General features: G+C 73.2%; 92 protein-coding genes and 3 pseudogenes (1 of these 95 only partly in view). 48 read left to right on the top strand and 47 right to left on the bottom strand.

The genetic code is table 11. The annotated features are described in order from the left end of the window. The 3 genes from BIV25_RS08010 to efeU form a co-directional block, all read right to left on the bottom strand. Nucleotides 1-215 carry the 5' portion of a HoxN/HupN/NixA family nickel/cobalt transporter gene (locus BIV25_RS08010; protein WP_079176492.1) on the bottom strand. The gene continues 937 nt to the left of window position 1, outside the view, so the window shows 215 of its 1,152 coding nt (coding positions 1-215); the start codon lies at nt 213-215; its stop codon lies beyond the left edge, outside the window. A gap of 185 nt (nt 216-400) precedes the next feature. Further along, nucleotides 401-1,672 carry an iron uptake transporter deferrochelatase/peroxidase subunit gene (efeB, locus tag BIV25_RS08005; RefSeq protein WP_071371567.1) on the bottom strand — a complete coding sequence of 424 codons (1,272 nt, stop codon included), beginning with the start codon at nt 1,670-1,672 and terminating at the stop codon, nt 401-403. Between the two features lie 59 nt (nt 1,673-1,731). Further along, complete coding sequence (gene efeU, locus BIV25_RS08000) at nt 1,732-3,759, bottom strand: iron uptake transporter permease EfeU (RefSeq protein WP_071371474.1); 2,028 nt, start codon at nt 3,757-3,759, stop codon at nt 1,732-1,734. Nucleotides 3,760-3,997: 238 nt separating this feature from the next. On the opposite strand from efeU, the gene BIV25_RS07995 reads away from it, so the two are divergent. Genes BIV25_RS07995 through BIV25_RS07975 form a run of 5 tightly spaced genes read left to right on the top strand, consistent with a single transcriptional unit; the run spans nt 3,998 to nt 8,064 of the window. After that, entirely contained in the window at nt 3,998-4,660 is a 663-nt protein-coding gene (locus tag BIV25_RS07995) for a DedA family protein (protein ID WP_071371473.1), read from the top strand. After that, complete coding sequence (locus BIV25_RS07990; RefSeq protein WP_071371472.1) at nt 4,657-5,259, top strand: phosphatase PAP2 family protein; 603 nt, start codon at nt 4,657-4,659, stop codon at nt 5,257-5,259. Before BIV25_RS07995 ends, BIV25_RS07990 begins: the two co-directional genes overlap by 4 nt. Then, nucleotides 5,256-6,011: a phosphatase PAP2 family protein gene (locus BIV25_RS07985; RefSeq protein WP_071371471.1), complete on the top strand. Its 756-nt coding sequence runs from the start codon at nt 5,256-5,258 to the stop codon at nt 6,009-6,011. The genes BIV25_RS07990 and BIV25_RS07985 overlap by 4 nt, the downstream gene beginning before the upstream one ends. Further along, a complete protein-coding gene (locus BIV25_RS07980; protein WP_071371470.1) occupies nt 5,965-6,630 on the top strand; it encodes a response regulator transcription factor in 666 nt (221 codons plus the stop codon). The genes BIV25_RS07985 and BIV25_RS07980 overlap by 47 nt, the downstream gene beginning before the upstream one ends. Before the next feature lie 60 nt (nt 6,631-6,690). After that, the gene (locus tag BIV25_RS07975) at nt 6,691-8,064 is read left to right on the top strand and encodes a HAMP domain-containing sensor histidine kinase (protein WP_071371469.1); all 1,374 of its coding nucleotides are present in this window, start codon (nt 6,691-6,693) and stop codon (nt 8,062-8,064) included. A 28-nt stretch (nt 8,065-8,092) separates the two neighbouring features. Here BIV25_RS07975 and BIV25_RS07970 read toward each other — a convergent pair whose 3' ends face one another. The 5 genes from BIV25_RS07970 to BIV25_RS07950 form a co-directional block, all read right to left on the bottom strand. Beyond that, complete coding sequence (locus tag BIV25_RS07970) at nt 8,093-8,767, bottom strand: hypothetical protein (protein ID WP_071371468.1); 675 nt, start codon at nt 8,765-8,767, stop codon at nt 8,093-8,095. Continuing rightward, nucleotides 8,757-9,200 (bottom strand): DUF6114 domain-containing protein, encoded by a 444-nt coding sequence (locus BIV25_RS07965; protein WP_071371467.1) that lies wholly within the window; start codon nt 9,198-9,200, stop codon nt 8,757-8,759. The genes BIV25_RS07970 and BIV25_RS07965 overlap by 11 nt, the downstream gene beginning before the upstream one ends. A 36-nt stretch (nt 9,201-9,236) precedes the next feature. Then, nucleotides 9,237-9,848, bottom strand: a complete 612-nt coding sequence (locus tag BIV25_RS07960) for a DUF6230 family protein (RefSeq protein ID WP_071371466.1) — start codon at nt 9,846-9,848, stop codon at nt 9,237-9,239. A gap of 257 nt (nt 9,849-10,105) precedes the next feature. Beyond that, nucleotides 10,106-10,960 (bottom strand): proteasome subunit beta, encoded by an 855-nt coding sequence (gene prcB / locus BIV25_RS07955; protein WP_071371465.1) that lies wholly within the window; start codon nt 10,958-10,960, stop codon nt 10,106-10,108. A 74-nt stretch (nt 10,961-11,034) separates the two neighbouring features. Continuing rightward, complete coding sequence (locus tag BIV25_RS07950) at nt 11,035-12,036, bottom strand: lysylphosphatidylglycerol synthase domain-containing protein (RefSeq protein WP_071371464.1); 1,002 nt, start codon at nt 12,034-12,036, stop codon at nt 11,035-11,037. 215 nt (nt 12,037-12,251) lie between these two features. Between BIV25_RS07950 and BIV25_RS07945 the strand changes: the two genes are divergently transcribed. Both BIV25_RS07945 and BIV25_RS07940 read left to right on the top strand, forming a co-directional pair. Further along, the gene (locus BIV25_RS07945) at nt 12,252-12,635 is read left to right on the top strand and encodes a BlaI/MecI/CopY family transcriptional regulator (RefSeq protein WP_071371463.1); all 384 of its coding nucleotides are present in this window, start codon (nt 12,252-12,254) and stop codon (nt 12,633-12,635) included. Continuing rightward, nucleotides 12,632-13,525, top strand: coding sequence for a M48 family metalloprotease (locus BIV25_RS07940; RefSeq protein WP_071371462.1), 894 nt, complete (start codon nt 12,632-12,634; stop codon nt 13,523-13,525). The genes BIV25_RS07945 and BIV25_RS07940 overlap by 4 nt, the downstream gene beginning before the upstream one ends. 190 nt (nt 13,526-13,715) lie before the next feature. Here the strand turns inward: BIV25_RS07940 and BIV25_RS07935 are convergent, their stop codons facing one another. Both BIV25_RS07935 and BIV25_RS07930 read right to left on the bottom strand, forming a co-directional pair. After that, a complete protein-coding gene (locus BIV25_RS07935; RefSeq protein ID WP_071371461.1) occupies nt 13,716-16,079 on the bottom strand; it encodes a glycoside hydrolase family 65 protein in 2,364 nt (787 codons plus the stop codon). Next, nucleotides 16,076-16,816: a beta-phosphoglucomutase family hydrolase gene (locus tag BIV25_RS07930; protein ID WP_071371460.1), complete on the bottom strand. Its 741-nt coding sequence runs from the start codon at nt 16,814-16,816 to the stop codon at nt 16,076-16,078. The genes BIV25_RS07935 and BIV25_RS07930 overlap by 4 nt, the downstream gene beginning before the upstream one ends. A gap of 107 nt (nt 16,817-16,923) precedes the next feature. Here BIV25_RS07930 and BIV25_RS07925 point away from each other — a divergent pair, with 107 nt between their 5' ends. Continuing rightward, a complete protein-coding gene (locus tag BIV25_RS07925; protein WP_071371459.1) occupies nt 16,924-17,586 on the top strand; it encodes a nucleoside/nucleotide kinase family protein in 663 nt (220 codons plus the stop codon). A 3-nt stretch (nt 17,587-17,589) separates the two neighbouring features. Here the strand turns inward: BIV25_RS07925 and BIV25_RS07920 are convergent, their stop codons facing one another. From BIV25_RS07920 to BIV25_RS07900, 5 genes are all read right to left on the bottom strand, one after another. Further along, a complete protein-coding gene (locus tag BIV25_RS07920; RefSeq protein WP_071371458.1) occupies nt 17,590-19,437 on the bottom strand; it encodes a hypothetical protein in 1,848 nt (615 codons plus the stop codon). Between the two features lie 6 nt (nt 19,438-19,443). Further along, entirely contained in the window at nt 19,444-20,322 is an 879-nt protein-coding gene (locus BIV25_RS07915) for a carbohydrate ABC transporter permease (protein ID WP_071371457.1), read from the bottom strand. Between the two features lie 18 nt (nt 20,323-20,340). Further along, nucleotides 20,341-21,324, bottom strand: a complete 984-nt coding sequence (locus tag BIV25_RS07910; RefSeq protein WP_071371456.1) for a carbohydrate ABC transporter permease — start codon at nt 21,322-21,324, stop codon at nt 20,341-20,343. Between the two features lie 46 nt (nt 21,325-21,370). Then, nucleotides 21,371-22,702 carry an ABC transporter substrate-binding protein gene (locus tag BIV25_RS07905; RefSeq protein ID WP_071371455.1) on the bottom strand — a complete coding sequence of 444 codons (1,332 nt, stop codon included), beginning with the start codon at nt 22,700-22,702 and terminating at the stop codon, nt 21,371-21,373. 297 nt (nt 22,703-22,999) lie between these two features. Further along, nucleotides 23,000-24,145, bottom strand: a complete 1,146-nt coding sequence (locus BIV25_RS07900; protein WP_071371454.1) for an ROK family transcriptional regulator — start codon at nt 24,143-24,145, stop codon at nt 23,000-23,002. A gap of 268 nt (nt 24,146-24,413) precedes the next feature. On the opposite strand from BIV25_RS07900, the gene BIV25_RS07895 reads away from it, so the two are divergent. The 5 genes from BIV25_RS07895 to BIV25_RS07875 all read left to right on the top strand — a co-directional run bounded on the left by BIV25_RS07895 (nt 24,414) and on the right by BIV25_RS07875 (nt 31,194). After that, nucleotides 24,414-25,313 carry an N-acetylglucosamine kinase gene (locus BIV25_RS07895; protein WP_071371453.1) on the top strand — a complete coding sequence of 300 codons (900 nt, stop codon included), beginning with the start codon at nt 24,414-24,416 and terminating at the stop codon, nt 25,311-25,313. Nucleotides 25,314-25,552: 239 nt separating this feature from the next. Continuing rightward, a complete protein-coding gene (locus BIV25_RS07890; RefSeq protein WP_071371452.1) occupies nt 25,553-27,460 on the top strand; it encodes a phosphatase PAP2 family protein in 1,908 nt (635 codons plus the stop codon). 92 nt (nt 27,461-27,552) lie between these two features. Continuing rightward, a complete protein-coding gene (locus BIV25_RS07885) occupies nt 27,553-29,388 on the top strand; it encodes a glycosyltransferase family 39 protein (RefSeq protein ID WP_071371451.1) in 1,836 nt (611 codons plus the stop codon). A gap of 78 nt (nt 29,389-29,466) precedes the next feature. Next, entirely contained in the window at nt 29,467-30,384 is a 918-nt protein-coding gene (locus BIV25_RS07880) for a MurR/RpiR family transcriptional regulator (protein WP_071371450.1), read from the top strand. Between the two features lie 429 nt (nt 30,385-30,813). After that, nucleotides 30,814-31,194, top strand: a complete 381-nt coding sequence (locus tag BIV25_RS07875) for a hypothetical protein (protein ID WP_079173186.1) — start codon at nt 30,814-30,816, stop codon at nt 31,192-31,194. Nucleotides 31,195-31,272: 78 nt separating this feature from the next. Here the strand turns inward: BIV25_RS07875 and BIV25_RS07870 are convergent, their stop codons facing one another. Further along, nucleotides 31,273-32,076: a peptidoglycan-binding protein gene (locus BIV25_RS07870; protein ID WP_071371449.1), complete on the bottom strand. Its 804-nt coding sequence runs from the start codon at nt 32,074-32,076 to the stop codon at nt 31,273-31,275. 220 nt (nt 32,077-32,296) lie between these two features. Here BIV25_RS07870 and BIV25_RS07865 point away from each other — a divergent pair, with 220 nt between their 5' ends. Next, nucleotides 32,297-34,717, top strand: coding sequence for a polysaccharide lyase 8 family protein (locus BIV25_RS07865; RefSeq protein ID WP_071371448.1), 2,421 nt, complete (start codon nt 32,297-32,299; stop codon nt 34,715-34,717). On the opposite strand, the gene BIV25_RS07860 is transcribed toward BIV25_RS07865, so the two are convergent. After that, nucleotides 34,704-35,555 carry a hypothetical protein gene (locus BIV25_RS07860; protein WP_071371447.1) on the bottom strand — a complete coding sequence of 284 codons (852 nt, stop codon included), beginning with the start codon at nt 35,553-35,555 and terminating at the stop codon, nt 34,704-34,706. The two genes, BIV25_RS07865 and BIV25_RS07860, sit on opposite strands and share 14 nt — an antisense overlap. Before the next feature lie 299 nt (nt 35,556-35,854). Further along, complete coding sequence (locus tag BIV25_RS07855; RefSeq protein WP_071371446.1) at nt 35,855-36,994, bottom strand: substrate-binding domain-containing protein; 1,140 nt, start codon at nt 36,992-36,994, stop codon at nt 35,855-35,857. A 254-nt stretch (nt 36,995-37,248) separates the two neighbouring features. Between BIV25_RS07855 and BIV25_RS07850 the strand changes: the two genes are divergently transcribed. The 3 genes from BIV25_RS07850 (at nt 37,249) to BIV25_RS07840 (ending at nt 41,667) form a co-directional block, all read left to right on the top strand. Further along, nucleotides 37,249-37,992: a TetR family transcriptional regulator gene (locus BIV25_RS07850; protein WP_071371445.1), complete on the top strand. Its 744-nt coding sequence runs from the start codon at nt 37,249-37,251 to the stop codon at nt 37,990-37,992. 161 nt (nt 37,993-38,153) lie between these two features. Next, nucleotides 38,154-38,666, top strand: coding sequence for a hypothetical protein (locus BIV25_RS07845; RefSeq protein WP_107485989.1), 513 nt, complete (start codon nt 38,154-38,156; stop codon nt 38,664-38,666). A 208-nt stretch (nt 38,667-38,874) separates the two neighbouring features. After that, complete coding sequence (locus tag BIV25_RS07840; protein ID WP_071371444.1) at nt 38,875-41,667, top strand: S9 family peptidase; 2,793 nt, start codon at nt 38,875-38,877, stop codon at nt 41,665-41,667. Nucleotides 41,668-41,698: 31 nt separating this feature from the next. Here BIV25_RS07840 and BIV25_RS07835 read toward each other — a convergent pair whose 3' ends face one another. Further along, the gene (locus tag BIV25_RS07835) at nt 41,699-42,085 is read right to left on the bottom strand and encodes a PPOX class F420-dependent oxidoreductase (protein WP_071371443.1); all 387 of its coding nucleotides are present in this window, start codon (nt 42,083-42,085) and stop codon (nt 41,699-41,701) included. A 10-nt stretch (nt 42,086-42,095) separates the two neighbouring features. Next, nucleotides 42,096-43,292: a MalY/PatB family protein gene (locus tag BIV25_RS07830; RefSeq protein WP_071371442.1), complete on the bottom strand. Its 1,197-nt coding sequence runs from the start codon at nt 43,290-43,292 to the stop codon at nt 42,096-42,098. A gap of 173 nt (nt 43,293-43,465) precedes the next feature. On the opposite strand from BIV25_RS07830, the gene BIV25_RS07825 reads away from it, so the two are divergent. Further along, complete coding sequence (locus BIV25_RS07825; RefSeq protein WP_071371564.1) at nt 43,466-44,296, top strand: SAM-dependent methyltransferase; 831 nt, start codon at nt 43,466-43,468, stop codon at nt 44,294-44,296. Between the two features lie 137 nt (nt 44,297-44,433). Further along, complete coding sequence (locus tag BIV25_RS07820) at nt 44,434-45,816, top strand: S1 family peptidase (RefSeq protein ID WP_071371441.1); 1,383 nt, start codon at nt 44,434-44,436, stop codon at nt 45,814-45,816. A 78-nt stretch (nt 45,817-45,894) separates the two neighbouring features. On the opposite strand, the gene BIV25_RS07815 is transcribed toward BIV25_RS07820, so the two are convergent. Continuing rightward, nucleotides 45,895-46,089: a hypothetical protein gene (locus tag BIV25_RS07815; RefSeq protein ID WP_071371440.1), complete on the bottom strand. Its 195-nt coding sequence runs from the start codon at nt 46,087-46,089 to the stop codon at nt 45,895-45,897. Nucleotides 46,090-46,189: 100 nt separating this feature from the next. Beyond that, a complete protein-coding gene (locus BIV25_RS07810) occupies nt 46,190-47,338 on the bottom strand; it encodes an ROK family transcriptional regulator (RefSeq protein ID WP_256255660.1) in 1,149 nt (382 codons plus the stop codon). Between the two features lie 120 nt (nt 47,339-47,458). On the opposite strand from BIV25_RS07810, the gene BIV25_RS07805 reads away from it, so the two are divergent. Further along, nucleotides 47,459-48,661: a Gfo/Idh/MocA family protein gene (locus BIV25_RS07805; protein WP_071371439.1), complete on the top strand. Its 1,203-nt coding sequence runs from the start codon at nt 47,459-47,461 to the stop codon at nt 48,659-48,661. Nucleotides 48,662-48,705: 44 nt separating this feature from the next. On the opposite strand, the gene BIV25_RS07800 is transcribed toward BIV25_RS07805, so the two are convergent. The 4 genes from BIV25_RS07800 to BIV25_RS07785 form a co-directional block, all read right to left on the bottom strand. Next, complete coding sequence (locus BIV25_RS07800; protein ID WP_071371438.1) at nt 48,706-49,404, bottom strand: L,D-transpeptidase; 699 nt, start codon at nt 49,402-49,404, stop codon at nt 48,706-48,708. A gap of 162 nt (nt 49,405-49,566) precedes the next feature. Then, nucleotides 49,567-50,358, bottom strand: a complete 792-nt coding sequence (locus BIV25_RS07795; RefSeq protein WP_071371437.1) for an SDR family NAD(P)-dependent oxidoreductase — start codon at nt 50,356-50,358, stop codon at nt 49,567-49,569. Between the two features lie 66 nt (nt 50,359-50,424). Next, complete coding sequence (locus tag BIV25_RS07790) at nt 50,425-51,054, bottom strand: MBL fold metallo-hydrolase (protein WP_071371436.1); 630 nt, start codon at nt 51,052-51,054, stop codon at nt 50,425-50,427. Next, nucleotides 51,054-52,139 (bottom strand): S-(hydroxymethyl)mycothiol dehydrogenase, encoded by a 1,086-nt coding sequence (locus BIV25_RS07785; RefSeq protein ID WP_071371435.1) that lies wholly within the window; start codon nt 52,137-52,139, stop codon nt 51,054-51,056. The genes BIV25_RS07790 and BIV25_RS07785 overlap by 1 nt, the downstream gene beginning before the upstream one ends. A gap of 233 nt (nt 52,140-52,372) precedes the next feature. On the opposite strand from BIV25_RS07785, the gene BIV25_RS07780 reads away from it, so the two are divergent. Next, a complete protein-coding gene (locus BIV25_RS07780) occupies nt 52,373-53,155 on the top strand; it encodes an acyltransferase domain-containing protein (protein ID WP_071371434.1) in 783 nt (260 codons plus the stop codon). Between the two features lie 75 nt (nt 53,156-53,230). Here the strand turns inward: BIV25_RS07780 and BIV25_RS07775 are convergent, their stop codons facing one another. Beyond that, a complete protein-coding gene (locus BIV25_RS07775; RefSeq protein WP_256255659.1) occupies nt 53,231-53,524 on the bottom strand; it encodes a hypothetical protein in 294 nt (97 codons plus the stop codon). A 173-nt stretch (nt 53,525-53,697) separates the two neighbouring features. Between BIV25_RS07775 and BIV25_RS07770 the strand changes: the two genes are divergently transcribed. Beyond that, entirely contained in the window at nt 53,698-54,063 is a 366-nt protein-coding gene (locus BIV25_RS07770; RefSeq protein ID WP_071371433.1) for a nuclear transport factor 2 family protein, read from the top strand. A 271-nt stretch (nt 54,064-54,334) separates the two neighbouring features. Here BIV25_RS07770 and BIV25_RS07765 read toward each other — a convergent pair whose 3' ends face one another. Then, nucleotides 54,335-56,305, bottom strand: coding sequence for a ricin-type beta-trefoil lectin domain protein (locus BIV25_RS07765; protein WP_079176490.1), 1,971 nt, complete (start codon nt 56,303-56,305; stop codon nt 54,335-54,337). A 247-nt stretch (nt 56,306-56,552) separates the two neighbouring features. On the opposite strand from BIV25_RS07765, the gene BIV25_RS07760 reads away from it, so the two are divergent. Next, nucleotides 56,553-57,785, top strand: a complete 1,233-nt coding sequence (locus tag BIV25_RS07760; protein ID WP_071371432.1) for a glycosyltransferase — start codon at nt 56,553-56,555, stop codon at nt 57,783-57,785. A gap of 208 nt (nt 57,786-57,993) precedes the next feature. Here the strand turns inward: BIV25_RS07760 and BIV25_RS07755 are convergent, their stop codons facing one another. Both BIV25_RS07755 and BIV25_RS07750 read right to left on the bottom strand, forming a co-directional pair. Then, nucleotides 57,994-59,019, bottom strand: a complete 1,026-nt coding sequence (locus tag BIV25_RS07755) for an alcohol dehydrogenase catalytic domain-containing protein (protein ID WP_071371431.1) — start codon at nt 59,017-59,019, stop codon at nt 57,994-57,996. Between the two features lie 157 nt (nt 59,020-59,176). Then, the gene (locus BIV25_RS07750) at nt 59,177-59,836 is read right to left on the bottom strand and encodes a TetR/AcrR family transcriptional regulator (protein ID WP_071371430.1); all 660 of its coding nucleotides are present in this window, start codon (nt 59,834-59,836) and stop codon (nt 59,177-59,179) included. Between the two features lie 173 nt (nt 59,837-60,009). Here BIV25_RS07750 and BIV25_RS07745 point away from each other — a divergent pair, with 173 nt between their 5' ends. Then, nucleotides 60,010-61,263 carry a YncE family protein gene (locus tag BIV25_RS07745; protein ID WP_071371429.1) on the top strand — a complete coding sequence of 418 codons (1,254 nt, stop codon included), beginning with the start codon at nt 60,010-60,012 and terminating at the stop codon, nt 61,261-61,263. Between the two features lie 72 nt (nt 61,264-61,335). On the opposite strand, the gene BIV25_RS07740 is transcribed toward BIV25_RS07745, so the two are convergent. Continuing rightward, nucleotides 61,336-63,204, bottom strand: a complete 1,869-nt coding sequence (locus tag BIV25_RS07740) for a cellulase family glycosylhydrolase (protein WP_071371561.1) — start codon at nt 63,202-63,204, stop codon at nt 61,336-61,338. Between the two features lie 82 nt (nt 63,205-63,286). Then, nucleotides 63,287-63,803 (bottom strand): annotated as a pseudogene (locus tag BIV25_RS52450) (hypothetical protein); the annotation flags it as partial. A 110-nt stretch (nt 63,804-63,913) separates the two neighbouring features. On the opposite strand from BIV25_RS52450, the gene BIV25_RS07730 reads away from it, so the two are divergent. Continuing rightward, nucleotides 63,914-65,017: an XdhC/CoxI family protein gene (locus BIV25_RS07730; protein WP_071371427.1), complete on the top strand. Its 1,104-nt coding sequence runs from the start codon at nt 63,914-63,916 to the stop codon at nt 65,015-65,017. A gap of 246 nt (nt 65,018-65,263) precedes the next feature. Here the strand turns inward: BIV25_RS07730 and BIV25_RS07725 are convergent, their stop codons facing one another. Further along, nucleotides 65,264-65,857, bottom strand: a complete 594-nt coding sequence (locus BIV25_RS07725; RefSeq protein WP_071371426.1) for a GNAT family N-acetyltransferase — start codon at nt 65,855-65,857, stop codon at nt 65,264-65,266. A gap of 23 nt (nt 65,858-65,880) precedes the next feature. Further along, entirely contained in the window at nt 65,881-66,381 is a 501-nt protein-coding gene (locus BIV25_RS07720; protein ID WP_071371425.1) for a metallophosphoesterase, read from the bottom strand. Between the two features lie 106 nt (nt 66,382-66,487). Between BIV25_RS07720 and BIV25_RS07715 the strand changes: the two genes are divergently transcribed. The 4 genes from BIV25_RS07715 (at nt 66,488) to BIV25_RS07700 (ending at nt 69,993) form a co-directional block, all read left to right on the top strand. Beyond that, a complete protein-coding gene (locus BIV25_RS07715) occupies nt 66,488-66,925 on the top strand; it encodes a MarR family winged helix-turn-helix transcriptional regulator (RefSeq protein ID WP_071371424.1) in 438 nt (145 codons plus the stop codon). Nucleotides 66,926-67,234: 309 nt separating this feature from the next. Continuing rightward, nucleotides 67,235-67,819, top strand: a complete 585-nt coding sequence (locus BIV25_RS07710; RefSeq protein WP_071371423.1) for an isochorismatase family protein — start codon at nt 67,235-67,237, stop codon at nt 67,817-67,819. Between the two features lie 132 nt (nt 67,820-67,951). Next, a complete protein-coding gene (gene ctaD / locus BIV25_RS07705) occupies nt 67,952-69,613 on the top strand; it encodes a cytochrome c oxidase subunit I (RefSeq protein ID WP_071371422.1) in 1,662 nt (553 codons plus the stop codon). Then, nucleotides 69,610-69,993 (top strand): cytochrome c oxidase subunit 4, encoded by a 384-nt coding sequence (locus BIV25_RS07700; RefSeq protein WP_071371421.1) that lies wholly within the window; start codon nt 69,610-69,612, stop codon nt 69,991-69,993. Before ctaD ends, BIV25_RS07700 begins: the two co-directional genes overlap by 4 nt. Here BIV25_RS07700 and BIV25_RS07695 read toward each other — a convergent pair. From BIV25_RS07695 to BIV25_RS07685, 3 genes are all read right to left on the bottom strand, one after another. After that, nucleotides 69,929-71,464 carry a ubiquinol-cytochrome c reductase cytochrome b subunit gene (locus tag BIV25_RS07695; protein ID WP_079176489.1) on the bottom strand — a complete coding sequence of 512 codons (1,536 nt, stop codon included), beginning with the start codon at nt 71,462-71,464 and terminating at the stop codon, nt 69,929-69,931. The two genes, BIV25_RS07700 and BIV25_RS07695, sit on opposite strands and share 65 nt — an antisense overlap. Continuing rightward, nucleotides 71,461-71,736 carry a hypothetical protein gene (locus tag BIV25_RS07690; protein ID WP_071371420.1) on the bottom strand — a complete coding sequence of 92 codons (276 nt, stop codon included), beginning with the start codon at nt 71,734-71,736 and terminating at the stop codon, nt 71,461-71,463. The genes BIV25_RS07695 and BIV25_RS07690 overlap by 4 nt, the downstream gene beginning before the upstream one ends. A gap of 80 nt (nt 71,737-71,816) precedes the next feature. After that, nucleotides 71,817-74,276, bottom strand: coding sequence for a SpoIIE family protein phosphatase (locus tag BIV25_RS07685; RefSeq protein WP_177235188.1), 2,460 nt, complete (start codon nt 74,274-74,276; stop codon nt 71,817-71,819). A gap of 262 nt (nt 74,277-74,538) precedes the next feature. Between BIV25_RS07685 and lanKC the strand changes: the two genes are divergently transcribed. The 4 genes from lanKC to BIV25_RS46530 all read left to right on the top strand — a co-directional run bounded on the left by lanKC (nt 74,539) and on the right by BIV25_RS46530 (nt 81,322). Beyond that, complete coding sequence (gene lanKC / locus BIV25_RS07680) at nt 74,539-77,151, top strand: class III lanthionine synthetase LanKC (protein ID WP_071371419.1); 2,613 nt, start codon at nt 74,539-74,541, stop codon at nt 77,149-77,151. Nucleotides 77,152-77,187: 36 nt separating this feature from the next. Next, nucleotides 77,188-77,301, top strand: coding sequence for a SapB/AmfS family lanthipeptide (locus BIV25_RS07675; RefSeq protein ID WP_071371418.1), 114 nt, complete (start codon nt 77,188-77,190; stop codon nt 77,299-77,301). A 120-nt stretch (nt 77,302-77,421) separates the two neighbouring features. Next, nucleotides 77,422-79,221 carry an ABC transporter ATP-binding protein gene (locus tag BIV25_RS07670; protein WP_079176488.1) on the top strand — a complete coding sequence of 600 codons (1,800 nt, stop codon included), beginning with the start codon at nt 77,422-77,424 and terminating at the stop codon, nt 79,219-79,221. An 85-nt stretch (nt 79,222-79,306) separates the two neighbouring features. Further along, a complete protein-coding gene (locus tag BIV25_RS46530) occupies nt 79,307-81,322 on the top strand; it encodes an ABC transporter ATP-binding protein (RefSeq protein ID WP_305729316.1) in 2,016 nt (671 codons plus the stop codon). An 11-nt stretch (nt 81,323-81,333) separates the two neighbouring features. On the opposite strand, the gene BIV25_RS07655 is transcribed toward BIV25_RS46530, so the two are convergent. Continuing rightward, nucleotides 81,334-81,945, bottom strand: a complete 612-nt coding sequence (locus tag BIV25_RS07655) for a response regulator transcription factor (RefSeq protein WP_071371417.1) — start codon at nt 81,943-81,945, stop codon at nt 81,334-81,336. A gap of 330 nt (nt 81,946-82,275) precedes the next feature. Between BIV25_RS07655 and BIV25_RS07650 the strand changes: the two genes are divergently transcribed. Next, nucleotides 82,276-84,423, top strand: coding sequence for a SpoIIE family protein phosphatase (locus BIV25_RS07650; protein WP_071371416.1), 2,148 nt, complete (start codon nt 82,276-82,278; stop codon nt 84,421-84,423). A gap of 149 nt (nt 84,424-84,572) precedes the next feature. On the opposite strand, the gene BIV25_RS07645 is transcribed toward BIV25_RS07650, so the two are convergent. After that, complete coding sequence (locus BIV25_RS07645; RefSeq protein WP_256255658.1) at nt 84,573-86,000, bottom strand: S1 family peptidase; 1,428 nt, start codon at nt 85,998-86,000, stop codon at nt 84,573-84,575. Nucleotides 86,001-86,191: 191 nt separating this feature from the next. On the opposite strand from BIV25_RS07645, the gene BIV25_RS07640 reads away from it, so the two are divergent. From BIV25_RS07640 to BIV25_RS07620, 5 genes are all read left to right on the top strand, one after another. Beyond that, complete coding sequence (locus tag BIV25_RS07640) at nt 86,192-86,605, top strand: PaaI family thioesterase (protein WP_071371414.1); 414 nt, start codon at nt 86,192-86,194, stop codon at nt 86,603-86,605. A gap of 541 nt (nt 86,606-87,146) precedes the next feature. After that, complete coding sequence (locus tag BIV25_RS07635; RefSeq protein ID WP_071371413.1) at nt 87,147-87,362, top strand: hypothetical protein; 216 nt, start codon at nt 87,147-87,149, stop codon at nt 87,360-87,362. Between the two features lie 153 nt (nt 87,363-87,515). Further along, on the top strand, nt 87,516-88,319 hold the full coding sequence (locus tag BIV25_RS07630; RefSeq protein ID WP_071371412.1) for an HlyD family efflux transporter periplasmic adaptor subunit: 804 nt from the start codon (nt 87,516-87,518) through the stop codon (nt 88,317-88,319). Further along, on the top strand, nt 88,304-90,553 hold the full coding sequence (locus BIV25_RS07625) for an NHLP family bacteriocin export ABC transporter peptidase/permease/ATPase subunit (RefSeq protein WP_079176487.1): 2,250 nt from the start codon (nt 88,304-88,306) through the stop codon (nt 90,551-90,553). Before BIV25_RS07630 ends, BIV25_RS07625 begins: the two co-directional genes overlap by 16 nt. A gap of 1 nt (nt 90,554) precedes the next feature. Beyond that, nucleotides 90,555-93,389 carry an NHLP bacteriocin export ABC transporter permease/ATPase subunit gene (locus BIV25_RS07620; protein ID WP_071371410.1) on the top strand — a complete coding sequence of 945 codons (2,835 nt, stop codon included), beginning with the start codon at nt 90,555-90,557 and terminating at the stop codon, nt 93,387-93,389. On the opposite strand, the gene BIV25_RS07615 is transcribed toward BIV25_RS07620, so the two are convergent. Continuing rightward, nucleotides 93,386-94,249, bottom strand: coding sequence for a ribonuclease BN (locus tag BIV25_RS07615; RefSeq protein ID WP_071371409.1), 864 nt, complete (start codon nt 94,247-94,249; stop codon nt 93,386-93,388). The two genes, BIV25_RS07620 and BIV25_RS07615, sit on opposite strands and share 4 nt — an antisense overlap. Nucleotides 94,250-94,369: 120 nt before the next feature. Beyond that, nucleotides 94,370-94,894: an SRPBCC family protein gene (locus BIV25_RS07610; RefSeq protein WP_071371408.1), complete on the bottom strand. Its 525-nt coding sequence runs from the start codon at nt 94,892-94,894 to the stop codon at nt 94,370-94,372. Nucleotides 94,895-95,182: 288 nt separating this feature from the next. On the opposite strand from BIV25_RS07610, the gene BIV25_RS07605 reads away from it, so the two are divergent. Then, nucleotides 95,183-96,709 (top strand): MFS transporter, encoded by a 1,527-nt coding sequence (locus BIV25_RS07605; RefSeq protein WP_071371407.1) that lies wholly within the window; start codon nt 95,183-95,185, stop codon nt 96,707-96,709. A gap of 471 nt (nt 96,710-97,180) precedes the next feature. Here BIV25_RS07605 and BIV25_RS07600 read toward each other — a convergent pair whose 3' ends face one another. Then, the gene (locus BIV25_RS07600; RefSeq protein WP_071371406.1) at nt 97,181-97,615 is read right to left on the bottom strand and encodes a subtilase-type protease inhibitor; all 435 of its coding nucleotides are present in this window, start codon (nt 97,613-97,615) and stop codon (nt 97,181-97,183) included. Between the two features lie 421 nt (nt 97,616-98,036). On the opposite strand from BIV25_RS07600, the gene BIV25_RS07595 reads away from it, so the two are divergent. Then, nucleotides 98,037-99,209 (top strand): lactate 2-monooxygenase, encoded by a 1,173-nt coding sequence (locus BIV25_RS07595; RefSeq protein WP_071371405.1) that lies wholly within the window; start codon nt 98,037-98,039, stop codon nt 99,207-99,209. A 676-nt stretch (nt 99,210-99,885) separates the two neighbouring features. On the opposite strand, the gene BIV25_RS07590 is transcribed toward BIV25_RS07595, so the two are convergent. The 3 genes from BIV25_RS07590 to BIV25_RS07580 all read right to left on the bottom strand — a co-directional run bounded on the left by BIV25_RS07590 (nt 99,886) and on the right by BIV25_RS07580 (nt 102,514). Further along, a complete protein-coding gene (locus BIV25_RS07590; protein ID WP_071371404.1) occupies nt 99,886-101,598 on the bottom strand; it encodes an RICIN domain-containing protein in 1,713 nt (570 codons plus the stop codon). A gap of 295 nt (nt 101,599-101,893) precedes the next feature. After that, complete coding sequence (locus BIV25_RS07585) at nt 101,894-102,271, bottom strand: toxin Doc (RefSeq protein WP_071371403.1); 378 nt, start codon at nt 102,269-102,271, stop codon at nt 101,894-101,896. A 3-nt stretch (nt 102,272-102,274) separates the two neighbouring features. Then, entirely contained in the window at nt 102,275-102,514 is a 240-nt protein-coding gene (locus tag BIV25_RS07580; protein ID WP_071371402.1) for a hypothetical protein, read from the bottom strand. A gap of 184 nt (nt 102,515-102,698) precedes the next feature. Between BIV25_RS07580 and BIV25_RS07575 the strand changes: the two genes are divergently transcribed. After that, a complete protein-coding gene (locus BIV25_RS07575; RefSeq protein WP_071371401.1) occupies nt 102,699-103,241 on the top strand; it encodes a methylated-DNA--[protein]-cysteine S-methyltransferase in 543 nt (180 codons plus the stop codon). On the opposite strand, the gene BIV25_RS07570 is transcribed toward BIV25_RS07575, so the two are convergent. Then, nucleotides 103,222-106,314: a glycoside hydrolase family 2 TIM barrel-domain containing protein gene (locus BIV25_RS07570; RefSeq protein WP_071371400.1), complete on the bottom strand. Its 3,093-nt coding sequence runs from the start codon at nt 106,312-106,314 to the stop codon at nt 103,222-103,224. The two genes, BIV25_RS07575 and BIV25_RS07570, sit on opposite strands and share 20 nt — an antisense overlap. A 267-nt stretch (nt 106,315-106,581) precedes the next feature. Here BIV25_RS07570 and BIV25_RS07565 point away from each other — a divergent pair, with 267 nt between their 5' ends. Continuing rightward, on the top strand, nt 106,582-108,960 hold the full coding sequence (locus BIV25_RS07565) for a SpoIIE family protein phosphatase (protein WP_071371399.1): 2,379 nt from the start codon (nt 106,582-106,584) through the stop codon (nt 108,958-108,960). A 7-nt stretch (nt 108,961-108,967) separates the two neighbouring features. On the opposite strand, the gene BIV25_RS07560 is transcribed toward BIV25_RS07565, so the two are convergent. Further along, nucleotides 108,968-109,516: an RNA polymerase sigma factor gene (locus BIV25_RS07560; RefSeq protein ID WP_071371398.1), complete on the bottom strand. Its 549-nt coding sequence runs from the start codon at nt 109,514-109,516 to the stop codon at nt 108,968-108,970. Between the two features lie 47 nt (nt 109,517-109,563). On the opposite strand from BIV25_RS07560, the gene BIV25_RS07555 reads away from it, so the two are divergent. The 5 genes and pseudogenes from BIV25_RS07555 to BIV25_RS07535 all read left to right on the top strand — a co-directional run. Next, a complete protein-coding gene (locus BIV25_RS07555; protein WP_071371397.1) occupies nt 109,564-110,961 on the top strand; it encodes a serine/threonine-protein kinase in 1,398 nt (465 codons plus the stop codon). Between the two features lie 152 nt (nt 110,962-111,113). After that, nucleotides 111,114-111,818, top strand: a complete 705-nt coding sequence (locus tag BIV25_RS07550; RefSeq protein WP_071371396.1) for a DUF4232 domain-containing protein — start codon at nt 111,114-111,116, stop codon at nt 111,816-111,818. A 199-nt stretch (nt 111,819-112,017) separates the two neighbouring features. Then, on the top strand, nt 112,018-113,262 hold the full coding sequence (locus BIV25_RS07545) for a hypothetical protein (RefSeq protein ID WP_177235186.1): 1,245 nt from the start codon (nt 112,018-112,020) through the stop codon (nt 113,260-113,262). A gap of 204 nt (nt 113,263-113,466) precedes the next feature. Then, nucleotides 113,467-113,957, top strand: a pseudogene (locus BIV25_RS07540) (arsenic transporter); the annotation flags it as partial. After that, nucleotides 113,948-114,432, top strand: a pseudogene (locus BIV25_RS07535) (universal stress protein); the annotation flags it as partial. The pseudogenes BIV25_RS07540 and BIV25_RS07535, both read left to right, overlap by 10 nt.

Below are 114,432 nucleotides of genomic sequence, written 5' to 3'. Positions count from 1 at the left end.
CCGAAGGACTCCTTGCCCACGCTGAAGTGCTGCGGCGCGATGATCCCGACGAGTGTGCCCCAGCCGATGACGTGCAGTGCGAGCACGAAGCCGGCCATCCCGCCGACCCTGATCCACTCCTGCCGCGTCATGGAGCCGCGGACGCGGTGCCAGAGCGACGGCCTGCCGTCGGCCTGGGCGGGGAGGGACGGAGCGGAACCAGGGGCGGCCGTCATCGGGAGGGTGTGTCCTTCGGTCGTACGGGTACGGCTGCACCGCGCAGCCTTGTGCCATCCTCTCCTACTTGCAACTCATGTGCAGTAAAGGGGACGGCAGGCCTTTCCCATGGAAAAGGAAAAGAAACGGGAAAGACCTGCCTCTGAGCTGCAGAAACGGTTGACCGGAGGGAGCGCGGGGAGGCTCAGGCGGAGAACATCCCGCGGCCGAGCCAGTCCTTGGCGTCCCGCACGCCGGGCAGGGCGAAGAAGTAGCCGCCGCCGGTCGGGGAGATGTAGTCGACGAGGGGCTCGTCGATCAGCCGGGTCTGCACGGCCTCGAACTGGCGCTTGACGTCCTGGTTGTAGCAGGCGAAGACCAGGCCCATGTCGAGGTTGCCGACGTTGTCCACGCCCCGGTCGTAGTTGAAGCCGCGGCGCAGGATGCGGGAGCTGTCACTCTGCGCGGTGCGCGGGTTGGCGAGCCGGATGTGGGCGTCCAGCGGGATCGCGCTGCCCTTCGGGTCCTTGGCGTACTGGGGGATGTCGGTCTCGTTGGCGCCGTCGAGCGGGGCGCCGGTGTCCTTGCGGCGGCCGAACATCTTCTCCTGCTCGCTGAGCGAGACCCGGTCCCAGAACTCGACCAGCATCCGGATGATCCGGATCACCTGGTAGCTGCCGCCGGTCGCCCAGGCGGGCTCGCCCTGGCCGGCGCCGACCCAGATCAGCTTGTCCGTCTCGCGGGCGGAGGTGACGTCCGGGTTGGCTATGCCGTCCTTGAAGCCGAGGAGGTTGCGCTGGGCGCCGGTGGGGCGCGGGGCGTTCTGGAAGCCGTCGATGCGCCACTTGATCTGCATGGCGCCACGGGTGTGCCGGGCGATGTCGCGCAGCGCGTGCAGCACGGTGTCGGTGCTCTGGGCGCAGATCTGGAGCGACAGGTCGCCGTGGCACTCGGCCGCGTTCAGGTTGTCGTTGGGGAAGGTCCGCATCGGGGTGAGCCGGGCGGGCCTGGTCTTGGCGAGGCCGTAGCGGTCGTCGAAGAGGGAGGCGCCGACGCCGACGGTGACGGTGAGGGCGTCGGAGGGGACCTCGGGGCCGAGGATGCCGTTGTCCGAGGGCGGCGCGCCGACGCCGAGGTCGGCCGGGGCGCCGCCGGCGGTGAGGAAGCGGGCCCGCTCGGTGATGGTCTTCAGCAGGTCGGTCAGGCCCTGGCGGTCGTCGGCGATGACGTTCAGCGAGACGAAGGTGGCCGCGGCCGGCGCGGGGGTGAGGATGCCGGCCTGGTGGGCGCCGTGGAAGGGCACCGTGGCGCCGCTGTCCGGGTGGGAGGTCTGCGCTTCGGCGGTGCCGCCGCTCTCGCCGAGTGCGAAACCGCCGCCGGCCAGCACCGCTCCGGCGGCACCGGCACCGAGCGCCGTCCGCACGAAGGAGCGGCGGGCGGGGCCGACGGGGCAGGTCGGCTGGTCGGCGGTGGACATCGGCGGGGTCCCTTCGGGGTGCGGGTGCGCGGACGGCATCGGGCAGGCGTGGTCGGTCATCAGGCGGACTTCCGGATCTCGAGCAGGTCCGGGATCGGGGCGAGGTCCTCCAGCAGCTGGCCGGTGGCGCCGTTCAGCCGCTGCCGGTCGCCCGCGCCGAGCTGCTCGACGGGTGTCCAGTGGCCGCCGTCGTGGGCGGCGTCGAGCAGCTTCTGCACGCGCGCGATGTCCGCGTCGACCGTCGGGAGGACCTTCGGCGCGCGGCTGGTGAGCAGCGGCTTGAGGACGGTGAGCAGCTCGCGGGTGCCGGAGAGGTTCGCGTCGGCGGTGGCGAGGTTGGTACCGCTGCCCTCGTCGGTGTCGCCGGTCAGCTCGAACTGGAGGGTGTTCTCCAGGATCTCGTGGGCGCGCAGCGGCAGGTCACCGGGGTCGAAGTCCTGGCTCGGGAACGCCTTTTGCAGGCCGGCCACGTCGGTGGCGAGCTGCTGGGCGGGGCCGGTCAGGTCCTTGGCGGACTGCCCGTGCCACAGGCCGTACTCGATGCGGTGGAAGCCCGCGAAGCCCTTGTCGTGCACGCCGTCGGTCAGTCCGTCGGCCCGGCCGTTGATCTTCTTGTCGAAGTCCTCGAAGGTGCCGTAGGCGGCGCCGAGCGAGGAGTAGGTGCGGTGGGCGGTCAGCCAGTCGGTGCGGGCCTTGTCGAGGTGGTCGCCCACGATGTCGTCGGCGAGCGTCTTCGTCTGGCCGACCAGGGTGTCCAGGCCCTGGCCGACGTACGCCTTGTACTGCTTCAGCGGCGTGGCGAGGTCCTGCTCGGCGACGGGGACGACCGGCCTGGCCGCGCCGCCGCCGGTGACGGTGACGGACCTGGAGGTGACGGCCTTGCCGCCGGTGGGGACGCAGCGCCAGGCGTAGGTGCCGCCGGCGACGGTGGCGACGAGGTCGCGGGTGGTGCCGGGGGCGAGGCCCTCGATCTCGCCGTAGACCGCGCTGGTCGACGGGTCGATGAGGTACACCTCGGAGGTCTTGCCGCCGGTGTTCTTCATCTGGAAGGTCTGCCGGCCCGGCTTGGGCGCGGTGAAGCCCTTGCCGCACTCGCTCTCGGAGACGGCGACGGTCTGGTCGCCGGCGGGCTTGGGCCGGGAGAGGGCGACGACGGCTCCGGCGATGACGGCGGGTACGGCGACCACGGCGGCCGGCACGATCCAGACCGGGCGGCGCCGCGCGGCCTTCGGCTGCTGCTCGGTCTCGGTGCGCTCCTCGGCGGGCTTCGGCGTCGTGCCCCGTACGCCGCGCACGAACAGGGTCATGACGACGGCCAGGTAGCCGACGTAGGCGATCACCTGGAGCCAGGTCATGGTCGGGGTGAGGTTGAGGACGCCCTGGACGAGCGTGCTGTACCAGGAGCCGGCGTCGATGCTGCCGCCGAGGTCGATGGCGTAGGCGGTCCTGCCGGGCAGCACGCCGCCTTCCTGGAGGTCGCGCAGGCCGTAGCCGAGGACACCGGCCGCGATGACGATCAGGACGGCGCCGGTGGCGGTGAAGAACTTCGTCAGGTTGATCTTCAGCACCCGGCGGTACAGGCCCCAGCACAGGATCGTGGCGAGGACCAGGCCGATGCCGGCGCCGGTCAGCGGGCCCGCGGACTCGCCGGCGGCCTGGGCGGTGGTCCACAGGAACAGGGCGGTCTCCAGGCCCTCACGGCCGACGGCGAGGAAGGAGGTGAGGATCAGCACACCGGAGCCCATGGCGAGCGCTCCGGTGATCTTCTCCTTCAGCTCGCCGGACAGGTTGCGGGCGGAGCGGCGCATCCAGAACACCATGGCGGTGACGAACGCGACGGCGATCACACTGAGGGTGCCGCCGAAGGCCTCCTGGGCGGTCTGCGGCATGGAGGCGGCGGTGAAGGTGAGCACCGCGCCGAAGCTCATGGCCACCGCGACGGCGGCGAGGACACCGGTCCACACCTGGGGGAGCCGCGAGCGCGCCTCGGCCCGGACCAGGGTGGCGACCAGGATGGAGACGATGAGTCCGGCTTCGAGTCCCTCCCTCAATCCGATCAGGAAACTCGGAAACGCGTCGTCCCACATGACCTGCTGCCCTCCCAGACTTACTTAGTGAAGGCATGCCTAACCTTCGCGGACCATCATGACGATGGCCATGTAGTCAGTCAGTCATGAAACAGTAATGGAAAGGCAAAGTCCGGGAACGATCCGCTCTCCGCGTTCGTCTACACTTCCGTCGACCGTCTACAAATATGTAGTCGGATGGAGTCGAGATGTCCTTCGAGACGTACGTCGAAGGAACCCGAAGGAAGGGCGTACGGCGATGGCCACTCCCCCACACCTGGCATCGCAGCTCGCGGTCAACGTGCTCGACGCCCACTCCCTGCTCGCCGCCTTCGGCGTGCTCGGTGTCGGCGTGGTGCTCTTCGCCGAGACCGGCCTGCTGATCGGGTTCTTCCTGCCCGGGGACTCGCTGCTGTTCACCGCGGGCCTGCTGTGCACGGGCTCGGCGAGCGGCGGACTGCACCTCTCCCTCGGCCCGCTGCTCGCCGCCGCGGCCGTCGGCGCGCTGGCCGGCTCGCAGTGCGGCTTCCTGATCGGCCGGAAGGCGGGCGGCACGCTGCTGGCCCGCACCCGGTCGGCCAAGCTGCGCGAGGGCGCGCAGCGCGCCGAGGAACTGCTGGAGCGCTACGGCCACGCGAAGGCGATCGTGCTGGCCCGCTTCGTCCCGGTGGTGCGCACGGTGCTCAACCCCATGGCGGGCGCGCTCGGCGTGCCGGCGCGGACCTTCACCGTCTGGCAGACGGTGGGCGGGCTCGTGTGGAGCCTCGGCCTCACCCTCGGCGGATACGCGCTGGGCTCCTCGATCCCCAATGTGGACAAGTACCTGCTGCCGGTGATCGCGCTGATCGTCGTGGTGTCCCTGCTCCCGCTCGCCGCCGAACTGCTGCGCGCCCGCCGTGCCGCCAAGGAGGTGCGCGGATGAACCTCGCCCTGACGGGCTCGTCGGTCGACGGCCCGCTCTACCGGGACGTGGTGGACCTCGCCCACCGGGCCCCGGGATGGCTGGACGGCGTGATCGCCGTGTGGTCGGCGTACGGGCTGGCGGTGTTCGCACTGTTCATGCTCGTCGGCTGGTGGCGGGCCCGCCGCGAGGGCAGCGCGGCGGCCCTGACCGCCCTGGCCGTCCCCGCGGTGGTGGTGCTGGCCTACGCGGTGACCAGCGTGGTGAAGCCGCTGGTGGCCGAGGACCGGCCGTGCCGGCACCTGGCCTTCCGCACGCTGGAGGCGTGCCCCGCGCGGGGCGACTGGTCGTTCCCGAGCAACCACGCCACGATCGCCTTCGCGGCGGCCGTGGCCCTGTTCTTCGTCTCCCGGCGCCTCGGCGTGGTGGCGGCCGTGTGCGCGGGCGCCATGGGGGCCTCCCGGGTGTGGGTCGGGGTGCACTATCCGCACGACGTCGCCGTGGGCGCGGCGGTCGGCGCGGCGGTGGCGTTCCTCGCCATGACCGCCCTGAAGCGGCTGCCGGAGGATCTGCCGAGACGGTTGTCGGGAACGCGGCTGCGGCCTTTGCTGGTGTCATGAACCGCGGACGCTGCGCCGAGTCGGCGGGCACCGTCGCCCTGGCCGCCTGGATGGCGTTCGCGGCGCTGACCGCCGTACTGATCAGCGACCAGGCCGGCCCGCTCTACCCTGACCGGGGCCTGCTGTCCTGGTCCGTCGCGCACCGCCCGCCGGTCGCGGTGGCGCTCGCCCGCGGTCTGACCGCGACGGGCACGGGTGCCGTGCCCTACGTCCTGGCGGCCCTGGCCGGGCTGATCGCGGGCCGCACCGCGTGGCGGCGGCTGACGGCCGCGCTGCTCGGCGTGGCCTGCCTCAGCGCGGGCCAGGCGGTGCGCTACGGCGTCATGGACCTGATCGCCCGCGCCCGGCCACCGCGGTACGACTGGCAGACGCAGGCCTCGGGCTGGTCGTTCCCCTCCGGCCACACCACCACCAGCGCGCTGACGGCCGGGCTGCTGATCCTGGCCCTCGCCCTGCGCGCACCGCGGGGCCGGACCGTGCTGTGCGCGCTGGTCGCCCTCTGGGCGGCGGGGGTCGGACTGACCCGCGTCTACCTCGGCGTGCACTGGTTCACCGACGTCGTCGGCGGCTGGCTGTTCGCGGCCGGCTGGCTCGCCCTGTGCACCTGCGCGGCGGCCCGGTGGCTGCCCGCGCGTCACCTGCCCGGACCCCCCGAGCCCGGCACAACCCACCCGAGCGATCCGGCCGACGGGCCGGTGGAGAGTCATGCGCCAAAGGATCCTCATCGTCGAGGACGATCACGCCCTGCGTGACGTACTGCGCCGAGGTCTGCACGACGAGGACTTCGACACGGTCACGGCCGCCGACGGCGCCACCGCCCTGCGGCTGGCGACACCGGACGTGTCCGCCGTCGTGCTGGACGTCGGCCTGCCCGACGCCGACGGACGCGACGTCTGCCAGGCGATGCGGGCGGGCGGCTTCCTCGCCCCGGTCGTCTTCCTGACCGCGCGGCACGGGCTGACCGACCGCCTCTCCGGCTTCTCGGCCGGCGGCGACGACTACCTGCCCAAGCCCTTCCACCTCGCCGAGCTGGCCGCCCGGCTGCGCGCCGCCCTGCGCCGGGCCGCACCGCCGCCCGCGGCCGCCACGGCGGGCGGCCTGGTGCTGGACGCCGTCCGGCACAGCGCCACCGTGGACGGCGACCGCGTCGACCTCACGCCGACCGAGTTCCGGCTGCTGGCGGCGCTCGCGGCGGCGGGCGGGGAGCTGGTACGGCGCCGTGAACTGCTGCGCGCGGGCTGGCCGGAGGGGGCCCAGGTCAGCGACAACACGCTGGACCAGTACCTGACCCGGCTGCGCCGCAAGCTGCGCGCGGCGGGCAGCGAGCTGACCATCGCCACGGCCCGCGGGATCGGCCACCGACTGACATGACGACCACCTGGCACCAGGACTCCCCGGCACCGGGACTCCCCGGCACGAGGACCGCCTGAGATGAGGGCCCCGGCACCCGCCCGTCCGCTCCGCCCGCTCCTCGTGCGGCTCGCCCCGCGCACCCTGCGCGGGCGCCTCTCGCTGGTCGCGCTCACCACGGCCGCGCTGCTGATGGTGATCCTCACCGTGGTGTTCAACACCGTGGTCCGCCACCGTCTGGAGCGGGAGGCGGACGACACGCTGCGCACCCGCGCCGCGGCCGTGGCCACGACCCTCGACGCCCGGCACGGCCGGGTGCGGGTGCTGGAGACCTCGGGCGACCGGCTCCTGGACACCAACGCGTGGATCTACGCCGGCGGCCGGCTGCTGGAGCGGCCTCCGTCCGGAGCGGGTCAACTGACCGGTGCCGCCGACGACCTGGCCGCCGGGGGCCGTCGCGCGTGCCGCACGGTGCACGGCCCCGACACGATACGGCTGTGCGCGGAGCCGGTACCCGGCGGTGCGGCGCGGGCCACCGTGGTCACGGCGCTGGACCTCGCGCCGTACCGCAGCTCGGCCCGGACCCTGCTGCTCGGCTCCTTCGCGCTGGACGCGGTGATGCTCGCCTGCACCTACGCGCTGACCCGGCTGGCGGTGGGGCGGGCGCTGCGGCCGGTGCGGACCATGACGGACCAGGCGACGCAGTGGAGTGCCGTGGGCTCCGCCGAGCGGTTCGCGGGCCGCGGCCGGCCAGCCGAACTGGCCGCGCTGGGCGCCTCGTTGGACTCCCTGCTGGACCGCATCCGGGCGGTGCTGCGGCACGAGCGGCAGCTGACCGGCGAGCTGTCCCACGAACTGCGCACCCCGCTCAGCCGGATCGTCGCCGAGCTGGACTGGTGGCACGCCCGCCCGCGCTCCGACGCCGACACGAAGGCCTCGCTCGGCGTCGTCGCCGAGGCCGCGCAGTCGATGCGCACCATCTGCGACACGCTGCTGGCCGAGGCCCGCGAGGGAGTGACGACGGCACCCGGCACGGCCGACGTACCGACGGTGCTGCGCCGACTGGCCGCACAGACGGACACCTCCCCGTCCGTGCGGGTGGCCGTCCCGGGACCGCTCACCGCCGGGGTGCAGCCGGCGCTCCTCGAACGGATCGTCAGTCCGTTGCTGGCCAACGCGGTGCGGTACGCCCGTACGACGGTCACGCTGAGCGCGAGCCGCGAGGACGACGGCATCCGGATCGCCGTCACGGACGACGGCCCCGGCGTACCGGCCGCCTTCACGGACCTGCTCTTCCAGCCCGGCCGACGGGCCGACCCCGGCGACGGCCACGGCGGCGCGGGCCTCGGCCTGCCGCTCGCCCGGCGGCTCGCCAGGTCGGCAGGGGGCGAGGTGTCCCACGACCCCGGGCACGGACCGGGGGCACGGTTCGTGGTGATCCTGCCGGCCGGCTGACGCACGGCACGCGTTCGTTCGCCGGCGGCTACGTCGTGGTCAGGTGAGGCCTGGGCATCTGCAGAGTTCCGCCGGTCAGGCGGATCCGGTAAAGGGCCGCCCCCTCGATGGTGACCACGCGGCGGCGGGCGTTCCGCGCGGCCGGAAGCCGAGGAGAGAGCCAGTGCGGAACGGAGCTCGGGCTGATCACGACGCGTCCGCGGGGGACGGGCGTGCTGCGGCCCGCTCCGAAGGCCGTACCGACCAGCTTTCCCGTGTACAGCGTCATGGGGGTCCGGGAGGTGGCGACGGTGCCGGCGCCGGCCCTCAGGTGCCAGGTGGCGGGCCCCCGTCGAACCGTCAGGTCGAGGTCGGCGGCTTCGAACGAGCGGACGGTGAACTTGAGCAGCCGCTCGGTTCCGGCCGGGGTCCGGACGGTGACCACTCCCGCGAACCGGGTGCCGTGCAGCACGAGCCGCCGCGATGTGAGGGTCCAGGAGCCGTCGGCGAGCGGGTACCGGTGGGCAGGGGCCGGCCTCGTCCCCGGTGGTTCGGTGGCCGTCGCCAGGAGAGCGAGCGGCAGCGAGCCCGCCAGCAACAGGTGCCCGACCGGTCCGGGAACCCGGCGGAACGGGGCGCGCGTCCTCGGGACGCGCGCCGTGCGCACGCCGATCACGACCGCCGCGCCGTCGTGGGGCGGGACGCCGGAGCCGTCACGGAGCATGCGGCCCGCCGTCCGCCGGTTGCGCCGCGGTGTCGTCGGATGCCGTCCAGGCGCAGGCGAGGGAGCCGCCGATCAGGCCGGGGAGCGTACCGAGCAGCAGGCCACCGAAGTTGGCGAGCGGCAGGGCGATCAAGGACATCAGGATCGCGGCGACTCCCGCGAACAGGCGCGCGTTCTGCTGGAACCACAGCAGGAGGCCGAGTACGACGAGGAGGACGCCGATGACCAGTGATGCGGCACCGGCGGTGCTGGAGAGTGCCAGGGTGACACTGCCCCAACTCAGGTGTGCGTAGGGAAAATACATGATCGGCAGACCCGCTGACAGGGTGATCAGGCCTGCCCAGAAGGGCCGTGTGTCGCGCCATATGCGAAATTCGTGTCGCGTACGGGAGAGGGCGTCACGCCACTCGGCGGGCAGGGTCGGGCTCTTCATGTCAGAGGCTTCCCGCTTTTCGGGTACTCCGGCGGGTCAGAAGCATTCGTGGGCGCCGGATGTGAGTTTCAGCTGCGCTCCGGGCAGGTCGAGAGAGCCCAGGGAGGCCGCAACGCTGTTGACGCGGAGATTGCGCATGATGATGGACGTGCTCTGCATCGCGACGCTGTTCGGGTCGAAGAACTTCGAGTCCCGGTCGCCGGGGGACACTTCGCCCGAGGTGAGCGATCCGGCGGCGACACCGATGTCCAGGTTCTTCAGGCTCGCCTCGCTGGCCTTGAGCAGGCTGACGTCGAAGAACATGTCCCGTGCCGTGGCAGGACGTTCGTGGTCGCCGGTCAGTCGCAGGGTGTAGGTGCCGAGCACGGGGATCGGAAAGCGGATCGACAGGCACAACGCGTCAATCCTCGCGTCTCTCACTCCCGTGACGGTGACGGGCACGAGTCTGCCCTTGCGGGTCACATTCACCATGCCGTAGACACTCATTCCCTTGCCGGTCAGGGAATCCGCGGCGATTTTGAATGTCTCCCCGGAGATGAAGAACGATGCCGCGAGAGCTCCTTGGGCCACGCTCACGGTCAGGACGGCAGCGCCGACAATGCTCGGGGCCAGGATGGCAGCAAAACGCCTCCAGCGCGTCCTTCGCATTTTCCCACTCCATCGAACGGCGACGGGTCGAGCATCGGACACTCCGGCATGGTCCGCAAGCCCGGCGCCGCCGTTCTCGTGTGAAGCCGCCCGGATGACCTAGAGAAGCGGCACCCTGAATTTCGCCGCCGGCATCGCCGATAAATAATGCCGAATTGTTCGAGAGCGCGGACGAAAGGCCGGATCGGCCCGGCCGCGCGGCCCGCTCCCCGGTGACGTCCTCGCGGGTCACGACGGGGTACCCGACGGGGGCGCGGTCAGGGCGCGGCGTGGGGGCCGTCCGGGCGGTCCTCGCGGCGCAGGACCATCTCCCGGCTCAGCTCCTCGGTCTCCTCCTCCGGCAGCCGTGCGAAGCCGTCCGCGGTGATCACCGACACGACCGGGAAGATACGGCGGTTCAGGTCGGGGCCGCCGGTGGCCGAGTCGTCGTCCGCCGCGTCGTACAGCGCCTGGAGCGCGGCGAGTACGGCCTCGCGGCGGGTCAGCGCCGGCCGGTACAGCTTCTTCAGGGCGCCCCGGGCGTACGGCGAGCCGGAGCCCTCGGCGTAGAAGTCGTGCTTCTCGTAGAGGCCGCCGGCCGGGTCGAAGCCGAAGATGCGGCCGCGGCCGCCGTCGGGCGCGGTGAGGTCGTACCCGGCGAGCAGCGGGACGACGGCGAGGCCCTGCATGGCCTGGGCCAGGTTCTGCCGGATCATGGCCGCGAGCCGGGTCGCCTTGCCCGCGAGGGTCATCGGGGTGCCCTCGATCTTCTCGAAGTGCGTCAGCTCGACCTGGTACAGACGGACCATGTCGACGGCGAGTCCGACGGTGCCGGCGAAGGCGACCGCCGTGTAGTCGTCGGCGGGGTGCACCTTCTCCAGGTCGCGCTGGGCGATGAGGTTGCCCATGGTGGCCCGGCGGTCGCCGGCGATCAGCACGCCGTCGCCGTAGGTCAGGGCAAGCACGGTGGTGCCGTGCGGGAAGCTGTCGGACGCCGCCCGTACGCCGCCGGGCAGGCGGGGTGTGGTGGGCAGGAGTCCGGGTCGGTGTGCGGCCAGGAACTCGGTGAAGGACGACGACCCCGGTGTGAAGAACGCCTCGCTCGGCAGCCCCGCTGTCTCGTTCCCGGCCATGGCTCTCCCCCTCCAGTACGGCATACGACACCCGACTCCTACCTGAAGTGGCCGCGCGGGAAACTCCCGGCCCTTCACAGGGTCTTGCGTCGCACCATCACCCCGAGCACCAGCAGGCCCGGGACCAGGGGCAGCCACACGGTCAGCAGCCGGTAGCCGAGGACGGCGGAGGCGGAGGCCGCGCCGGGGGCGCCGGCGAGGGTGAGGGCGAGGGCGAGTGCCGCGTCGAGGGAGCCGAGTCCGCCCGGCGTGGGCAGCAGTGCGGCGGCGCTGCTCGCGGCGAGGTACAGCAGGGCCACCTGGAGCGGGGGCAGCGGCAGTCCGACGGCCTGTCCGACGGCGACGACGACCAGGGCGTGCAGCCCGGCGAAGGCGAGGGAGCCGCCCCACAGGGCCGCCGCGCGGGCGGGGCGGGCATGCAGGGCGCGGATGTCGGCGAGGACGGTGGCCAGGGCCCGGCGGCACCGCGGCCACCAGGGCGTCGCGAGCAGGAGCGCCAGGAGGAGCGCGGCACCCAGGGCGCAGGCGAGGACGGTCGCGGACAGGTGCGGCAGCCGTAGCAGGCCCGGGCAGGCCGGGGCGAGCAGGGCGATCAGCGCGAGGCGGACGACGGCACCGGTGGCGGCCTTGACGGCGAGGGCGCCGGCGCTGCGGGCGGCGGGCAGTCCGCAGCGCATCAGGAACCGTACGTTGACCGCGCCCGCACCGAGGCCCGCGGGCAGCAGGTGGTTGGCGGCGGAGGCGGCGAACTGGGCGGCGACCAGCCGGGCTCGGGGCAGCCGCCGTACGACCGCGCCCTGCTGGGCGAGCGCCGAGGCCGCCCAGGTGCCGAGGGCCGCGGTCGCGCCGAGGAGCATCCACCCCTGGTCGGCACCGGCCAGCCGTCCGGCTCCGCTCTCCAGCGCGGGCCAGTGCCGGCGGGCCAGGTACGCCCCGCCGAGCAGGACGGCGAGCAGGACGCCGAGGTGCCAGGGCGCGGGCCGGTTGACGACAGAGGAGGAGGCGAGTGCGGCGGCCGGGTCCGCGGGCGGGGACGTTTCCGGGTCCGCGGTCGTTTCCGTTCCGGGAGCCGTCATCGGCCGCTCCAGGGGCGGGTGTCCCGCGGTACCGCGTGTGTGGTGTGCGCGTCGGCGGCCATGATCACCCCTCTTGCCCCGTGGCGGGCGGAGCCACTGCAACCCTACAGCCTGTAGGGCCAAGGGAAAACACCCCCAAACTACCCCGTATCGTGGCCTCTTGTCGGGCGGACGGGGCCATCCGGCCGACGCACTACGCGCTGTAAGGTTGGTGCATGGCTGGCACGGAGTCCCGCGGCAGGGCGGAGCGGCGCAGCGCCGGGGAGCTGGAGAGCGAGGTGCTGGCCGCGTTGTGGGCCACCGAGCGGCCGCTGACTCCGGCGGAGATCCAGGCCGAGGTCGACGGGGCGCTCGCCTACAACACCGTGCACACGATCCTCAAGCGTCTGTACGACAAGGGGCTGGTGCTGCGCGACGCGGCCGGGCGGCGCGGTGCGTACCGGCCGGCGAAGAACGCGGCCCAGCTGACCGCCGAAGCGATGCACGAGGCGCTGGACCGGGGTCCGGACCCGATCGCCGCGCTCCAGCAGTTCGTCACGGGGCTGAGCCCCGAGGAGGAGCGCGCGCTGCGCGAGCTGCTCGCCGGGGACGGCGCATGATCTTCGACGTGTACGGACCGCTGGTGCTGTCCCTGCTGCTGACGCTGGTCGGACCGGTGATCGCCCGGCGCGTCGCCCCGGCACTGGCCGCGCCGGTACTGGCGTCGGCCGCCGTGCTGACGGCCGCGGCCACCACCTGGTCACTGGTGCTGCTGGCCGCCGCGCTGCTCGGGGACGCCCCGCCGGTGATCCGTGAGGCGCGCGAGGCGGGTCGTCCGGTGCTGGACCCGGTGCCGGAGGTGATCGGGCTCGGCGCGAGTGCCGCGCTGCTGGTCGTCGCCGTACGGCTGCACCGGGCCGTGCGCGCCGAGCGGGCCACGCGGCGGGCGCTGCGGCTGCTGTGCGCCGGGCAGCCGGCGGACACCGAGCTGATCGTCGCCGCCTCCGCGGTGCCCCAGGCGTTCGCGATACCGGGCCGGCCGGGCCGGATCCTGGTGACCTCGGCGATGCTGAGCGCGCTGGCCCCGGCCGAGCGCCGGGTGCTGCTCGCGCACGAGCGGGCCCATCTCACGTACCGGCACGGGGCGTTGGTGACGGCCGTGACGCTCGCCGCGGCCGCCAATCCGCTGCTGCGGCCGGTGCGTGCGGCCGTCGCCTTCCTGGTGGAGCGCTGGGCGGACGAGCAGGCCGCGGCCCTGGTCGGGGACCGCCGGGCCACCGCCCGCGCGCTGGCCCGGGCCGCGCTCACGGCGGGCCGCGCCCGGGCCGCCTGCGCCCTCGGCTTCACCGACCGGGCCGTCACCCGCCGGATCGCGGCCCTCCACACCACCCCGCCCCCACGCCTGTGGACCGCCGCCGCGGCCGTCCTCGCCCTGGGCACCCTGCCCGCCCTGCTGGCCGCCGACGCGACGGGCGACCTGATGGGGCTGCTGTCCGGTGCCCTGAGCTGAGCCACGGCCGCCCGGTCCGGGCCCGGCGGGGCGGACGCCGTGGCCGAACACGGATCCGCCGGCCGGCTCGCCGCACAGGACGGTGCGGGGGCCGCGGCGGGCGCGGACCGGCACGGCGGGAGGGCGGCGGAGCGGCGCCGGTTCTCACGCGCCCGCAGCGGCGCCGCCGTCCCGCGCGGGCCGTCGGGCCTCAGCCGGCGCCCGGTGTCCGGTGCGGCGGCTGCTCGGGGGCCGGACGGCGCACCGGCGGCGGCACGGCGCGCACGGCCGGGTCGGCGCTGGTCACCGTCAGCGTCTCGCCGTGGTGGCGCAGGGTCATCGGCGGTCCGGCGAGCAGCGCGTACGTCGCCTTGTCCGGGCCGATGTCCACGCGCAGCGTGCGGCCGCGGAACTGGATGTGGAAGGCGAGCCGGCTCAGCCGCTCGGGCAGCCGGGGTGCGAAGCGAGGGCTCTCGCCGTCGAGGCGCAGTCCGCCGAAGCCCGCCACCAGCGCCATCCAGGTACCGGCCAGCGAGGCGATGTGCAGTCCGTCGCGGGTGTTGTGCTCCAGGTCCTGAAGATCCATCAGGGCCGCCTCGGCGGTGTACGCGTAGGCGAGGTCGAGATGGCCGGTCCGCGCGGCCATGACGGCCTGGCAGCAGGCGGACAGCGAGGAGTCCCGGACGGTCAGCGGCTCGTAGTAGGCGAAGTTCCGGGCGATCTGCTCCTCGACCCCCTCGCCGTAGCGCTGGTCGAACCAGTCGCCGCAGGTGTACATGGCCAGCACCAGGTCGGCCTGTTTGACGACCTGCTTGCGGTAGAGGTCGAAGTAGGGGAAGTGGAGGAGCAGCGGGTACTGGTCGGGGCGGGTGCCGGCGAAGTCCCAGCGCTGGTAGCGGGTGAACCCGGTGTGCTGTTCGTGGACGCCGAGCTCGGCGTTGTAGGGGACGTGCATCGCCTCGGCGGCGTCCCGCCAGGCCGCGCTCTCCTCCGCGTCCACGCCGAGCCGGGCCGCCTGGTCCGGGTGGCGTTCGACGGCGTCGGCCGCCGCGAGCAGGTTCCGCCGGGCCATCAGGTTGGTGTAGGTGTTGTCGTCGGCGACCGCGCTGTACTCGTCGGGTCCGGTGACGCCGTCGACGTGGAAGGCGCCGCGGGTGTCGTGGTGGCCCAGCGAGCGCCACAACCGGGCGGTCTCCACGAGCAGTTCCACGCCGGCCTCGCGCTCGAAGCCGGCGTCGCCGGTGGCCTCGGCGTACCGGACGACGGCGTCGGCTATCCCGGCGTTCACGTGGAAGGCGGCGGTGCCGGCCGGCCAGTACGCCGAGCCCTCCGGTCCGGCGATGGTCCGCCAGGGGAACGCGGCGCCGGCGAGCCCGAGTTGGGCCGCGCGCTCGCGGGCTTCGCCCAGGGTGTTGTACCGCCAGCGCAGCGCCTCGGCGACGGCGGCGGGCGCGGTGTGGGTGAGCACGGGCAGCACGAACATCTCGGTGTCCCAGAAGGCGTGCCCGTCGTATCCGGAGCCGGTCAGGCCCTTCGCCGGGATCGCGCGCTGCTCGGCGCGGGCGCCGGCCTGCAGGACGTGGAACAGGGCGAAGCGGACGGCCTGTTGGATCTCCTCGTCGCCCTCGACCTCGACGTCGGCGCGGGCCCAGAAGTCGTCCAGGCAGGACCGCTGGTCCGCGAGCAGTCCCTGCCAGCCGTCGTGCGCGGCGGCGGCGAGGGCGGCGTCGACCTGGTCGGCCATCGCGGGCAGCGAGCGGGTGCCGGACCAGCCGTGCGCCACGAGTTTCTCCACCCGCAGCGTCTGGCCGGGCTCCAGCACGGAGGTGACGGTCAGCCGGGCCACGTCGGAGCCGCTCTCGCTGCGGGTCGTCGTGCGCTCCGGGCCGGTGACGACGTGGTCGGCGGCCACGGCGACGCGCAGGCCGCTGCGCCGGGTGCGGTGCACCAGACGCAGCCGGCGGTCGGCGGCGAAGTGGTCCTCCTGCTCCAGCGGCGACTGCAGCGCCATGGCCGCGCGCGGGTCGCCGTCGGAGGCGGGCAGCGTCTCGTTGGCGACCAGCTCGGACTGTATGACCACCCGGCTGCGGCAGCCGACGGCCTCCACCTCGTAGGCGACGGCGGCCACCGCGCGCTGGGTCAGCGACACCAGCCGGGTGGAGCGCACCCGGACCGTGGATCCGGCCGGCGAGGTCCACTCGCAGGTCCGCTCCAGCACGCCGCGGCGCAGGTCCAGGACCCGTTCGTGGGTGACGAGCCGGCCGTAGCGCAGGTCGAACGGCTCGTCGTCCACCAGCAGTCGCAGGATCTTGCCGTTGGTCACGTTGATGACCGTCTGGCCGGACTCCGGGTAGCCGTACCCGGCCTCGGCGTACGGCAGTTGGTGCACCTCGTGCACGCCGTTGAGGTAGCTGCCGGGCAGGCCGTGCGGCTCGCCCTCGTCGAGGTTGCCGCGCCAGCCGACATGGCCGTTGGACAGGGCGAACACCGACTCGCTCTGGGCGAGGACGCCGAGGTCGAGGGCGGTCTCGCGGACGGCCCACGGCTCGACGGCGTACGACCGGTCGGTGATCATTCCTTGCCTCCCAGTTCCGCGAGGTCGCCCACGACGATCGTCGCGCCGTGCGCGTACAGCGCCTCGCGCTGGCCGACGCGGTCGACGCCGACGACGAATCCGAACCCGCCCGCGCGGCCCGCGTCCATGCCGGCCAGGGCGTCCTCGAAGACGGCGGCGCGGGACGGCTCGACGCCGAGGTCGCGGGCGGCGGCGAGGAAGGTGTCGGGGTGCGGCTTGCCGGGCAGGTGCCGCTCGGCGGCGACGACCCCGTCGATCCGCACGTCGAAGAAGTGCTCGGCGCCGACCGCGCGGAGCACGTCGCGGCAGTTGGCGCTGGAGGAGACGATCGCCGTGCGCAGCCCCTCGGCGCGCACCGCCTCCAGATAGCGCAGGGTGCCCTCGTAGGCCGCCACGCCGCCGGTGCGGATCTTCTTGAGGAGCAGGTCGTTCTTGCGGTTGCCGAGGCCGTGGACCGTGCGGGCCCCGGGTGGGTCGTCCGGGGTGCCGTCGGGCAGCTGGATGCCGCGTGAGTCGAGGAAGGCGCGCACTCCGTCGGCGCGGGGGCGCCCGTCGACGTACTCGTCGTATTCGGCGACCGCGTCGAACGGCCGCCCCTGCTCGCCGTCGTAGTCGTTCAGGAACGCGTCGAACGTCTCCTTCCAGGCGGCCGCGTGCACGAGGGCCGTCTTGGTCACGACTCCGTCGAGATCGAACAGACAGGCCTGGATCGCTTCTGGCAGACCGAGCTGAGTCATACCGGCACTCTTCCCCACGATCGGCGTTCGAAGGGTGGCGCACGCCACACCGGAGCGCACTTCTCGGAAAAGTCCGTGGCCCACACGGCGGTGCCACACTGTGCGGTGTGCCGCTGACCTTCGACGACCTCCTCGCTCGCGCCCGTGGCCTCGTCCGGGACGGCCGGCGTGCCGTGCTCGGCATCGCGGGCGGCCCCGGCGCGGGCAAGACGACCCTGGCCGAGCAGATGGTGCGCGCCCTGAACGGGGACGGGCCGCCGTGGGCGGCGCACGTCCCGATGGACGGTTTCCATCTGGCCGACGCCGAACTGGACCGCCTGGGCCGCAGGGACCGCAAGGGCGCCCCGGACACCTTCGACGCGGCCGGGTACGCGGCGCTGCTGCGCCGGCTGCGCGAGGACGCCGAGGAGGTGGTGTACGCGCCCGGGTTCGAGCGGATCCTGGAGCAGCCGCTGGCGGGCGCGATCCCGGTGGTGCCGGCGGCCCGGCTGGTGGTGACCGAGGGCAACTACCTGCTGCTGGCGGAGGGTTCGTGGGCGCGGGTGCGGCCGTGCCTGGACGAGGTGTGGTTCTGCGAGATCGCTGAGGACGAGCGGATCCGCCGGCTGGTCGCGCGGCACGAGGAGTTCGGCAAGGACCACGACAGCGCCGTGGCCTGGGTGCGGGGCACGGACCAGCGCAACGCCGACCTGGTGGCGGCGACGCGGGGGCGGGCGGACCTGGTGGTGTTGCCCGCCGCGCTCCCGGCCGTCGTGCTCCCCGAGGGCTGAGGCTCAGCGGCGCAGGGTGAGCGTGGGCTCGCCCCGGTCGTCCCCGGCCGGCGGGCCGAGGACCGCGGTGAACGCCTCGGTGCGCACGGTGAGTTCCTCCCCCGCCGCTTCGAGGGCGGGCGCGAACGCTCCTCCGGGCCCGTACCGTACGGCGAACACGTGCAGCCCCTGCGGTGCGCCCGGGGCCGGGTCGGCCTCCAGGGCGGTGGAGGAGACCAGGTGGCGCCAGCCCTCGTCGGGGTTGCCGTAGCCGCGCGGGTCGGCGGCGAGCGCGAACGCGGCCTGTTCCTGGGTGAGTTCGCCGCGGGCGTCGAAGTGGTCGGGACCGGAGGCCGCCGGGTGGGCGAGTCTCAGTCCGCCCGCCGACACCACCTCGCCCTCGGCGACGCGGCACACCCGGTCGCCGTCGTCGGCGGCGTACGGCAGCCCGCACAGCAGGTACGGCGCTCCGTCCAGCTGTTCCAGGGCGACCGTCATCCACAGGCGCGTGCCGTCGGTGACGTACAGCGAGCGGACGTGGCGCAGGACCTGGTCGCGGCCGACGACCGGCTTGGTGACCAGCTTGCCGGCGAGCCCGTCGGCGCGGACGTCGCGGACCCGTACCTCGCCCATCGGGCGGCACAGCAGGAAGCCGTCGGTGACCGGGCCGAAACCGTGCTGACGGCGTACGGCGGCGGGCAGGTAGTAGGTGCCGGCGGCCTCGATCAGGGCCGGGGTCAGCCGGCTGTCGAAGGCCACCGACACGGTTCCGCGGCGCAGTTGGTGACGGGCGGGGTCCGGGGAGGGGGTGCGGTGCCAGGGGGTGCGGTCCTGGATCTGCCAGACCAGCATCCAGGCGAAGTGGCCGTCGACGCCGCCGTCGGGTTGGCAGGCGTGCCGGGCCCAGCGGGTGTCGCCCCGGTAGCGGCCCAGGTCGGAGCCGATGCGGGCGCCGAAGTAGCGCAGGCCCAGGACGGATTCGAAGCCGGAGTGCTGTTCGCTGTAGCGCGGGCCGCCGGTGTCGAAGCCGCCGTTGGTCAGGCGGGCGTCGAGGTAGCGGGCGAGCGTGTCGCCGTCCTCGGCGAAGACCGGCTCGCCGCTGACCCGGTGGGCCTGGGCGAGGAAGGACAGGGAGATGGGGCCGTAGTTGTTGTCGTAGGCGCCGCCGTGCTCGGGGGGCAGCAGGGCGCCCCGGTCGCGGACCCGGTGGGCGCGGATCTCGTCGGCGTACAACCGCATCGCCCGCGCGCGCACCGGCTCGGCCTCGGCGTCCGGGAGACGGCGGGCCAGCATCAGTCCGCCCACCACGCAGCCGATCGCCTGGTTGCCCGCCTCCTGAGGGTTGAAGAAGGTCGCCTCGGTGAGCCAGGACCAGTATCCCCGTGCCACGTCGAGCAGTTCGGCGCGCTGCGCGTCCTCGACCAGCCCGCCCAGCCCGTCCCGCTCGTCGGTCGCGTCGAGGAGGTTGACGGCCTGGAGCAGCGCCCACACCGTGCTCGGCCAGTCCCCGACGGGGTGCGCGCCCGCGGCCAGGGTGTAACGGGCGTACGGCAGGCCGGAGTTGCGGACCTTCAGGTTCGGGTAGCCGGGGTTGTCCTCGCGGTAGACCCGCTCGCGCAGATGGAAGGCGAGGCTGCGGCGCACCGCCTCGGGCAGCCGGGGGTCCCTGCCGCGCTGCCAGGCCAGTGCGAGCAGTGAGGTGATGCCGAGAGAGGTGTCGCCGATGTCGTCGACGCAGTCGGGGTGTTCGAGGTTGCCCTCCGGCGTGAGCCGGGCCAGGGCCTGTTCGACGACGTCGGCGAGGACGGCGTCGTACGCCTGCGGGGTGCCGGGCAGTTGGTGGAGCGGGCCGCGCTGGTGGAGGAGGTGCACGTCGTCTCAGCCCTTCATACCGGAGGTCGCCAGGCCTTCGACCAGCCTCTTCTGGAAGATGAGGAAGCAGATGAGGGTCGGGACGAGCGCGAGTGTCGACATGGCGAACATCGCGCCGTAGGAGGAGCCGCTCGTCTTGTCGAGGAACAGGGTCAGCCCGAGGGGCACGGTGAAGCGGGCGTTCTGCTGGAGGTAGACGAGCTGGCTGAGGAAGTCGTCGTAGGTCCAGATGAAGGTGAAGATGGTGGTGGTCACCAGCGCCGGCCGCATCAGGGGCAGGATGATCTTCCAGTAGATCTGCAGGGGGTTGGCGCCGTCCATCATGGCGGCCTGGTCCAGCTCGCGTGGGATGGAGCGGATGAACTGCACCATCAGGAAGATGAAGAAGGCGTCCACCGCGAGGAACTTGGGCACGATCAGCGGCAGGAACGTGTTGATCCAGGTCAGGTTGTAGAAGATCGTGTACTGCGGGACGAGCGTCGCCTGCATGGGCAGCATGAGCGTGCCGAGCATCAGACCGAACCAGATCTTCTTGCCGCGGAACTCGAAGCGCGCGAAGGCGTAGGCGGCCAGCGAGCACGAGATGACGTTCCCGATCACCGCACCGATCGACACGATCATCGAGTTGGTGATGTAGAGCGAGAAGGAGTTGCCGGAGCCGCTCCAGCCCTCGGAGTAGTTCCCGGGGCGCAGCGTGTCCGGGATCAGCCCGGGGTGGGTGAAGATGTCGGTGTCGGGCTTGAGGGAGCTGCTGAGCATCCACAGCAGCGGGTAGAGCATGACGATCGCGACGCCGATGAGCAGCGTGTGGATCAGGATGCGGCGGGGGCCCGTGAGCGAGCGCAGCTTCCGCAGCGGCGACGCGTTCGGGGTGAGGGCGGACATGGTGGGCTGACTCCTCGCTCAGGCGGCGTCGTCGTAGTGGACCCAGTAGCGGCCGGCGATGAAGTTGACCGCCGTGAACGCGGCGATGACCAGGAACAGCACCCAGGCCAGCGCCGAGGCGTACCCCATCTGCAGGTCTGCGAAGCCCTTCTTGTACAGGTACAGCGAGTACAGCATGGTCGAGTTGAGCGGGCCGCCGGTGCCGTTGCTGATGACGAAGGCGGGGGTGAACGTCTTGAACGCGTCGATGATCTGCAGGACGACGTTGAAGAAGACGATCGGGGTGAGCAGCGGCAGGGTGATCCTGAAGAAGCGGGTGACGGGTCCGGCGCCGTCGATCGCCGCCGCCTCGTACACGTCCTTCGGCAATTGTTTGAGACCGGCCAGGAAGATGACCATCGGGGTGCCGAACTGCCAGACGGCCAGCAGCACCAGTGTGTAGAGGGCGCTGTCGGGGCTGGAGACCCAGTCCTGGCCCTTGATCCCGAACCGGCCCAGGACGTCGTTGAACAGGCCGTCGCCGCCGAAGACCTGCCGCCATACGATCGCCACGGCGACCGCGCCGCCGAGCAGCGAGGGCAGGTAGAAGGCGGCCCGGTACAGGCCGATGCCCTTCAGCGGCCGGTTGAGCAGCATCGCCACGGCGAGTGCGAACGCCAGCTTCAGCGGCACGGAGACGACGACGTACAGCAGGGTGGCGTGCACCGAGTCCCAGAAGACGGGGTCGCCGGTGAACATCTTCCGGTAGTTGCCGGTGCCGATCCACTCGGGCGGCGTCAGCAGGTCGAACGTGGTGAAGGACAGGTACAGCGAGTCGAGCATCGGGTAGATCGTCAGCCCGAACAGGCCGACGAACCAGGGGGCGAGGAAGACGTACGGCCACCATCCTCCGCCCCGCCGTCCGGCGAGACGGCGCCGCATGCGGTCGCGTTCGCGCCGGTCGGACGGGGGCGCCGGAGCGGGCGGCTCCTTCGCGGCCTCGTCGGTGTCCGCGGTGGTCATACTCATCTCCCTGGCCCTCTCCCGGTGTTCGGTGGTGCGGCGCCGCTCAGGCGCTCAGGATCCCTGTCGCCTGGTCGAAGAAGGTGCCGAGCTGCGCCTTGATCGTCGTCTTGCCGAAGGCGATGGCGAGGTTGGACTGGAACAGCAGGTCCCAGATCTGGGTGGCGGCGGCCGGCGGGGGCGGCGGTGCGGGCAGCGCGTTCGTGGCCTTGGCGACCCGCTTGGAGATGTAGTCGGCGTTCGCCATGTCCCGCTTGTCGGTGTCGTCCAGGCCGGCGCTGATGAGGCCGCGCGCCTTCTCGGTCGGCGGGATGCCGCGCAGCAGCTGCATGTCCTTGACGGCCGTGGCGTCCTGGGCGAAGAACGACATGATCTTCACGGAGTCGGCGACCCGCTTGCTCGCCTCGGTGGCGCTCAGCAGTACACCGCCGTTGAGGAAGTTGCCCTCGCGGGCGCCGGACCAGTCGCCCTGCGGGCTGGGCAGGAAGTCCAGGGTGGCACTCGTGATGGCGCCGCCCGCGCCGTAGACGCCGATGTCGAAGGTGAACAGCGCCTTGCCGATGACCACGGCGTTCTTGGTGAGGTCGTTGTGGGCCGCGGAGGTGACGGCGGCGGCCGGGCAGGCGCCCGACCGGCGCATCTCGGCCCAGTACTCCCACCACGCCTGCAGGGTGTCGGAGGTGAAGCCGAGCTTCTTGCCGTCGTTCGTGAAGAGGTTCTGGCCGTGCTCGCGGGCGAAGATCTCGAAGGCGTTGAGGGTGCCGCCGCCACCGTCGTCGACGCCGAAGACCTTGCCGTCGCTCTTCTTGTGGACGTCCTGCGCGATCTTCTTCAGGTCGGCCCAGGTCCACTCGGCGTCCGGGAACGTCAGGCCCAGCTTCTCCAGCCCGCCGCGGTTGACGGTGAGCTGGTTGGTGCCGATGCCGGACGGGACGCCGTACAGCTTTCCGTCGACGGTGCCCGCGGCGAGCAGCGTCCTGGAGAAGCCGGCGAGGTCGAGGCTCTTGCCGACGTACGCGTCGAGCGGGGCGAGGACGCCCTTGCGGGCGTACTGGGCGACGAGCGCGGTGTCCATCTGGAGCAGGTCGGGGGTGCTGCCGCCGGCGATCTGCGTGTTGAACTTGTTGAAGTACCCGTCGTATCCGGAGTAGGTCTCCTGGATCTTGATCTTCGGGTTGTCCTGCTGGAAGGTCGCGAGTGCCTTCTTGTATGCGGCGTGCCGGTCGTCGCTGCCCCACCAGGTCATCGTCAGGTCGCCGGTGGCGCTGCCGGCTCCGGTGCCGCCGGCGCAGGCGGTGAGCGCGGAGCCGAGGGGGCCGGCGACGGCGAGCCCGCTCATGGTGCGGATGAGGGTTCTGCGCGAGATCTGGTGACCCACCGGGTCCTCCCTGAGGGTGCGTGACGGATCCCCGGCCGGTCGCTGCGGCACGGGGGCATCGGGATGGAGGTGCGGGGAAGGGGCGCGTTCACACAGGGGGGCGGCCTCGCCCGGCCGCGCCGCCTGCTGACGGAGGTGGGCTCCCCGGCCCGTTCCGGGTCGGTGCCGCACGAGCACGCCCTCGTGCGGTCGCCGTACGTCGCTCGTGTCGCGTACGGCTCGGAGCCCTCCCGAACCGGTGTCCCGACCGGCTTAGAAAGCGCTTGTCCGGACATTGGCAGAACGAGCGGGAGGCCGTCAATGCCCGCGTCGCCCGGACTCGGTCACGGTTCGGACACCTCGGGCCACCGCGAGCCGGGCCGCGCCCACGACGGTGCCCAGGTCGCCGACCGTGCTGCTGACCACCTCGGTGGGCCAGCTCAGCCGGGCCAGTTCGGCCCGCACCCCGGGCAGCAGCCGGGGGTCCGCGCCGGTGCTGCCGCCGAGCACGATCAGCCCCGGGTCCAGTACGGCGGTCACTGCGGCGGCCAGCCGGCCGATGTCGGCGGCGTGCCGGGCGACGACGGCGCGGGCCGGCGCCCGCCCCTCGCCGGCCAGCGCGAACAGCTGCTCGGCGGTCTGCGGGCAGGACCCGTCCGGGTCCTGCCAGACCTCGGCGGCGCGGCGCAGCAGGGAGCGCGCGCCCAGGTAGTCCTCCAGTGCCTCCAGGCGCGGCTCGCTGTCGTCGTCCCAGGGGTAGGGCAGCCGGGCCAGCTCGCCGGCGGCGCCGTTCGCCCCGCGCACCACCTGTCCGCCGATGACGATGCCGAGGCCGACGCCCACGCCGACGCGCAGGTAAGCGAAGGTGGCACGGCCGCGGGCGGCGCCCTCGTGCAGCTCGGCGAGCGCGGCGCAGTTGACGTTGTTCTCCAGGTGCACGGGAACGCCCGGGGGCAGTGCGACGGCCACGGCGTCGAAGACGGGACCGGCCTTGGCGGTCGCGGGACGCATCTGCGCGCCCTTCCCGGCCGGTGCGGTGACGTCGCCGACGGCGACGACGATGGCGCGCGGCGGGAGCGCGGCGGGCAGCGCGGCGAGGGCCTCGCGGACGGCGTCCGCGGCCTCGGCCCGGGACGCGGTGACCTCGGCGAGCAGGGTGCCGTCGAGGGCGCAGCCGCGGACCCGGGTGAGGTCCGGGCCGAGGTCGACGGCGAGGACGGCGCCGGCGCCCGGGCCGAGCCGGTAGACGGCGGCGCTGCGGCCGGTGCCGCTGGAGGCGGTGCCGGAGGGGGCGGCGAGCCCGGCGCTCTCCAGCTCCGCGACGGCCGAGGACACCGTCGGTTTGGACAGTTTGGCCAGGCTCGCCAGTTGCGGCCGGGTCGCGCTGCCCGCCTGCGCGAGCACGGCGAACACCGCGCTCGCGCTCTCGGTCAGCCGGGGTGCCGCCACCACGTCGTGTTCCACGGTTCTCCCACAGGTCGCGAGGACTCTTGACGCACTGTACTTCGTTAGTTAATTTCCTAACGAACTTCACGGTACTCGCCTGCCGTGCCCGCCAGAGGCCCGTCCCGGGGCTTCCCGACCGCTGCGACCAGCCCGTTTCCCGGCTTTCCCCGGCTCGCCACCAGCTCTTCCCGGCTCTTCCCGGCTTTCCCCGCCACGGTTCGCCCGCCGTCGCTGCACCGCGCGCACGCACAGCACAGCGCACACGACGCACGACGAAAGAGGTTCCGTGCAGGACTCCACGCCCGTCCTGGTCGGCATCGACGTGGGCGGCACCAAGACCCGGCTGCGTGCCGTGGCCGGGGACACCCCGCTCGCCGACCACGTCCGCACGAGCGGCGGCTGGCGGCCGCACGACCCGGTCGCCGCCGCCGGCTGGCTGGCCCGCCTGATCGCCGAGGCGCTGCCGGCCGGCCCGCGCCCGGCGGCACTGGCGGTGGGCGGCCACGCCTGCGAGACCGCGCGCCAGTGCGAGCAGCTCCGTGCCGCCCTGCACCTCCGCTTCGCCGTGCCCACGCTGGTCGTGGGCGACGCCGAACTCCTCGTCCCCGCCGCCGGGTTGACCGAGGCCGTCGGCCTGGTCGCCGGCACCGGCTCGGTGGCGGTGGGCCGACGCGCCGACGGCACGGCTGTGCAGGTCGGCGGCTGGGGCGCGGTGCTCGGCGACGAGGGCGGCGCGGCCGGGCTGGTCCGCGAGGCGGCGCGCGCCTGCTGGGCCGCCCACGACCGCGGCGAGGCACCCGACGCGCTGGCGGCGGCCCTCCTCGACGCGTTCGGCGTGCCCGAAGTGCCCGCGCTGGGCGCGGCGTTGGAGAGCGCCCCCGATCCGTCCGCCGCCTGGGGCCGGCACGCCCCGGCCGTCTTCGCCTCCGCGGCGGCGGGCTCGGTACTCGCCCGTGACGTCGTCACCGCCGGTGGGCGCGCACTCGCCGCGCTGGTCGAACTCCTCGACCGGCGCGGCGCGGTGACCGACGACGTGGTGGTCGCGGGCAGCACGATCCTCGCCCAGCCCGCGCTGTACGACGCCTTCACCGCGGCCCTCGCCGTGTTCCTGCCGTCGGCCCGGCCGCGCCCGCTGCGGGTGCCGCCGGTGGCGGGGGCGGTGACGCTCGCGCGCGGGCTGCTGTGAGCGCGACACCGTAACTCCGGGACACCGGCCGGCAGTTGGTGGATCCTGTGCGCCGAGCACCTCGCGTTCACCTGCCGAACGGACGGAGCTCACCCGGGGCTCCCCGACAGGTCACACCCCACCCCTAGATATTCACCCGTTCAACTTCTTCCTCCTTCTTCTCGACCTTCTCCGCGGGTTGGCACACGTCGGCACATCGCACCCCGCATTTCCGTGGACCGCTTCCGAGAGGCACAGGCATGCCGTCACCTGCCGGGCACCCCTCCGCCGTACTGAACCGGCGCGGGTTCCTCACCACCACGCTGGCCGCGTCGGCGGGCGTGCTCGCCGCCCCGGCCGTCGCCGTCTGGCTGCCCGCGGCCGACGCCAAGGCCGCCACTGCACCGGCCGCGTTCGTGGACGACTACCGGACCAACGTCGCCACCAACCTGACACCCGGGACCAACGCCGTCGTCCGGGCCCTCGGCGGCTTCGCCCAGGTGTGGAAGACCGGCGCCGCCTGGGACACCGGCGCCCCGCTGCGCCCCCGGATCCTCCGCGCCGACCTGCGCTACTGCGCGCGCGCCACGGCCGAGCGCACCGACGCCCAGGCGAAGGAAGCGTTCATCTACGACCGCCAGCGCCAGAGTTACGCAATGATCGCGGGACTCGGCCCGTTGAGCGATCTGTACAAGACGGGCGCCAAAGCGGTCACTTCGATCACCGGCGCCCCCGACGGTACCCCGGCGACCACCGTCAACGACGCCGTGCCCGCCGACGCCCCGGCCGGCTCGGCGCTCGGCGCGGGCGCCCACGACGCGGCGCTCGGCAAGGTCGCCGAACTGGTCGACACGGTGCGCGGCCCGTACGCCTCCGGCAATCCCGCCAAGTACGCCTACCAGTACCCGCGTCCGTGGCGGCTGAACGAGGACAGCGAGGTCGTCGACACCGGCAGGACCGACGCGTTCGGTTTCCCGGTGTACGACTCCCCGGTGTCCGTCGCCCCGCAGCTGCTGCGCCAGCGCGGCGCCTCCGCCACCGACGACGGCGGCTTCCCGAGCGGCCACACCAACGCCTTCCACCTGGCCGCGCTGGCCTACGCGTACGCCGTTCCGGAGCGCTTCCAGGAGCTGGTGACGCGCGCCGTGGAGCTGAGCCACACCCGGATCGTGGCGGGCATGCACCACCCCGTCGACGTCATCGGCGGCCGGATCATGGCCACCGCCCTCGCCGCGGCCACCCTCGCCGACCCGGCCAACGCCCAGCTGAAGGCCGCCGCCCGCGCCCAGGCCCTCGCCTGGTTCACCGAGCTGACCGGCACCACCGCCGACACCCTCATCTCCTACGCACACACCGGCACCGACCCGTACGCCGACCGGGCCGCCAACGCCCGCGCGGTGCGGCCCCGGCTGACGTACGTCCTCCCCCGGCAGGGCAGCGAGCTGCCGCTGACCGTGCCGCAGGGCGCCGAGGTGCTGCTGGAGACCCGGCTGCCGTACCTCGGCGCGCACCAGCGCCGCGAGGTGCTGCGCACCACCGCACTGCCCTCCGGCTACGTGCTGCTCGACGGCTTCGAGCAGTGGGGCCGGCTGAACCTGTTCGCCGCGGCGGACGGTTACGGCGCCTTCGACACGGACGTCACCGTCGTACTGGACGCGGCGGCGGGCGGCTTCTCGGCGGCCGACGCCTGGCGCAACGACATCGACGGCTGCGGCGGCCTGGCCAAGCGCGGCACCGGCACGCTCACGCTGGCCGGCCGCAACCGCTACACCGGCGGGACCGTACTGGCCCAGGGCACGCTGGTCGCGGGCGGCGAGGACGCCCTCGGCCACGGGGACGTGCGGATCACGGACGGCACCCTGCGGGTCGCCGAGCGGCTGCGGGTGCGCGGCGCCTACGCCCAGGACGCGGGCACGCTGGAGGTCACCCTGCGCGCGGGCCGCACGGCACCACTGACGGTCCGGCACCTGGCGGTGGTGGGCGGTGGGGCCGTGCTGTCGCTGCGCCTCGACACCGAACGGCCGCCGGCCACGGGCAGCACGCTGCCGGTCCTCGGCGTGCCCCGGCTGCGCGGCCGGTTCGCGCGGATCGAGGTGAACTCCGACCGCCTGCGGGCCGTACCCGTGTACACGGCAGAAGGTCTGTCGGTACGACTCGTGCAGCGGTGACACCCCCGGTGGCGGGAGCGGTGCGACAGTAGGGCCATGATCCGGCCCACGCACGCTCCCGCCGCCGTACGGCCGGTGCCACCGCGGGGCGGATGATGGCGCGCGAACAGCACCTGCTCCTCGGCCCGGCGGCGCCCGCCGCGGCCCCGGCCCGCCCGTGCGCCGGGCTGCACCGGCACCGGCGGTGGCTGGTGCCGCTCGTGGCGCTGCTGCTGCTCGGCCAGATGGCCGCGGCGATGGTGACGACGGCCGTGCAGCAGACCCCGACGATCGACGAGCCGGTGTACGTCGCGACGGCCACCGACTATCTGCACGAGCACCGGATCCGCTACAACCCCGAGCATCCGCCGCTCGGCAAGCTGCTGATCGAGGCCGGGGTGGCGGTGGCCGACCCGCACTACGACCCGTCGTACCCCGGCACGCAGGGGGACGTGGGCCGGCACCTGCTGTACGAGTCGGGCAACGACCCCGGGCGGCTGATGCTGTGGGCGCGGCTGCCGGTGATCGTGCTGACGCTGCTGTTCGGGCTGGTCGTCTTCGCGTTCGCCCGCGACGTGACGGGCAGGGCGGGCGAACTGGCGGGCATGGACGGCGAGTTGGCGGGTACGACGGGTGGGTCGGTGGGTCCGGCGAGTGGTTCGGCGCGTGGGCTGGTGGGTTCGGCGGGTGGGCTGGTGGCGCTCGCCCTGTACGCCTTCACGCCCGACGTGGTCGCCCACGGTTCGCTGGCCACGCTGGACATGCCGGTGACCGGTTTCGTCCTCACCTCGGTATGGCTGCTGTGGCGGGCGCGCCGGCGGCCCGGGTTGTACGTGCCGCTGGCGGGGCTGGCGCTGGGGGCGGCCGTGGCGACCAAGATGAGCGCGCTGCCGGCCGTGCCGGTGCTGACGGCGCTCGCCGCGGTGTCCGTGGCCGTCGCGTCCGCGGGGGCCGGCCGGCGGCGCAGGGTGCTGACCGCGCTCGCCGCCGCGGGCGGCATGGCGCTGGTGGCGGTGGCCGTGGTCTGGGCGTCGTATCTGGCGGTCGATCCCCGGCTGCGGTTCTCCCCCGCCGAACCGGTCCCGGCGCTGCACGGCCCGCGCGGGACGCTGGTCGGTCTGCTGCCGCTGCCGCCCGCGTACCGGGCCGGGATGCGGGTGCAGTTCGGGCTGGAGGACTACCCGTGGCAGGGCTTTCTGTTCGGGCACGTGTACACCGGCCGGCGCTGGTACTACCTGCCCGTCGCCCTGCTGGTGAAGACCCCGCTCGGCCTGCTGGCGCTGGGCGCGGCCGGTGCCGTGGCGGTGGTCGCGCTGCGGCGGCTGCGGGCCGCCGCGCCGTATCTGCTGCTGCCGCCCGCCGTGCTGCTGGCGGCGGCGATGACGGGATCGCGGGAGTTCGGGACGCGGTACGCGCTGTGCGTGCCGGTGTTCCTCGCGGTGACGGCGGCCTGCGTTCCGGTGTGCGTTTCGGCGTTCGTACCGGCGTTCCTCCCGGCCTGGGCACCGTGGCCGCGGAGGCGGTGGCGGTGGCGGTGGGCGGCCGCCGTGACGGCCGTGCTCGCGCTGTGGACGGCGGTGAGTTCGCTGCGGACCTTCCCTTACTACCTGCCGTACGCCAACGAGGCGTTCGGCGGGCCCGCGCACACCCACCGGCTGCTGCACGACTCCAACGTGGACTGGGGACAGGACCTGGGCCGGCTCGCCGACCGGCTGCGCCGGGACGATCCGGGCGAGCGGGTGTGGCTGGTCTACAAGGGCAGCGGCGTGCCGTCGTACTACGGCATCCGCGCCGCCGATCCGCGCGCCGTGTCACCGGACCGGGTGCACGGGCTGCTCGTGGTGTCGGACTCGGCGGTCGCGAAGGCAAGCGGCCGACTGGCCGAACTGATCGCTTCCGGTCATCCGGTCGGCAATGTGGGCTATTCGATCACGCTCTATCGTCGGTGAGCACGTACGCTCAACCCGCTGGTCAAGACGGCCGGTGAGCTATGTTGAGTGGTCGTGGGAGACAAAGGAGGCGGCCGGGTGCCCTCGCCGCAGCAGGCACGCGCACAGGCGTCAGCGATCACCTCGGGCAAGACCGTGCCCGAGGCCGAGCCCGCTCCGACCTCCCGGCTCCGGGAACTCTTCGACGGCCCCCGTCTGTCGCCGGGTCAGCGGCGCATCGCCCAGTATCTGATCGAGCACATCACCGAGGCCGCGTTCCTGTCGATCACCGAGCTGGCCGATCGCGTCGGGGTCAGCCAGCCCTCCGTCACCCGCTTCGCCGCCGCCGTCGGCTTCAGCGGCTATCCCGCGCTGCGCGAGCGGCTCCAGGCGATCGCGCTGAGCACGCTGGCGGGCGGCCCGGGCGAGGAGAACCGGGCCAACGAACTCCAGGCGGCCGTCGACGCCGAGATCGAGAACCTGGAGAACCTGCGGCGCGACTTCGCCGACCCCGACCGGATCATCCGGGTCGGCCGCGCGCTGTCCCGCTCCACCCCGCTGACGGTACTGGGCCTGCGCATCTCCGTGTCACTCGCCGAGTACTTCGGCTACGCGGCCCGCCGGATCCACCCCGACGTACGGCTCGTCACGCGCGGGGGCAGCGTGGCCTACGACGCCCTGCTCCAGTCCCGCGAGGCCGGCGGCACCTGGGTGCTCGCCTTCGCCATGCCCCGGCACTCCCACGAGACCCTGCAGGCCGTCCGGGTGGCCCGGGACGCCGGGCTCAAGGTCGCGCTCGTCACCGACCTGGCACTCGGCCCGCTGGCCGAAGCCGCCGAGATCACCTTCGCCACCGGCACCGGTTCGCGCATGGTGTTCGACTCCTACGCCGCGCCCGGCGTGCTCGCCGCCGCGCTGCTCCAGGCCATGACCGACGCCGATCCGGAGCGCACCCAGGCCCGGCTGGAGAAGTACGAACAGCTCTCCGAGCACCACCAGTTCTTCATGAAGGACTGACGTCCGCGCCAGGAATTCGTGAAGATCCTGCGCCCCCTGATACCCCCGGACAGGGATCATCCACCACAAAGCACGCATGAATGTTTTCATACGTCTTGCAAACCGGACGGCATATATAAATACTGCTCACGGATCGCGCCCGGCCCACTCCGGGCACGTTCCGCGCACGCGGATCCACCGCTCGCGCCACCGCCCCGAGAAAGCCGACGGACCAGCCATGCGCACGCAGGACCACTCGCAGCGCCGGTTCCCGACAGCCGGGGCCCCCGTACGGACACCCCCGGCCGCCGGCTCCTACCCACGTCGGCACGTGTGGTGTTCCGGGGCGCGCCGTCTGCGTGACGCGCCCGTGGCGGCCCCGGCCATCCCCTAGGCCGGGGCCGCCCCGCATTCGTCGGACCACCCTCACGACGCCGCACACCGGAAGCGATGATCATGCCCCTGACCAGCACGCGCATCAGTCCCGACTGGCCCTGCCAGGTCAAGACGCCGGGCTCGTACGACTGGGAGCGCTCGGCGGCCAAATGGCTGCGGGAGCTGATCCCCGCGCGCTACGCCAGCTACCCGGCGCTCATCCGCCACCCCGTGCTGCTCGCCCGGCACGCCCAGCTCCAGGTCCAGCAGGAGGTACGGGTGGCCCGGACCGCCCTGCAGACCGCGCGCGCCGAGCTGCCGATGCTGGGGCTGCCCGAGTCGGTCATCGAGCACACGATCAAGCTGTACGCCGCCGAGGTCCTGCAGCTGCAGCACATCGCCCGCAGCGTACGAGCGGTCAGCGAGGCCCTGTCGGGGCGCGGCCCGGGACGCTGATCCGCGCGCCGTGGCGCGCGCGGGGCCTGCTGTGGGTTCCGGCGTCCCGGTCCCGCCGTCCGCCGCTCCGGGCCGGTCTCACGAACCGTCGCCGAGGGGCGTCCGTGACGTCCGTGACTCCAGGGCCCGGCGCGTGTCGTCGCCGTAGACGCCCCGCTCGTCGCCGCTGATGCCGTACCAGAGCTGGAACCGGGCCACGGCCGCCGTGAGGGTGGCGTCGTAGGTGCCGTCGGTGGAGCCGTCGCGGTAGACGTCCGGGATGCGCAGCAGGCGTTCCTGGAGCTCGGCGACGTCCGGCCCGGTGTCGCCCTGGCGGAGGGTGCCGGGGCCGTCGGGGTCGATGGCGGCGGTGGAGGCGCCGGGGGCGGCGGGGGTCTGCCCGGAGGCGGGCGGTGCGGTGGTCGCGGGCCGGGAGGGCGTCGCGGTCGCGGCACTCGCGGTGGACCCCTGGCCGGAGGGCAGCAGCATCGCGCAGCCGAAGCCGACCAGGGCGGCCACGGCCACGGCCACGGCGACGGCGGCCCGGCGCAGCCGGGACGTCACGACGCGGACGCTGGGGGCAGGGGGGCCGGAGACGGAGGCTCCGGAAGCCGGGGCTCCGAGGACGGGAGCTCCGGAGACGAGGACGCCGAGGGCGGGAGCTGTGGCTGCGGCCGCCGGTGCGGGCGGCAGCTCCTGGGTGTCGTCCTCCGCGACGGGCGCCGCTCGGCCGGTGATCGGGCGCGGCCCGGCGGGCCTGCCGAGGGGCTCGTACGTCACCGGGTCCGGCCGGATCTCGCGCATCAGCTCCGCGAGGGCGTCGAACCGGCGGGGCCGCAGCACCCGGACGGGCTCAAGGACCGGCCCGGGCTGCGGGCGTTCAGGATCGGACGGCGTCGGCACCTGACTCTCCTTCCGTCCCCGACCCGACCCGGCACCTCCCGGGCGGGCGGACAGGACTCGTGAGGTTCCCGCGCTCAGATACGGCCCGCACGGCGGCCCTGTTCACGCTCCGGTCCGCGTTCGCGCTCACCCCTCACACCCAACTCATCGATCGATCGAATCACTCAACTCGGTTAGAAGTGTTGAGCGTTTGAGAAAGCGCGTGCTAGAAAGCGCCGTCATGACGACTCCTTGGTCACGCCGTGGCTTCCTGGCCGCCTGTTCCGGCACCGCTGTCGCCCTGGGGATCGGCACCCGGGCGTCCGCGGCGACTCCGGACGAGTTCGCGACGCTGCGCGCGCGATGGCGCACGCTGATCCTGGGCGAGGGGTTCGACCCTGCCGCCGCCCCCTTCGCCTCCCGCCTCGCCGACCTGGGCGGGACGGCACGCCGGTACCGGGCCGCCATGGCCCCCGCGGCCGGCTCCCTGTGGCCCGACCTGGTCTATGCCGACCCCGACCCGGACACGGACCAGGAGTCGTACGGCTACTCCGGCAACATGAACGCCAGTTACACCCGGCTGAGCACGCTCGCGCAGGCCCACGCCCAGCCGGGCACCGGGCTGACCGGCGACGCGGACCTGCGGGACGCGATCCTCACCGGCCTGGACCACCTGCACGACGACGTCTACCACGCGGGCCAGGCCCCGTACGGCAACTGGTACAGCTGGCAGATCGGCGCACCGCAGGCGCTCCTGGACGTCTGCGTGCTGATGTACGACGCCCTGTCGGCCACGCGGATCGCCGGCTACCTCGCCGCCGTCGACCACTTCGTGCCCGACACGGCGGTGGCGAGCTACAGCGGGACGAGCACCGGCGCGAACCGGGTGGATCTGTGCCGGGTGCTGGCGCTGCGCGGTGTCGTCGGGGCGAGTCCGGCCAAGGTGGCGCTGGCCCGCGACGCCCTGTCCCCCGTCTTCCCGTACGTCACCTCGGGCGACGGGCTGTACGCCGACGGCTCGTTCGTCCAGCACACCTCCGTGCCGTACACCGGCTCCTACGGTTCGGTGCTGCTCGGCGGGCTGGGGCTGCTGTTCGCGCTGCTGGCAGACTCCGGTTGGGCGGTGACGGACCCGGACCGGCAGATCGTGTTCGACGCGGTGGAGCACTCCTGGGCGCCGTTCCTCTACAACGGCCTGGTCATGGACGGCGTCGCGGGCCGGGCGATCAGCCGGGGGCTCATGGTGGCGGACCCGAATCAGATCGAGCAGGACGATCACCTGCGCGGTCATCCGATCCTGGCTTCGATCGTGCTGCTCGGGCAGGGGGCGAGCAGCACGGCCAACGGGCGCTGGCGGGCGCTGGTGAAGGGCTGGATGGACCGCGACTACTACAGCCCGCCGCTGGCCGACCCGGTGCTGAGCCTGCCGCATCTCGCCCGGCTCAAGGGAGTTCAGGACGACGGATCGGTCACGGCGGTCGCCGAGCCGGCCGGGCACCGGCTCTTCCCGTCCATGGCGCGGGCCACGCACCGCAGACCGGGCTGGGCGGCCGCACTCAGCATGGCGGACCGGCGGATCACGTACTACGAGACCGGAAACGGCGAGAACCTGCGCGGCTGGCACACCGGTTCCGGAATGCTCTACTGGTGGGGGGACTCCTTCGCCAACGGCCAGTACAGCGACGCCTTCTGGCCCACCGTCGACCCCTACCGGCTGCCCGGCACGACCGTCTCGCGCAAGGTGCTCGCGGATGCGGCAGGCGGCGACTGGGGCGCCGCGAAGCCGGACGTGAACTGGGTGGGCGGGGCGACGGACGGCGAGCGCGCGGCGGTCGGCCAGTATCTCAAGGGCCTTCGGTCGACGCTGGTGGCGAAGAAGTCCTGGTTCTTCCTGGACGACACGGTCGTCTGTCTCGGCGCGGGCATCACCTGCACCGACGGGGCGGCCGTGGAGACGACCGTCGACAACCGCAACCTCGGCGCCACCGGCAACGCACCCTTCACCGTCGACGGCACCGTCGAACCCGCCGCCCTCCCCTGGTCGGCCGCGCTCACCGGCGCGCAGTGGGCACACCTCGGCGGCCACGGCGGCTACGTCTTCCCCGGCGGCGCGCACGTGCGGGCGCTGCGCGAGGCCCGCGACGGCAGCTGGAGCACGATCAACACAGGGGGCGCGACGACCGTCGTGAACCGTACGTACCTCACCCTGTACGTCGATCACGGCACCGATCCGGTGGACGCGTCGTACGCCTATCTCCTGCTGCCGGGCGCGACCGCGGCCCGTACCAGGGCGCGGGCGGCGAACGCGCAGTGGCTGACCGTTCTGGCCAACTCCCCCAGTCAGCAGGGTGTTTCGGTGCGTTCGCTCGGCTTCACCGGGGTGAACTTCTGGTTCGGCGGAACAGTCGGCACGCTCACCGCGAGCGATCCGTGCTGCGTGATGATCAGTGAACGGGGCGACGGCACCGCCGTGATCGCCGTGAGCGATCCGATGCGGATGCGCACCGCGCTGACCCTGACCTGGCGGAGGGCGGTCGCCGAGGTGACGTCCGCACCGGCGACGCTCGCCTCCGCGGCCACCGGCACCGCGTTGTCGCTGGTCTTCGGCGATCTCACGGGTACGGCGGGGGTCACCCAGCGGGTCACCGTCAGGCTGCGGTGAGAGCGCCCCCCGCGAACCGGCCCAGGGACGCCGTGAACGCGGCGACGAAGGCGTCCCGGTCCTCCTCCGGCAGGGCGTCCAGCGACAGGTACGGGTTGAGGTCCTCCAGCTCGACCAGCAGCAGTCCGCCGTCGCGGGTGCGGCAGGCGTCCACGCGCTGGATACCGTGGCCGAGGTCGTTCCAGTCGATGAAGCGCCGGGCGAACTCCAGGTCGGCGGCGGTCGCGGCGTAGGGCTCCAGCGCCCAGCGGCGCTCGGGGTCGGGGGCGTACAGGGCGTACTGGAAGTCGTCGTCGACGAAATAGAAGGACACCTCGTGGAGGAAGTCGACGCGGGGCTGGATCAGCACCTCCCCGCCGGCCGACGCGGTGGCCGCGGCGACCTGGCTCGCGGGCACGACCCGCAGGCCGGCCGAGTCCGCGCCGAGCTTCGGCTTGACCACGTACCGCTCGGCGGACGGCAGCCGGTGCAGGTCCTCGGCGCCGCCGACCGTCGGTATCACCGGGAATCCGGCGGCGCTCAGATCGAGCAGATACTGCTTCCCGGCCATGTCCGCCTTGCCGGTGAGCGGGTTGTACACCCGGGTGCCCGTTTCGATCGCCTGCGCACGGAAGGCGTCGTAGGCGCTCTGGTAGCCGAGGACGGGCCCGCTGTTGCGGACGACGACGGCGTCGTAGCCGTTCATCAGCGCGGCCGCGTCCAGCGGGTGGCACAGGGCGAGGTCGAAGCGGGCGCGCAGCCGGGAGGTGAGGAAGACGTCCTCGTCGCAGTAGCGGCGCCCGCGGGCCCGGTACGCCAGGTCCGTGACGTAGAGCAGGCGGGGGCGGGCGGCGGGCATGCGGGATCTCCTCGGACGGGCCGGTGCGGTGGAGAAAGGTTACGTCGCCGAGTGGGGGCCGTCTGCGGTGGGGGCGGGTTGGGGTTGAGGTCGAGCGGATGAGTTCCTGCGGCCGAGTTCGGTGCCGAGGGAGCCGGCGATGTGCGGGGTGAGCAGGACGTTCGGCAGGGTGTGGAGGGGGAGTCGGCGGGGGCACGTCGGGTTCGCGGCTCCTGCGAGACCTCGTACGGGGAGGGGCGGTCGCAGGACATCTTTTGTGTACACGCGATCAACGCGTCAAGAACATTCGCGCAAGGTGATCAAAACGATCGACTATCGATCGACCTCTGGTCGCAGCCGTCGGCGGGCGACCGGCCGCCGCAGGAGGAGCGGATGCGCAACTCCGGGAGCAGGTCGAGGTGTTGGCGGGGGCCGGGGTGCTGCTGCCCGTTCTGCTCGGCGAGGACGCGCAGCAGGAGTCTCGCGGCGAGTTCGCCGACCGCGCGGGTGGGCGGGGCGATGGCGGTCAGGGGCACGTCGGCGAGCGCGGCGACCTCGTCCTCGTAGGCGATGAGGGCGAGGTCGTCGGGCACCCGCACACCGTGTGCCTGGAGCCGGGGAACGAGCACGATGGCATCCTCGTCGCTGTGCACCAGGGCCGCGGTGACACCGCGTTCGCGCACCGCCCGGACGAGGTAGTCGACGGAGGTGTCGTAGTCGCCGTGTTCGCGCACGCTCGGGGCGCCCTGGTCGACGTCGATCCCGCGGGCGCGTACGGCCGCGTCGAAACCGGCGCCGATCTGGACTGCGTGCGGGCCTTCCTGGAGCACGGCGGTGATCCGGCGGTGGCCGAGGGCGGCCAGGTGGCCGACGGCGACGGCGGCGCCGTGGGCGCGGTCGGTGCGGACCCGGTCGAGGTCGGCGGCGGGGTTGCCGGGCGGGGCGGAGCGCTCCACCAGGACGGTGGGCACCCCGCTCTCCATCAGCCACTTCTCCTGCCCGTCCTGGGGGACGCCGGCGAACCAGCTGGGCGCCACCAGCAGTCCGCGCGCGCCGCCCGCGATCAGGTGTTCCGCCTGCACGCTGTCCTCGGTGTCGACGTAGCCGGAGACGCCGAGGACGAGCCGCCCGCCCCGGGCCGCGACGGCCTCCCGGGCACCGCGCACGATGGCCGCGAAGAGGTTGACCGTGGTGGGCACGATCATGCCGATGACGGCGCCTTCGAGGGAGTCCGGCCGCGGCGCGGCCGCGGTGGCCGGGGCAGGGGCCTGCTCGCCGGGCCAGACGACCGCGCCGTGCAGCCGCCGCACCCGCCCCCGGGCCGCGAGGGTCTCCACGTCGCGGCGCAGGGTGACGGCGGAGACGCCGAGTTCGGCGGCCAGTTCGGCGACGCGGAGGCTGCCCCGCTCCCGGACGAGTTCGAGCACCCGCTCATGGCGCTGGTCGACGTGCAGTCGCATGGGGTTCCCCCTGGAACGGTGGTCGCGCGGGTTCTGGTGATCGCGAATCGCATACTCTACGCCCACAACCGTATCGATCGTTTGCAATCAATTCGATCGCTCCGATGTTCGGGAGACACCCGCACAGCACACGCGTCGCCCTCATCGTCCCCACCGTCCTCCCTCCTCCTCTCACACAGCACTCAGTTCCCCCATGGACCCGCTCGTGCTGCACTGAGTGTCATGGCATCCGTCCGGGTGCTACGTTCCCGTTCATGAGCTCCAGCAGCGCGGCAGCGGCCGCGAAGCCGACGATGCGGGAGGCCCTGGTCGCGGCCGCCTTCCGGCTCTTCGTGGAACGCGGGTACGAGCAGACCACCGTCGACGACATCGTGGCCCTGGCCGGGGTCGGCCGGCGTTCGTTCTTCCGCTACTTCCCCTCCAAGGAGGACGTGGTCTTCCCGGACCACGAGCGCTGCCTGGCCGACATGACCGCGTTCCTCGCGGCGGGCGGCGCGGAGCACGAACCGGTGCGGCGGGTGTGCGACGCGGCCCGGCTGGTACTGCGGATGTACGCCGAGAACCCGGAGTTCTCGGTGCAGCGCTACCGCCTGACCAAACAGGTGCCGGGCCTGCGCGCCTACGAGCTGTCCGTGGTGTGGCGCTACGAGCGCGCGCTCGCCGAGTATCTGCGCGGACGGTTCGCGGGACGGCCCGACGGCACGCTGCGGGCGGACGTGGTGGCGGCCGCGGTCGTCGCGGCACACAACAACGGGCTGCGCTCCTGGCTGCGGTCGGACGGCGAGGGCGACGCGGGCGCGGCGGTCGACCACGCACTGGGCCATGTGCAGAAGGCGTTCGGGCGGTCCGCCGCGGCCGCGGCCTCCCCGCGCGTGAACCCGGTGCCGATCGGCGCACCGGCGAAGGACGCGGACGACGTGGTGGTACTGGCCTGCCGCCGGGACACCCCGTTGTGGCGGGTGGTGCAGGAGCTGGAAGGGGCACTCGGCCGGACCTGATCTCGCCGTCCTCTGCCGGACAAGGGGTACGCAGTGCCTTTACGAGTGACACTGAGTGCCATAGTCTGTCGGCGTGCGCGGCAGCACGGCTCCCGCCCACACGTGTGCCCGGTGCGCGCCGGACACGCAGGATTCCGGCCGAGCGCAGGGAGTTGACCAGCGTGTACCACCACTCAGCAAATGCCTCGTCTCCGACGGCCGGCGCCGCGACCGGCGTCCTCGATCCCCTCTCCGTCTCCGTGCCCGTCTCCGTAGCGGCCGCCGTCTCCGCCCCCGTGGCCGTCCCCGCTTCCATGGCCGTCTCCGGCTTCACGGACGCCAAGGACGCCAAGGACGTCAAGGACGCCATCCTCTTCCAGCGCTGCGCCTGGTGCGCCACCGCGATGTACCACCGGCTGCTCTGTCCGGTGTGCCAGGGCAGCGAGCTGCGTACGGAGCGCAGCGAGGGCGTCGGCACGGTCCGGCACTCCACCGTGCTGCACCGCAACACCCCCGCCGCGCGCAACGTGTCCCTCATCGAGATGGCCGAGGGGTTCGTGGTCCGGGGCCGCGTCATGGGGCCGCCGGTCGGCATCCACAGCGGTGACCGGGTCCGGCTGTCCACGGCCAAGGACCCGGTGCGGGGCGAGCCGGTGTTCCAGCTGACGGACGAGCCGTACCGGGCCTGGACCTGACCGACTTCACCGCGGCCGCGCCGTCGGCTCGCCCGCGACCGTCCGGCCGGACAACCGTGGGGTTCCGGACCCTCGTTGTCCTGATCGCGCCGTCTGGTCGATCACTCCTCCTTCACAGGCAACCCACAGTCTCCGCCTTCCGTCCTCCGGAATCGAGGGGCTCCCGGGACGGCCGGGGCGCCCGGGATTCGGGGGTCGAGGAGGAACAGTGGTCCGTGCCCGGCACATATGGGTGACCGCCGCCGCGTTGGCCGCGGTGGCGGGGGCATCCCCAGGGGCGGCAGTCGCACAAGGCCGACCACCGTCGCCCGCGGCACAGTTGGCCGCCTCGGCCGACGGCGCGCTGCCGCCGGGCTGGCGGATATCCGGGCAACGGTCGCGGCCGCAGCTGGAGTGGCGCTCGGACCGGGCGGTGCCGATGGGTGATGCCCGGGTCGAATTCCGGTCGGGCGACCGCCTGTTGGGAGTGCCACGGCCCGGTGCGGACGGGCGCACCTTCCGGCTGCCGCTGGACGAGCGCCGTGCCGACGAGCTCAGCACGCTGCGCGGACGGCAAGGGCTGCAAGGACCGCAGGGGCTCCATGTCTGGTCCGGGGGACGGCAGTTGGACGCACCCGCGACCGGCGGGGCCGCCGCCGCGGTGCAGCCGCCCGCCCCGCTGCCCGCGAACCCGGTCGACCCGGGCAAGCCCGGCACGTACCGCACGAGCAGCGGCGAGTACAGCCTCCCGTCCGTGAAGCTGCCCGGCTTCCCGGCACCGGTCGAGATGCGCGGGGTGGTCGTCGCCCCGGTCGGCGCGCCCGGCAAGCGGCCCCTCGCGCTGTTCCTGCACGGCCGCCACTACACCTGCTACCAGGGCGAGCAGATCGGCGGCGACTGGCCCTGCAAGACCGGCTGGAAGCCGGTGCCGAGCCACCGCGGCTACCTGCGCGACCAGAAGCTGCTGGCCTCGCAGGGCTATGTGACCGTCTCGGTCTCCGCCAACGGCGTCAACGGCCAGGACTTCGCGGCCGAGGACGGCGGCGCCCAGGCCCGCTCCTCGCTGGTGCGGCTGCATCTGGCCCGCTGGGCCGACTGGGAGGCGCACCCCGCCACAGCGCCGGCCGTCGTACGCCGGGCGCCGCGCGCCGACATGTCCCGGGTGCTGCTCGTCGGCCACTCCCGGGGCGGCGAGGGCGTCAACAGGGCGGCCCTGGACAGCCTTTACCCGCCGCCCGCCGACCAGGACGGCTACCACGGCCCGGTCCGCTGGACCGTGCGCGGCATGGTCCTGATCGGCCCCACGGTCTTCGGTCAGAACCCGGTGCCCGACGTGCCGTCGACGACGATCCTGCCCGGCTGCGACGGCGACGTCTCCGACCTCCAGGGCGAGGTGTACGTCGACGGGACCCGCGCGGTCAGCAACGGCAGCGCCCTGCACAGCGCCGTGTACGTGATCGGCGCCGACCACAACTTCTTCAACTCCGAGTGGACTCCCGGCCAGTCCGCGGCGCCCTCCGAGGACGACTTCTACGACGACCCGGACCACCCGGACACGGTGTGCGGCAAGCGCGCGGCGACCCGGCTCACCGCCGACCAGCAGCACCGGGCCGGCTCGACGTACATCGCGGCCGCCGCACGGCTGTTCCTGACCGGCGACGACCGGGTGCGGCCGCTGCTCGACGGCTCCGGCAGGCGGGCGCCGTCGGCGGACCCGGCGCGGGTCCTCAGCCATGCGGTGGGGGCGCGCCGGAGCGCCGGGTTCCCGCCGGACGGCGGGGTGAGCGTGACCGGCGCCCGGCTGTGCGACGCGGTGAACCCGAGTGCCGGCAAGGCCTGTCTCGGTCAGGGCGCGAAGGGGCTCTCGCCGCACTTCGCCCAGTGGGAGACCGGCCGTGAGGCCGGCCGCCGGGCCATCGCGCTGCGCTGGACGCGGACCGGCGCGCCCGCGGGGGTGAGTGTGCCGCACCCGGTGTCGCTGAAGGACGCGAAGGCGTTGGCGCTGCGGCTGTTCGTGCCGCCGAACTCCCGGGGAGCGCAGTGGGACGTGTCCCTCACCGACACCGCGGGCCGGAAGGTGACGCTGGGCCGGGTGCGTGCCGACGGACTGCCCGGCAGTGAGCGCACCGCGTCGTACTGGGCGCGTGAGTTCCGGCTGCCGCTGACGGCCGCCGCCCGTGCCGGGTTGCGGCTCGGCTCGGTCAAGTCCATGGAACTGACGGCGCGTTCGGCGTCCGGGCAGGCCTGGCTGATGGACGCGTGGGGCTGGCGGCCGGGGACGCCGGCGGCCCGGGCTGCCGCGCTGCCCCGGGTGGACCTCGGCCGGATGACGGTGGCCGAGGGCGACTCGGGTGTGCGCACCTACCATGTGCCGGTGCGGGTGAGCGGCCACGGCAGCGGGCAGGTCCGGGTGTACGTCGTCGACCCGGCCACCGGGAAGGCGAAGGACCGGCTGGTGACGGTGCGGCCGGGCGGGCACGACATCGACGTACCGGTCGAGGTGAGGGGCAACACCCGCTACGGTACGGACGTTTCGCACGATGTGCTGGTCAAGGCGGTCCACGGCGCGGTCGTCGGCTCCTACCGGGGCGGGATCACGGTCCACGACGACGACCCGGCGCCCACGATGAAGGTCACGCCGGTCGCCGACCGGGTCACGGAGGGGCGGTCCCTGACGTGGCGGCTGTCCCTGTCAAAGGCCGTGGACGTGGACATGAACGCGATGTTCGCCGCGGTGCCGGGCACCGGTCCGGAGCTGTCCACGAAGGACGTACCGGCACGCTGGCTGGAGGAGACCTCGGGGGCGAAGCCCGACCCGGAGCGTCCGCTGTCGAAGGCCGGTGTCTCGCTGTGGGTGGACGTGCCGGCGGGGAGGACGAGTGTGGACATCACCGTGCCCACGGTCGAGGACAAGGTGACGGAGCCGACGGAGTCGGTGCGGTTCCGGCAGGTCGACGTGGCGACCGGCGAGCCGGTGCCCGACGGGCTGGTGCTGACCGGTTCGGTGCTCGACGCGTCGTAGCGGACCCGTTTCCGGGTGGCCCCCCGCGGTGTCAGTCCGTGAGGGTCACCCGGATCCCGACGGTGCCGTCCAGGCCCCGCCGCAGTCGGCTGCCCAGCAGGGTGAGACGGCCGAGGATGCCGTACTTGCGGGCGATCAGGTCCCGGTAGCGGGCGGTGGTGGCCCCGTCGGCGAGTACGGCGGTGGCCGGGAAGATGTCGCCGGTGGGATTGCCCCGCACGTCGCAGGGGCCGACGAGGACGTCCGCGCGGCGCCGGATCCGTTTCACCTTGAAGCTGTCGGCGGCCGTCCACACCCCGAGGGTGTCCCCGTCCCGGACCACCCAGACCGGGGTGGCGACCGGGGTGCCGTCCTTGCGGTAGCTGGTCACCAGCAGGTACGTGCCGGAGCCGAGCCGGTCCAGGCGTGTGTCATCCATGCCGGGAAGTCTAGGAGCCCGCTCGCGCGGCGGGCACGGCGGCCGCCATGCGCCGTACCGCCTCGGTGAGGATCTCGGGCGAGGTCGCCAGGTTCAGCCGTACGTGCCCCGCGCCGCCGGTGCCGAAGGGCAGGCCCGCGCTGAGGGCGACGCGGCCGCGGTCCAGGAAGGCCTGCGCGGGGTCGTCGCCGAGGCCGAGGGCGCGGCAGTCGAGCCAGGCCAGGTAGGTGGCCTCGGCGGGGTGGAGGCGGATCGCGGGCAGGTGCTCGGCGAGCAGGCCGGTGAGCAGCCGCCGGTTGGCGTCGAGCCCGGTGAGCAGGGTGTCCAGCCAGGCTCTACCGTCGCTGAGGGCGGCGGTGTGGGCGATGACACCGAGGTGGCTGGGGCCGTGGCCGACCTCCTCGGGCAGCCGGGCGAGGTCGTCGGCGGCGCCGGGTCCGGCGAGGGCGAGGGCGGCCTTGAGACCGGCCAGGTTCCAGCCCTTGGAGGCCGACATCAGGGACAGGCCGCGCTCGGCGCCGGGCACGCCGAGGTACGGCACGAAGGCGGCGGTGGGGGCGACGAGTGGGGCGTGGATCTCGTCCGCGACGACCCGGACGCCGTACCGCTCGGCGAGGGCGGCGACGGCGGCCAGTTCGGTGGCGGTGTGAACGGTGCCGGTGGGGTTGTGCGGGCTGCACAGCAGGAAGGCGGCCCGGCCGGTGCCGGCGGTCGCCTCCCGGAACCTCTCCTCCAGGGCGGCCGGGTCGAGGCGCTGTCCCGGACCGAGGGGCGCTTCGACCACCTTGCGGTCCATGTGGCCGATGAACTGGAAGAACGGCGGATAGACCGGCGGGTTGACGATCACCGGATCGCCGGGCCCGGTGACCAGTCTGATCATCTCGACCACTCCGAGCATCACGTCGGGGACGATCGCGGTGCGCTCGACCGCGATCCCGTCCCAGCCCCAGCGGTCGGCGGCGAACGCGGCGAGTGCCTCGGCGTAGGCGGTGCCGGCGGGGTAGCCGGTGTCACCGAGGGCGAGCGCGTCGGTGACGGCGCGGAGGACGGGCTCGGCGAGCGGGACGTCCATCTCGGCCACCCACAGCGGCAGCACGTCCTCGGGGTAGGTGCGCCATTTCATGCTCGTACGGCGGCGCAGCCGGTCCAGGCCGAGGGCGCGCAGCGGGTCCGGTTCGCCGTGGGTGTCGCGCTGTGTGCCGCTCATGGGGCTCACGATAGGCGGCCGGGACGACGGCGGGAACGCCGGAGAGCCGGAGAGCCGGAGAGTTGGACTTCCGGAGTTCCGGGTGGTGATCGACTCGAACGTCTAGATTGCGTCATGAACGAGTGACCGCACCGCTCGCCCGGCTTTCCTCAGGCATCCAGGAGCTGACCCACGTGACCGACAACCCGGCAGCCACCGACGGCGTGGCCATGTCGCTGCGCAGCCGTATCAACACCAGTCAGCCGCACACCGCACGGATCTGGAACTACTGGCTCGGCGGCAAGGACAACTACGAGGTCGACCGTGCGGCCGGTGACCGGATACGCCAACTGCACCCGGGTATCGGGGAGTACGCGCGTGCCGACCGGCTCTTCCTCGGCCGTGCCGTACGCCATCTGGTGGCCGAAACGGGAATACGCCAGTTCCTGGACATCGGCACCGGGCTGCCGAGCGCCGACAACACGCACGAGGTCGCCCAGCGCATCGCGCCAGAGGCGCGGATCGTGTACGTCGACAACGACCCGCTCGTCCTCGCGCACGCCCGCGCGCTGCTGACGAGCACGCCCGAGGGCCGTACCGACTACCTGGACGAGGACCTGCGCAACGTCGACGCGATCCTCGAACACGCCTCGAGGACACTGGACTTCGGCGAGCCGGTGGCGCTGATGCTGCTGGGCGTGGTCATCTTCGTCGGCGACGACGAGGATCCGTACGGCCTGGTACGGCAGTTGACCGACCGGCTGCCGGCGGGCAGCCACCTGGTGCTGTCGCACACGGTCACCAGCCCGTCGATGCCGGACGTGGACGAGGCGGTGCGCTTCTGGAACGAGAACGGCACGCCGAAGCTGACGCAGCGCACCCCCGAGGACGTGGCCCGGTTCTTCGACGGCCTCGAACTGCTGGATCCGGGAGTGGTGTCCTGCTCGCGCTGGCGCCCGGAGCACGCGCACGGGGCCGAGCCGGAGGAGGTCGCCATGTTCGGCGGGGTGGCGCGGAAGAACTGAACCGCTGCCACCGAAGACCTGTTGCGCTGAACGCGGGGGCGCCGGGCCGCGTATGGAGGTGCGGGCCCTCGACGAGCCGGGGGTCTCGCGCTGCCGGCACGGCGGCGTGTGTTCTGGTTCGGCTTCGGGAGCCACGCATGCGGCACGCACGACGACGCATCGTCCGGCGGGTGACACGCCTGGCGGCGGTCGGCGGACTCCTCCTGGGCGGCGTGATGGTCACCCAGGCGGCCATGGCGAGCGAGACACCTCGCGCCGCCACGAGAACGCTGTCCTCCGCCGGCGGCACCGCGGACACCGGCGCCGCGCTGGTGGCGCGGCTCGGCACGGCCCGTGCGGCGGGCAGCTGGACCGGCACCGACGGGCGGCCGGTGGTGGCGGTGACCGACGACGCGGCGGCGCGGACGGTGCGCCGCGCGGGAGCCGAGGCCAAGGTCGTCGCGCACAGCATGGACCAGCTCACGTCGGCCACCGCGACGCTGCGTTCGGCGCCCCGGGTGGCGGGCACCGCGTGGGCGGTGGACTACCGGACCAACCGGGTGCTGGTGAGCGCGGACAGCACGGTGTCCAGGGGCGACTGGTCCCGGATGAGCCATGTGGCCGCGGGGATCGGCGACTTCGTGCGGATGCAGCGGACGCGTGGCTCCTTCACCACGCGGCTGAACGGCGCCCAGCCGATCCTGTCGACCGGCGGCCGCTGCTCGGCGGGGTTCAACGTGACGAACGGCCGGAGCGACTTCATCCTCACGGCCGGGCACTGCGGTCCGGCCGGGTCCACGTGGTTCGCCGACAACCAGGGCGACCAGCAGCTGGGCCAGACGGTGAGCAGCACCTTTCCCGGCAACGACTTCTCGCTCGTGAAGTACGCCTCCGGCACCGCCGGTGACGGCGCCGGCGTCGTCGCGATCGGCGGCGGCAACGGGGTTCGGATCACCGGGGCCGCCGATGCGACGGTGGGGCAGCGGGTGTTCCGCAGCGGCAGCACCAGCGGTCTGCACGACGGCACGGTGACCGCGCTGAACGCGACCGTCAACTACCCGGAGGGGACGGTCACCGGGCTCATCCAGACCAATGTGTGCGCCGAACCGGGCGACAGCGGGGGCCCGTTGTTCTCCGACGGCATCGCGCTCGGTGTCACCTCGGGCGGCAGCGGCGACTGTACGACGGGCGGTACGACGTTCTTCCAGCCGATCACCAAGGCGTTGACGGCGCTGAACGTCAAGCTGATCGTGTCGGGGCAGAACACCGGCGGCGCGCAGGGCACCGCCTCCTCCCCCGCCCCGTCCGCCGCGGCCACGCAGGCCGCGATCGCCCCGGGCGGCGTGACGCCGGGCTCGGCGGCGCCGGTGGCGGGCGGCCGGAACGAGAGGTTGCTGGCGCGCCTGACGGACACCCGGAACGTCGGTCCCGGGCTGCTGGTCATCGCGGGCAGTCTGATCGCGCTCGTCGCGACCCGGTACATCCGGGCCGAGCAGGATCGCAAGGCCTATCAGCGGTACTACTCGGCGACCTGGGGCTGACGGGACACGAGAAGGGCACCCGTGCGGTCACGGGTGCCCAGGATTTCACGCGTTGCGGTACGGTCGGCGCGAGGCCGGTCAGGCCGCCCGCTTCGACCGCGGGGTCGCGGCGGCCCACTCCAGCACGAGGCGCTGGTACTCCGCGCGCTGCTCGGTGGTCAGTGTCCCGCCCGACCGGCGCCACAGGGCCCTGATCTCCTCGTTGACCTCCGCGGCCGATCGCGCGGAGCGCTCGGTGACGGCTTCAACAGTGGTGGACATGCTGTGAAGCATATGCCGCTCGACGTGAAGACGTCGTGAGTAAGTACCCTCGATACGGACATTTCGGACCGTGTTACTCATCACGTCGATCTGTCAATGCGTACACGGGAGTTCACACTCTCCCCTCACCCAGCACGAGGACCTGGATGGCCAGAACCGCCGCCCCGCGCGCCCAGTCATGGAAGTCGGAGACCTTCGTCTCCAGGTCCACCGGTTCGGCGAGCGGATGCCGGTGGGCGCGGACGGTCTCGTGGACCGTGACCCCGGCCACATCCATCAGTCCGACCCCCTCTCCGGCGAGCAGGATCTTCTGCGGCAGCGCGAAGTTGGCGATCTGCGCGACCAGGACGCCGAGCGCCCGGGCCGCCTCGCCGACGACCCGGGCGGCCATGGGCTCGCCCGCGGCGGCACCGGTGAGGATGTCCTCGTAACCGACGTCACGGCCGGTCGCGGCGCGGATCTGGTACTCGATGCCGGGGATCGTGAGCATGGCCACGGCGCTGCCGCGGGTGCCGTCCGGGGTGAGCGGGCCGTGCGGGTCGACGATCCAGTACCGGCCGGGGGCGCGGCCCTCCTCCGCGAACGGCACGCGCCTGCCACCGAGCACCAGCCCGTAGCCGAGGCCGGCGCCGATGGTCAGCACGGCGAAGCGGTCCAGGCCCCGGCCCGCGCCGAACCAGGTCTCGGCCTCGGTCAGGGCGGCGACGTCGTTCTCGACGACGACCGGCAGCCCGGTGCGGTCGCGGACCAGCGCGGCGAGCGGCACGTCCCGCCAGCCGAGGAACGGCGAGTCCGCCACCACCGCACGCTCGCGCACCAGACCGCCCACGCCGATGCCGAGTCCGGCCGGGTCCGGCCGCCCCCGCGCGAGGCCGGCGGCCAGCCGCGCGACCACGTCGGCGACGGCGTCCGGGTCGTGGCCGGTCAGCGGCCGGTCCAGACGGGCGAGGACCTCGCTGCGCAGGGTGGTGACCACGCCGTACACCCGGTCGGCGGTGATCTTGAAGCCGAGGAAGGAGCAGGAGTCGGCCACGACGCCGAGCGGCCGGGACGGGCGTCCCTGGCGGGCCTGCGCCCCGCCGTCCGCCTCGGCCGTCTCCACCAGCAGCCCCGACTCGATCAGGGGTTTGGTCAGGCGGGTGAGGCTGCCCTGCGAGAGCCCGAGACGCCGGGCCAGCCCGGTGCGGGACAGCGGCCCGTGCACGAGCACCTCGATCGCCACGGAACGCTCCGCCGGGCTCAGCGGAAGCCAGTCGGTCACGACATCCCTTTTCTTTTGACTCAGAAGCAACCAGGTCACCCTACTGCTCCACTATGCGCGTATCAGAAGCTTCCTCCCGCCCCTTGACGATGCAATTATTCTGCACCAAAAGTAATCAGCATGACTTTCTCTCTCGGCATCGTCGGCGCCGGACAGTTCTCCGGTCAGTTCGCCACGCTGTTCCAGGCCCACCCCGGCGTCCGTGACGTGTACGTCACCGATCTGCTGCCCGAGCGGGCCGAGCGGCTCGCCGCCGCGCAGGGGCTCGCCGGCACCTTCCCGTCGTACGAGGCCATGCTGGAGTCGGCGGCGCTCGACGCGGTCGCGATCTTCACCCAGCGCTGGACGCACGGCCCGCTCGTGCTGCAGGGGCTCGGCGCCGGCAAGCACGTGTACTGCGCCGTCCCCATGGCGATCAGCACGGAGGAGATCGGCGCGATCATCGACGCGGTCCGGGCGACCGGGCTGACGTACATGATGGGCGAGACCAGTCACTACCACCCGGCGACCGTGCACGCCCGCGCCCAGCTCGCCCAGGGCGCCTTCGGCCGGCTCTTCTACGCCGAGGGCGACTACGTCCACGACATGGACCTCGGCTTCTACGACGCCTACCGGTACAGCGGCGGCGAGAACTGGCGGGCGACGGCCAGCTATCCGCCGCTGCTCTACCCGACGCACGCGGTGGGCGGCGTGCTCGGGGCCTGGCGGACGCACGCCGTGAGCGTGTCGGCGATCGGGGTGCGGGACGATCGCGGGGACGGCGTTTTCGACCGTTCGGTCAGTCAGTTCGACAACGACGTGTCCAACGCGACCGCTCTGTTCGAAGTGGCGGGCGGTGGATCGTTCCGTACGAACGAGTTCCGGCGGGTCGGCTATCCCTCGCACATCCGCGAGTCCCGGTTCCGGTTCTTCGGCACCGAGGCCAGCATGGAGCAGCTGGCGACGGTGGCGCTGTGGCAGGACAAGAAGGGGGTGCGGGACATCAGTGAACTGCTGGAGCCCAGGCGGACGTTGGCCCCCGACGACCCCTCACTCGCGCACGTCGCACCGGAGTTGCGGGCCGCCTTCACCTCCGGCTCGGCCCCGGTGCACGACCGCTCCCGGCTGCCCAGGGAGTTCGACCACCTCCACAACGGCCACGAGGGCAGCCATCACTTTCTCGTCGACGACTTCGTCACTGCCGTCACCACCCGCGCCCTGCCGGCCGTGAACGCGTGGACGGCCGCCCGCTACACCCTGCCGGGCGTCATCGCGCACGAGTCCGCGCGGCAGGGCGGGGTACGGCTGCGGATCCCCGACTTCGGGGACGCGCCCGAGGCGTGACGGCCCGGGCGACGACGGCCCGGGCGCCGCTCACGCGCGGCCGCTCAGGTGCCCGGCTTGCGGCCGTAGACGAAGACGTCGTCGCCCGTCCTCAGCAGCGACCAGTACGTCTGGGCGTCCTTGGTGGTCATGTTGACGCAGCCGTGCGAACCCGGCTGGTTCCACATGCTCAGGCCCACCGAGTGGAAGGCCTGGCCGCCGTCGAAGAACTGGCTGTACGGCATCGGCACGTTGTAGAGGGTCGAGACGTGGTGGAGGTCGCGCCAGTAGACCTTCTTCAGACCGGTACGGGTGACGTATCCCTTGCGGCCGGTGCGCACGGGCACCGGTCCGTAGACGACCTTCTTGCCGTCCTGGATCCAGCTGAGCTGGAGCGTGAGGTTCACGCACGCGATCCGGCCCTTGTTCACCGGGCACGCGCCGTCCTTGTTCGGGTTCTTCCCCGCGGCCCGCTGCTTGCTCACCACGTCCATCACGCCCCAGGTGACGGGCCCGGCGTAGCCGATGTCGGGCGTGATGCCGTGCGTGTCCTGGAAGGCCTTGATCGCCCTGCAGTCGGCGGCGGACTGCTTGCCGTCGACGGGTCGGCCGAGGAACTTCTCCGCCTGCTTCTGGTACGGCCCCGCCTGCGTGGTGCAGCTGGTGGCCGCGTGGGCCGGCGCGGCGGTGAGGGCGAGCGTGAGCGGCGCCACCAGTCCCGTGACCCCCAGCGCGACGACGCCCCGTCTGCGTGTGTCCCCCATGTCCGTGTCCCCTTCTCCCCTTGTTCTCCCCTGGCCGCCCGGGAGTTGCCCCGGGTGCTTACCACTCGCTTCCCGCGATGTCTGACTCCTAGACCTGTGCGGGGGCGACGGGGTTGTGGTTCCGGCCAGACTGTGACGAAACGGTGAACTTCGTCGCGTTCGTCAGGACGGGCGCTTCACGGCCGCGAGAAAGCCCGTGTTCACGGCCGTCAGACCGCCGTCGACCACCAGCGTCGTCCCCGTGATCCAGGCCGCGTCGCGGGAGGCGAGGAAGGCGACCGCGGCGGCGACGTCCTCGGGCTCGCCGACGCGGCCGAGCGGGTAGAGCGGCCGGACGGCGTCCAGTTCGTCGTCGCGGCCCTCCCACGCCGAGGTGCGGACCGTGCCCGGCACCACGAGGTTCACCCGCACCCCCCGGGCCGCCGCGTGCCCGGCAAGCGTACGGGTCAGCGAGGCGAGGCCGGCCTTGGCGGCGCTGTAGGCGTGGTTGCCGAAGTCCTGGACTCCGTTGACGGAGCCGACGCTGACGATCGCCCCGCGCCCGGAGGCGGCGAGGTGCGGCAGCGCGGCCCGGCAGCACCGGCGCACGCCGGTGAGGGTGATGTCGAGGTCGCGCGCCCAGCCGTCGTCGGAATCGTCCTCGAACAGCGGGGCGTCCGGGGAGCAGTGGGCGGCACAGTTGACCAGCACGTCGAGCGAGCCGAACGCGGCGACGGCCCGGGCGACGGCGGCGTCCACCGACGCGCGGTCCGCGACGTCGCAGGCCAACGCCTCGGCGCCGAGCCCCTGTTGACGCAGGGACGCGGCCGTCCGCTCGGCCTCCGGCAGGTCCCGGTCGGTCAGCAGGACGCGGCCGCCCTCCTCGGCCATGCGCCGGGCGACGGCCGCGCCGATGCCGCGGGCCGCGCCCGTGACGAGTACGCCGTGTCCGGCGAATCGGGTGTGATCGGTCATGGGGCGACCGTACGGCGCCGGAGCCGTCGTTTCACCGGGTACGGCGGGAACAGCCTCTCGGGCGGTTCAGTGGCCCCGTTTGATCCACTCCTCCAGGTGCGGTGCCTCGGCGCCGATCGTGGTGGACTCGCCGTGGCCGGTGAGGACCTTGGTCTGCGGGGGCAGGGTGAGGAGCTTGTCGCGGATGGAGTCGATGATCGTCGGGAAGTGGGACCAGGACCGTCCGGTGGCGCCGGGGCCGCCCCGGAAGAGGGTGTCGCCGGTGAAGACCGTGCCGAGCCCGGGGTCGTAGAGACAGACGGCGCCGGGGGCGTGGCCGGGCGTGTGGAGCACGGTGAGGTCGGCGCCGGCCGCCTCGATGACCTGGCCGTCGACCAGGTGCCGGTCGGGCTCGCGGTGCGGGTGGGTCTGCTTCCACAGCGGCAGGTCGTCGGGGTGCAGCCAGATGACGGCGCCGGTGAGGTCGGCGAGCGCGGGGGCCGCGTCGATGTGGTCGTTGTGCGCGTGGGTGCACACGATCGCGGTGAGGCGGCGGTCGCCGACGGCGCGGGCGATGGCCTCGGCGTCGTGGGCGGCGTCGATGACGATCACCTCGTGGTCGTCGCCGACGATCCACACGTTGTTCTCGACGTCCCAGGTGCCGCCGTCGAGGCTGAACTGCCCGGAGGTGACGAGGCGTTCGATGCGTACGGTCATCAGAACACCACCACCGAACGCAGCACGTCGCCCTGGTGCATCCGGTCGAACGCCTTCTCCACCTCGTCGAGTCGGATGGTCTCGGTGACGAACGCGTCGAGCGGGAGGCGGCCCTGCAGATGCAGGTCGATGAGCATGGGGAAGTCCCGGGAGGGCAGGCAGTCGCCGTACCAGCTGGACTTCAGGGCGCCGCCGCGGCCGAAGACGTCCAGCAGGGGCAGTTCGAGCTTCATCTCGGGGGTGGGGACGCCGACGAGGACGACGGTGCCGGCGAGGTCGCGGGCGTAGAAGGCCTGCTGGTACGTCTCCGGGCGGCCGACGGCCTCGATGACGACGTCGGCGCCGAAGCCGCCGGTCAGCTCGCGGACCGCCTCGACGGGGTCGGTCTTCTTGGAGTTGACGGTGTGGGTGGCGCCCAGGGTGCGGGCCTTGGCCAGCTTGCGGTCGTCGATGTCCACGGCGATGATCTTCGCCGCGCCGGCGAGGTTCGCGCCCGCGATCGCCGCGTCGCCGACGCCGCCGCAGCCGATGACGGCCACCGAGTCGCCGCGTCCGACGTCGCCGGTGTTGAGGGCGGCGCCGAGACCGGCCATGACCCCGCAGCCGAGCAGTCCGGCGACCGCCGGGGAGACGGCCGGGTCGACCTTGGTGCACTGGCCGGCGGCGACGAGGGTCTTCTCGGCGAACGCGCCGATCCCGAGAGCCGGGGACAGTTCGGTACCGTCAGTGAGGGTCATCTTCTGCTTCGCGTTGTGGGTGTTGAAGCAGTACCAGGGCCGGCCGCGCAGACAGGCCCGGCAGTTCCCGCACACCGCACGCCAGTTCAGGACGACGAAGTCGCCGGGCGCCACGTCCGTGACACCTGCGCCGACCGACTCCACCACGCCCGCGGCCTCGTGGCCGAGGAGGAAGGGGAAGTCGTCCGAGATGCCGCCCTGCTTGTAGTGCAGGTCGGTGTGGCAGACACCGCAGGCCTGGACGCGTACGACGGCCTCGCCGGGTCCCGGGTCCGGCACCACGATCGTCTCGACCCGTACGGGCTCGTCCTTCCCCGGTGCGATCACGCCGCGGACTTCCTGCGCCATTGCCTGGCCCCTTCCATCGATTGCCTTCGCTGCCGACCCTACGCGTGAACGATCGGTAGCGGCGCGGGCCACGGCGGTGATCGCGGATCACTCGCCTGACCGGATTTCTTCGCGAACATTCCGCACTTCCCGGGAAGTGACCGGAAAAGGTCATTCCATGATGACAATTTTTTTGCAGGGTGCGGGAATCTGCCTGGTGTCTGCACCCGGTCCGGTCGTGCCTCAATGGGGGCATGCCCCTTGACGGCTGCACGGGACGTACCGCCTTCCTGTTCTCGGCCGGTGCCTCGCCACGGCCCGGAGCCGGCGCCGAACTCCGGGAGAAGTTCCCGGTGTTCGCCGAGACACTGGACGACATCTGCGCGCGCCTCGACCCGTATCTCGAACTCCCGCTGACCTGCGTGATGTTCGCGGCCGACGGCACCCGGACGGCGGCCCTGCTGGACCGGGTGACGTACGCCGGTCCTGCGCTGTTCGCGCTCCAGGCGGCGCAGTGCCGGCTGGTGCACAGCTGGGGCCTCCGGCCTGACGTGGTCTACGGCCAGGCGGCCGGACGGATGGCCGCCGCGTACGCCGCCGGCGTCTTCTCCCTGGCGGAGGCCTGTCACGCGGTCGGCAGCCTGGCCCGTCTCCTCGGCGCCCTGCCGCCCGGCCCGGATCCGGGGCGCTCCGCCCCGGACGGTGTCCTCGACGCCTACGGCCGTACGCTCGCCACCCTGCACCCGCGCGCCCCGCGCCTCCCGCTCGTCTGCGACGTCACCGCCCGCCCGGTGGGCGCGGAGACCGCCGAGCCGGAGTTCTGGGTGCGGCGCACGCCGCACCGGTTCGCGGACACGGCCGGGGTGCTGCATCGCGACGGGGTCCGCGTCTGGCTGGAACTCGGCCCCGCCGATCTCCTCGTCCGCCTGCTGCCCGGCTGTCTGCCGGGCGGCCCGGCGACGGCGTTCGCCCTGTCACGGGACTGGGCGGTGCTGCGGGCGGGGCCGGGGACGGAGTCCGGCGGCGGACAGCCATGAGGGCCGCCCCGGGCAGGGGCGGCCCTCGCATCCCGGGTCCTTCGGGCCCCGGCCGGGGACGGACTCGCCGGCGGATCAGGCCTCGACGGCCGGCAGCACGACCGTCACGCGCCGGCGAGGGCGGTGACCTGGTGCAGCTTGTCCAGCCGGTTGACCCGGTTCAGCGCGCATCTGCTCGGAGACCTTCGGGACCTGGCTCTGGTGCCCGTCCGGGATGTCGCTGACCGCGATCGCGTCCAGCGTGGTCATGGGGTTGAGCAGCGCCTTGTGCGGTGCGCGGGTGGGCGCCGCGTTCGCCATCGGGACGGCGAGGCCCGCGATACCGGCAGCGAGGCCGAGGACGGCGACGACACGTCGAGAGGAGCGCATGCCCTCAGGGGCGGCCCCGGGCCCCGGCCGGACACGGGTGGCGGGCCGCGCTCACCTGTGGGGCGGCGGGGCCCGGCTGCGCTTGCCGTGCCCGGCGGGCCGGAGGAGCCTCGAAGAGTGGAGCCCGTGCGGCCCGGTCCGCGCCGGGCCGCGGGCGTCCGAAGGAGGTCACCATGGGGACCGTGACAGGTTCCGGCTTCGACACCGAGACACTGCGCCGGGCCGTGGAAGGGAACACCGGCAACTCCCTGCTCGCGCTGTACGCCGACGAGGCGGAGATCCGTATCGTCGACCACGACCACCAGCCCAGCCACCCCACCGTCCTGCACGGCCGGGCCCAGATCGCCGAGTTGCTGGACGACGTCTACAGCCGTGACATGACGCACAAGCTGGGCCAGTGCGTCGTACAGGGCGATCACGTCGCCTTCAGCGAGGTCTGCCAGTACGGGGACGGCACCAAGGTCCTGGCCGAGTCGATGCTCACGCTGCGCGACGGAAAGATCACCAGCCAGCTCATCATCCAGGCCTGGGACGAGTAGGCGACCTCGGGCATGGCGGGCGCCGGAAGGAGAAGTGCGAGGGTCCAGGTCACCTCCCGGCTGACCTGGACCTTCTCTGCCCGCGCGAGCCTGGGAGGGCTGCGGCTGCGGTCGGTGCGGGCGCTGCGGTCGGTGCTCGGAGAGGCACGGTCCCGGCCCGCGGCGCGCGCCCGGCGCTCCCGGCGCCGCTGAGCCGCGCGGACCACCCGCCTCCCGCCACGTGGCACTGCCCGGCGCCGGCAGGTCCCGGGTACGCTGCTGGAGCAGACGGTCAGGTCCGCGACCACTTCTGGTTGCCCTGCCCGTTGCAGGTCCACAGGACCAGTGAAGTGCCGTTACCGGTGGCCGCGTTGTAGGCGTCCAGACACAGTCCCGCGTGGACGTTGGTGATCGTGCCGTCGGTGTTCAGGGTCCACTTCTGGTTGTCCTGGCCGTTGCAGTCCCAGATCACGGCCTTGGTGCCGTCGGTGGTGCCGAGGTCGTAGGCGTCGAGACACTTGTCGCCGTAGACGACCAGTTCCTTGCGGGCGGTGTACGTCCAGGCCTGGTTGCCGCCGCCGTTGCAGTCCCACAGCTCGGCCTGGGTGCCGTTGGTGATCGTGTTGTCGTGGACGTCGGCGCAGCGGCCGGACTGCTTGCCGGTCAGGAGTGTGCCGTTGGTGCCCGGCACGGGCCGGACGGTGAGGGTGCCGAGGGCCGGAGCGCCGGTCAGCGCAAGGGAGTTGGCGGCTCCCCCGGTGAGGTTCGCCTGGACCGAGACGGTGCCCGGGGACGAACCGGTCGGCGGGAAGGAGACCGTGGTGGCCGTCTGTCCATTGACCCTCAGGGTGCCGGTGACGGGTGTGGAGCCGGTGTTGGTGTAGGCGATGTCGGCCACGGCCAGGCCGGTGCTCGCGGCGCTCACGCCGGTGTAGGTGCCGGCGGCGGTCGCGCTGTAGTCGCTGCTCGCCGCCTCGGTGCCGCTCACCTTGAGCATGACCGAGCCGCCCGCCAGGACGGGGGCGGTGTAACTCGTCGCGTACGAGCCGAGGGTGGCGCGCGCCCACAGGTCGCGCACCGTCGCCGAGGCATCGGTGAGGCCGACGTCGGACCAGCGGACGGTGATGTTCTGCGCGGCGGAGGTGCGGTTCAGCAGCACGACGGCCCGGTCGCCGGTGCCGGACAGGACCCTGCCGTAGACCTGGAGTCCGGTGGTGTCCTCGGCGACCTTGACGCCCTGGAGGCCGCGCGGGTCCTGGTCGACGGCGACGACCTCGGGATTCTTGAGGATCCCGGCGGTCTCGCTCGTCATCGTCGTCAGGTCGTTGCCGGCCAGCAGCGGGGCGCCGGAGATGGCCCACAAGGCCATGTGGGTGCGGTTCTGCGCGGCGGTGAGGCCGGGCATGCCGGTCATCAGCATGTCGGGGTCGTTGTAGTAGCCGGTGTGCTGGGCGGCCGGGTGCTGGGCCTGGTCGAAGTTGGACAGCATGTTCGCCGGGGAGGGCGTGTCGCCGTAGTAGACGATGTCCGTGCTGGTGCGCCACATCGTGGCGAGGCCCGGTGCCCAGTTCCAGGGGTTCTGCCTGCCCCAGTTGCACACGGACAGGGTGAGCGGGCGGCCGGTGGCCGCGCTCGCCGTGGTGACGGCGGAGCTGATCGACGTGTACGCCGTCTTCGCGTCCAGGCCCTCGGCGTCGCCGCCGCACCAGTCGACCTTGACGAAGTCGAAGCCCCACTTCGAGAACTGGAGCATGTCCTGGTCGTAGTGGCCCTCGCTGCCGGTGTTCGGGGCGGCGGGGCGGCCGGTCGGGTAGTAGTAGCCGCAGCCGTTCTTGCCGGCGTCGGTGTAGATGCCGGCCTTCAGACCCTTGCTGTGGATGTAGTCGGCGACGGCACGCATGCCGCCGGGCCACTCGCCGGTGTCGACGGTGATGTCGCCGGCGCTGTCGCGGGTGCCCTGCCACCAGCCCTCGTCGATGTTGATGTACCGGTAGCCGGCGGCGGGCAGGCCGGCCGCGACGAACGCGTCGACCTGCTGTTTGACGACGTTGTGGTCGATCTTCGCGGCGAAGCTGTTCCAGGACGCCCAGCCCATGGGCGCTGCGGGCACCGCGATCTGCCGGACCGTCGCCGCCCGGGCGGGGCCGGGCTGGGCGAAGAGGAGGGCGGCGGCCGCGGTCAGCACCAGGACGAGCGCGCGGACGGCGCCGGCTCCGCGACAGCGCAGCAGGCCTTCGGCGGTCGGACGGGGTGGGGGATACATCAGCGCCTCCGCGTGCGGAACGGAATCCACGCTGATCGGTACGCCGGCCCGCGTTCAGGTCGACACGATCAGCGGTCGATATGCCGAACATGGATCGATAATCCGAACATGTCGCGCGCCGACCGTAGAACCGCCCGGGGGTGAAGTCAACGGCTGCGACAGGGGTGAACCGGCCGTGCCCGCCGGGCCGTTGGGTCCCGCGCGTGGCGCCGTGCCGCCATACTGGGTCATCGTGCGCATTGCGATCATGACGGCCGGATCCCGGGGCGATGTCGCCCCCTACACCGGACTGGGGCACCGCCTCGCCCGCGCCGGGCACGAGGTCACCCTGGTCACCCACGCCCGCTTCGAGCCGTTGCTCTCCGGCTCGGGCGTGCGCTTCCACCCGCTGCCGGTCGACCCCCGGGCGGAACTGGAGTCGCCGCGCGGCCGGGGCCTGCACCGCAGCGCCGGCGAGGTCACGAAGCTGGTGCGCCTCGCGGACATGGCACGCCGGCTCGTCGGGCGGATGACGGAGGACCTCCTCACGGCGGCCAGGGGCAGCGAGGCACTGCTGCTGTCCGCCTCGCTCGCCCCGCTCGGCCACACCATCGCCGAGGGGCTGCGCCTGCCGAGCATGGGCGTGTATCTCCAACCCCTCGCCGGGACACGGGAGTTCGCACCTCCCGTGCTCGGCGGCGGCTCCTGGGGGCCGGTCGTGAACCGGGCGGCCGGGCACGGGGTGTGCCTCGCCACGGAACACATCTTCTCGGGCGCCCTGCCCGGTGTGCGCAGGCGGCTCGGGCTGCCCCCGGTACGCTCCGGTGCCGCGCTGCGGGCCAGGGAACGACGGCTGTGGCCGGTACAGCACGGCTTCAGCCCGCTGGTGGTGCCCCGGCCCCGGGACTGGCGGCCCGGTCTGGCGGTGAGCGGCTACTGGTGGCCGTACGACACCCAGGACCAACTACCCGATCTCGTGAGGGAGTTCCTCGACGCCGGTCCGGCGCCGGTCTTCGTCGGGCTGGGCAGCGCCACGGTGCCGGACGCCGCACGACTCAGCGCCCAGGTGGTGGCGGCGCTGCGGCGGGCCGGGCTGCGCGGGGTGATCCAACGCGGCTGGGCCGGGCTCGCGGCCGACGGCGACGACATGCTGGCCATCGACGACGTGCCGCACGCGCTGCTCTTCCCTCGCATGGCCGCCGTGGTCCACCACGCGGGTGCGGGTACGACCGCGGCGGGCCTGCGCGCCGGGGTGCCCGCCGTGCCGGTGCCGGTCCAGTTCGACGCCGGATTCTGGTCCGCCCGGCTGGTCGCCCTGGGCGTCGCCCCGGCCGCCGTACCGCTGCGCCGCCTCACCGTGGACACCCTCTCCTCGGCCCTGCTGCGGGCCACCCGCGAGCCGGGGTACGCGCAACGGGCGCGCTCCCTGGCCGCCCGCATCCGCGCCGAGGACGGGGCGGCCCCGGTCCTGGCCGCACTGGAACGGCTGGGCGGCGGCTGACGCGCCCGGCGGGGGGGCGCCCGCACGGGGGTGCCGGGGGGCCTTCCGCCGGAGAACAGGGGCCGAGGGCCGGCACGCGGGTCCGACCGGAATGCGACCGGGAGAGGCGGCCGGGAGACGCGGGGAAGGGCGGCCGAGAGCGGACGGCCCGTATTCGTCGACGCCGCCCGAAGGGGTCCCGCCGCGGCCCGGCTCGGCGGCGCCCGGGTCAGCCGTTCGTCAGGACCATGCGGAAGCGGGCCTTGCCGGCCATCATCTTCTGGAAGGCGCCGTCGACGTCGTCCAGCGGGACCGTCTCGGTCATCGGGCGGATGCCGTGCAGGGCGCTGAACTCCATGGTGTCCTGCACGTCCTGCGAGGTGCCGGACGGGTGTCCGCGCACGACCCGGCCGCCCATGATCAGCTGGAGCGGGGTGATGCCCATGGCCCCCGGGTCCGCACCGATCACCACCAACTCACCGCGCGGTGCGAGGCCGTCCACGGTGGCCGTGATGGCCTCGGAGTCCCCGGCGGTGGCCAGCACCGCCTTCGCCCCGCCCAGGGACTGGAGAGCCTCGGCGACCGGGGTGTCCGCGGTGCTGTCGACGTAGTGGTGGGCGCCCAGCCGCTTGGCGAAGTCGGCCTTCTCGGCGCCGCGGGCGATCGCCACGGTCTCGAAGCCCATCGCCGCCGCGTACTGCACCCCGAGGTGGCCGAGGCCGCCGAGACCGAGCACCGCGACCAGGTCCCCGGGGTGGGCGCAGCTGTGCCGCAGGCCGTTGTACGTGGTCACGCCCGCGCAGGCCATGGGGCCCGCGTCGCTCGCCGCCAGCGCGTCCGGGATCCGGGCCAGCGCGTCGACGGGCGCGATCATCTTCTCCGCGAAGCCGCCGTCGTAGGCCCAGCCGGGCACCTTGAGGTTCGCGCACACGATGAAGTCGCCCCGCCGGCAGGACGTGCAGTGGCCGCAGCTGCCGCCGAACCAGCCGACCGCCACCCGGTCGCCTACCTGCCAGCCCCAGTCCTGCGTGCCCTCACCGAGCGCCTCGACGTGGCCGGCGATCTCGTGCCCGGGGACCTCCGGGAAGGTGATGCCCGGTACCGCGGCGTGCACGAACATGGCGTCGCTGTGGCAGATGCCGCACGCCTCGACGGCGATCCGCACCTGGCCCGCGCCGGGCTCCGGCACCTCACGCTCGGCCAGCGCGAACGCGCCGCCCGCGCTCGTCACCTGCGCGACTCGATACGTGCCCATCACGCTCCCTCTCTCCCTCTGGCTGTGCCACCCGGCGCACGGGTACCGCACGGGTACGACGCCCCCGCACCAGCAGACCAGCTCCGGGCCGATCCCGCGCGCCGAGCGCCACGAACCCGCGTTGACCTGCACCGACAGACGAACAGCGGGCCGGGCGTCAGGGCCGGGGTCGCCAGTCCTGCGGCCGGAGCATCCCCAGCAGCAGCCGCACCAGCTCGTCCACCAGGTCGTCCAGCGTCGCGTCCACCCAGCCGGCGCTCCAGTCGTGCAGCAGACCGTTGACGCTGCCGATGAAGGCCGTCGCCGCCAGCCGGTAGTCCCGGGGCGCCGCCTCGCCGCGTACGACGGCCGCGTCCGCCTCGGCGCGGATGAGGTCGACCCAGCGGGCCCGGCGGGCCAGCCGCTGCTCCTCCAGCCGGGGGCTGACGCCGACGATCTCCACGAAGGCGATGCGGATTCGGCGCGGATCGCAGGTCACGTCGCGGGCGTAGGCGCGGAAGAGCACCGTGGCCCGCGCGGCCAGCGGCAGCCCCTCCGCCGCGGCGAGGGCGTCCAGCACCGCCTGCTCGGCCCAGCCGTTGACCTCCAGGTGCAGCGCGGCGAGGACGTCCTCCAGGGTGCGGAACTCCTCGTAGAACTGACGCGTCGACAGTCCGGCGGCCTGGCTGAGCGCGGCGACCGTCGTGCCCCGGTAGCCGGGCGGTCCCCCGAACAGTTCCAGGGCCGCCTCCAGGAAACGCCGACGGCGTTCGGCCTGCCGGTCCTCGGCGGACCGGCCGCCGTAGCGGCCCGTCGGCGCCCTGAGCCTTCCCGTCACCTGTCCCCCTCCGTCGCCGCGCCGTGGCCCACCCTCGCGCGTCCTCGCCACGCCGGCTCCCAATCCTGTCGTGCACACCTCTTGTCGAGTAACCCACCCCGTCCTTACTTTTCAGTAAGTTCACTGTGAAAGCACGCGTGTTCAGACTTCTCCCCCGAGGAAAGAGAGCAGTCATGCCTGCCTCCAGAACCAGGCACCTGTGCTCCGTGGCCGCCGCCCTCGCCCTGACCGTCGCCGGTCCGGCGACCGCCGCCTCCGCCGCCACGGCCGGCTCCGACGGTCTGCGCGAGGTGATGTTCGTCGGCAACAACTGGGACGGCACCGCCGATGTCATCAGGTCCACCGGCGACTTCGCGAAGATCGGCCGGATCGACGTCGTCCCGGACAAGGCGGAGCGGCTGGCCGAGATCAACGCCGACCCGATCAAGTGGATCTACTACACGTCCATCCGCAACGAGGTGGGCCAGGGGCACGACCAGTACGTGGACGACATGTACTCGACGCCCGACGGCAGGTCCGTGGTCGTCTCCCGGCCGAGCTTCGCCGACGTGGTCTCCATCGACCTGGCCACCGGCAAAGTCAACTGGCGCTTCCCGGTGGCCGGTTACCGCGCCGACCACATGGCCCTCTCCCCCGACGGCACCCGGGTCGCCGTCTCGGCGTCCACCGCGAACAAGGTGCAGGTGCTGGACATCGACACCGGTAAGGAACTCGGCGAGTTCGCCACCGGGGACAAGCCCCACGAGAACTTCTTCACCGACGGCGGAAAGTACATCTGGAACATGTCCATCGGCGAGGTCACCACCTCCCTGGACGACCCGGGCTGGGACTGGACCAAGGGCGACCGGCACATCACGATCGTCGACGCGACGACGTTCAAGCAGGTCAGGACCATCGACATGCGGCAACGGCTGGACGCGATCGGGCTGAAGGACTTCTCCAGCGCCATCCGGCCCGCCGCCTTCACACCCGACTGGTCGAAGCTGTACTTCCAGGTGTCGTTCTTCAACGGCTTCCTGGAGTACGACGTGGCCGCGGACAGGATCACCCGGGTGAAGACGCTGCCCGCGAACCCGGCGACGAACCCGGACCGCACCACCTGGCTGCTGGACTCGCGCCACCACGGCATCTCCATGAACCCCGAGGGCACCAAGCTGTGTGTCGCCGGGACCATGGACAACTACGCGACCGTGGTCGACCGGGCCTCCTTCGACGTCGGCCCGCACATCACCGCCTCGACGCCGTACTGGGCGACGGTGAGCGGCGACGGCAAGGACTGCATCATCTCCGAGGCGGGCGCCGACCAGGTCACGGCCATCGACTTCGCCACCGGCCAGAAGGTGCTGTCCGTACCGGTCGGCGACCATCCGCAGCGCGTCCGGCTGGGGCATGTCCAGGCCGACTGGACGGGCCCGACGGGGAGTTGAGCGCCGGCGGCCTCCGGGGGGACCCCACTCCCCCCGGGGCCGCACGGCTCCGTCTCCGGGCTCCCGGACGTGTCAGAAGTGCGCCGCCGCCCAGGCGGCCAGCTCGGACCGGGCCGCGCTCAGCAGGTCCGCAGACGGGGCCGTGGCCCCGTCGGTGACCAGCGCGTAGTGCAGGACGCCCGAGTCGGTGTCGCTGAGCAGCAGGCGGCGGCTGCCGGTGCCGCCCGGTTCGGGGGCGACGGCGACCGGCGTGCCGGCACCGGTGTAGGCGGGCGGGGCACAGACCGTGCCGAGGTCGGAGACGACGGTGGTCGATGCGGTCGGGAAGGAGGCCGGCAGGTGCAGTTCGGTGGGCGCGGTGCCGTCCCCGGAGCGCCACACCAGCAGCCCGTACCGGCCGGTGCCCACCAGCCGCGCCACGTGCGGCAGGCTGCTCGGCACCGGGTTCCAGGTGAGGGTGGTGGAGCCGTCGCGGGAGCGGTCCTCGTAGGTGAAGGCCAGGGCCGTACCGGCCGTGGCGCTCGGGTAGAGGCGGTCGAGCAGCCGGGCGTCCTGGCGGAGGGTGACGTCGCCGGAGCCGTCCAGGTCGACGGCGGAGAGGTCCTCGCCGTTCCAGGCGTCGCCCGAGGTCTGCGCCTTGTCGGGGTTGCCGTTCATCAGCTCGTGGTGCCGGCCGCTGTAGATGTCCCACTGCCACTGGGTGCCGGACAGGACCGGGCCCGAGGCGGCGGGGTCGGACCACCAACTCGCGCCCGGCAGGCGGGAGTCGAGGGCCTGGTACATCGCCTTCAGGACGGTGGGTGCCTTGTCGGACACGGCGCCGGACAGGGGGTGCCCGAACTCGCTGACCACGGCCGCGGTGGACGCGGAGGCGGCGCGGTCGCGGACTGCGGCGAAGTCGGAGGCGTACTGGCCGTCGGCCGCCTTGCCCCACATCAGGATCCCGGAGATGGCCTTCTGGTCGTAGAAGTGCGTGTTGAAGACGTAGCCCGGACCGAGGGTGCCCGCGTCCAGCAGGCCGCCCTCCTGCTTCTGGGTGGAGATGTTGGCGTTCCAGAAGAGGTTGGGTTCCACGAAGGCGGGCTTGTCCTGCCAGCCGGCGGCGTCCATGGCGGCGCGGAACCGCACGTAGAACGGCCACAGCAGATCGCGTTCCCAGGTGCGGGAGGTCTGCCCGGAGTCGTAGCCGCCGGCGTAGGGCTCGTTGTACGGGTCGAAGCCTGCGACGGCGGTGAACTCCGCGTCCGTCAGGTGCTGCCGGAGGTAGGTCATGGTCGTCCGCGCGGTGGCAAGGAAGGCGTCCTGGAGACCGTAGGCGTCGTGCCAGAAGTCGTACTGGGCCTTCTGCACGGCCGCGTTCTGGGTGATGTTCTGACCCCAGAAGAGGCAGACGCCGCAGGACTCGGCGGGGTAACTCCCGGCGTCCACCGCCCACTTGGGGGCGCCGTCGCCCGTGTACCAGCTGCCCGTGCTGAACAGATGGCGGGAGTAGAGGTCCTGGTGGAAGTCGGGGAAGACGCGGATGCCCTCGTCCAGGAAGGCGCGCATCTGGTCGGTGACGGCGGCCAGATAGGCGGTGTCGGCCTGGCCGCGTACGGGTTCGGCGTGGGCCCAGGAGAGCAGGAAGCGGACCGTGTTGCCACCGCCGAGGGCGCGCAGCGCGGTCGCGGACGTGCGGGCGTCGGCGACGGAGGCGAACGGCAGGCCGCTGTTCTCCTCCAGTTTGGTCTCGCCGGAGACGTTGTAGCCGCGCAGGACGATCTCGCGCCCCTGGCCGTCGGTGAACCGGCCGTTGTGCACAGTGAGCGCGGAACCGTCGAACCAGAGGGAGTCGGAGGGGAGAGCCGAGGTGGCGGCGGTGGCGGGCGGGGCACCCGCCACCGTCAGGAATCCGCTGAGGACGACCAGGACAACGAGCAGACGTGCCCGGATGTTCGGCATGTCCACCACAGTCCGGCCCGCCGAAAGCCGCGTCAATACCATCTGACTCACAAGTAAGTTGACTCTCAGTCAGTCAGATGGGTCAGGCGGTCCGACGGGTCAGGTTCAGCAGGTACTCCTTCCGGTTGAGCGGCCTGCGGTCGGTGCGCGGCCGCCCGGGGACGGCGCCACGGCCGATCGGCGCGCAGTGGTCGAACGCCGTCTCCAGCTCGCCCCTTCAGGGCGCCGCCGTAGCCGCAGTGGGTCACGGTCACCGTGCAGTCGGGCACCTTCCAGCCGCGCAGCCCCTGCCCGAGGGTGTCCGCGGACGGCGTCCTCGACGGCCTGGAAGAAGGCGTACGGCATCGAGCCCGGCTCCACCTCCAGCCGGAGCGCGACGCGCAGGCCGACCGTGGCGAGGAACGGGTGGGGTCCTTCCCGATGTGCTCGACGGCGCGCCCGGTGCCGGCGGGCCGTTCGACGCACCGGGTCCTCGCCCCACGGAAGGTGACGTCCAGGCCGAAGTCCTCGGCGAGGGCGGCCTGGACGGCCTCCTTCTGCACCTCACCGCAGCGGGACACGGAGGTCTCCTGGCGCAGTTCGTCGTGGCGGACGCCGATGAACGCCGCAGCACTCGCCGTATACCGGGCGCGGCCGTAATGTGATATACGGCCATGATTCGACGCTTTCTCCCTTGTCGGCATGGTCGGGGCGGGGAGAGGAGTGGAGCGTGCGTGAGGTTCTGCCGGCGTTGGCGCGCTGGCACGCGGCCGGGGTCCCGTTCGGGCTGGCCACGGTCGTCGCCGTCAGCCGCAGCGCTCCGCGCGGTCCCGGTGCCGCCATGGCGGTGGGCCCGGACGACGAGGTGGTGGGAAGCGTGTCCGGGGGCTGTGTGGAGGGGGCCGTGTTCGAGCTGGCGCAGGAGGTCGTGGCGAGCGGCGAGGCGCGGCTGGAGACGTTCGGGTACAGCGACGCGGACGCCTTCGCGGTCGGCCTCACCTGCGGCGGCGAGATCACCCTGCTGGTACGGCCGGTGACCCCCGAGTCGGACCCGGCGTTCGGGACGGTCGCCGCGTCGGTCGCGGCGGGCGAGCCGGTGACGGTGGCCACGGTGGTGGACGGGCCCGCGCCACGCGGCGCCACACTCGCCGTCTGGCCGGGCCGGGCCGACGGCACGCTCGGCGCGCCCGGCCTCGATGTCGCCGTCACCGCCGACGCACGCGGCGAACTCGCGCTCGGCGCCTCGGTGCTGCGGCACTACGGGCCGCACGGCGAGCGCCGCGAGGACGACGTGACGGTGTTCCTCCAGTCGTTCGCGCCGCCGCCGCGCATGCTGGTCTTCGGCGCGATCGACTACGCGGCCGCGGTGGCCCGCGTCGGCGACTTCCTCGGCTACCGGGTGACCGTCTGCGACGCCCGCCCGGTCTTCGCCACGCCGAAGCGGTTCCCGGCCGCGGTCGAGGTCGTGGTCGACTGGCCGCACCGCTACCTCGCGGGCACGCGGACCGACGACCGCACGGTGATCTGTGTCCTCACCCACGACCCGAAGTTCGACGTCCCCCTGCTGGAGGAGGCCCTGCGGCGTCCGGCCGCCTACGTCGGCGCGATGGGCAGCCGCAAGACCCACCACGAGCGGCGCGCACGGCTCGCCGAGGCCGGTCTGTGCGAGGCCGAGCTGTCCCGGCTGCGCTCACCGCTCGGGCTCGATCTCGGGGCCCGTACGCCCGAGGAGGTCGCGGTGTCCGTCGCCGCCGAGATCGTCGCCCTGCGCTGGGGCGGCTCCGGCGCACCTCTGACCACGACCGCCGGGGCCATCCATCCGCCGGCCGCGTGAAGGGCCCGCCGTGTTCCTGAGGAGCAGGTCACAGGGCACGTCCGTGGAACAGGCCGAGGGGCCGCGCCACGCGTTCACCGTCCCCGTCCCGGCCGACCTGACGGAGCCCTGCCGCCTTGTCCGGTTCGGGCGGACCCCGTGGTGGACGGAGCAAGCGCTCCGGTCGCGGCGGTGCCGCCGGCGTACGCGGTGGCGCGGTCGGCCCGCCGCGGTCGGCGGATCCGCGCCCGTCGGCTCCGGTGGCCGCTACGCGGTGTCGCCCGCCACGCGTGCGTGCAGGTGCTGGTCGTGCCAGCCGTCGGCGTGCAGGAGGGCGCTGCGCTGGGTGCCCTCGTAGGTGTAGCCGGCCTTCTCGGCGACCCGGCAGGACGCCGGGTTGGCGACGGAGTGGCACAGGCGCAGGCGGTGCAGGCCCAGGTCGTCGAGGGCCCACCGGCTGAGCCTGCGCGTGGCCTCGACGGCGATACCGCCGCCGCGCGCCGCGGGCAGGAGCCAGTAGACGATCTCGGCGCTGCCGGCGTGCAGATCGATGTCGCCCCACGCGCACAGTCCGACGGCGGGGCCGTCCGGCCCGGCGACGGCCCACACCGCGGAGGTCTCGGCCCGCCAGCGCGCGTGCATGCGCTCGATCCTGGCGTGCGCCTCTGCACGGCTGCCGACGGCGAACCGGTTCCACCGGCGTATCGCGGGGTCCTCGGCAGCGGTCAGCAGTGTGTCGGCGTCGTCGAGGTGCCAGGGCCGCAGTTGGAGTCCGCCGGGCAGGGCGAGCACGGGCTGCTCGCTCCCGGCCATGCGACCCGCCGGGACGACGTCGCCCGGGATGCCGTTGTCGGAGGTCATCCGGGCATCCTGGCACAGGGCCACTACCGGTGCGGCAGCCGGTGCAGGATCACGTCGGTGAGGGCGCCGTCGGCGAGCGTCGCGGTCAGGTAGGTGCAGTGCGGCCGGCGGCGGCGGTCGGTCGGGGAGCCCGGGTTGAGCAGGCGCAGGCCGGTCGGGGCGGTGGTGTCCCAGGGGATGTGGCTGTGGCCGAAGACCAGCACGTCGAGGTCGGGGAAGCGGGCGGCGCAGCGGGCCTCGCGGCCCTGGGCGGGGCCGGTCTCGTGCACGACGCCGAAGCGCAGGCCGTCCAGTTCGGCGTAGGCCACCTCGGGGAGCCGGGCCCGCAGCTCAGGGCCGTCGTTGTTGCCGTGGACCCCGATCAGGCGGCGGCTGCGGCGCTCCAGCAGGTCGAGGGTGGCGGTGTCGACCCAGTCGCCGGCGTGGAACACCACGTCCGCGCGCGGGAGTTCGGCCAGCAGTTGCCCGGGGAGCTGCTTGGCGCGCCGGGGCAGGTGGGTGTCGGACATGATCAGCAGACGCACGCGCCCAACCTGGCCGAGCCACGGCCGGCGGGGCCCGCTAATTGTTCAGGTGGAACTGAACAGTCCGAGCTGGACAGTTTCGGCTGTCGGTCCTACGCTGGCGGGCATGGCTGACACCTCCGACTCCGCCACCCGGGCCGCCCGCGATCTGCGTGTGGTCTTCAGCCGGTTGCGGCGCCGGCTCCGCGAGGTCGCGCAGGACACCGACCTCAGTCCGTCCCAGGAGTCGGCGCTCACCCTGGTCGGCAAGCATGGCGCCGCCACGGCCAGCGCGCTCGCCGCCACCGAGGGCGTACGCCCGCAGTCGATGGCGACGACCCTGGCCGCACTGGAGCAGCAGGGGCTGATCCGGCGTGCCCCCGACCCGGCCGACGGCCGCCGTCAGCTGGTCACGCTGACCGAGGCCGGCCGGGCCCGCGTGGAGGACAACCGGCAGGCGCGCAGCGAGTGGCTGGCCCGCGCCTTCCAGGAGCGGTACACCGAGGAGGAGCGGCAGGCCGTCCTCAGGGTGCTGGAGCTGATGGACCGGCTGTCGGAGCCGTGACGCGGCCGTAACGGCGAGGCCCACCGGGCACCCGGCCACCGGGAGCGGGGCGCCCGCCCCTCCCCGCCGGATCCGACCGCCGGCCCGTCGCGCCGATGGTCCTCGGCTCGGCCCTGGACCCGGTCGATTCCCCGATGACCGCCGTGGCGCCGGTGCCGATCGGGCCAGCCCCCTACCGGGCCGAACGGCGGCCCGGTCCTGTTCGTGCTCGCCGGCTCCCTCCTGCCGCCGGCGACGACCCTGGCCGGCCGTTCCCTCGGCCGGCTCACACCTTCCCCTACCGCACCACTCGGAAAGGCCCGACCCACCATGTCGCTCACCACGCTCGACCCCCGTACCGCCGTCGTCGCGATCGACCTCCAGAACGGCATCGCCGCCATGCCCACCCAGCCGTACGCCGGCCCCGAGGTCGTGGCGCGCACGGCGGAACTCGCCGACGCCTTCCGCGCCCGGAACCTGCCGGTGGTCCTGGTCCGCGTGTCCTTCTCGGCCGACGGCGGGGACGTCGTGCCCGGCCGTACCGAGCGCCAGGCCCGCGGCCTCGCCTTCCCCGAGGGCTGGGACCTGATCGTCGACGAACTGTCCGGCCACGCCGGCGACATCCACGTCACGAAGCACAACTGGAGCGCCTTCCACGGCACCGACCTGGACGTCCAGCTGCGCCGGCGCGGCATCACGCAGATCGTGCTGACCGGCATCGCCACCAGCATCGGCGTGGAGTCCACCGCCCGTGACGCCTACGCGCACGGCTACCACGTCACCCTCGCCACCGACGCGATGGCCGACGCCGACGCCGAGGCGCACGCGAACAGCGTGGAGCGGATCTTCCCGCGGCTCGGCGAGAGCGGCACCACCGCCGAGGTCCTGGAACTGCTGGCCAAGACCCACGCCTGAGCACCGCCCGAGCGCCCCGGCCGCCACGGCCCGGACATCGCCCACGGTTTGCCGGGCGGTGTCCAGGCGTGGCGCGGGCTGGGCGTTCGGGCACCGGGAGTAGCGTCGCCCGGGATGACCGAACTACCACAGATGTCCGATGCCCGTGAGGCCGTCGAACGGTACACGGCCCCCGCCCCGCGGCCCGGCCGGACCCTGCTGCGCTGGGCGGGCACGACCGACCACAAGGTGATCGGCCGGTTTTACATGGTCACGGCGTTCTGCTTCTTCCTGTTCGCCGGGCTGCTCGCGCTCGGCATGCGGGCCGAACTCGCCCGGCCGGGGCTCCAGTTCCTGAACGAGCACGGCTACGGCGAGTTCTTCACCATCCACGGCACGATCATGATGCTGCTGTTCGCGACGCCCATGTTCGCCGGGTTCGCCAACGCGGTGATGCCGCTGCAGATCGGCGCGCCGGACCTGGCACTGCCGCGGCTGAACGCGATGTCGTACTGGATGTACCTGTTCGGGGCGCTGATGGTGGTGTCCGGCTTTCTGGTGCCGGGCGGGGCCGCCGCGTTCGGCTGGTTCGCGTACGCGCCGCTGAACAGCGCCTACTTCTCGCCCGGCGCCGGCGGCGACCTGTGGGCGATGGGGCTGGTGGTCACCGGTGTGTCGACGACGCTGACCGCGGTCAACTTCATCACCACGATCCTGTGCCTGCGCGCTCCGGGCATGACCATGTTCCGGATGCCGATGTTCACCTGGAACGTGCTCTTCACCTCGATCCTGGTGCTGCCCGCCTTCCCGGTGTTCGCGGCGGCGCTGCTCGCGCTGGAGGCGGACCGGAAGTTCGGGGCGCACGTCTTCGACGCGGCGAACGGCGGCGCGATCCTGTGGCAGCACCTGTTCTGGTTCTTCGGGCATCCGGAGGTCTACATCGTGGCGCTGCCGTTCTTCGGGATCGTCTCGGAGATCGTCCCGGTGTTCTCCCGCAAGCCGCAGTTCGGCTATCTGCCGATGATCGGCGCGACCGTCGCGATCACGATGCTGTCGGCGGTGGTGTGGGCGCACCACATGTTCGCCACGGGCGCGGTGCTGCTGCCGTTCTTCTCCCTGATGTCGTTCCTGATCGCGGTGCCCACCGGGATCAAGTTCTTCGCCTGGATCGGGACGATGGTGAACGGCTCGGTGTCGTTCGAGACGCCGATGCTGTGGGCCATGGGCTTCCTGGTGTCGTTCCTGCTCGGCGGGTTGAGCGGGGTGCTGATCGCCTCCCCGCCGCTGGACTTCCACGTGACCGACAGCTACTTCATCGTGGCGCACCTGCACTATGTGCTGTTCGGCACCGTGGTGTTCGCGATGTTCGCCGGGTTCTACTTCTGGTGGCCGAAGTTCACCGGGAAGATGCTGGACGAGCGTCTCGGCAGACTCCATTTCTGGCTGCTGTTCCCGGCGTTCCAGCTGACCTTCCTGGTGCAGCACTGGCTGGGCACGTCGGGCATGCCGCGCCGGTACGCGGACTATCTGCCGGCGGACGGCTTCACGCTGCTCAACACCCTGTCCTCGGCGGGCGCGTTCCTGCTGGGGATCTCGACGCTGCCGTTCCTCTACAACGTCTGGCGCACCGCCGCCCGGGGCGAGCAGGTCACCCTCGACGATCCGTGGGGCTGGGGCCGGAGCCTGGAGTGGGCCACCTCCTGTCCGCCGCCCCGGCACAACTTCACGGCCCTGCCCCGGATCCGCTCGGAGTCGCCCGCGTTCGACCTGCACCATCCGGAGGCCGCCCGGGCCGGGGCGGAGCACGCGCGATGAGGACCGAGTCGATGCTGTTCGGCGGGGTGGCGGTGTTCTTCGGCGGGTCCGCCGCGCTGTACGGGGTGTGGTCCGGGGACGAGACGGGCACGGTCGCGCTGGTCGTCGCGTGCGGGATGGCGGCGCTGGTGTCGTTCTTCTGCCTGATCCAGTACCGGCGGCGGGGCAGCCGGGCGCAGGACCGCCCGGAGGCGGAGGTGGCCGACGGGGCGGAGCCGGTGGCGTTCTTCCCGGACGAGAGCATGTTCCCGGTCATCACCGCGTTCGGGTTCGCGCTGGCCGCCGGCGGCGTGGTCTACGGACTGTGGCTGTTCCTCATCGGTCTGGGGGTGCTGGCTCGCGGGGTGTTCGGGATGGCGTTCCAGTACGCGCGGCGGTGAGCGGTCGGCGCGGGGCGCCGGGCCGGAAGGACGCCACGGGTGCGTGGTCGCTCTCGTAGCCGCCGGTGATGTTCTGCCGGATCTCGCCGGTGGACACGCCGTGCGCCAGCCGGTGCCGTTCGGCCTCGGTGAGGGCCCGGCACAGCCAGCGGGTCACCAGGAACGCCAGTACGGGCAGGACGACCACGGCGACGCGCAGCACCCAGGTGAGGGCGTTGACGGAGATCCGGAAGGTCTGGGCGACGACGTCGTTGCCGCCGGCCAGCAGCAGCACGCCGTACCAGACGATGCCCGCGACGCCGAGGCCGGTGCGGACGGGGCGTTCGCGCGGCCGGTCGCAGAAGTGCTGTTCGCGCCGCCACTGCCCGGTGCGGCGCTGCTCGACGAACGGATAGGCGTACAGCACCGCGAACAGCAGGCCGGGCAGGACCACCGCGGGCAGCAGGACGTTCCACATCACGGTGTGTCCGGCGAGGTTCGTCTCCCAGGCCGGCATCAGGCGCAGCGCGCCCTCCAGGAAGCCGACGTACCAGTCGGGCTGGGCGCCGGTGGAGGCCTGGTCGGGGCGGTAGGGGCCGTAGTTCCAGACCGGGTTGACCTGGGCGAGCGCGGCTAGGAGCACCAGGACGCCGAAGACGATGAGGAACAGCCCGCCGGAGGAGGCCGTGAACCGGGGGAAGAACGGTCTGCCGACGGCGTTGTCCACGCGGCGGCCCGGGCCGCGCCACTGGGTGTGCTTGAGGTGGACCACCAGGATCAGATGCACGGTGACCAGGGCGACGAGGGCACCCGGGAGCAGCAGCACGTGCACCGGGTACAGCCGGGTGACGATGTCGTGCGCCGGGAACGCACCCCCGAAGACGAGGAAGGCCACGTACGTGCCGGCCAGCGGGATCGACGTCATGATGCCCTGTGCGATGCGCAGTCCGGTCCCGGAGAGCAGGTCGTCGGGGAGCGAGTAGCCGGCGAATCCCTCGGCGAGCGAGACCACGAACAGGGTCAGTCCGATCACCCAGTTCAGCTCGCGGGGGCGGCGGAAGGCGCCGGTGAGGAAGATCCGCAGCAGGTGCACGCCGATCGCGGCGACGAAGACCAGCGCGGCCCAGTGGTGGGCCTGGCGCAGCAGCAGTCCGCCGCGCACGTCGAAGCTGATGTGCAGGGTGGAGGCGAAGGCGGTGGACATGCGCACCCCGCGCAGCGGCGCGTAGCGGCCGGCGTAGACGACCTCGCGCATGACGGGCGTGAAGAACAGGGTCAGCCAGACGCCGGTCAGGAACAGCACCAGCAGGCTGTAGAGCGCGAGTTCACCGAGCAGGAAGGACCAGTGGTCCGGAAACGCCTTGCGCAGCAGCGGGCCGCCGTCGAGGACGGGCAGCCGGGCGTCGGCGGCCCGCACGAACCGCTCGCCACGGCTCGCCTCCCCGGCACCGCCACGGCCGCCCCCGCTCGTACCGCCTGCCGCTGCGCTCATGTCTCCTGCGGCTCCGCGGCCGCCCGCACCACCTCGTCCTCGATGTCGGCGCGCGGCCGGCCGGTCTCCCTCGCGTAGTCGCTCAGCGCGGTCTGCGCCTCGCGGGCCAGGTCCCGCGAGGCGCGCAGGGCCGTTTCGTAGGTCTCCGCCTGAGCGCCCGTCATACCCCGCTCGGCCGGCGGGCCGTAGGCCTCGCGCAGTTCGTCGACCGTGTGCTGGGCCGCGTCCGCGGCGCGTTGCTTCGCGACCAGTTCATCGAAGGTGTGTGCCACGCCGATCGACCCTAGGCACGGCCGCCGGGCGAGCCCCCTCGACCTGCCGGGGGCGCCCGCACCCGTACCCGAGTGGCGGGTCAGCCGCCGGGCACGAGATCGGCCCACACCTGTTTGCCGCCGCTGACCGGGACCGTCCCCCAGGCCGCCGAGACCGCTTCCACCAGCAGGATGCCGCGCCCTCCGGTGGCCTCCCAGCCGATGCTGGTGGGCTTGACCGGGCTGCGCGGCGAGGCGTCGGCGACGGCCAGCCGGAGCCGGTGGTTGACCAGGCTGAGGTCGAGGCGGACCTGGCCGTCGGTGTGCACGAGGGCGTTGGTGACGAGTTCGGAGACCACCAGCAGGGCCGCGTCGAGCGTGTCCGGGCTGACGCCCCAGGTGCGCAGGGTGCGCCGGGTGAAGCGGCGGGCGTGCCGGACCGCCTCCGGTACCCGCCACACCGTCCAGCTCTCGCGCAGGGGCCGTACGGCCATGCCGTCGTAGCGCATCAGCAGCAGGGCGACGTCGTCGGTGCGGTGGGCGTCGGTGAGCAGCGCGTCGGCGACCAGGCCGAGGTGGGCGGGGTCGGCGGCGGACAGGGCGCGGGCGAGCCGTTCCATGCCGGTGTCGAGGTCGGTGTCCGCAGACTCCACGAGGCCATCGGTGGTCAGTGCGAGCACGGTGCCGGGCGCCAGCCGCAGCGGGGTCATCGGGAACTCCGCCTGCGCCGTCACCCCGAGCGGCGGCCCGCCCTCGGTGCGCAGGATCTCGGTGCTGCCGTCCGGGTGACGCAGGACCGGCTCCAGATGGCCGGCGCGCACGATCCAGGCGGTGCCCTGCTCCATGTCGACGTCGACGTAGGCGCAGGTGGCGAAGAGGTCGGTCTCCATGTCCAGCAGCAGCCGGTTGGCGTGGGCGACGACCACGTCCGGGGCGTGGCCCTCGGCGGCATAGGCGCGCAGCGCGGTGCGCATCTGGCCCATCAGGGTGGCGGCGCCGGCGTTGTGGCCCTGGACGTCGCCGATGACGAAGGCCACGTGGTGGTCGGCGAGCGGGATCACGTCGTACCAGTCGCCGCCGACCTCCAGCCCGGCGGTGGTGGGCAGATAGCGGGCGACGGCGACCGCGCCGGGCAGCCGGGGCAGGCGGCGCGGCAGCAGGGTGCGCTGAAGCATGCCGACGAGTTCGTGCTCGGCGTCGAAGGCGTGGGCGCGCAGCAGGGCCTGGCCGGTCAGGGCGGCGCAGGCGGTGAGCAGGGCGCGTTCGTCGGGGCCGAAGTCGTGCGGGTCGTCCCAGCCGATCAGGCAGGCGCCGGCCACCCGGCCGCCGGCGGGCAGCGGCAGTACGGCGAGGCCGCCGGGGCCGACCTCGGCGAGGGCGGGCTCCAGGGTGCTGCCGGCGGGCCAGATCCGGGCGCGGCCCTCGCGCAACGCGGCCGCGAGCGTGGGCATGGCGCGCACCGGCGCGTCGGGCCACTCGGTGCGCCATTCGGTGCGCCACACCTCGGGCCACGCCTCGGGGTCGGGCGGGTCGAGGACGGTGACGACGAGGCGGTCGTTCTCCAGTTCGGCGAGGGCGATCCGGTCGGCCCTCAGCGGTACGCGCAGGGCGTCGACGACGGCCCGGCCGACGTCCTTGACCGTGCCTGCGGTGGCGAGAGCGGCGGCCAGGCGCTGCACCCGGGCCACGTCGGTGACGTCGGAGCGCAGGGTGGAGGCGTCGGCGACCGTGCCGACCAGCCGGGCCGGCCGGCCTTCCCCGCCGGACAGCAGCCGGCCGCGCAGCCGCAGCCACAGCAGCGCGCCGGAGGGCTGCAGGATGCGGAACTCCAGCTCGCGGTCGCCGATGGACATGTGGTCGGCCTCGACCACGGACATCAGCGCGGGCAGGTCCTCGGGCACGGCCCGCGCGAGCAGGGTCTCCACCCGGCCGTCGAAGGTGTCCCGGCCGAGCCCGAACAGCCCCAGGATGGCGTCGCCGACCTCGACCCGGCCGGTGTCCATGGCCAGGTCGAAGGCGTTCGCGGAGAGCTCGCCGGGCTCCCCCGCGGCGGCCGGGGCGGGGACGGCGACCGCGCCGGCGATCAGCTCCAGGCAGGCCCGGTCCTCGATGCCGAAGCCGCCCGGATGCTCGCTGACGGCCGCCAGCGCGCCCGCGCCCGCCGGGCCGAGCGGCAGGACGGCCACGGAGAAGTCCGGGGAGGGGGTGCGCCGGGCCTCGGGACACCCGGCCAGTTCCTCGGGGCCGAGCCACCGCGGGCGGCCGGTGCGGTGGGCCTCGGCGACCGGGGAGGTGCCCTCGGCCGGGTAGCCGTCGCGGAGCCCGTACAGGGTGCGCGGCAGGCCCGCCGACTCGGCGAGGGACAGCTGCGCGGGATCGTCGCCGGGCGTGTACACACCGACGAAGGCCGCACCGGCGAACACCAGCGCCTGTTCGAGGACCCGGTGGAGCCGGTCCGGGGAGCCGGGCGACGCGCGGAGGGCGTCGAGGGCGGCTGCGGCGCGCTCCGGCCCCGTCCTCGTCCCGCCGACCGCCGCGCCCTCGCTCACCACGTTCGCCATTACAGCGCGTGTGAGGCTCCTGCGCAGCCCCTGTGAACGCTGCGGGTGGCCCGCGGGCGGTGGCCCGGGCCGCGTGCGCCGGGTCCGCTCGAAAGCCGCCGAACACATCTTGACCCGTGAGTTCCGCACGGCGACCTCGTGACAGACGTGACTGTCCGCAGCCGTACGACGCCTGCGAGTGTCTCTTCCGGTCACCGGGGACGAGGGTCCGGTGACCGAGGACACGGTGCGAGGGCGCCGAGGGCGACGAGGGCGGAGGGGCATGGACAAGCGGTACGAGGTGTACGCGCTCGCCGACGGGCACTTCTACGACACGCCCGACCGGCTCCCGGACGCCGGCGGTGCGGCCGCCGCCCAGTTCACCGCGGCGCGCCGCGCCGTCCCGGACGGCTGGCACGCGTCCCGCTCCGGCGACTGGCTGAACCTGACCCCGCTCGGCCCGGACGGCGTGCCGCTGCCGTCGGCGGCCCAGGGCTGGAAGATCCACTCCTCGGCGACCGCCGCGAACGCGGAGCGGATCGCCGAGATCGTCTGGGACTACTGCGTACCGCGCCGCATCCCCTTCAAGTTCGTGCCGGGCCCGCAGCTGCTGCATCTGCGCAACGCCAAGTACGCGGGCCGCGACACCAGCGGCAAGTTCGTCACCGTCTACCCGGCCGACGAGACGCTGCTGCACGAGGTCCTGCGCGAACTGGGCGCGCTGCTGGCGGGGTTCGAGGGGCCGTACATCCTCACCGACCTGCGCTGGGGCGAGGGTCCGCTCTACGTCCGCTACGGCGCCTTCGCCCGCCGGTACGTCGTCGACGAGCGCGGCACGCTGGCCCTGGCGGTGGCCGACGGCGAGGGCAGACTCGTGCCGGACCGGCGGGCGCCGTCCTTCCAGGTCCCGGAGTGGGTGACCCTGCCCGGGTTCCTCCGGCCTCATCTGGCGGCCCGCAACACCACGACGGTCGGCGAGCTGCCGTACCGCATCGACAAGGCGCTGCACTTCTCCAACGGCGGCGGGGTGTACGCCGGCACCGACACCCGCGACGGGCGCAAGGTGGTGCTGAAGGAGGCCCGGCCGCACGCGGGGCTCGCGGCCGACGGCGCGGACGCGGTGACCCGGCTGGAGCGGGAGAAGGCCGCGCTGGAGCGGGCGGCCGGGACCGGTGTGGTGCCCGGGGTGCGGGACTGGTTCCTGCTCGGCGAGCACCGGTTCCTGGTCATGGACTTCCTCACGGGCCGCCCGCTCAACTCCTTCTTCGCCGAGCGGCATCCGCTGCTGACCCCCGACCCCGACCCGGCGAAGGTCGCCGCGTACACGGCGTGGGCGCTGCGGATCCACGCGGCGGTGGAACGGGCGGTCGAGGCGGTGCACGCGTGCGGGCTGGTCTTCAACGACCTGCACGTCTTCAACATCATGGTGGCCGAGGACGAACGGTCGGTGCATCTCATCGACTTCGAGGCCGCCGCGCCCGCCGCCGAGAACGCCCGGCAGACCGTCGCCCATCCCGGTTTCTTCGCCCCGCCGGACCGCCGCGGCCCGGACGTGGACCGCTATGCGCTGGCCTGTCTGCGGCTCGCCCTGTTCCTGCCGGTGACCACGCTGTTCGTGGTGGACCGCGGCAAGGCGGCCCATCTCGCGGACGTCGTCGCCGAGCAGTTCCCGGACGTGCCGCGGGCCTTCCTGGACGAGGCGGTCGCGGAGATCACCCGGGACACGGCGGGCGGCCGACGGGTCCGGACCGCCCCGCCCGTGGTGCCGGGTGACTGGCCGTACAGCCGCGACTCGATGGTGAAGGCGATCCTCGCCTCCGCCACCCCGGAGCGCGACGACCGGCTGTTCCCCGGTGACATCGGCCAGTTCTCCGACGGCGGCGGCCTCGGCCTCGCACACGGCGCGGCCGGGGTCCTGTACGCCCTGGAGGCGTCGGGGGCGGGCCGCTACGACGAGGGCGAGCGCTGGCTGCTCGACCACACCGCCCCGCCGCCGCCCGGCACCCCGCTCGGCCTGTACGACGGCCTCGCGGGCGTCGCCCTGGTCCTCGATCAACTGGGCCACCGGCAGCGGGCGTTGGACCTGGTCGACGACATCCTGCGGGAGAACTGGCGCAATCTCGCCTCCGACCTGCACGGCGGGCTCGCCGGACTCGGTCTGGTCCTCGGCCGGCTCGCGGACACCACCGGCGAGCCGTACCTGCGGCAACACGCCGCCGAGGCCGCCGACATCGTCGTACGGCGGCTCACCGAGCCCGTGCCGGACAGACCGCGCCGGCGCGCCGGGCTGCTGCGCGGCGCGAGCGGTCCGGCGCTGTTCCTGCTGCGGCGCCACCAGGAGACCGGCGAGGACCGCTATCTGGCCGCGGCCGCCGTGGCGCTCCGCCGTGACCTGGACTGCTGCGTGACCCAGCGGGCGGGCGGCGGCCTGGAGGTGGACGAGGGCCGGCGGACGCTGCCCTACCTCGGTGACGGCAGCGCGGGCATCGGCCTGGTTCTGGACGACTACCTCGGGCACACGGACAACGAGGCGTTCGCCCGCGCCCGTACCGGCATCCTCACCGCCGCCACCTCACGCTTCTACGCCCAGCCCGGCCTGTTCCAGGGCCGCGCCGGAATGATCCTGCACCTCGCCCGCTCCACGGCGCCGGGCGCCGGCCGGGAGCGGCTGGCACGGCAGATCGAGGGGCTCGGCTGGCTCGCCATGGACTACCAGGGCCAACTCGCCTTCCCCGGGCACCAGATGATGCGTCTGTCCATGGACCTCGCCACCGGAACGGCGGGCTGCCTGCTCGCGCTCGCCGCGGCCTGCGACGACCCCCGCACCGCGCACCTGCCGTTCCTCCCGCCGGCACCGGCGGCCCCCGCACGCGGCTCCGCACGGACGGAGCCGTGATCCAACCCCCGTCCCCGACAAGGAAAGGACCCTGCCATGGCCCTGCTCGACCTTCAGACCCTTGAGTCCGACGAGCACGACGGCGGCGGCGCGAGCACCGTGAGCCTGCTCTCCTGCGTCTCCGCCGCGAGCATCCTGCTCTGTCTCTGACCGAACGGGAGCTTCACCGGCTCCGGACGGACCCCTCCCGCAGGGGAGGGGTCCGTCCGGGGCCGCCCCGGTGCGCCGGGCATCCCCCGCACCCCTCCGAGCCGAGCGAGGCCGCAGCCGATGACCCCCTCTCCGGCCCCGGCGCCGCGGCAGTCGGCCGACTCCCGCTGCGACGGCGGCACTTCGGCGGCCGGCCGCGCCCTGTCGCGCGCGGTGCTGCGCCACGGCCGCGCCCGCTGTGCCGCGCTGTGCGCCGTGAGTACGGCTGCCACGGCCGCCGGCCTGCTGCTGCCGGCCCTCCTCGGCCACACCCTCGACCTGCTCCTCGCCCAGGCGCCGGCCGCCCGCTGGGTCGCCTGCTGTGCCGGTGTCGTCCTGCTGCTCGCCCTGCTGGACGGCTGCGCGGGCGTACTCACCGGCACGGCCACCGCACACGCCACCGCCTGGCTGCGCCGCCGCCTCACCGGGCACGTCCTCGCGCTGGGCCCGCGCGCGACGGCCCGGTTCGGCGCCGGGGACCTGGTGGCGCGCGGGGTCGGCAACGCCGCGCAGGCCGGGACGGCGCCGGGTGCGGTGGCCGCGCTGCTCGCCGCGCTCGCCGGGCCGGTCGGGGGCGTGGTGGCGCTCGGCGTCATCGATCCGTGGCTGGCGGCCGTGTTCCTCGCCGGAGCACCGGTCCTGGCCCTGCTGCTGCGCGCCCTCGCCCGGGACACGACCGCCTGCGTGGCCGAATACCAGCGGGCGCAGGGCCGGATCGCCGGCGCGCTGGCCGATGCGATCGCGGGCTCCCGGACGATCCGGGCGGCGGGCGTGGCGGACCGGGAGACGGCCCGGATCCTCGCGCCGCTGCCCGAACTGTCGCGTGCCGGGCGGCGGATGTGGCAGGTGCAGGGGCGGGCCGCCGCGCAGGCGGTCACCGTGGCACCGCTGCTGAACCTGGGCGTCCTCGCGGTGGCCGGGCTGCTGCTGGCCCGGCACCGGCTGTCGGTCGGCGACCTGCTGGCCGCCTCCCGGTACGCGGTGCTCGCGACCGGGGTCGGCGCGCTCGTCGGCCAGCTGTCCGCGCTCGCCCGCGCCCGCGCCGCGACCGTCCGGCTCGCCGAGGTGACGGCCGAACCCCGCCCGGAGCACGGCACCCGCCGCCTGCCCGCCGGACCCGGCCTGCTGGAGCTGCGCGCGGTGACCGCCGTCCGGGGCGGCCGCGCGGTCCTCGACGGACTGGATCTGACCGTCCCGGGCGGTACGACCCTGGCGCTCGTCGGCCGCTCCGGTACCGGGAAGTCCCTGCTCGCCGAGGTGGCCGGCCGGCTGACCGACCCCGATGCGGGTGAGGTCCTCCTGGACGGCGTCCCCCTGCGCAGCCTCACCCACGACGAGCTGCGGCGCGCCGTCGCCTACGCCTTCGAACGCCCCGCCCTGCTGGGCACGACGATCGAGGACGCCCTCGCCTTCGGGCTCGCCGACCGGCCCCCGGCCGCCGTCCGGTCGGCCGCCCGGCGCGCCCACGCCGACGGCTTCGTCCGCAGGCTGCCCGACGGCTACGCCACCCTGGTCGCCGACGCCCCCCGTTCCGGCGGGGAGTCCCAACGCCTGGGCCTGGCCCGGGCGTTCGTCCGCGACGGCCGCCTCCTCATCCTCGACGACGCCCTGTCCAGCCTCGACACGGTCACGGAACACCGCATCGCCCAGAGCCTGTTGGCCTCCGTCCCGGCCCGCACCCGCCTCCTGATCGCCCACCGCCCGGCGACGGCGGCCCGCGCGGACCGCGTCGCCTGGCTGGACGACGGCCGCGTCCGGGCCGTGGGCACCCACCGGGAACTGTGGCGGGACGCGGCGTACCGGGCGGTGTTCGGGGCGGCGTTCGGGGCGGAGGGGGAGAGCGACGCCGGGGCCGCGGCAGGCAGCGGGGAACGAGGCTGATGGAGGGGCACATGGCGGCGGACGGTCGTCGGAGCGGAACGACGACGGACTTCATGTTCCGTACCAGGGAAGGGGGTTGAGCGGCGTGCGCAGAGCGGCGGCCCGGTTCCTGCGGGACCGGTGGCGGGTCCTGGTGCGGCTCGGGGCGTGGTCCGTGCTGGAGGCGGGGCAGACCTTTCTCGTCGGATACGCGCTCGCGCGAGCGCTGGACGCCGGGTTCCTGGCCGGAAGTGTGCGGACCGGCCTGGGGTGGCTGGGGGCGGCGGGGCTCGCGGTGTGCGCCGGGGCGTACGGGACCGGGCGGGTCTACGGCGTGGTCGCCGAGCTGGTCGAACCGGCCCGGGACCGGCTGGTGACCGCCGTGGTCGGGCGGGGGGTGCGGGAGGCGGACCCGGGTGCGCTGTCCGGGCTCACCCAGCAGGTGGAGCTGGCCCGGGACACGCTCGCGGGTGTGGTGATGGTGTCGCGCTCGTTCCTGTTCACCGCCGCCGGCGCCCTGATCGGTCTGTTCTCACTGGCCCCGCTGCTGCTGCCCGTCGTCCTGCCCCCGCTGCTGGCCGGGGTGGCGCTGTTCGCCGTGACCCTCCGGCCGCTGGCCCGCCGTCAGGAGGCGTTCCTCACCGCCGACGAGGCGCTCGCCCGGGAGCTGGGCACGCTGTGCCCGGGGCTGCGGGACGTCACGGCGTGCGGCGCCGAGGAGCGCGTCGCTGCGGACCTGGGACGACGGATCGACGCCGAGCTGGCGACCGCACGCGCCCTGGCCCGCTGGAGCCTGACCCGCACGGCGGCGCTGGCCGTCGGCGGCGAACTGCCCGTGGTACTGCTCCTGGTGACGACCCCCTGGCTGCTGCGCCACGGCGTGAGCGCGGGCGCCCTGGTCGGCGCGCTCGCCTACGTCACCCAGTCCCTGCTCCCCGCACTCCAGAACCTGGTCCACGGCCTCGGCACCAGCGGCTCCCGCCTGACGGTGGTCCTACGCCGCCTGACCGGCCCGACACCGCACACCCTCACGCGCGCCCGAACACAGCCGGCCGACGGCCACGACCAGGACACCCAGCCCCCACACCCCACACCCCAGAACCCCACCCACCACCCCGGCACCGGCAGCTCCCGCCTGACAGCGCTACTGCGTCGCTTGACCGGCCCGACATCGCACACGCTCCCGCGCACCCAAACGCTGCCGGCCGACGGCCATGACCGGGAAAGCCCAATCCGCAGCCTCCACACCAACCGCTCCCGCCCGACCGCGGCACCACGCCGCCGGACCGGCCCAACGCCGCACACACTCCCCCGCGCACAGACACAGCCGGCCGAGGGGCGCAAGCAGCCGCAACCCTCCCGCGCCCGGCACACGACCGCAGCACCCGCCACCGCCCCCGTACCCGCCCTCGCCCTGACCTCCCTCTCCTTCGCCTACGGCCCCGCCTGCGAGCCGGTCCTCGACGGTCTCGACCTCAGCCTCCCCACAGGCGCCCATCTGGCCGTCGTAGGGCCAAGCGGCATCGGCAAGTCGACGCTCACCGGCCTGATCGCCGGGCTGCTCACCCCGGACCAGGGCACGATCCGCGTGCACGGCAACCCCGTACCCGCGCCGCAGGCAACCGTCCTCATCCCTCAGGAGGCCTACGTCCACGGCGGCACCCTCGCCGAGAACCTGGCCCTCTTCCGGGCGGGCCCCGTGCCGGAGGCCGAGCTGCTGGCTGCGGCCGATGCCGTCGGGCTGACCCCGTTGCTGCGGGCGCTGGGCGGGCCGGGCGCCCGGGTGGAGCCGGCGGCGCTGTCCGCCGGCGAGCGCCAGCTGATCGCGCTGACCAGGGCCTACCTCTCGGCCGCCCCGCTCGCCCTGCTCGACGAGGCGACCTGCCATCTCGACCCGGCGGCCGAGGCACGCGCCGAGCGGGCCTTCGCCGGGCGTCCGGGCGGCACACTGCTGGTCGTCGCCCACCGGCTCGGTTCGGCCCGCCGTGCCGGGCGGATCCTGGTCATGGACGGTGCGCGCACCGCCTGCGGCACCCACGACGACCTGTTGCGCACCTCGTCCCTGTACCGGCAGCTCACCGCCGGGCGACCCCCGTCGCCGACCACCACGCTCCCCCGCTAGCCGGGCACCGGTCACAGCCACCCTTCCCCACGCGATATGCGGATGGCGTCGATCCGATTGCGCGCGCCCGTCTTGCGGGTGATCGACGCCATGTAGTTGCGGACCGTGCCGTGGGACAGGTGCAGGCTTCCGGCGATCTCCGCGATCGACGCGCCCCCGGCCGCCAGCGACAGCACGCTCAGCTCGCGTCTCGTCAGTGGCATCTGGGCCGCCTGGAGAAAGCCGAAGCCCAGTGAGGCATCGACGAAACGTTCCCTCGCGGCGACGCTGCGGATCGCGCGCAGCAGTCGGTCCGGTGAGCCCGCCTTGTCGACGAAGCCGAGGGCGCCCGCCTCGGCGGCCCGCTTCAGCAGACCCGGCCGGTTCGCGTGGGCCATGACCACCAGCGCCGGCGGCCGGCCGGCCCCGGACCGCGCCGGGGACAGATCGCCGAGCGGCGGTATGCCATGGCCGTCGACGCAGTCCAGGTCCGCCGCGCACACGTCCGGCGACACCGACCGGATCCGCGCCGCGGCCGAGCGCCACGGTGTGTCGTCCACGTCCAGCCCCGGTTCCCGGCCCAGCCACTCCGCCAGCACCGCCCGCACCAGACACGCGTCGTGCACCAGAAGCAACCGAATCACTGCCCGCCCCCTCGCAAGCTCGTCGTACCGCGTGCTCATCGCCCGGCCCCATTGCCGCGGCCCGTCCCGTCGTACCCCCTCGTCCCCGCGCGCCTGCCCATTCTTGGGCGCGTCCCGCGTTCACGGGCGCGGAGAATCGGCCATCAGGGTGCGCGGGGGCGCACGCGGAGCGCCCGTACGCCGTCCGCGCTTCCGATGTCCTCGGCACGCGTCCGGGCCGTGGCGCGGACGGCCAGGGCCGGGACCGGGGCGCTCGCCGTGCGCGGCGCGCTCCCGCGAGGGAGTCTGGTGCCCGGGGCGCGACGCGCGGCCGTACGAGGAGGTGGTGGCGTGTCCGACGGGCCGGGCTCAGGGCCGGTACCGGCGGCCGAGGACACGGTGGCCGCCCGGCCGGTGCTGTCGCTCGCCCTGGCCTCGATGATCGAGGAGGTCCGCGCCCACTCCGGCGCGGTGTATCTGCTCAGGCCCGACCGGCCGGTCCTGGAGATGGCGGTGCACGCGGGCATGCCGCGGGCGTTCGCGGCGCCGTGGGAGCGGGTCGGGTTGAGCGCGCGGCTCCCGGTCGCCGACGCGGCGCGCGAGCGGCGGCTGGTGTGGGTGGGGGGCGAGGAGGAGATGGCCGGCCGGTATCCGCGGATCGCGCTCGTGCTGCCGTATCCGTTCGCGCTGGCCGCGGTGCCGGTGGCGACCGAGAACCGGTTGTACGGCGCGGTGTTCGTGACCTGGCCGGGTGCGCATCCGCCGGAGCTGTCGGACGTGGAGCGCGCGGATCTGACCGCGGCCTGCAACCGGCTGGCCCTGCGGCTGGAACGGGCCGTGGCGGAGAACCGGCCGCTCGGCCCCGAGGCCGACGTGCTGCCGGTGCCGGTGCCGGCGGTCGCGGTGGCGGGTACGACCGGCTCCGCCGAGGCGGCGCGGATGGTGGCCCGGCTGCCCTACGGGCTGCTGTCGCTGGATCTGAACGGCCGGATCGCGTTCGCCAACGCGGCCGCCACCGAACTGCTCGGCCGCACCACCGGGGAACTGCTCGGGACGCTGCCGTGGGCGTCGGTGCCCTGGCTCGACGACCCGATGTACGAGGAACGTTACCGGGGCGCGCTGATCAGCCAGCAGGTGACGTCGTTCGTGGCACTGCGTCCGCCGGGCGAGTGGCTGTCGTTCCGGATGTATCCCAGCCGGAGCGGGCTGAGCGTGCGGATCACCCGGGCCCGGGCGGTGGCGGAGATGGCACAGGAGGCGCCGCGGGCCGGTCCGCAGCCGTCCCGGCTGGTGACGATCTCACAGGTGCTGAGCCTCGCGGGCGCGCTGACCGAGGCGGTGGGCGTGCAGGACGTGGTGCAGCTGGTGTGGGACGAGGTGACCCCGGCGGTCGGCGGGCAGGCGGTGGTGATCCTCGGCTCGCAGGGCGGGCGGCTGCATGTGCTCGGGCACCGGGGATACGCCGATCCGGGCGTCGTCGAGCGCTTCGACGGGCGGCCGCTCGCCGAGCGCACCCCGGGCACGCATGCCCTGATGAGCGGGGTACCCGCGTTCTTCGACTCGCGGGAGCAGCTGGAGCGGTTGTATCCGGACCGGCACGACACCCCGGACGGCTTCGCGGCCTGGGCGTATCTGCCGCTGATCGCGTCCGGGCGGCCGGTGGGCACGTGCGTGCTGGCGTACGCAGCGCCGCATGTCTTCTCCGCCGACGAGCGGGCCGTGCTGACCTCCCTCGGCGGGCTGATCGCGCAGGCGCTGGAGCGGGCCCGGCTCTACGACGCCAAGCACCGGCTGGCGCACGGCCTCCAGCAGGCACTGCTGCCCAGTTCGCTGGTGCCGCCGCCCGGCATCGAGGCCGCCGCCCGCTATCTGCCGGCCATGCACGGCATGGACATCGGCGGGGACTTCTACGACCTGGTGCCGACGCTGCCGCTGTCGTCGGCGGTGATCGGGGACGTCCAGGGGCACAACGTGACGGCGGCGGGCCTGATGGGGCAGATCCGTACCGGCGTGCGGGCGTACACCACGGTCGGGCAGGACCCGCACGAGGTGATGAGCAGCACCAACCGGCTGCTGATCGACCTCGGCGCGGAACTGTTCGCCAGCTGTCTGTACCTGCGGCTGGATCCGGCGCGCCGGCGGGCCGTGATGGCACGGGCGGGCCATCCGCCGCCGCTGCTCAGGCGCCCGGACGGCCGGGTGCGGGTGCTGGACCTGGCGGGCGGCCCGCTGCTCGGGATCGACGCGGCCGCCGTGTATCCGACGACCGAGGTGTCCCTCGCGCCGGGTTCGGTGCTGGTCCTCTACACCGACGGTCTGGTGGAGTCGCCCGGCGTCGACATCGAGGACGCGCTGGTCGACCTCGGCGGGCTGCTGTCGGAGTGCGGGCACCGGCCGCTGGAGGAGCTGGCGGACGAGGTCGTCCGGCAAAGCACGGCGGCCCGGGGGCGGGCGGACGACGTGGCGGTGCTGCTGCTGCGGGCCTGCCCCGGTCCCTGACTCCCTTCACCCCGGGTTCCCCGTACGTACGGGACCCGTACGGCAGACGGGTCCGGCCCTCCCGCCGGAGGGCCGGACCATGACCCCGCCGGCCGGGAACCGCGGGTGAGGCCGGTCGGGGCGTCGGGGCGAGCCGGGCGGCTCAGGGCTCAGTTCGAACCGGGAAGGGACGAGCCGTCGTTCGCGGTGCCGCTGCCGGACTGGTCGCCGGTCCCGGTGCCGGTGCCGGTTCCTGCGCCGGACTGGTCACTGCCGCTGCCACTGGCACTGCCGCTGCCGGACGGGTCGGTGGCCGAGGCGGACGGGTCGGCGGAGCCGCCGATCTGACTGCCGCCGGCACCGGCCGGGTCGCTCGCGGAGGCCGAAGGGGCGGCGGAGCCGGACTGGTCGCCCGCGCCGCCGCCGTTGCCCGCGTTGCCGCCGGCGCCCAGCGTCGCGCCGGTGGCCTGGAGAGCCGCGGTGACCGGCTGGAAGAAGGTCTCGCCGCCGCTCGTGCAGTCGCCGCTGCCGCCGGAGGTCAGGCCGACCGCGCTGCCGTCCTGGGTGAACAGGGAGCCGCCGCTGTCGCCGGCCTCGGCGCACACGTTGGTCTGGATGAGGCCGTTGACGGTGTCGGTGCCGCCCGGGACGGTCTCGCTCGCGAAGTTCACGGTGGCGTCGAGGCCGGTGACCTGGCCGTTGTGCAGGCCGGTGGTGGAGCCCATGCGGAACACGGTCTCGCCGACGGTGGCGTCCGCGGCCTTGGTGATCTGCACGGTCTGGCCGTTGCCGGCGTTGACCTCGCTGGGCGCCTGGGTGGTCTTGTCGTTGTACTTGACGAGCGAGAAGTCGTTGCCCGGGAACTTGGCCTGGTCGACGGTGGCGATCGGCTGGCCGGTCTGCGAGTCGGACCAGTCCTTGGCCGCGACCCCGCAGTGACCGGCCGTCAGGAAGGCGGGGCTGCCGTCGGAGGCGGTGACGTTGAAGCCGAGGGAGCAGCGGACGCCGCCCTGCTGGGTCTGGGCGAAGATGGCGTCGCCGCCCGAGACGAAGGTCTTGAAGGAGCCGGCGGACTTCTTCAGGGTCGCCATGCCCGAGCCGAGGCTCTGCACGGCCGACTGCAGCTTGTTCCACTTGGCGCCGGTGACGCTGGAGTCGGCGGTGACGAGGATCTTGTCGGTGCGCGGGTCGACGGCCCACGAGGTGCCGGGGATCGTCGCCTTGCTCTTCAGCGTCCCGGCCGCGGTCTTCAGCGCCTTGGTGCTGTTCTGCACCTCGCGGACGATCGCGCCCGCCTTCTGCGCCTGGGCCGTCAGGTTGTTGTCGCCGTTGACCACGTTCACGACGAGCTGCTGCTTGGCGCTGTCGTAGTAGGAGCCGGCGAAGGCGGTGCCGAGGGTCTTCTCCAGCTGGGTGGCGAGGCCGGAGGCGTCCGAGGCCTTCAGGGTCCGGGCGGTGCCGAGGGTGCCCGCGGCGTTCGTGTCGCTCTTGTCCTGGGACGCCATGGCGTTGGGCAGCAGGAGAGCCGCCGCTCCGAGCGCCGCGACACCGCCCACCGCTATCGCGGCCTTGCGCTTGGGCATTCGCTTGTGACTCAACTTCTCGACCTCCTGGGGACGGGGGTCTGCCGCTCATGGGCAGTTCGGTTCGGCGCCTGGATGGCCGTACGTACGCACCGGGCGCGCGCCGTGTTCAAACGGGCGGCTCAACTGCCGTACGGGGTGGGTGAATCGGCCAGGGTCGGCCGCGGGGTGCGTGGCGGCGGGGACGGCTGGGAACAATCGCCCATATGACGATGACCACCGCCGAAGCCGACAAGATCCTCGCCGACCGCTTCGCACCCTGGGTGCGCGATCTCGGGCTGAGCGTCGAAGGCATCGGCGAGGACCGGGCGGTGCTGCGTCTGCCCTGGTCGCAGCGGTTGGCCCGGGAGGGCGGCGGGCTGTCGGGGCAGGCGCTCATGGCGGCCGCCGACACGGCGACGGTGATCGCGGTGTCGGCCGCGCGGGGCGCCTTCGTGCCGATGACGACGGTGCAGCAGTCCACGTCGTTCCAGCGCCCGGTGACCGGCGCGGATGTCCTGATCGAAGCGGTCCTGACGAAACTGGGCCGCCGGATGGCGTTCGCGGACGTCACACTGTCCGACGCGGAGTCAGGGGCGCTGGCCGCCCGGACCAGCACCGTGTACGCGCTCCTGGACTGACGCCCGGTCGGCTCCCGCCCGGCCTCCGGCCGACTCCCGATCAGCTCTCAGTCGACTCTGGGCGCACCCCGATCCGACACGGTCCGCTACTGATCGGTAACGGTCCGTTCCGCGTACATACCGGAATCCCGGCTTCAGCGAATCTGCACATCGAATACCCAAGCGGGTCACCGACGGCGGGGGATCTGCACATACCCGCGTCCCCGGACACGGCATTGGCGCGGAGTGCCGGATTCGCCGTCGGTAAGACAAGGGGAAGAGCAGCAAGCGATTGCGACGATGCCGCGCGGCTTGTGAAGGAAGCGCCGACAACCCGTGCACGCACCTGCACGGATGAACCCGTTCCCGGACCAAGTGCCCTGGTGAGCGCGTTGATTGATTGGAAGCGTGCCCAGCCTGCGTGCTTTGATCCATCGCACCGCAGGGCACTGCGACCTCCGGGCCACGGGGGTCGGCCGCCCGCGGGTCGCGGCCGTCCGTCTGTCCCCAGAGGGGGCCGCTCCCCCCTTGTGAAATATCCTTTAGGAAGGGAAGTTCCATCATGAACTCCACCCCCCAGGTCGAGACCGTCGAGATCTCGGACGCCGAGCTGGACAACGTCTCCGGCGGTCTGTCCGTGAACGCCCTCAACACCGTGACGGGCGCCGTCAACGGCATCGCCCCGGTCTCCGGCCTGGTCAACACCGTCGTCGGCACCGTCGAGGGTGTCACCGGCCTGAACGTCGCGCCGGTCACCAACCTGGTCGCCGGTCTCTGATCGCGCCCAGTGCCAACCGAAGTCCCGGAGCCGTTTCCCGGCTCCGGGGCTCTCGGGTGCCCGCCCACGGAAGCCGGACCGTATCGCCCGGCTCTTCGGCGGGTGCCCGGCCCTGTGTCGTAACGCTGTCTCCTCTCGGGTGAGGGAAGTCCCGTGCAGTTCCGCCAACAGGCCCTCGCCAAGCTCCAGTCGCCGGAAGAGCTGGACCTTCCGGTGCGCCTGGCCCGTCCCCAGGGCTGGCTCGCGCTGGGGGTCACCGTCGTCGTCATGGCCGCGGCCTCCGTCTGGGCGGTGACCGGTTCGGTCGCCTCCACGGTGGGCGCGCCCGCCATCCTCACGCACGGCCAGGGCAGTTACCTCCTGCAGAGCCCGGTCTCCGGCCAGGTCACGGCCGTTCTCGCGCGGCAGGGCGAGCAGCTGCCCGCGAACGCGCCGGTGCTCAAGGTCCGTACCGTGCAGGGCGACTCGGTCGTCCGCACCGTCGCCGCGGGCCGCGTCAGCGCGCTCGCCGCCACCATCGGGCAGATCATCCAGACCGGCACGAACGTCGCCTCCGTGGAGAAGGTCGCCCACGCCTCCGATCCGCTGTACGCGACCGTGTACGTCCCCGCCGAGGACGCCGCCACCATCCCCGCGCACGCCTCCGTCGACCTCACCGTCTCCTCGGTGCCGACACAGACGTACGGCGTGCTGCGCGGCCAGGTGACGTCGGTGGACCGCGAGGCGCAGTCCGCCCAGTCGATCGCCGCGTTCCTCGGCGACAGCCAGCTCGGCGAGCAGTTCACCCGCAAGGGCCGCCCGGTGGCCGTCACCGTCGCCCTGGACACGTCGGCGACGAAGAGCGGCTACCGCTGGTCCACCTCCGACGGGCCGCCGTTCGGGCTCGACTCGATGACCCTCGCCTCCGCCTCGGTCAAGCTGGCCGACCAGCGTCCGATCGATTGGCTGCTGCCGTGAGCCCACAGACAGGAACCGGCCAGGACACCCGTGGCCGCAGACGCGCCGCCCCGGCCAAGCGACCGGTGCCGAGGCCCCGCGGCGGCACGGTCCGCACCCCCACCGTCCTCCAGATGGAGGCCGTCGAGTGCGGCGCCGCCTCCCTCGCGATGATCCTCGGACACTACGGCCGGCACGTCCCGCTGGAGGAGCTGCGCATCGCCTGCGGCGTCTCCCGCGACGGTTCGCGTGCCTCCAACCTCCTCAAGGCGGCACGCGGTTACGGCCTGACCGCCAAGGGCATGCAGATGGACCTGGCCGCGCTCGCCGAGGTCGCGGCACCGGCCATCCTGTTCTGGGAGTTCAACCACTACGTCGTCTACGACGGCATGGGCCGCCGCTTCGGCCGGCGCGGGGTCTACATCAACGACCCCGCCAAGGGCCGCCGGTTCGTGCCCATGGAGGAGTTCGACGGCTCCTTCACCGGTGTGGTGCTGGTACTGGAGCCGGGCGACGGCTTCAGCAAGGGCGGGCGCAAGGCGGGCGTGCTCGGCGCAATGCCGGCCCGGCTGCGCGGCACCGCCGGCACCCTGCCCGCCGCCGTCCTCGCCAGCCTGCTGCTGGTCGCGGTCGGCGCCGCGGTGCCCGCGCTCAGCCGCACGTACATCGACACGTTCCTCATCGGCGGCCGGACGTCCCTGCTGGGCGTGCTGTTCGCCTCGATGGGCACCTGTGTGCTGCTCACCCTGGTGCTGACCTGGCTCCAGCAGGCCAACCTGCTGCACGGCCGGATCATCTCCTCCACCCTGTCCAGCGCCCGCTTCCTGCGCCATCTGCTGCGGCTGCCGGTCACGTTCTTCTCCCAGCGCTCCCCCGCCGACCTCGTCCAGCGCCTGCAGTCCAACGACCAGGTCGCCGAGACGCTGGCCCGCGACCTCGCGGCGGCCGGCGTGGACGCGATCGTCGTGGTGCTGTACGCGGTGCTGCTCTACACCTACGACCCGCAGCTCACCTTCGTCGGCATCGGCGTGGCCCTGCTCAACGTGGTCGCCATGCGCCTCGTCGTACGGCTGCGGGCGACCCGGACGGCGAAGCTGCGCGCGGACACGGCACGGCTGACGAACACGTCGTACACCGGCCTTCAGCTGATCGAGACGATGAAGGCGACCGGCGGCGAGGACGGCTACTTCCGCAAGTGGGCCGGGCAGCACGCCACCACGCTGGAGGAGCAGCAGCGCCTTGGCGTGCCGAGCGCCTGGCTCGGCGTGGTCGCGCCGACGCTGGCCACCTTCAACAGCGCGCTGATCCTGTGGATCGGCGGCATGAAGGCCGTCGAGGGGCACATCTCGATCGGTCTGCTGGTCGCCTTCCAGTCGCTGGTGGCCCGCTTCACCGCCCCGCTCACCCGGCTCAACGGCGTGGCCGGCCGCATCCAGGACTTCGCGGCCGACGTGGCCCGGCTGAAGGACGTGGAGAACTTCCAGGCCGATCCGCTCTACGCCCGCCCCGGTGGCGGCGGCGACTCCACGCGCCGGCTGCACGGGCACATCGAGCTGGAGAACATCACCTTCGGTTACAGCCCGCTGGACAAGCCGCTGCTGAGCGGCTTCGACCTGGCCGTGGGCCCGGGGCAGCAGGTGGCGCTGGTCGGCGGTTCCGGCAGCGGCAAGTCGACGGTCTCCCGGCTGATCTCGGGCCTGTACGCCCCCTGGGACGGTGTGATCCGCATCGACGGCCGCCGTCTGGACGACATCCCGCGCGGGGCGCTCGCCTCCTCCGTCTCCTTCGTCGACCAGGACGTGTTCCTCTTCGAGGGCTCGGTCCGCGACAACATCGCCCTGTGGGACCCGTCCGTCCCGGACGAGTCCGTGGTGGAGGCGCTGAAGGACGCGGCGCTGTACGACGTCGTCATGCGCCGGCCCGGCGGCATCCACAGCAAGGTCGAGCAGGACGGCCACAACTTCTCCGGCGGGCAGCGCCAGCGCCTGGAGATCGCGCGGGCGCTGGTGCGCCGGCCGAGCATCCTCGTGCTGGACGAGGTGACCAGCGCGCTGGACGCGGAGACCGAGCTGGTCGTGATGGACAACCTGCGCCGGCGCGGCTGCGCCTGTGTGGTGATCGCGCACCGGCTGAGCACGGTCCGCGACAGCGACGAGATCGTGGTGCTCCAGCACGGCACGGTCGTCGAACGCGGGCGGCACGAGGAGCTGGTGGCGCACGGCGGCGCGTACGCGGCACTGGTCAGGGAGCGGTGAGATGACGACTGTGCAGGAAGGGCAGGAGGGGTACGCCGGCGACCTCGTCCTCGGCGCGCTCGGCTCGCTGGGCGCACGCGTGGACTGCGCCGGGTTCAACCGGGTCGACCTGGAGGGCCCGCAGGTGCTGTGGCTGGTCGCGGCCGGCGCCCTGGACCTGTTCGCGGTGGACGCGGCCGAGCAGGGCCACTGGCACCACCTGGGCCGGCTGGAGGCGGGCGCGCTGCTGCTCGGCCCGGTCGCCGGACCCCAGCACACCCTCGTGGCCCGCCCGGTGCGCGACTGTGCGCTGCACCGGATCAGCCTGCGCGAGCTGTACCAGCCCGCGAACACCCAGACCTGGTCCTACGACGAGTACGGCAACCCGCAGTACGTCCCGCCCGCCACCAGCCCGCTGGAGTACGCGGTCGCGCTCGGCGTCGGCCGCGGTCTGTCCGTCCTCTTCCAGGCCCCGATGGCCGAGGACCGTTCCCAGGCGCCGGCGGACGACGACGTGTTCTGGATGCAGGTGCCGCCGGGCAGCGTGCAGTACGGCTCGCTGTACGGCACGGAGGCCGCCGCCGACCTGCTGATGGACCCGGCGCTGTGGCAGTCCATGGTGGACCAGCAGTACCGGCTGCTGACCGCGCTGGACCGGTGGATCGAGCAGCTGGAGCGCACCCACGAGACGCGGGCCGCCGCCGGCATCAAGGCCGGTGAGGAGGTCCGCGCCCAGGCCGACCGGACGCTGCTCGCCTCCATCGGCCGCCGCTCGGCCCGCCGGACCACGGCCGCCGACGCGGACGCCGGGTACGCGGCCTGCAAGCTGGTCGCCGAGGCGGCCGGGATCACCCTGGCCGAGCCCGCGCAGAGCAGCACCGAGAGCGAACGCCTGGACCCGGTCGAGCGGGTGGCCCTCGCCTCCCGGGTGCGCACCCGCACCGTACGGCTGGACGGGCGCTGGTGGCGGGAGAACGCGGGCCCGCTGGTCGGGCACCGGGCGCTGTCCGGGGCGCCGGTCGCGCTGCTGTGGCGGCGCGGCGGCTATGTGGCCGTGCATCCGGGCACGGGGCGCGAGACGCCGGTCGAGAAGGCGAACGCGGAGGAGTTCGAGCCGCGCGCGGTGATGTTCTACCGGCCGCTGCCGGACAAGGCGCTCACCCCGCTCGGCCTGCTGCGGTTCAGTCTCCAGGGCACCCGCGGCGACCTGGTCGCGCTGCTCCTCGCCGGGCTGGTGACGGTGGCGATCGGCGCGCTGGTCCCGGTCGCGACCGGCAAGGTGCTCGGCGAGTACGTGCCGACGGCGCAGTCGGGTCTGATCGTCCAGATGTGCCTGGCCGTGATGGTGAGCGGTGTGGTGGCGGCGGCCTTCACCCTGCTGGAGAACCTGTCGATCCTGCGCCTGGAGGGCCGTATCGAGGCGGCGCTCCAACCGGCCGTCTGGGACCGGTTGTTGCGCCTGCCCACCCGCTTCTTCACCCAGCGCTCCACCGGTGAACTGGCCAGTGCCGCCATGGGCATCAGCACGATCCGCCGGCTGCTGGCGGGCGTCGGACCGGTGGTCGCGCAGTCGGTGACGGTCGGCGCGATGAACCTGGGCATGCTGTTCTGGTACAGCGTACCGATGGCGATGGCGGCGCTCGGCATGCTCGTCGTCATCGGGGCCGTGTTCCTCGGGCTCGGGCTGTGGCAGGTGCGCTGGCAGCGGCGGATCGTGGTGCTCGGCAACAAGCTGAACAACCAGGCCTTCCAGACCCTGCGCGGGCTGCCCAAGCTGCGGGTGGCGGCGGCCGAGAACTACGCGTACGCCGCCTGGGCACGGGAGTTCGCGCGCAGCCGGGAGCTCCAGCAGAAGGTCGGCCGGATCAAGAACCTGTCGTCGGTGCTCGGCGCGGTCTATCTGCCGATCGTGACACTGCTGATGTTCATGCTGCTGGCGGGCCCGGCGAAGGGCGCGATGTCGGCGGCGGACTTCCTCACCTTCAACACCTCGGTGACGATGGTGCTGACCTCGGTGACCCAGCTGACCGGCTCCTTCGTCTCGGCGGTGGCCGCGCTGCCGCTGTTCGAGGAGATCAAGCCGGTCTTCGAGGCGACGCCCGAGGTGCGCTCGGCGAGCACCCGGCCGGGCCGGCTGTCCGGCGCGCTGGAGGCCCGGCGCCTGTCCTTCCGCTACGCCGACGACGGCCCGCTGGTCCTGGACGACGTGTCCTTCGCGATCCGGCCGGGCGAGTTCGTCGCGGTCGTGGGCCCGAGCGGCTGCGGCAAGTCCACCCTGCTGAGGCTGCTGATCGGCTTCGACAGGCCGGTTTCCGGCAGTGTCCTCTACGACGGCCAGGACCTGGCGGCGCTGGACCAGTCCGCCGTCCGCCGCCAGTGCGGAGTGGTCCTCCAGCACGCCCAGCCGTTCACCGGCTCCATCCTGGACGTCATCTGCGGCACCGAGCCGTACACGCCGGAGGAGGCGATGGCGGCGGCCGAGATGGCGGGCCTCGCCGAGGACATCCAGCGGATGCCGATGGGGCTGCACACGATCGTGGCGGCGGGCGGCGCGATCTCCGGCGGGCAGCGCCAGCGCCTGATGATCGCCCAGGCCCTGATCCGGCGCCCGCGCATCCTCTTCTTCGACGAGGCGACCAGCGCCCTGGACAACGACACCCAGCGCATCGTCATCGACAGCACCCGCAAGCTGAACGCGACCCGCGTCGTCATCGCCCACCGGCTCTCGACGGTCCTGGACGCCGACCGGGTGATCGTGATGGAGGACGGCAAGGTCGTCCAGCAGGGCAGCCCGGCCGAGCTGCTCGCCGACACCGCGGGCCGGCTGCACGAGCTGGTGCGCAGGCAGATGGCCTAGGAGGCGTCGGGGCCGCCCGGCGCTCGGGGTGCCTTCCCGGCCCGGTGGGGGCGCAGGGAGGTCCAGTGGTGCTCGCAGAACCAGCGGCCGAGCAGGGCTCCGCCGTAGAGGACGAAGCCGACGCCGATCAGCCAGGACTCGACCACGAGGACGGTGCCGACCGCGCCGTAGCTGAGCGCGTTGGTGACGATCAGCGGCGTGAAGACGAGGTAGGAGAAGGCGCGCAGGCCGGAGAGGCCGAGGACGGTGGCGACGGCGCCGGGCAGCAGGGCGCGCCAGTGGACCTGGCCGCCGAGCAGGAAGCGCTGCCCCCACCAGAAGAAGAGCACACCGGTCACCGCGGACAGCACGATCCGCTGCCCGCCGGACAGCACGGTCTTGGTGGCGGCCTCCTGGTAGAGGTAGGCGGTGAGCACCAGGAGCCAGGTCGCCTGCCGCCACACCCGGTGCCAGGGGCCGGAGGCCAGGCCCCAGATCCGTTCGAAGGCGTTCTGTACGCTGCCGCCGAAGGTGACACCGAAGACGCCGAGCAGCACGAGGCTGAAGACGCTCGTCGTGCCGATGACGTTGTGCGACGGGCTGATGACGTCCGTGAGCGCGCGGGCGGACTCGCCGGACAGGCCCATGCCGTCGGTGAGCCAGGCGGCGAAGCCGCCCCTCGCCAGCGGGTCGGCGGCGGCGACCACGATCAGCAGCGGGGCCAGCGTCACCAGCGCCAGGGTGGCGAACCCCATGGCCCGGTGCAGCAGTTCCAGCTCACGGCCGTGCTCGAACAGGGCCCGCACCCGGAGCCACTGCCAGGCGCGGTGCAGGCCGTGCCGCCACCGCTTCACGGCTCCTCCCGGGCTCGCCACCGCCATGCTCTCCTGAGCCGATTCATCCACCCCCGCGCGCTCCGGGCAACTCGCGCTGTGCCGGACACGGCGCACGGGCCGGGGCGGCCCGCCGTGGCGCCCCGTGCGGCGGCCGGCCCGCCCCCGTCAGTCCAGCCCCGGCACCGGCGCCCCGGACGGCACGCCCGCGTCGAGGTAGGCGGCGTAGAACTCCTTCCAGGGCGCGCTGACCCCGGCGTGCGGGCCCTCGAAGCGTTCGCCGCGCGCCCTGGCGTCGAGGGCGGCGAGGCACACCTCCCAGCCGGCGCCGTTGCGGGCGGCGGTGTTCGTCTCGCCGAGCACGTGGGTGAGGGTGAACCGGGTGCGCCGCTCGCCGACGGCCTCCAGGTCGAAGTGGAGTTCGTCGCCGCCCCACTCGAAGGACAGGTGCCGCAGCGGTTCGACGGCGAGCACCGTGCCGGTGAACGCGGGCGTCTTCGGGTCGGTGAAGCGGATGGTGCCGCCGGGGTGCGGCTCCATCTCGGCGCGGAACGGGAACCACTGCTCCAGTTCGTCGGCATCGGTGGCGAACTGCCAGACGCGGTCCACCGGGTGGTCGTAGGTGCGGGTGAACCGGACGGCGGGGCGGCCGTCGTCCAGGGTCAGATACGTGCCGGTGAGGTCGACGGGCATGGGGGCTCAGTCCTCCGCTGGTGAGGGATGCGGGGTGTCGTCCGAGGTCGCGACGAGGGAGGCGACCGGGGCCGGGTCCAGATGCTCGGACGTGCTCGGCCGGCTCGGTGCGCGTCACCAGTTATATGCCCGTCAAGGAACACGGACCCGCGTGACGCGCGACACCCAGCGAAACGTTGCCGTTTCGCAGCGAGTGTTCTAGCCTCGACGTGTACGAAACCGTTTCGTTTACGCGCCGCCGCTATCGGCGCGTTCGTTCTGTCCCGAACGACTTCCCTGGAGTGGTTCATGTCCCAGAAGACCCTCCCCGAGGGCTCCCGCGCCGGAGCCGTCGGGATCGACAAGGCCGGTGCGGACGCCGGAGCGGGCGCGGCCCCGGCGAAGCGCTGGTGGATCCTCGCGGTCGTCGCCGTCGCCCAGCTGATGGTCGTGCTCGACGCCACGATCGTGAACATCGCCCTGCCGTCCGCCCAGACCGACCTCGGTTTCTCCGACGGCAGCCGGCAGTGGATCGTGACGGCCTACGCCCTCGCGTTCGCCTCACTGCTGCTGCTCGGCGGCCGCATAGCCGACCTCTTCGGCCGCAAGCCCGCCTTCCTCGTCGGTGTCGTCGGCTTCGCCGGGGCCTCCGCGCTCGGCGGCGCCGCCAACGGCTTCACCATGCTGGTGATCGCCCGTGCCCTCCAGGGAGCCTTCGGCGCCCTGCTCGCGCCCGCCGCCCTGTCGCTGCTCAACACCACCTTCACCAACCCCCGGGAGCGGGCCCGCGCCTTCAGCGTGTACGGCGCGATCGCCGGGGCCGGCGGCGCTGTGGGTCTGCTGCTCGGCGGTGTGCTGACCGACGCCCTCGACTGGCGCTGGACCCTGTACGTGAACGTGGTCATCGCCGTCGTCGCCTTCGCGGGCGGCTGGCTCCTGCTGAGCAACCACCGCGACGCGGTGAACTCCAAGCTCGACGTGCCCGGCACCGTCCTGGTCGCCGGCGGACTGTTCTCCCTGGTGTACGGCTTCTCCAATGCCGAGACCCACCACTGGAGCTCGCCGCTGACCTGGGGCTTCCTGATCGCGGGCGGCCTGCTGCTCGCGACCTTCGCCTGGTGGCAGACCCGCGCCGCCCACCCGCTGCTGCCGCTGCGCATCCTGCTCGACCGCGACCGCGCCGCCTCCTACATCGCGGTGCTCATCACCGGCGCGGGCATGTTCGGCGTGTTCCTCTTCCTGACCTACTACCTCCAGCTCAACCTCGGCTTCAGCCCCACGAAGACCGGTGTGGCGTTCCTGCCGATGGTCGGCGCGCTGATGGTGACCGCCCAGGTGGGCACCACCCTGCTGCTGCCCCGCATCGGCCCCAAGGCCGTCATTCCGCTGGGCTTCGCGATCGCCACGGCCGGCATGGCCTGGCTGACCGGCATCGGCCTCGGCGCGCACTACACGAGCGCGGTGCTGCCCCAGCTGATCGTGATCGGTGTCGGCCTCGGCCTGGTCATGCCGCCGGCCATGCAGCTGGCCACCGGCGGGGTCGCGGCCGAGGACGCCGGCGTGGCCTCCGCGGCCGTCAACGCCATGCAGCAAGTGGGCGGTTCTATCGGTACGGCGCTGCTGAACACGCTCGCCTCGACCGCCGCCACCAGCTATCTGTCCGGCCGCGACGCCACCAGCAAGCTGGTGCAGGCACAGGCGACCATCGAGAGTTACACGACCGCGTTCTGGTGGTCCGCGGGACTCTTCGCCGCGGGCGCGCTGATCGCCTTCCTGCTCTACCGGCGCGGGGTGCCGCAGCAGGACGCGGGAGCCGCTCCGGTCGTCCACATGTGACCGCCGGGAGCCGAAAACCCCGGGGGGCCGCCGTCAGCAGGGAGACGGCGGCCCCTCGGCCTGTCAGCATGCGGGGCACTCAACGCCCGCTGGCCGTACGGCAGTTCGGGGCGGAGACGGGGGCCTTCGGCAGGCGGTGTCGGCCCTGGCGGACCCACGTCGGCCCCGGCGGGAGGCCCGAGCCGCGTCGCTCTGCGTGTCCGAAACGTCCGGCATGTGAGACGCCTCTTCGACGCGGATGTAACGGCACCGAACGAAACCGGTGTTTTTTCGCCGCTCCCCGGGACGGCCCCCCACGGGCCGTACCCGGGGAGCGGCTGTGTGCCCGGAAGCCGGCGGGCGGCCCCACTCCGCCCGTCGGCCCCGGTACGAGATCGCTGATTCCCCGCTCCAGTGGCCGCACTCCCCAGTTGCGGACCTGCTCCGGCGCGTACGGGTACCCTGCGATCCCGGTCCTGGCAGGCGGGTCGCCTAGAAGGCGAAGACACCGCCGGTGATGGAGTCCTTGACACAGGCGTTGCCGAAGGTCCGCTCATAGGAGACGCGCTGGCCCTGCCAGACGCCCTGGACCGTGACGACGACCGGGTTGTACAGATCGGTGCACCACACGCCCGCGGCGGGCTTCAGCGCGCTGAAGTCACCACCGGTGCCGCGCAGTTCGGCGCAGGCACGGTCCGCGGCCGGGTGGGTGCCGGAGGCCGTGGGGGCGCAGGAGAGGGTGACGGCGCGCTCCGGCGTGGCCGTGGCCGCGTCGTTGCCGTGCCCCACGGTGAGTACCAGCGCCGAGGGGGCGTACAGCGACGACGGGGCGGCGCCCGGTGCAGCGACGGCGGCCCCGGCCAGGGGTCCGCAAACGGCGGCGGCCGTGAGGCCGAGGGCCGCTGCCCAGCGCGCGGTGTTCCGCATTTTGTGCATCCTTCCGCTCAGTCGGACGAGATGCCTCCCCGTGCCCGGATCGGGCGCCGGAGCGGCGAGCGCCACTCTGCCGAGTCCCCGGTCGAAACACACATCGAACGCATAGGTTTCGGTAACCTTTCGTGTTGAATCAGTGGCGTGATGTCACGGAATTTGCACACCGTGACCCAGGAACGGAGCGGGTTCCGCGCTTCGCGAGCCATCCAATGGCTGGAAATCACCGCATCGTTAATCGTCCTGAAACACTCCGGCCCTGTCGCCGTTGAAGCGATTCATGACTCCCCGTGTTCAGGTGACGATCATGAAGTGGCCACCGGCTCCGGGACCCGGCCGGCGCTCGTCCGGCTACCCGCCAGTATGGTCGGGCCGCACCTGTACCCCATCTCATCGGCGACGAGAGGCGGACTGCCGGATGGCGAAGCACTGGGCCGACTTCCAGTACGAGATCTATCTGAACGGGATGACGGGTGCCGTGCCCCGGCTGCCCACCGATCTGACCCGGCTGGAGGAGCTGGCCGAACTCCGGCTCGCCCCGGGGCCGGTGGGGTACGTGGCGGGCAGCGCGGGCGACGGCAGCACGGCCCGCGCCAACCGGGCGGCGCTCGCCCGGCGCCGGATCGTGCCGCGCATGCTGCGGGACGTCGGCGAGCGCGATCTGTCGACCGAGGTGCTCGGGCGGTCCCTGCCGGCGCCGCTGGCGCTGGCCCCCGTCGGCGTACTGCAGATCATGCATCCCGATGCCGAACTCGCCGCCGCCCGGGGCGCCGCCGCGCAGGGCGTGCCGTACATCCTGTCGTCGGCGTCCAGCACGCCGATGGAGCAGGTGGCGGAGGCGATGGGGGACGCCGAGCGGTGGTTCCAGCTGTACTGGGGCAAGGACCGCGAGGTGACCCGGAGCTTCCTCGGCCGGGCGAAGGCCGCCGGGTTCTCGGTGCTGGTGGTCACGCTGGACACCCAGTTGCTGGCGTGGCGGCCCCGCGACCTGGACCAGGCGTACCTGCCCTTCGTGCACGGGGTGGGAACCGCCAACTACTTCACCGACCCGGCCTTTCGCGCGGGGCTCGCCCGGCCCGTGGAGGAGGATCCGAACGCGGCGGTCCTGCACTTCCTGGGCCTGTTCGGAGATCCGGGCAAGACCTGGCCCGACCTGGCCTTCCTGCGGGAGCACTGGGACGGCCCGATCGTCCTGAAGGGCGTCCTGCACCCGGACGACGCCCGGCTGGCCGTCGACGCCGGGATGGACGGCGTGGTGGTCTCCAACCACGGCGGCCGGCAGGTGGCCGGCTCGGTCGCGGCGGCCGACGCGCTGCCCCGGGTCGCCGCGGCGGTCGGCGACCGGTTGACGGTGCTGTTCGACAGCGGCGTGCGCACCGGTGACGACGTGTTCAAGGCGCTGGCCCTGGGCGCGCGGGCGGTGCTGCTGGGGCGGCCGTACGTCTACGGGCTCGGCCTGGACGGACAGGCAGGCGTCGAGCACGTCGTCAGGTGCCTGCTGGCCGAGTTCGACCTGACCCTCGCCCTGTCCGGACACACCCACCCGGGGAGCGTGTCGGCGACCGACCTCGCCCCGGACACCACCGCCTGACTCACCACCAGGCGTCCCTCTCCATCAGCTGCCCGAGCAGGCGCAGGAGAGGGAACCGGGACTCGCCCGACGGCATGTCAGTGACCCGGCACTGGCCCGCCGACCGACCCCGGACCCCAACGACTGACCTGCCGTTGCCGCAGGCGGGCGGACCGCCACCGGCGGCGGGTCAGACGTCCTTCCGCGGCCGCCGCGCGGGCCGTGGAGAAGGGCCGCCCGTACCGGCGACGGACACGGAGCCAGGACTCGCCGACGGCATGTCAGTGACCCAGCAACTGGCCCACCGACCGACCCCGGACCCCACCGCCGCAGGCGGGCGGACCACCACCAGCGGCGGGTCAGACATCCTTCCGCGGCCGCCGCGCGGGCCGTGGAGAAGGGCCGCCCGTACCGGCGACGGACACGGAGCCAGGACTCGCCGACGGCATGTCAGTGACCCAGCAACTGGCCCACCGACCGACCCCGGACCCCACCGCCGCAGGCGGGCGGACCACCACCAGCGGCGGGTCAGACATCCTTCCGCGGCGGCCGCGCGGGCCGTGGAGAAGGGCCGCCCGTACCGGCGACGGACACGGAGCCAGGACTCGCCGACGGCATGTCAGTGACCCAGCAACTGGCCCACCGACCGACCCCGGACCCCACCGCCGCAGGCGGGCGGACCACCACCAGCGGCGGGTCAGACGTCCTTCCGCGGCGGCCGCGCGGAAGGAGCGCCCGTACCGGCGACGGACAGGGAGCCAGGGCTCGCCGACGGCGTGTCGGTGACCCAGCGCTGGCCGGCCGACCGGTCCCGGACCTTGACGACGAGGTCGGCGCCCGGGGCCGCGCCCGCGCCGGCGAGGGCCAGGGTGCGGTCCCAGCGGGTCAGCAACTCGCCCTGGGCGGTGCGGTCGTAGCGCACGTCGGCGGCCCGCTGCGAGCCCTCCTCGGCGCAGGTGCCGAGGATCACCACTCCGGCGTCGGCGTGCGAGTCCAGGCACAGGGCCGAGTCGGTCGCGCTGCGCAGCAGCCCGTCCGGGCCGTAGGTCCACTGCTGGGTGACCGCCGAGGAGCAGACGGCCAGCACCGCGCCCGCCCCGGCCTTCGGCGTGCCCCTGATGTCGAGGCACAGGTCGGAGTCGGCGTTGCGCAGCCGGGTGGACCGGCCGGACGTGGGCAGGCCCGCGGAACCGGGGGCCGACCGGCCGTCGCTGCCGGGGACGACGCTGGTGGAGGCGACCGGGTCGGTACCGTCGCCGCCGTTCGGCCACATGCTGATCACCAGCACGGTCGCGAGCAGTCCGGCCGAGGCCAACCCGACCCCGGTGAGCAGCGTCCGGGAGGAGACCGCGGTGCCGGACACCCGCAGTTCGGCCGCCGGTGTCCGGGCGAACCGTCCGCTCACCCTGCCGCGCCGCCGGCCGCGGGGCGCCCGGGTGCGGGCGCGTGGCTCGCCCGGTTCGCCGTCGGCGTCGCCGCGCCCGCCGGAGCGGGTGACCCGGTCGAGCAGCCCGGGTCTGCCGCCCCCGCGGCGGCGCCCGCCCGAGCGCCGGGAACCGCTGCGGGCGGGGCCGCCGCGGCGGCCGGGGCGGGAGTCGAGGTAGCGGCGGGCGCCCCAGCCGAGCACGGCCTCGGCGAGCAGCACGCCGGGAGCGGCGTCGGCGTGGCCGAGTTGCTCGGCGGCGTGCCGGCAGTAGGGGCAGGCGGACAGGTGCTGCTGGACGTCCGGCAGCAGGGCACCGCCGCGGCGGATCGGGACGTCGAGCAGACGGTTGTAGTAGCGGCAGTCCTTTCCCGGGGCGAGTTCCCGGTGGGCGCGCACCAGGCCCTCGCGGAATTTCTCCCGCGCCTGCGCCAGTGCGGCCGTCGCGCTGTCGGTGTCGATACCGAGCAGTGCGGCGGGGACGGATATCGGCTCGGCCTCGACCTCGGTGTGCCAGAGCAGTGTCTGGTCCAGCCGGGGAAGGGCGTGGAAAGAGCGGTCGGACAGGGCGCGGTTTTCCGGTATCAGCGTCTTGGCCGCGCGCATACCGCGGCCCCCGGCGGGCTTTCCGAGGCCGGGCAGTACGGCGGTGATCCGGTCTGCGGCGGACCAGTTGACGACGGTGTCCCGGACTGCCACGAGCAGCCGGGGACGCAGCGCCTCAGCGGGTTCGCCGAGCGCGAGGCGCCCGAGGACCTGGTGGAAGGCGGTGGCGGTGACCATGTGGGCGAGCGGCCCGGACAGGGCGAGGCAGACGACCGCGTACTCCTGGGCCGGCTGCCAGTGCCGGGCCAGGAGCAGGGCGGCGGACCGCGAGCCTTCCGCATCGGAGCCGGCCCGCAGCGGGCCGGCGAGGGACTCGTCCGGTTCCCCCGGATCTCCGCCGGGCGGCGGATAGGGCGGACGAGGAGGGTGGGGGGTGGGCACTGAGCGGATTCCTTTGATGCGTGATGCGTCGATGCGTACCTCTGCGGCGCGCGCGGGGAGGCGAATTCACCGGCGCTCGGCCGGTCAGGCATCCGCAACTGCCGGAAGAACTCCGGACTTTACCCCCCGCACGGGCGTGTCAACCCTCGCACAACTTCCACACGAGCAACAAGAGACCCGCACAACATCGACAGTTTTGAAAGAAAGTCAGAAAGCGTACGGTCACGACTGTTCGAGGGCGACCGAATTCGATAGCGCGAGCACCCCGGTCACGCTCTGATCCGCCGGGAACCGTTCAGATCTGCCAGGAACGCAGTCGGTCGGCCGCGCCGTACACGTCCGCCTTGCCGGAGATCAGGTCACGGGCGAGGTCGACGAGGGCGCCGTAGGGCGGGTCGATGCCGACGCCGCTGACGAACATGTACGCCACGGCGGTCGCGCAGGCGAAGCGGGCGTTGGCCGCGGGCAGCGGCTTGAGCAGGGCGAGGGTGTGCAGCAGGGCGGCGGCCCGCCAGGCGGGGTCGGAGTCCACGCCGAGCCGGGGCGGGTCCACGCGGTGCCGGGCCACGGCGGCGACCAGCGCGGAGAAGTCGTCGACCGCGGGCTGGTCGGGCAGGACCTCCTCATGGCGCTGGAGCAGCCAGGGAACGTCGATGTGGATGACGGAGGACATCGATCAGGCGGCCTCGTCCTTGGTCGCGGGTTCGTCGTCCGGGAAGGCCGCCGCGAACTCCTCGGCGTGCGCGGCGAAGAACTTCCGGAAGGCCTCGGCGCCCTCCTGGAGCGCCCGGTGCCGGGCGATGTCGGCGGCGGCGGCCTCACGCACGAGGGCCTTCATCGACGTACCGCGCTCCTTGGCGATCTGCCGCAGGTCCTCAAGTTCCCGGTCGCTGAACTCCACGTTGAGAGCTGGCATACCCCTCACGGTACCGCGCGGGTACTTAGCCGTAAATATCAGCAGGTCAGACACTACTGCGCACGGTACCTGCAGCGCCCGACAGCCATGTCCGGATCCCGCCGGTCCCGGAGCGCGCGGCGCACCAGACTCGGCAGCGGAGAAGGAGCACCGGAAGAGGCACCAGGAGACCGAGGGAGCCGTCATGAACACCCGCACCGTGCACACCGTCCACCCGAGCCCGCTGGGCGACCTGCTGCTGACCGGCACCGTCTCGGCGGCCGGCTGGGCGCTCACCTCGCTCACCCTGCCCGGGCAGCGCGGCGCGCCCGCCGTACGCCCCGAGGACCGTGACGACGCGCCGTTCACCGAGGCGCACCGGCAGCTCGACGCCTACTTCGCGGGCCGCCCGATCCGCTTCGACCTGCCGCTGGCGCCCGCCGGCACCCCGTTCCAGCGGGCGGTGTGGCAGGCCCTGGACGGCGTTGCCCACGGCACCACGACGACGTACGGCGAACTGGCCGCCCGGCTGGGCGTGCCCCCCGCCGAGCTGCGCGCGGTGGGCCGGGCCCTCGGCGCCAACCCGCTGCTCCTCCTGCGCGCCTGCCACCGGGTGATCGGCGCGGACGGTTCGATGCGCGGGTACGCGGGCGGCGTCGAGACCAAGGTGTGGCTGCTGACGCACGAGGGTGCGTTGCAGCCCGCCCTGCCGCCGGCGGACGACCTCGCTACGCGTCCAGCCGGCTGATGCGCACGGCGCCCTTCTCCGTGCCGGGGTGGGCGCTGGTGAGCGTCAGCCGCAGCCGGGAGCCGCGCACCGGATCGAAGGTGATCACCGTCGGGGTGTCCGAGGCCGTCGCCCACTGTGTCTTCGCACCCGTCACCGGCACGTACGCCCGTCCGTCCCACACCGCCGCCTCGGCCCGCGCGGGCAGCGTGTGCCCGGCGTCCACGGTGAAGCAGACCTCCACCCGGTCGAAGCCGCGGCTCCGCCCGGCGTCGAAGGAGACCCAGTCCGTCGCCCGGGCCCCGCTGAAGGCGGGCAGCAGCCCGGTGGCTTGCTTCACGAAGGCGTTGGACCAGCCGGTGGCCGGATCGCCGTCCAGCATCGCGGCGGGCGGCGTGTCCTCGCGGCCGGAGTAACTGGCGTCCGCGTACGGGTAGTTCACGGGCGCGGGGTGGTCCGGCCGGAACTTCGCCGCCGGGGTGCGGGACGTCTCGCGGGCCGCGGTGGCGCGCACGCTCACCCGCCCCGTGCGCAGACCGGCCACGCGCGCGGTGACCGTCATCTCCCCCGCTCCCGTGCCGGACCGCACGATGGCGAGGGCCTTGCCGTGGAACGCGGTGCGGGTGCCGGCCTGGTAGCGCTCGGCGCTCTCCTCACGGCCGTTGTCGACCCCGGCGAGTGAGCCGCCGGTCACGTCGAAGGCGATGAGGTGCTCGGCGTCGGGCACCAGCACCCCCCGCGCGTCGACGATGTCGGCGGTGACGAAGACCAGGGAGCGTCCGTCCGCGGCGAGGGAGTCGCGGTCGGCCGTGAGGCGCACGGCGTGCGGGGCGCCGGCGGTGCGCAGCACGTCGGTGGCGACGACCTCGCCGTCCCGCCGGCCCACCGCCTTCAACTCGCCCGGCCGGTACGGCACCTGCCACGTCAGGTGCAGCTTGCCCGCGCTGCCGTTGGGGCTGGTGTAGCTGCCCGGGTACGGGCCGTCGGTGAAGGTCTTGTCGTCGCCGGTGGCCTCGGTGGTCTCCAGGTACGCACGCCCGTCCGTGGTCCTCTTGACGTCGAACTCCCGCACTCCCAGGGACTTTCCGTCGAGGAACAGCTCCACCGAGGGCACGTTGGCGTACGCCCAGACCTCCACCGTGTCACCGGCTTCGTGGTTCCAGGTCATCGGCAGCAGATGGACCATCGGCTCGTTCGTCCACTGGCTCTTGAAGAGGTGGTACATGTCCTTCGGGAATCCGGCCGTGTCGACGGCGCCGAAGAAGGACGCCTTGACCGGGAAGACGTCGTACGGTGTCGGCTCGCCTATGTAGTCGATGCCGGACCACAGGAACTGCCCCGCGAACCACTTGCGGTCCCGGTCCTTCTTGTGGCCGTACTCGCCGCTCATCGTCCAGGAGGCGAGGTTGTTGTCGTAGGAGGAGGTCTCCCGCCGGCCCGGGGTGTGGTTCTCGCCGGTGTTGAGGTGCTCCGGCTCCTGGTAGGCGCCCCGGGTCGAGGTCTCCGAGGAGGACTCGGACTCGAAGAGGAACAGGTGCGGGTACTTCGCGTGCAGGCCGTCCACCGACTTCGCGGTGTTGTAGTTCAGGCCGAGGCCGTCGAGCTTGGCGAGCATCAGGTCGGCCGGGGAGCCGGTGGCGGGCACGCCGTGGTACTTGTTGGAGCCGATGACGACCGGGCGGGTGCCGTCGGCGGCCTTGATCGCGCCGATGACCCGGTCGGCCATGGCGAGCCCGGCCGTGGAAGTGGAGTCGGGGATCTCGTTGCCGATGGACCACAGCACCACGGCGGGCGAGTTGCGGGCGGCGAGCACCATCTCGGTGGCGTCCTTCTCGCACCACTCGTCGAAGAACCGGCCGTAGTCGTACGTCGTCTTGCCGGTGCGCCAGCAGTCGAAGGCCTCGACCATCATCACGATGCCCAGCTCCTCGCAGGCCTGGATCATCTGCGGCGAGGGCGGGTTGTGCGAGGTGCGCAAGGCGTTGACGCCCATCGACTTCATGATCCGCATCTGTCTGCGGACCGCGTCGAGGCTGATCGCCGCGCCGAGCGCGCCCTGGTCGTGGTGGAGGTCGACGCCCTTGATCTTCGTGGCGGTGCCGTTGAGGGAGAAGCCCTCGTCGGGGTCGAAGCGGTAGCCGCGGATGCCGAAGGGGGTGCGGTGGCTGTCGGTGGTGCGGCCGCCCACGCGCAGCTCGGTGTGCAGGGTGTAGCGGTGGCCGGGGGTGTCGAAGTCCCACAACTGCGGTTCGGGGACGGTCAGTTCGTGGATCTCGGTGGCCTGCTCGGAGACGGCCGGGGTGCTGGCGGCGCGGGCGACCGTACGGCCGTCGGGCCCGACGATCCGGGACAGCACCTGGACGTCCGTGCCGGTGCCGGACTCGTTCACGACGGTCGTCGCCACGCGGACCGTGGCCCGGTCCGCCGCGATCTCGGGCGTGGTGACGTACGTCCCCCAGCGGGCCACGTGCACCGGCTCGGTGATCACGAGGCGGGCCTCGCGGTAGATGCCGCTGCCGGAGTACCAGCGGCTGCTCGGCAGCCGGTTCCGCACCTTGACCGCGAGGACGTTCGGCGTGCTTCCGTCGGTGTGCACGAGGCCGGTGAGGTCGAGGGCGAAACCGGTGTAGCCGTAGGGGTGGTGACCCACCTCGGTGCCGTTGCAGGAGACGTACGAGTCCATGTAGACCCCGTCGAACTCCACCGAGATCCGCTGTCCCGCGCAGCCGGGCGGGAGGGTGAAGGCGAGCCGGTACCAGCCGAGTCCGCCCGGCAGGAAGCCGGTGCCGCTGGTGGTGCCGTGGTCGGTCGTCGGGGTCTGCTCGATGCTCCAGTCGTGCGGGACGGCGACCTCACGCCAGTCCGTGTCGTCGTAGCCGGGCTCGGCGGCCCGGTCGTAGGCGCCGGTCGGGTCGGTGACGCCGTCCGGGCTGACCAGCGCGAAGCGCCAGCCGTCCCGCAGCGGCACGGTGCGGCGGCCACCGGCGGACGCGTCGTCGGCGAGGGCGGCCGGAGCCGCCGCGGTGCCCAGCAGCGCGCCGGCCGCGGGTGCAGCGGTTGCTGCGACCAGTACCGATCGGCGAGTGACCGTCATGGCGGCTCTCTCTCATCAGGACCCAGAAATACTCACAACTAATCGTGAACGAACAGATTCTGACGGACTGCCACACGCGATCGTCAAGAGTCCGGCGCCTTGTCTCCGCCTCCGGCCACGCATCGTCCGGAATTCCCCCTTGACCCTGTTCGGCCCACCGGCCGGGCCGGTACCGGGGTCGCGGTTCACGGGCCCGCCGGAAGCACTACGCTGGAACGGAAGCGGTGCCACCTGTTCACTGTGAGTGTGCGCTTGGGAGCGGCGACGATGAGCCGGGTCTATCCGTTCGACGACGCGGCGACGGCCCGGGCTGTCATCGACGGCGCCGGAACCGTGGTGGAGTGGAGCGAGGGCGCCCGGCGCCTGCTCGGCCACCCCGCCCGCGCCGTGGTGGGCCGCCCCGCCGCCCTGCTGCTGGCCGACGACCCCCCGGCCCTCCCCACGGGCCGCCGCTGGTCGGGAACGCTCGGATTGCGCCACCGGGACGGCCGTACGCTCCCCGTCTGGCTCCTCGCCCACCGCAGACCGCCGCACGACGGCCACGCCGGCGACTGGCTCGTGGTCACCCCGCTGACCGGCACCGAGCCACCCGCAGCGGACGACCCGCTCGCCGAGGCGGTCCTGGTCCAGTCGCCGTGCGCCCTCGCCGTGTACGACGACAGGCTCCGGCTGCGCCGTATGAACGACGCCATGGCGGACGTCGTCGGCCTGCCGGAGGACCGGGTGCGCGGACTGCGGCTCGCGGAGATCGGCGGCCGGGCGCAGAGCGAGGAACTGGAGCAGGCCCTGCTCCAGGTACTGGTCGACGGCCGCGCGCAGGACGTGCAGACCGTCACCCGCACCGGCGGCGAGGACTGCTCGCACGCCTGGCTCACCCGGCTGGCCCCGGTCCGTGACGGCGACGGCCGGGTGCGCGGGGTGTGCCTGACCGCGCACGACATCACCGACAGCTACCGGGCCCGGCAGCGGCTCCAGCTGGTCAACGAGGCGAGCGTGCGCATCGGCAGCACCCTCGACGTGATCCGGACGGCCCAGGAGCTGGCCGACGTGTGCGTGCCCGCCCTCGCCGACTTCGTCACCATCGACCTGCTGGACCCGCAGGAACAGGGCGGCGAGCCCCCGGCCCGCGTGACGGCGCCGGTGACCCTGCGCCGGACCGCCCACCGGTCGGTGCACCCGCACGTGCCGGAGGCCGTGCTCAGCCCCGGGCAGGCCGAGGCGTACCCGGCCGGCTCCGCGCAGGCCGACGCGCTGACCGCGGGCCACACGATCGTCGCCTCCGCGGCCGGGGGCGACATCGCCGAGTGGCTGACCTGGCACACCGCGCGCGCCCGGCGGGCACGGGAGCTCGGCATGCACGCCTCGATGTCGGTGCCGATCCAGGCCCGCGGACTGACCCTCGGGGTCGCGGTCCTCACCCGGCACCGGCGCCCGGACGGGTTCACCTCGGACGACGTCCTGCTGGCCGAGGAGATCACCGCCCGCGCCGCCGTCTGCGTCGACAACGCCCGCCGGTACTCCCGCGAGCGGGAGACCGCCCTCGCGCTCCAGCGCAGCCTGCTGCCCCGCATCCTGCCGCGCACGGCGGCGCTGGACGCGTCCTCGCGCTATCTGCCGGCCGCGGGGGCCGGGGTAGGCGGCGACTGGTTCGACGTGATCCCGCTGTCCGGGATGCGGGTCGCCATGGTCGTCGGGGACGTCGTGGGGCACGGCGTCGAGGCCTCGGCCACCATGGGCCGGCTCCGTACCGCCGTGCGCACCCTCGCCGACATCGACCTGGCCCCGGACGAGCTGCTCACCCACCTGGACGACCTGGTGGTCCGGCTGTCGGCGGAGTCCGGCGGCGGGAGCAGCCCCGGCGAGCTCGGCGCGACCTGCGTCTACGCCGTCTACGACCCGGTGTCACGGCGCTGCACCGCGGCCCGTGCCGGGCATCCGCCGCCGGTGGTGATCCGGCCCGGCGGCACACCGCAGGCGCTGGAGCTGCCCGCCGGTCCCCCGCTGGGCCTCGGCGGGCTGCCTTTCGAGTCCACCGAGGTGGAACTGCCCGAGGGCACCGTCCTCGCGCTCTACACGGACGGGCTGGTGTGGGCCCGGGAGCGGGACCCGGAGACGAGCCGGGACATGCTGTTCGCGGCGCTCGGGGCGTACACGGGCTCCCTGGACGAGACCTGCGACCGCGTCCTGCACCGCCTGCTGCCGCCGGGCGGTTCCACCGACGACGTGGCGCTCCTGCTCGCCCGCACCCGGGGCCTGCCCGCCGCGCAGGTGGCGACCTGGCACGTCCCGGCCGACCCGGCGCTGATCGCGCCGATCCGCAAGCAGGTCGGGGAGCAGCTGGACGCCTGGGGGCTGAGCGAGGCGTCGTTCACGGCGGAGCTGGTGGTCAGCGAGCTGGTCACCAACGCCCTGCGGTACGGCGCCCACCCCGTGCGGCTCCGGCTGATCCACGACGCGGCCACGCTGATCTGCGAGGTCTCCGACACCAGCCACACCGCCCCGCATCTGCGCCGGGCCAAGGTCTTCGACGAGGGCGGCCGGGGCCTGCTGCTGGTCGCCCAGCTCACCCGGCGCTGGGGCAGCCGGCACACGCCCGAGGGCAAGACGATCTGGGCGGAGCTGCCGCTGTACGAGGAGGACCAGTGAGCAGGGGTCACGACCCCGCCAGCCAGGGCCGCACCTGCTTGCGGGCCTCGTGCAGGCGGGACTTGAGCGTGCCGAGGGGGATGCCGACGCGCTCGGCGACCTCGGCGTAGTCCAGCTGGCAGATGTCGCGGTAGACCAGCGGCGCGACCAGGTGGGGATGCGTGCGCTCCAGCCGGTCCAGGGCCTCCAGCAGGTCCACCCGGGAGCCGGCGATGACGCTGGTGGTGCGCGGGTCGACGGCGTACGCGGGCTCGATCGTGGCGGGCTGCTCGGCGGCGCGCCGCTTCAGCTCCCGGTACTTCTGCCGGCAGCAGTTGGCGACCACGGTGTAGAGCCAGGTGCCGAAGCGGCTGCGGCCCTCGAACGCGGTGATGTGCCGGGCGACCTGGAGCAGCACGTCCTGTGCGGCCTCCTCGGCGTCCTCCCGGCAGGGCAGGAAGCGCGCGCAGCGCCGTACCACCTCCGGGCGGATCTCGGCCAGCAGCCGGTCCAGCGCGACGTTGTCGCCGGCGGCGGCCCGCCGGGCGAGGTCTTCCAGCGGCGTCTGGTCCTGCACGGACAAGCTCCTCTTCGAGTCGATCTCAGGCCAGGCATGATAGTCGTATGCACTCCCTGGAGCGGATCGGCCGCTACCGACTCGAACGGCCGCTGGGCAGCGGCGCCTTCGCCACGGTGTGGCTCGCCCGTGACGAGGAACTCCAGGCGCCGGTCGCGGTGAAGGTCCTCGCCGAGAACTGGACGCACCGGCTCGACATCCGCGAGCGCTTCCTGTCCGAGGCCCGGCTGCTGCGCCGGGCCGGTTCCAGCCGGGTCGTGCAGGTCTACGACATCGGTCAACTCCCGGACGGCAGGCCGTACTTCGTGATGGAGTACGCCGACGGCGGCACCCTCGCCGATCTGCTGGCCGGCGGCCCGCTGCCGGTGCGGGACGCGCTCGCGCTGACCGCGGAGGCCGCGCGCAGCGCCGCCGCGCTGCACGAGGCGGGCATCGTGCACCGGGACATCAAGCCGACCAACGTGCTGCTGCACACCGCCCCGGACGGCACCCGGCGGCTGCTGCTGGCCGACCTGGGCCTCGCCAAGAGCCTCGCGCAGGCCTCGGTGCTGACGCTGGCCGCGGGCTCGGCGGGCTATCAGCCGCCGGAGCAGGCCGAGCCCGGCGAGGGCATCGACGAGCGGGCCGACGTCTACAGCCTGGGCGCGGTCGGCTACGAGCTGCTCACCGGGACCGTGCCGGGGCCCCCGGGCCGGGTCGTGCCGCCCCGGCGGCTGCGGGCGGACCTCGGCGAGGACGTGGAGCGGGCGGTGCTGCGCGCCCTGGAGCCGGACCGGTCGCGGCGCTGGCCCGGCGCGCAGGCGTTCGCGCAGGAGCTGGACCGGCTGGCGGCGGCCCCGGCCACGGCACCGGGTGACACCCGGCGGCTGGACGGCGTGCGCGGGCGGCTGAACGTCGTGACGATGTCGCTGGCCGCGCTGCTCGCCGCCGCGGCGGCCGCGGTCACGGTGACCGTCGTCCTGCACCATCGCGCCGGCTCCTCGGACGGGACGCGCGTGACGGACTCGACCGGGCGGGTCGTCGTCCAGGTGCCCACGGGCTGGGGCCACGAGCTGCGGGACTCGGGCTGGGACCCGGGGGTGCTGGGGCTGGCCAAGGGGCACGAGCCGGGGCTGGTGGTCGCCGACGACCTGACCCGGTGGTCCGACCTGGCCAAGCCGGTGAACGGCGTGTTCGTCGGGGTCAGCGAGCACGGTGACCTGGCCGGGAAGGTCAACGCCCTCACCCACTCCGGGTGCCGCTACTCCGGCAGCCGCACCTTCGCCGACACCGGCTTCCACGGCCTGGTGCGGGCCTGGAGCGGCTGTCCCGACGGCGGCTCGGTCACGGAGTCCGCGCTGACCCCGGCCGGCGGCTCCGGTCAACCACAGGTCTACGTACAGGTGCGCGAGCAGGGAACCGGTGACGCGACGGACGGGATACTCCGTTCGCTGCGGGTCGGCTGACGGACGCCTGCCGGAGCTCCCCGTGGGGAAGAAACCCTGCGTGTGCCGAACTTTTCGGGCGCAGTGCGCATCGGATCCCCATGACGGCGCACTCGGCGCCTCGGGCACCCGTTCCCTCGTGTGCCCTGACCCCCACAGGAGTGTTGAGCGACATGGTGTACGCACCCCGGTCCGCGCGGCACGGGGCCCTGCTCGTCGGTTCGTTCGCCGTGCTGGGCCTCCTGACCGCCTGTGGCAGCAACAGCCACGACGTCCACAGCAGCCCACCCCTCACCGCGTCCGGCACGGCCGCGCCCGCGACGGACGACACCCACAGCCCGGGATCGGCCACGTCCGCCCCGGGCTCGGCCACCACCGGCCCCGGCGCCGCCGCCGCGTCGTCCGCGCCGCAGGCGACGAGCACCAAGGGCGGCGGTACGGCCCCCTCCGCGGCTTCCTCGGACCGCTGCCACACCTCGCAGCTGCGCGCCTCCGTGGGCGGCAACGACCCGGGCGCCGGCCAGGAGAACTTCCCGGTCGTGTTCACGAACACCTCCGGCCGCACCTGCACCCTGCACGGCTTCCCGGGCGCGGCGTTCGTGAGCGCCTCCGGCGGCCAGCTCGGCCCGGACCCCAAGCGCGAGTCGGGCTCCCCGGCGACGGTCACGCTCAGGCGGGGGCAGAGCGCCTGGGCGGGGCTGTCCTTCTCCAACCCCGGCGTCAGCGGCGCCACGACGGCCACCCCGGCCGCTCTGGTGGTCACGCCACCGGACGAGCGTGACTCCCTGAGGGTCACCTGGACGGGCGGGGCGGTGCCGGTGGGTGGAAACTCCTCGTCCGTCTTCCTCTCGGTCCTGGCCCCCGGCACGGCTCCCTGACCTGGGCAGAAGAGTCCCGGGACGAACCCCGCCGCCCCTTGTGGGCCGGCGGGGTTCGTCATGAGCGCGCCACAACTGTCACAGGACGGCAACAGCAGCCGCCCGCCCCGATCTTTCTCGCCGCTTCAGCGATCGAACCCGTCGACCGCACGGTGAGCAGGCCCCGCAGAGGGCCTTGGAGAAGGAATTCGGGGACACGATGAGCGGGATCTCACGCAGGCGGATGCTGACGGCGGGCGCGGCGGCCGGCGCTCTGGGCACGCTGGCCGCGTGCTCCTCCGGCACCGGCCTCTCGGTCGGCGGCCCGGATTCCTCGGGCGACAAGAACACCGCCCAGGCACGGCCGGCCAGGCCGATAGGCGACGGCTCCACCGCCGACACCGGCCCCCAGCCGCACCAGCCGACGCCCGACCGGCTGAAGCCGGGCCAGAAGCCGCCGCAGTTCGTGGTGTTCTCCTGGGACGGCGCGGGCGAGCTGAGCAACAAGCTGTTCTCCCGGTTCCGCAAGGTGGCCACCGACCACGGCGCCAAGATGACGTTCTTCCTCAGCGGCATCTACGCCCTGCCCGAGTCCAAGAAGACGCTGTACCGCCCGCCGCAGCACGCGGTCGGCGCCTCCGACATCGGCTACCTCGCCGACCGGCACATCCACAACACGCTCCAGCAGGTCCGGGCGGCCTGGCTGGAGGGCCACGAGATAGGCACCCACTTCAACGGGCACTTCTGCGGGGCGACCGGGGTGCGCAACTGGTCCCCGGCCGAGTGGCGCAGCGAGATCGACCAGGCGATGGCCTTCGTGACGCAGTGGAAGACCAACACCGGCTTCACGGACCTCGACCCACTGCCCTTCGACTACCACAAGGAGCTGATGGGCGGCCGTACCCCGTGCCTGGAGGGCCAGTCCAACCTGCTGCCCACCGCCGCCGCGCTCGGCTGGAAGTACGACGCCAGCTCCCCCGGCGGCCTGCAGATCTGGCCGGGCAAGGTGCAGGGCGGGAAGATCTGGGACTTCCCGCTCCAGTCGGTCCCGTTCCCGGGGCACTCGTTCCAGGTACTGTCGATGGACTACAACATGATGTTCAACCAGTCCGCCGGCAACCCGAACGGCGACCGCGCCCAGTACGACGCCTGGCGCACCCAGGCCCGCGACGCGTACGTCGCCGGCTTCGACCGCGCCTACACGACCAACCGCGCGCCCTTCTTCATCGGCAACCACTTCGAACGCTGGAACGGCGGCATCTACATGGACGCCGTCGAGGAGGCGATCGGCAAGATGGCCGCGTACGGCGACGACGTGCGGTTCGTGTCGTTCAAGCAGCTCGTGCACTGGCTGGAGGCGCAGGACCAGGCGGTGCTGCGCAAGCTGCGCACGCTGGTGCCCGGGCAGTCCCCGGTGGGCGGCTGGGCGCAGTTCCTGGGCACGGCGGGCAGCCGGTCCTCCTGAGCCGTTCGGGATCGTCTGTTTTCACGGGCGGGCACCACATGATCCACCCCCGCCGCGGGAATCGCCGTCGCCACCGGCGCGATCTCCCTCGACCGCGCCCGGGCGGAGGCGGTGCGGCTGCTGACGGCGGTCTTCGCGCCGGCGTCCGCCATCACCGGCGGCCTCAGCCTGGACACACCTGTCGAACACCACGTCGCTGTTGCTGACCTCGCGGCGGCGGCCCCGCTCGGCGAGGGCTCCGGCGGGGCGCCGCCGCTCCCGTTGTTCGCCCTGGTCACGGTCGGCTGCACGCTGGTGGGGTTCGTGGTGCGTCGGCGTTCGGGGTGGAGCCGGCCTGGGTGGCGGCGGGCGCGCTGTTGCCGGCGGGCCGGGCGCCGGTGCGCCGCAGGGCGACACCGCTGACCGGCGTACGGGCGGCGGCCCCCGCCTTCCTCGCGTTCGTGCCAGCACTGGGCATCGTGGTGCGGGCCGTCGTCCTGGCGAACCTGATCAACAACCTCCCGGCGATGCCGGCGGTGCTGCTCGGGGTGAACATCGGCCCGAACCTGACCTACGCCGGGTCGCTCGCGACGCTGCTGTGGCGGCGGATCGTGCACCAGCACGAGCACGGCGTGGACCTCGGCGAGTTCACCCGGCCGGGCCTGCTCGCCGTGCCGGGTGTCCGATCCCCGGGGAGGCCGACCGGATGCGTGTGATCGCCTGGCTCGTCGAAGGCACCTGGCCCGCCTGCGTGGACGCCGTGCGCGACCACGCCCCGGCCGCCGCCGAGATGGTCCTGCTGCACGTCACCGGCGCCGCGGTGCCGGGGCTCGCGCACGGCGCGTTCGCGGGCCTGCTCGGGCGCGACCCCGGTGACCGGCTGGAGGCGCTGGGCGGGACGTCGGCGGCCGAACTGCTCGACGCGGCCGCGGAGCGCCTGGGCCGCCCCTGTGTGCGAGGAGAGTTCGGGCCGGGTCGAGCGGGAGGTGGTGGCCGCGTGCGAGGGCGCCGGCCTGCTGGTGCCGGCCCGCGACGGCGACCGCTCCCGGCTCGGCCCGCACAGCCTGGGCCCGGCGGTCCGCTTCGCGGTCGACCACGCGCCGTGCCCGGTCCTGCTGGTGCGGCCGGAACCGGCTCCGCCGCTCGGCGCCCTCCCGCCCCCGCCCCCCCGCACCACCCCTGAGTCAGCGG

The sequence above is a fragment of the Streptomyces sp. MUSC 14 genome, from assembly GCF_001866675.1.
GTDB lineage: Bacteria > Actinomycetota > Actinomycetes > Streptomycetales > Streptomycetaceae > Streptomyces.
This window is presented reverse-complemented; position numbering and strand designations above follow the sequence as displayed.

What these genes read in the sequence shown, in the direction of transcription:
- BIV25_RS07580 (WP_071371402.1), bottom strand. Translation starts at nt 102,514, where the DNA reads ATGCCAGCTCTCAACGTGGAGTTCAGCGACCGGGAACTTGAGGACCTG.
- BIV25_RS07790 (WP_071371436.1), bottom strand. Translation starts at nt 51,054, where the DNA reads ATGACCGTACGCATCGAACGCCTCGTCACCTCCGGGCAGTTCAGCCTC.
- BIV25_RS07635 (WP_071371413.1), top strand. Translation starts at nt 87,147, where the DNA reads ATGAACTCCACCCCCCAGGTCGAGACCGTCGAGATCTCGGACGCCGAG.
- BIV25_RS07765 (WP_079176490.1), bottom strand. Translation starts at nt 56,305, where the DNA reads ATGTATCCCCCACCCCGTCCGACCGCCGAAGGCCTGCTGCGCTGTCGC.
- prcB (WP_071371465.1), bottom strand. Translation starts at nt 10,960, where the DNA reads ATGGCCGGGAACGAGACAGCGGGGCTGCCGAGCGAGGCGTTCTTCACA.
- BIV25_RS07970 (WP_071371468.1), bottom strand. Translation starts at nt 8,767, where the DNA reads ATGCTCCGTGACGGCTCCGGCGTCCCGCCCCACGACGGCGCGGCGGTC.
- BIV25_RS07990 (WP_071371472.1), top strand. Translation starts at nt 4,657, where the DNA reads ATGAACCTCGCCCTGACGGGCTCGTCGGTCGACGGCCCGCTCTACCGG.
- BIV25_RS07700 (WP_071371421.1), top strand. Translation starts at nt 69,610, where the DNA reads ATGAGGACCGAGTCGATGCTGTTCGGCGGGGTGGCGGTGTTCTTCGGC.
- BIV25_RS07785 (WP_071371435.1), bottom strand. Translation starts at nt 52,139, where the DNA reads ATGGCGCAGGAAGTCCGCGGCGTGATCGCACCGGGGAAGGACGAGCCC.
- BIV25_RS07965 (WP_071371467.1), bottom strand. Translation starts at nt 9,200, where the DNA reads ATGAAGAGCCCGACCCTGCCCGCCGAGTGGCGTGACGCCCTCTCCCGT.
- BIV25_RS07770 (WP_071371433.1), top strand. Translation starts at nt 53,698, where the DNA reads ATGGGGACCGTGACAGGTTCCGGCTTCGACACCGAGACACTGCGCCGG.
- BIV25_RS07960 (WP_071371466.1), bottom strand. Translation starts at nt 9,848, where the DNA reads ATGCGAAGGACGCGCTGGAGGCGTTTTGCTGCCATCCTGGCCCCGAGC.
- BIV25_RS07910 (WP_071371456.1), bottom strand. Translation starts at nt 21,324, where the DNA reads ATGACCACCGCGGACACCGACGAGGCCGCGAAGGAGCCGCCCGCTCCG.
- BIV25_RS07995 (WP_071371473.1), top strand. Translation starts at nt 3,998, where the DNA reads ATGGCCACTCCCCCACACCTGGCATCGCAGCTCGCGGTCAACGTGCTC.
- BIV25_RS07670 (WP_079176488.1), top strand. Translation starts at nt 77,422, where the DNA reads ATGACCCCCTCTCCGGCCCCGGCGCCGCGGCAGTCGGCCGACTCCCGC.
- BIV25_RS07945 (WP_071371463.1), top strand. Translation starts at nt 12,252, where the DNA reads ATGGCTGGCACGGAGTCCCGCGGCAGGGCGGAGCGGCGCAGCGCCGGG.
- BIV25_RS07940 (WP_071371462.1), top strand. Translation starts at nt 12,632, where the DNA reads ATGATCTTCGACGTGTACGGACCGCTGGTGCTGTCCCTGCTGCTGACG.
- BIV25_RS07755 (WP_071371431.1), bottom strand. Translation starts at nt 59,019, where the DNA reads ATGGGCACGTATCGAGTCGCGCAGGTGACGAGCGCGGGCGGCGCGTTC.
- ctaD (WP_071371422.1), top strand. Translation starts at nt 67,952, where the DNA reads ATGTCCGATGCCCGTGAGGCCGTCGAACGGTACACGGCCCCCGCCCCG.
- BIV25_RS07640 (WP_071371414.1), top strand. Translation starts at nt 86,192, where the DNA reads ATGACGATGACCACCGCCGAAGCCGACAAGATCCTCGCCGACCGCTTC.
- BIV25_RS07890 (WP_071371452.1), top strand. Translation starts at nt 25,553, where the DNA reads ATGCCGTCACCTGCCGGGCACCCCTCCGCCGTACTGAACCGGCGCGGG.
- BIV25_RS07980 (WP_071371470.1), top strand. Translation starts at nt 5,965, where the DNA reads ATGCGCCAAAGGATCCTCATCGTCGAGGACGATCACGCCCTGCGTGAC.
- BIV25_RS07575 (WP_071371401.1), top strand. Translation starts at nt 102,699, where the DNA reads ATGAACACCCGCACCGTGCACACCGTCCACCCGAGCCCGCTGGGCGAC.
- BIV25_RS07675 (WP_071371418.1), top strand. Translation starts at nt 77,188, where the DNA reads ATGGCCCTGCTCGACCTTCAGACCCTTGAGTCCGACGAGCACGACGGC.
- BIV25_RS07600 (WP_071371406.1), bottom strand. Translation starts at nt 97,615, where the DNA reads ATGCGGAACACCGCGCGCTGGGCAGCGGCCCTCGGCCTCACGGCCGCC.
- BIV25_RS07985 (WP_071371471.1), top strand. Translation starts at nt 5,256, where the DNA reads ATGAACCGCGGACGCTGCGCCGAGTCGGCGGGCACCGTCGCCCTGGCC.
- BIV25_RS07610 (WP_071371408.1), bottom strand. Translation starts at nt 94,894, where the DNA reads ATGCCCGTCGACCTCACCGGCACGTATCTGACCCTGGACGACGGCCGC.
- BIV25_RS07835 (WP_071371443.1), bottom strand. Translation starts at nt 42,085, where the DNA reads ATGGATGACACACGCCTGGACCGGCTCGGCTCCGGCACGTACCTGCTG.
- BIV25_RS07860 (WP_071371447.1), bottom strand. Translation starts at nt 35,555, where the DNA reads ATGCCCGCCGCCCGCCCCCGCCTGCTCTACGTCACGGACCTGGCGTAC.
- BIV25_RS07775 (WP_256255659.1), bottom strand. Translation starts at nt 53,524, where the DNA reads ATGCGCTCCTCTCGACGTGTCGTCGCCGTCCTCGGCCTCGCTGCCGGT.
- BIV25_RS07725 (WP_071371426.1), bottom strand. Translation starts at nt 65,857, where the DNA reads ATGACCTCCGACAACGGCATCCCGGGCGACGTCGTCCCGGCGGGTCGC.
- BIV25_RS07815 (WP_071371440.1), bottom strand. Translation starts at nt 46,089, where the DNA reads ATGCTTCACAGCATGTCCACCACTGTTGAAGCCGTCACCGAGCGCTCC.
- BIV25_RS07975 (WP_071371469.1), top strand. Translation starts at nt 6,691, where the DNA reads ATGAGGGCCCCGGCACCCGCCCGTCCGCTCCGCCCGCTCCTCGTGCGG.
- efeU (WP_071371474.1), bottom strand. Translation starts at nt 3,759, where the DNA reads ATGTGGGACGACGCGTTTCCGAGTTTCCTGATCGGATTGAGGGAGGGA.
- BIV25_RS07605 (WP_071371407.1), top strand. Translation starts at nt 95,183, where the DNA reads ATGTCCCAGAAGACCCTCCCCGAGGGCTCCCGCGCCGGAGCCGTCGGG.
- BIV25_RS07780 (WP_071371434.1), top strand. Translation starts at nt 52,373, where the DNA reads ATGCCCCTTGACGGCTGCACGGGACGTACCGCCTTCCTGTTCTCGGCC.
- BIV25_RS07565 (WP_071371399.1), top strand. Translation starts at nt 106,582, where the DNA reads ATGAGCCGGGTCTATCCGTTCGACGACGCGGCGACGGCCCGGGCTGTC.
- BIV25_RS07795 (WP_071371437.1), bottom strand. Translation starts at nt 50,358, where the DNA reads ATGACCGATCACACCCGATTCGCCGGACACGGCGTACTCGTCACGGGC.
- BIV25_RS07615 (WP_071371409.1), bottom strand. Translation starts at nt 94,249, where the DNA reads ATGGCGGTGGCGAGCCCGGGAGGAGCCGTGAAGCGGTGGCGGCACGGC.
- BIV25_RS07620 (WP_071371410.1), top strand. Translation starts at nt 90,555, where the DNA reads ATGACGACTGTGCAGGAAGGGCAGGAGGGGTACGCCGGCGACCTCGTC.
- BIV25_RS07550 (WP_071371396.1), top strand. Translation starts at nt 111,114, where the DNA reads ATGGTGTACGCACCCCGGTCCGCGCGGCACGGGGCCCTGCTCGTCGGT.
- BIV25_RS07820 (WP_071371441.1), top strand. Translation starts at nt 44,434, where the DNA reads ATGCGGCACGCACGACGACGCATCGTCCGGCGGGTGACACGCCTGGCG.
- BIV25_RS07595 (WP_071371405.1), top strand. Translation starts at nt 98,037, where the DNA reads ATGGCGAAGCACTGGGCCGACTTCCAGTACGAGATCTATCTGAACGGG.
- lanKC (WP_071371419.1), top strand. Translation starts at nt 74,539, where the DNA reads ATGGACAAGCGGTACGAGGTGTACGCGCTCGCCGACGGGCACTTCTAC.
- BIV25_RS07830 (WP_071371442.1), bottom strand. Translation starts at nt 43,292, where the DNA reads ATGAGCGGCACACAGCGCGACACCCACGGCGAACCGGACCCGCTGCGC.
- BIV25_RS07865 (WP_071371448.1), top strand. Translation starts at nt 32,297, where the DNA reads ATGACGACTCCTTGGTCACGCCGTGGCTTCCTGGCCGCCTGTTCCGGC.
- BIV25_RS07710 (WP_071371423.1), top strand. Translation starts at nt 67,235, where the DNA reads ATGTCGCTCACCACGCTCGACCCCCGTACCGCCGTCGTCGCGATCGAC.
- BIV25_RS07715 (WP_071371424.1), top strand. Translation starts at nt 66,488, where the DNA reads ATGGCTGACACCTCCGACTCCGCCACCCGGGCCGCCCGCGATCTGCGT.
- BIV25_RS07855 (WP_071371446.1), bottom strand. Translation starts at nt 36,994, where the DNA reads ATGCGACTGCACGTCGACCAGCGCCATGAGCGGGTGCTCGAACTCGTC.
- BIV25_RS07760 (WP_071371432.1), top strand. Translation starts at nt 56,553, where the DNA reads ATGACGGCCGGATCCCGGGGCGATGTCGCCCCCTACACCGGACTGGGG.
- BIV25_RS07930 (WP_071371460.1), bottom strand. Translation starts at nt 16,816, where the DNA reads ATGACTCAGCTCGGTCTGCCAGAAGCGATCCAGGCCTGTCTGTTCGAT.
- BIV25_RS07555 (WP_071371397.1), top strand. Translation starts at nt 109,564, where the DNA reads ATGCACTCCCTGGAGCGGATCGGCCGCTACCGACTCGAACGGCCGCTG.
- BIV25_RS07740 (WP_071371561.1), bottom strand. Translation starts at nt 63,204, where the DNA reads ATGCCGAACATCCGGGCACGTCTGCTCGTTGTCCTGGTCGTCCTCAGC.
- BIV25_RS07885 (WP_071371451.1), top strand. Translation starts at nt 27,553, where the DNA reads ATGATGGCGCGCGAACAGCACCTGCTCCTCGGCCCGGCGGCGCCCGCC.
- BIV25_RS07545 (WP_177235186.1), top strand. Translation starts at nt 112,018, where the DNA reads ATGAGCGGGATCTCACGCAGGCGGATGCTGACGGCGGGCGCGGCGGCC.
- BIV25_RS07935 (WP_071371461.1), bottom strand. Translation starts at nt 16,079, where the DNA reads ATGATCACCGACCGGTCGTACGCCGTCGAGCCGTGGGCCGTCCGCGAG.
- BIV25_RS07950 (WP_071371464.1), bottom strand. Translation starts at nt 12,036, where the DNA reads ATGACGGCTCCCGGAACGGAAACGACCGCGGACCCGGAAACGTCCCCG.
- BIV25_RS07585 (WP_071371403.1), bottom strand. Translation starts at nt 102,271, where the DNA reads ATGTCCTCCGTCATCCACATCGACGTTCCCTGGCTGCTCCAGCGCCAT.
- BIV25_RS07875 (WP_079173186.1), top strand. Translation starts at nt 30,814, where the DNA reads ATGATCATGCCCCTGACCAGCACGCGCATCAGTCCCGACTGGCCCTGC.
- BIV25_RS07800 (WP_071371438.1), bottom strand. Translation starts at nt 49,404, where the DNA reads ATGGGGGACACACGCAGACGGGGCGTCGTCGCGCTGGGGGTCACGGGA.
- efeB (WP_071371567.1), bottom strand. Translation starts at nt 1,672, where the DNA reads ATGTCCACCGCCGACCAGCCGACCTGCCCCGTCGGCCCCGCCCGCCGC.
- BIV25_RS07685 (WP_177235188.1), bottom strand. Translation starts at nt 74,276, where the DNA reads ATGGCGAACGTGGTGAGCGAGGGCGCGGCGGTCGGCGGGACGAGGACG.
- BIV25_RS07805 (WP_071371439.1), top strand. Translation starts at nt 47,459, where the DNA reads ATGACTTTCTCTCTCGGCATCGTCGGCGCCGGACAGTTCTCCGGTCAG.
- BIV25_RS07745 (WP_071371429.1), top strand. Translation starts at nt 60,010, where the DNA reads ATGCCTGCCTCCAGAACCAGGCACCTGTGCTCCGTGGCCGCCGCCCTC.
- BIV25_RS07570 (WP_071371400.1), bottom strand. Translation starts at nt 106,314, where the DNA reads ATGACGGTCACTCGCCGATCGGTACTGGTCGCAGCAACCGCTGCACCC.
- BIV25_RS07695 (WP_079176489.1), bottom strand. Translation starts at nt 71,464, where the DNA reads ATGAGCGCAGCGGCAGGCGGTACGAGCGGGGGCGGCCGTGGCGGTGCC.
- BIV25_RS07915 (WP_071371457.1), bottom strand. Translation starts at nt 20,322, where the DNA reads ATGTCCGCCCTCACCCCGAACGCGTCGCCGCTGCGGAAGCTGCGCTCG.
- BIV25_RS07850 (WP_071371445.1), top strand. Translation starts at nt 37,249, where the DNA reads ATGAGCTCCAGCAGCGCGGCAGCGGCCGCGAAGCCGACGATGCGGGAG.